We start from the raw sequence: 115,343 nt of genomic DNA on the forward strand, positions 1-115,343 counted from the left end.
ATACGGCATGCGGACTGCAGGCAGAGAAAACTGGCCGATTTTCTCTGCACAGGAGGGATAATACAAGGCCTGATAAGACGCGTAAGCGTCGCATCAGGCAATCACGTAGATTACTTTCAGCAAAGATGAATCATCTGTATAAGTAAGATACTTCAGCGAGGGTGTTGGTCCGGCTGTAAATCGCCGAATCGTTTCCTGTAGGCCGGGGCAGCCCACATGGATGTGGGCTGAGGGCGCGTTTTACAGGGATGTTACCTCGCGCCCGTACCCGATAGCCGAAAGGAATAAGATGAGGGGACCGCGCTAGCGGCGATTTACCGCCGGGAGCCCGGGTTGCCAGGGTGGTGGCGATTGAGCCACCCTGGCACGTTCACCGGCTTGAGCGTTCCAAAGTAGCGAGGAACATAAAGTGAACGGAACAGCCTCTAATGTCACATACTCTCCCGGTTGAATGAAACGCCTGATGCGACGCTTACGCGTCTTATCAGGCCTACATGCCATCACACCTCGTACTCCATCTCGCCATCCTTATGCAGCGGAATAATCTGCACCTTCTGCACGCGATGGCTTTCCACCTGCAACGTTTTAAGCAAATAATCCCCCACCTGAACTTCTTCGCCAGGTTTTGGAATACGCTGTAAATATTCCATCAACAGCCCGGCAATGGTGTGATATTCACGTTTTTCATCCAGCGGCAGCGGCACATATTGCACCAGATCTTCCAGCGGCATATGACCATTCGCCGTCCAGGAACCGTCGGCATTCTTCTGAATATCATGGCGGGCGTCGATCTCTTCCACTTCGTTCGGTAAGTTACCGGCAATGGTTTCAGTGACGTCACTTAATGTCACAATCCCTTCCACCGAGCCAAACTCATCCACCACAAAAGCAAAGTGTGTGCGGGCATTACGGAACTGCTCCAGGGCAGGTAACAACGGTAAAGTTTCCGGGAACACCAGCGGCTGGCGGATCAACACCCGCAGGTTGAGCGGTTCGCCGCGCAGTGACTGTTGTAACAGGTCGATAACGTGAACAACACCGAGCAAATCTTCTGCATCATCGCCGTCGGTAACGACCAGACGCGTGTGCTGATTTCGCTCCAGCAGCTGGCGGATCTCCTCTTCCGGCGCGTTGAGATCGATATGCTCAATATCGTGGCGCGACGTCATAATGCTGCTGACAGTACGCTGGTTAAGATTAAGTACCCGCTCAATCATCCGCCGTTCCTGCGGATTAAAGATCTGCTGGTTACCATGATCCACCAGCATGGACGCGGTTTCGGCATCCAGTTCCGCATCTTCTTTTTGCCCGCTTAACAAGCGCATTACCGCTTCGGTAGTCCGCTGGCGCAGCGTCTGGTTAGCGGAAAGAAAACGTCGCCGGTTAAAGATAGCCAGCTGATTGAGCGCCTCGATCATCACCGAGAAACCAATGGCAGCGTACAGGTAGCCTTTCGGAATGACGAAGCCGAAACCTTCCGCCACCAGGCTAAAGCCAATCATCAACAGGAAACTTAAGCAGAGTATGACGATGGTCGGGTGGCTATTAACGAACTGGGTTAACGGCTTGCTTGCCATCAGCATCAGGCTGATCGCGATAACCACGGCGGCCATCATGACCAGTAAATGGTCGACCATCCCGACGGCGGTAATCACCGAGTCAAGTGAGAAGATGGCGTCCAGCACCACAATTTGCGTCACCACGCCCCAGAACTTCGCACCTTTGCGTTGTGTGGGGTTATTGCTGTCTTTCCCCTCCAGCCGTTCGTTCAACTCCATCGTGGCTTTGAACAGCAGGAAGAAACCACCAAACAGCATGATTAAGTCGCGGGCACTAAAGGTAAACGAGCGGAAGCTGAACAGCGGTTGAGTCAGGGTGACCAGCCAGGAGATTGACGCCAGCAGTAACAGGCGCATTAACATCGCCAGCAGCAGCCCGGTAACCCGTGCGCGGTCGCGCTGCTTCGGCGGTAGTTTTTCGGCGAGGATGGCAATAAAGACCAGGTTATCAATGCCGAGGACCAGTTCGATCACAATCAGCGTGATTAACCCGGCCCAGATAGACGGATCGGCAATCCATTCCATAGTAAGTACAAAACCTATTCGTTGTATGACAAATGTCACAATTCGATCATGGATAAATCGGGGCAAAAATGCAATGTTGCAGCACTATTTATCTCATATAATTTGAGGGTTATAACCTCACATTATCCCTGAATTAAAAGTGGCAATAATAAAACATTATTTAAGAAATATCGCATATGGAGACACTATATTAATTATTGTCAACCTAAAGAAAGTCCTAAAAAACATATTGATTGACACTTAATATAATTCTTAAAAATAGCCAATTGCCGAATTGTTACCTTGCCTGCTATTCCGTTAGCTGTAACACTTCCTCCTGCATTATTGGAAGCCAATATTCAATTACCATAATGCCACCTTATATCTGGAAAATTAATTCACGGAATAACGCTTTTTCATAATCGACTGCATGATGAAAGAGTTGGAAAATCTAAACTAAATCAGTGTATTGGTAGCTAAAAAGCCAGGGGCGGTAGCGTGTCTGGACGCCTGAAAGACCAGTCTGAATTATTCTGTCAATAGCCTGCGGATGAAATCAATTTTTTTAGGACTGATGCCAGTTAAATTTTTATTCAATTAACTGCAAGGTAAATGTGCATGGCGACATTGCTATTAATAGTGCACAGGATAATTACTCTGCCAAAGTGATAAATAAACAATGATGAAATCCAAAATGAAATTGATGCCATTATTGGTGTCAGTAACCTTGATAAGCGGTTGCACAGTACTTCCGGGCAGCAATATGTCGACGATGGGTAAAGACGTCATCAAACAGCAGGATGCTGATTTCGATCTCGACAAAATGGTGAATGTTTATCCGCTGACCCCGCGCCTGATTGATCAATTACGCCCACGCCCGAACGTCGCGCGCCCCAATATGACGCTGGAAAGCGAGATTGCCAATTATCAATATCGTGTCGGGCCGGGCGACGTTCTTAATGTCACCGTCTGGGATCACCCGGAACTCACCACGCCAGCTGGTCAGTACCGCAGCTCCAGCGACACCGGCAACTGGGTACAGCCTGACGGCACCATGTTCTACCCGTATATCGGCAAGGTTCACGTAGTGGGGAAAACGCTCGCTGAAATCCGCAGTGATATTACCGGGCGCTTAGCGACGTACATCGCTGACCCGCAGGTGGACGTTAATATCGCCGCCTTCCGCTCGCAAAAAGCGTATATCTCAGGTCAGGTGAATAAATCCGGTCAACAGGCGATCACCAACGTACCATTGACCATTCTCGACGCCATTAACGCCGCAGGTGGCCTGACCGACACCGCTGACTGGCGCAACGTGGTGCTAACACACAATGGTCGTGAAGAACGCATTTCTTTGCAGGCGCTGATGCAAAACGGTGACCTCAATCAGAATCGACTGCTTTACCCCGGCGATATCCTCTACGTGCCGCGTAATGATGATCTGAAAGTATTTGTGATGGGTGAAGTGAAGAAACAGAGCACCCTGAAAATGGACTTTAGCGGCATGACCTTGACTGAAGCCCTGGGCAATGCCGAAGGTATCGACATGACCACCTCCAACGCCAGCGGCATCTTTGTCATTCGTCCGCTGAAAGGCGAGGGCGGGCGTAACGGCAAGATCGCCAATATCTACCAACTGGATATGTCCGATGCCACGTCGCTGGTGATGGCGACAGAATTCCGCCTGCAGCCTTATGACGTGGTGTATGTCACCACCGCCCCGGTTTCCCGCTGGAACCGTCTGATCAATCAGTTGCTGCCAACTATTAGCGGTGTCCGTTACATGACGGATACAGCCAGCGACATTCATAACTGGTAATCGTCATGTTTAACAACATCTTAGTTGTCTGTGTCGGCAATATTTGCCGTTCCCCGACGGCGGAACGCTTACTGCAACGTTATCACCCTGAGCTGAAAGTAGAATCCGCTGGTCTCGGCGCACTGGTCGGTAAAGGGGCTGATCCTACTGCCATCAGTGTTGCTGCAGAACATCAACTGTCTCTGGAAGGTCACTGTGCCCGTCAAATCAGCCGCAGCCTGTGTCGCAACTACGACCTGATTTTGACCATGGAAAAGCGCCATATCGAACGCTTATGCGAGATGGCACCTGAGATGCGCGGCAAAGTGATGCTGTTTGGTCACTGGGATAACGAATGTGAAATCCCCGATCCGTATCGCAAAAGCCGGGAAACGTTTGCAGCGGTGTACACATTACTTGAACGGTCTGCCCGCCAGTGGGCGCAGGCATTGAACGCAGAGCAGGTATAACAATGACAGAAAAAGTAAAACAACATGCCGCTCCGGTAACGGGCAGTGATGAAATCGATATTGGTCGCCTGGTCGGCACCGTCATTGAAGCGCGCTGGTGGGTAATTGGCATCACCGCCGTATTCGCCCTCTGTGCCGTGATTTACACCTTCTTCGCTACGCCGATATACAGCGCCGACGCACTGGTACAAATCGAGCAAAGCAGCGGCAATTCGTTAGTGCAGGATATCGGCTCTGCGTTAGCCAACAAGCCGCCAGCATCGGACGCTGAGATCCAGTTGATTCGCTCGCGTCTGGTGCTCGGTAAAACGGTGGACGATCTCGACCTCGATATTGCGGTGAGCAAAAACACGTTCCCGATTTTCGGTGCGGGCTGGGATCGCCTGATGGGACGTCAGAACGAGACCGTAAAAGTGACCACCTTTAACCGACCAAAAGAGATGGTGGATCAGGTGTTTACGCTTAATGTGCTGGACGATAAAAACTACACTTTGAGCAGCGACGGCGGCTTTAGCGCTCGTGGGCAAGCGGGTCAGATGCTGAAAAAAGAAGGCGTCACGCTGATGGTTGAAGCCATTCACGCCAGCCCGGGCAGTGAGTTTACCGTCACTAAATACTCAACGCTGGGGATGATCAATCAACTGCAAAACAGCCTGACGGTAACAGAGAATGGCAAAGACGCTGGCGTACTAAGCCTGACTTATACCGGTGAAGATCGCGAACAGATCCGCGACATTCTTAACAGTATCGCCCGTAACTATCAGGAACAAAATATTGAGCGCAAATCGGCGGAAGCGTCGAAAAGCCTCGCTTTCCTCGCGCAACAGTTACCGGAAGTACGTAGCCGCCTTGATGTTGCCGAAAACAAACTGAATGCCTTCCGTCAGGATAAAGATTCTGTTGATCTGCCGCTGGAAGCGAAAGCGGTGCTTGATTCAATGGTGAACATCGACGCGCAGCTGAACGAACTGACCTTTAAAGAGGCGGAAATCTCCAAGCTGTACACCAAAGTTCACCCGGCGTACCGCACGCTGCTGGAGAAACGTCAGGCGCTGGAAGAAGAGAAGGCCAAACTTAACGGTCGCGTAACGGCGATGCCGAAAACCCAGCAGGAGATTGTGCGTCTGACGCGCGATGTCGAGTCTGGGCAGCAGGTCTATATGCAACTGTTGAATAAAGAGCAGGAGCTGAAAATTACCGAGGCCAGCACCGTCGGCGATGTGCGTATTGTTGACCCGGCAATCACCCAGCCTGGCGTGCTGAAACCGAAGAAAGGGCTGATTATTCTCGGCGCAATCATCCTCGGCCTGATGCTTTCTATCGTGGGTGTGCTGCTGCGCTCGTTGTTCAATCGCGGCATTGAAAGCCCGCAGGTGCTGGAAGAACACGGCATCAGCGTCTATGCCAGCATCCCGCTGTCGGAATGGCAAAAAGCGCGCGATAGCGTCAAAACCATCAAAGGGGTTAAACGCTATAAACAGAGCCAGCTACTGGCGGTGGGGAATCCAACCGATCTGGCGATTGAAGCCATCCGTAGTCTGCGTACCAGTTTGCACTTCGCGATGATGCAGGCGCAGAACAATGTGTTGATGATGACCGGGGTTAGCCCGTCAATCGGTAAAACCTTTGTCTGCGCTAACCTGGCGGCGGTCATTAGCCAGACCAATAAACGGGTGTTGTTGATCGACTGTGATATGCGCAAAGGCTACACCCACGAGCTGTTGGGCACCAATAATGTCAATGGCCTGTCGGAAATTCTGATTGGTCAGGGCGACATTACTACCGCTGCTAAACCCACTTCGATTGCCAAATTTGACCTGATCCCGCGCGGCCAGGTGCCGCCAAATCCTTCTGAACTGTTGATGAGCGAACGCTTTGCGGAACTGGTGAACTGGGCGAGTAAAAACTACGACCTGGTGTTAATTGATACGCCGCCGATTCTGGCAGTGACCGATGCGGCAATTGTTGGTCGTCATGTCGGAACCACATTAATGGTGGCGCGTTATGCGGTCAACACCTTGAAAGAAGTGGAAACCAGTCTGAGCCGCTTTGAGCAAAACGGAATTCCGGTGAAAGGGGTGATTCTGAACTCCATCTTCCGCCGCGCCAGCGCGTATCAGGATTATGGCTATTACGAATACGAATATAAGTCGGACGCGAAATAACGAGATCCGCTGTCGGATGCGATGCTGACGCATCTTATCCGACCTACGTTCACGCCGCATCAGGCAAGCAAACCCGCTCCGTAGGCCGGATAAGGCATTCACGCCGCATCCGGCAACAGAACCTGTAAACCAGCTTATAAACCGGCAGAACATCTCGATACTCCGGGAGAACAACCTATGAAAGACAATCCGCTGATCTCAATCTATATGCCGACCTGGAACCGCCAACAACTGGCGATTCGGGCGATAAAATCGGTCCTGCGCCAGGACTACAGCAACTGGGAGATGATTATCGTGGATGATTGCTCCACCTCCTGGGAACAGTTGCAACAGTACGTCACCGCCCTCAACGATTCGCGCATTACGTACATTCACAACGACATTAACAGCGGGGCGTGCGCGGTACGTAACCAGGCGATTATGCTGGCACAAGGGGAATACATCACCGGGATCGATGACGACGATGAATGGACACCCAACCGCCTGAGCGTCTTCCTCGCCCATAAACAGCAACTGGTCACACACGCCTTTTTGTACGCTAACGACTACGTTTGCCAGGGCGAAGTCTATTCCCAACCGGCAAGCTTGCCGCTGTATCCCAAATCGCCGTATTCACGCCGCCTGTTCTACAAACGCAATATCATTGGTAATCAGGTGTTTAGCTGGGCGTGGCGTTTCAAAGAGTGCTTGTTCGATACCGAACTGAAAGCGGCACAGGATTACGACATCTTCCTGCGAATGGTGGTGGAGTACGGCGAACCGTGGAAAGTGGAAGAGGCGACGCAGATCCTGCATATCAATCACGGCGAAATGCAGATCACCTCGTCACCGAAAAAATTCTCCGGGTACTTCCACTTTTATCGTAAGCACAAAGACAAATTCGACCGCGCCAGCAAAAAATATCAGTTGTTTACCCTCTACCAGATCCGCAATAAACGCATGACCTGGCGCACCTTGTTGACGCTGCTGTCGGTGCGTAACGGCAAACGTCTGGCTGATGGAATTCGGGGGCGCTAAAGATGCTGGAAGATCTGCGCGCCAACAGCTGGAGTTTACGCCCGTGCTGCATGGTTCTTGCCTATCGCGTTGCTCATTTTTGTTCAGTGTGGCGCAAAAAGAACCTCCTCAACAATCTGTGGGCGGCCCCGCTGCTGGTGTTGTATCGCATTATCACCGAATGCTTTTTCGGTTATGAAATCCAGGCCGCCGCGACCATTGGCCGACGCTTTACTATCCATCACGGCTATGCCGTAGTGATCAATAAAAACGTGGTCGCGGGGGATGATTTCACCATTCGCCACGGCGTCACTATCGGCAATCGTGGTGCCGATAACATGGCATGTCCACACATTGGCAACGGCGTCGAGCTTGGTGCCAACGTCATTATTCTCGGCGATATCACGATTGGTAACAACGTTACCGTGGGGGCGGGCAGCGTGGTGCTCGACGCAATCCCGGACAACGCGCTGGTGGTGGGAGAAAAAGCGCGAGTGAAGGTAATTAAATGAATATTCTGCAATTTAATGTGCGACTGGCGGAAGGCGGGGCGGCAGGTGTGGCGTTAGATCTCCACCAGCGCGCGCTGCAACAGGGGCTGGCGTCACATTTTGTCTACGGCTACGGCAAAGGCGGCAAAGAGAGCGTCAGCCATCAGAACTATCCGCAGGTCATCAAACATACGCCGCGGATGACCGCGATGGCGAACATTGCCCTGTTTCGTCTGTTTAATCGCGATCTGTTCGGCAATTTCAATGAGTTATATCGCACCATTACTCGCACACCGGGACCGGTAGTCCTGCATTTTCATGTGCTGCACAGCTACTGGTTGAATCTTAAGAGCGTGGTGCGCTTTTGCGAAAAGGTGAAAAACCACAAACCGGATGTCACTTTGGTCTGGACACTGCACGATCACTGGAGCGTTACCGGACGCTGTGCTTTTACCGACGGTTGCGAAGGCTGGAAAACGGGCTGCCAGAAATGCCCGACCTTAAATAACTATCCGCCGGTGAAGATTGATCGCGCACACCAGCTGGTGGCGGGCAAACGCCAGTTATTCCGCGAGATGCTGGCGCTGGGCTGTCAGTTTATTTCCCCCAGCCAGCATGTGGCTGATGCTTTCAATAGCCTGTACGGTCCAGGGCGTTGCCGGATTATCAATAATGGCATTGATATGGCAACCGAAGCGATTCTGGCGGACCTGCCTCCGGTGCGCGAAACCCAGGGTAAGCCGAAAATCGCGGTGGTGGCGCATGACCTGCGTTACGACGGCAAAACTAACCAGCAACTGGTGCGCGAGATGATGGCGCTGGGTGACAAAATAGAACTGCATACCTTTGGTAAGTTTTCGCCGTTCACCGCTGGTAACGTGGTTAATCACGGCTTTGAAACTGACAAGCGCAAGTTGATGAGCGCGCTCAATCAGATGGATGCGCTGGTATTCAGTTCTCGCGTCGATAACTACCCGCTGATTTTGTGTGAGGCGCTATCGATTGGTGTGCCGGTGATCGCCACCCATAGCGATGCGGCGCGGGAAGTGTTGCAAAAATCCGGCGGTAAAACCGTCAGCGAAGAAGAGGTGCTGCAACTGGTGCAGTTAAGCAAACCGGAAATCGCGCAGGCGATATTTGGTACCACGTTGGCCGGGTTCAGCCAGCGCAGCCGCGCCGCCTACAGTGGACAACAGATGCTGGAGGAGTATGTCAACTTCTATCAGAATCTGTAGCTACCTGCTGCTGCCGCTGATCTACCTGCTGGTTAACGTCAAAATCGCCCAGCTTGGCGAAAGTTTCCCCATCACCATCGTCACTTTTTTACCTGTCTTGTTACTGCTGTTTTTAGAGCGCATCAGCGTTAAAAAATTGATGATTGCCTTAGGGATTGGTGCGGGACTCACGGCGTTTAACTACCTGTTTGGTCAGTCGCTGGATGCCAGTAAATACGTCACTTCAACTATGCTGTTTGTCTATATTGTGATCATTATTGGCATGGTGTGGAGTATTCGTTTTAAAACAATTTCGCCACACAACTATCGCAAGATATTACGTTTCTTTTATCTGGTGGTGGGGCTGGTGGTGGCGCTGGCGGCGGTGGAGATGGCGCAAATTATCCTCACTGGCGGCAGCAGTATTATGGAGTCGATTTCGAAATATCTGATTTACAGCAACAGTTATGTGCTGAATTTCATTAAATTCGGCGGCAAGCGCACGACAGCACTTTATTTCGAACCGGCATTTTTCGCTCTGGCATTAATCTCAATTTGGCTCAGCATCAAACAGTTTGGTATCAAAACGCCTAAAACCGATGCTATGATTCTCGCAGGGATAATATTATCCGGATCGTTTTCAGGGGTTATGACCTTTATCCTGTTTTATTTGTTGGAGTGGGCGTTTCAATATCTGAACAAAGAGGCGATTAAGAAAAAGTTACCGTTAGCATTGATTTCTCTGGCTGTATTCCTGGTTGGTGTGGTAATCGCGTTTCCTTATATTTCCACCCGCTTGGGCGATTTAGGTACGGAAGGATCGTCATCGTATTATCGTATTGTCGGTCCACTGGTGATGGTCGGTTATTCTTTGAGCCATATTGACGGTGTAGTCAGATTTGGCTCACTTTATGAATATGTCGCATCATTCGGAATATTTAACGGTGCGGATGTCGGAAAAACCATAGACAATGGTTTGTATCTGCTGATTATTTATTTTTCCTGGTTCGCAGTGCTTTTATCACTGTGGTACATGGGGAAAGTGATAAAAATGATGATCAACGCTTTTGGTGATAATCGCAATTTTCGTGTGCAGCTCTATCTTTTTACTCCGGTGTCGCTGTTTTTTACCGGTTCGATATTTAGCCCGGAATATGCATTTTTAATCGTCTGTCCATTTATTTTGCGAAAAGCGTTAAATATACACCCTAAATAATTCGAGTTGCAGGAAGTGGGTGACGCAGCGAATCCCCAGGAGCGTACACGAGTACGTGACTGGGGTGAGCGAGGAAAACCAACGCACATGCAGCTTGAAGTATGACGGGTATTACGAGGTAAGAACATGTTGCTTAGCATAATCACCGTTGCGTTTCGTAACCTCGAAGGGATAGTCAAAACACACGCCTCGCTGGCGCATCTGGCGCAGGCTGACGATATCAGCTTCGAATGGATTGTTGTCGATGGCGGTTCCAATGACGGCACCCGTGAGTATCTGGAAAATCTCAATGGTATCTATAACCTACGCTTTGTCAGTGAACCAGATAAGGGCATCTACGACGCCATGAACAAAGGCATTGCGATGGCACAAGGCAAGTTTGCGCTGTTTCTCAACTCGGGCGATATTTTTCATCAGGATGCCGCAAATTTTGTCCGTAGATTAAAAATGCAAAAAGATAACGTGATGATCACCGGCGATGCACTGCTGGATTTTGGCGACGGGCATAAAATTAAACGTCGCGCTAAACCGGGTTGGTATATTTATCACAGCCTGCCCGCCAGCCATCAGGCGATATTTTTTCCGGTATCCGGTTTGAAAAAATGGCGTTATGACCTGGAATATAAAGTTTCTTCCGATTATGCGCTGGCGGCCAAAATGTATAAAGCCGGTTATGCATTTAAAAATCTCAATGGCCTGGTGTCTGAATTTTCTATGGGTGGGGTATCTACCACCAATAATATGGAATTGTGCGCGGACGCCAAAAAAGTCCAACGGCAAATATTACATGTGCCTGGCTTCTGGGCTGAATTATCCTGGCATTTACGCCAGCGCACGACGGGTAAGACTAAAGCCTTATATAACAAAGTCTGAATATAAGGAATACCAATGCAAGATTTAAGCGGTTTCTCGGTGCCGAAAGGGTTCCGGGGCGGCAACGCTATTAAAGTGCAATTGTGGTGGGTAGTACAGGCAACATTATTTGCCTGGTCGCCACAAATATTATATCGCTGGCGGGCATTTTTATTACGTTTATTCGGCGCAAAAATAGGAAAAAACGTAGTTATTCGTCCGTCAGTAAAAATTACCTATCCGTGGAAATTAACCTTAGGTGATTACGCGTGGGTCGGCGATGACGTCAATTTATATACCCTCGGTGAAATAACCATTGGCGCACATTCGGTGATATCGCAAAAAAGTTATTTATGCACCGGGAGTCACGACCATGCAAGTCGACATTTCACCATAAACGCCACGCCTATTGTGATTGGCGAGAAATGCTGGCTGGCAACCGATGTTTTTGTTGCTCCTGGCGTCACGATCGGCGACGGCACCGTCGTGGGTGCGCGAAGCAGTGTTTTTAAATCGCTTCCGGCAAATAGAGTTTGCCGGGGGAATCCCGCAGTGGTGATACGCGAACGCGTTGAAACTGAATAAATTCAAAAAATACAGAGGAATAAGACATGTCAAAAGTCGCTCTCATCACCGGTGTAACCGGACAAGACGGTTCTTACCTGGCAGAGTTTCTGCTGGAAAAAGGTTACGAGGTACATGGTATTAAGCGTCGTGCATCGTCATTCAACACCGAGCGCGTGGATCATATTTATCAGGATCCGCACACCTGCAACCCGAAATTCCATCTGCATTATGGCGACCTGAGTGATACCTCCAACCTGACGCGTATTTTGCGTGAAGTGCAGCCGGATGAAGTGTACAACCTGGGCGCAATGAGCCACGTTGCGGTTTCTTTTGAGTCACCGGAATATACCGCAGACGTTGATGCGATGGGCACACTGCGTCTGCTGGAGGCGATCCGCTTCCTTGGTCTGGAAAAGAAAACCCGTTTCTATCAGGCTTCCACTTCTGAACTGTACGGTCTGGTGCAGGAAATTCCGCAGAAAGAAACCACGCCGTTCTATCCGCGATCTCCATATGCGGTCGCCAAACTTTATGCCTACTGGATCACCGTTAACTACCGCGAATCCTACGGCATGTACGCCTGTAACGGCATTCTCTTCAACCATGAATCCCCGCGCCGTGGCGAAACCTTCGTTACCCGCAAAATCACCCGCGCTATCGCCAATATCGCTCAAGGGCTGGAGTCGTGCCTGTACCTCGGCAATATGGATTCCCTGCGTGACTGGGGCCACGCCAAAGACTACGTAAAAATGCAGTGGATGATGCTGCAACAGGAACAGCCAGAAGATTTCGTTATTGCCACCGGCGTTCAGTACTCCGTGCGTCAGTTCGTGGAAATGGCGGCAGCACAGCTGGGCATCAAACTGCGCTTTGAAGGCACGGGCGTTGAAGAGAAGGGCATTGTGGTTTCCGTCACCGGGCATGACGCGCCGGGCGTTAAACCGGGCGATGTGATTATCGCCGTTGACCCGCGTTACTTCCGTCCTGCTGAAGTAGAAACGCTGCTCGGCGACCCAACCAAAGCGCACGAAAAACTGGGCTGGAAACCGGAAATCACCCTCAGAGAGATGGTATCTGAAATGGTGGCTAATGACCTCGAAGCGGCGAAAAAACACTCTCTGCTGAAATCTCACGGCTACGACGTGGCGATCGCGCTGGAGTCATAAGCATGAGTAAACAACGTATTTTTATCGCTGGCCATCGCGGGATGGTCGGTTCTGCCATCAAGCGACAGCTCGAACAGCGCGGTGATGTGGAACTGGTATTACGCACCCGCGACGAACTGAACCTGCTGGACAGCCGCGCGGTGCATGATTTCTTTGCCAGCGAGCGCATTGACCAGGTCTATCTGGCGGCGGCGAAAGTGGGCGGGATTGTCGCCAACAACACGTATCCGGCGGATTTCATCTACCAGAATATGATGATTGAGAGCAACATCATTCACGCTGCGCATCAGAACGACGTGAACAAACTGCTGTTTCTCGGATCGTCCTGCATCTACCCAAAACTGGCAAAACAGCCGATGGCAGAAGGCGAGCTGTTACAGGGCACGCTGGAGTCGACCAACGAGCCATACGCCATTGCCAAAATCGCCGGGATCAAACTGTGCGAATCTTACAACCGCCAGTATGGACGCGATTACCGCTCTGTCATGCCGACCAACCTGTACGGGCCGCACGACAACTTCCATCCGAATAATTCGCATGTGATCCCCGCATTGCTGCGCCGCTTCCACGAGGCGACGGCACAGAATGCGCCGGACGTGGTGGTGTGGGGCAGCGGTACACCGATGCGCGAATTTCTGCACGTCGATGATATGGCGGCGGCAAGCATTCATGTCATGGAGCTGGCGCACGAAGTCTGGCTGGAAAACACCCAGCCGATGCTGTCGCACATTAACGTCGGCACGGGTGTTGACTGCACTATCCGCGAGCTGGCGCAAACCATCGCTAAAGTGGTGGGTTACAAAGGTCGGGTGGTTTTCGATGCCAGCAAACCGGATGGCACGCCGCGCAAACTGCTGGATGTGACGCGCCTGCATCAGCTTGGCTGGTATCACGAAATTTCACTGGAAGCGGGGCTTGCCAGCACTTACCAGTGGTTCCTTGAGAATCAAGACCGCTTTCGGGGGTAATGATGTTTTTACGTCAGGAAGACTTTGCCACGGTAGTGCGCTCCACACCGCTTGTCTCTCTCGACTTTATTGTCGAGAACAGTCGCGGCGAGTTTCTCCTTGGCAAAAGAACCAACCGCCCGGCGCAGGGTTACTGGTTTGTGCCGGGAGGGCGCGTGCAGAAAGACGAAACGCTGGAAGCCGCATTTGAGCGGCTGACGATGGCGGAACTGGGGCTGCGTCTGCCGATAACAGCAGGCCAGTTTTACGGTGTCTGGCAGCACTTTTATGACGATAACTTCTCCGGCACGGATTTCACCACTCACTATGTGGTGCTCGGTTTTCGCTTCAGAGTCGCGGACGAAGAACTGTTACTGCCGGATGAGCAGCATGACGATTACCGCTGGCTGACGCCGGACGCACTGCTCGCCAGTGACAATGTTCACGCTAACAGCCGCGCCTATTTTCTCGCTGAGAAGCGTGCCGGAGTACCCGGATTATGAAAATACTGGTCTACGGCATTAACTACTCGCCGGAGTTAACCGGCATCGGCAAATACACCGGCGAGATGGTGGAATGGTTGGCAGCACAAGGTCATGAGGTGCGGGTCATTACCGCACCGCCGTACTACCCGCAGTGGCAGGTGGGCGAGAACTATTCCGCATGGTGGTACAAACGAGAAGAGGGGGCCGCCACGGTGTGGCGCTGCCCGCTGTATGTGCCAAAACAGCCGAGCACCCTGAAACGCCTGTTACATCTCGGCAGCTTTGCCGCCAGCAGTTTTTTTCCCCTGATGGCGCAACGTCGCTGGAAGCCGGATCGCATTATCGGCGTAGTGCCAACGCTGTTTTGCACGCCGGGAATGCGCCTGCTGGCGAAACTCTCTGGTGCGCGTACTGTGTTGCATATTCAGGATTACGAAGTAGATGCGATGCTGGGGCTGGGCCTTGCCGGAAAAGGCAAAGGCGGCAAAGTGGCACAGCTGGCGACAGCCTTCGAACGTAGCGGACTGCATAACGTCGATAACGTTTCCACGATTTCGCGCTCGATGATGAATAAAGCCATCGAAAAAGGCGTGGCGGCGGAAAACGTCATCTTCTTCCCCAACTGGTCGGAAATTGCTCGTTTTCAGCATGTCGCAGACGCCGATGTTGCTGCCCTTCGTAACCAACTTGGCCTGCCGGATAACAAAAAAATCATTCTTTACTCCGGCAATATTGGTGAAAAGCAGGGGCTGGAAAACGTTATTGAAGCTGCCGATCGCCTGCGCGATGAACCGCTGATTTTTGCCATTGTCGGGCAGGGCGGCGGCAAAGCGCGGCTGGAAAAAATGGCGCAGCAGCGCGGACTGCGCAATATGCAATTTTTCCCGCTGCAATCTTATGACGCCTTGCCTGCACTGCTGAAGATGGGCGACTGCCATCTGGTGGTGCAAAAACGCGGCGCGGCAGATGCCGTATTGCCGTCGAAACTGACCAATATTCTGGCGGTAGGCGGTAACGCGGTAATTACCGCAGAAGCTCACACAGAACTGGGGCAGCTTTGCGAAACCTTCCCAGGAATTGCGGTTTGCGTAGAACCGGAATCGGTCGAGGCGCTGGTGGCGGGGATTCGTCAGGCGCTCCTGCTGCCCAAACACAACACGGTGGCACGTGAATATGCCGAACGCACGCTCGATAAAGAGAACGTGTTACGTCAATTTATACATGATATTCGGGGATAATTATGTCGCAGTCGAAACTCTATCCAGTTGTGATGGCAGGTGGCTCCGGTAGCCGCTTATGGCCGCTTTCCCGCGTACTTTATCCCAAGCAGTTTTTATGCCTGAAAGGCGATCTTACCATGCTGCAAACCACCATCTGCCGCCTGAACGGCGTGGAGTGCGAAAGCCCGGTGGTGATTTGCAATGAGCAGCACCGCTTTATTGTCGCGGAACAGCTGCGTCAACTGAACAAACTCACCGAGAACATTATTCTCGAACCGGCAGGGCGTAACACTGCACCTGCCATTGCGTTGGCGGCGCTGGCGGCAAAACGTCATAGTCCGGACAGCGATCCGTTAATGTTGGTCCTGGCGGCAGATCATGTGATTGCCGACGAAGACGCGTTCCGCGCCGCCGTGCGTAATGCCATGCCGTATGCCGAAGCGGGCAAGCTGGTGACCTTCGGCATTGTGCCGGATCTACCTGAAACCGGATATGGCTATATTCGTCGCGGTGAAGTGTCTGCGGGCGAGCAGGATACGGTGGCCTTTGAAGTGGCACAGTTTGTCGAAAAACCGAATCTGGAAACCGCCCAGGCCTATGTGGCAAGCGGCGAATATTACTGGAACAGTGGTATGTTCCTGTTCCGCGCCGGACGTTATCTCGAAGAACTGAAAAAATATCGCCCGGATATTCTCGACGCCTGCGAAAAAGCGATGAGTGCCGTCGATCCGGATCTCGATTTTATTCGTGTGGATGAAGAGGCGTTTCTTGCCTGCCCGGAAGAGTCGGTGGATTACGCGGTTATGGAACGTACGGCAGATGCCGTTGTGGTGCCGATGGATGCGGGCTGGAGCGATGTCGGTTCCTGGTCCTCTTTATGGGAGATCAGCGCCCACACCGCGGAAGGCAATGTTTGCCACGGCGATGTGATTAATCACAAAACCGAAAACAGCTACGTGTATGCCGAATCTGGCCTGGTCACCACCGTCGGGGTGAAAGATCTGGTAGTGGTGCAGACCAAAGACGCGGTGCTGATTGCCGACCGTAACGCGGTGCAGGATGTGAAAAAAGTGGTCGAGCAGATCAAAGCCGATGGTCGCCATGAGCATCGGGTGCATCGCGAAGTGTATCGCCCGTGGGGCAAATATGACTCTATCGACGCGGGCGACCGCTACCAGGTGAAACGCATCACCGTGAAACCGGGCGAGGGCTTGTCGGTACAGATGCACCATCACCGCGCGGAACACTGGGTAGTGGTCGCGGGAACGGCAAAAGTCACCATTGACGGTGATATCAAACTGCTTGGTGAAAACGAGTCCATTTATATTCCGCTGGGGGCGAAGCACTGCCTGGAAAACCCGGGGAAAATTCCCCTCGATTTAATTGAAGTGCGCTCCGGCTCTTATCTCGAAGAGGATGATGTGGTGCGCTTCGCGGATCGCTACGGACGGGTGTAAATGTCGCATCAGGCGCTGTTTGTCGGATGCGGCGTGAACGCCTTATCCGACCTACGGTACGGATTTGTAGGCCTGATAAGACGCGACAGCGTCGCATCAGGCGATGGCTGTCGGATGCGGCGTGAACGCCTTATCCGACCTACGGTTCGGGTTTGTAGGCCTGATAAGACGCGACAGCGTCGCATCAGGCAATGAATGCAAAACAGCGATGTAAATAACGACAAAAACAAAATTGGCCGCTTCGGTCAGGGCTAACTATTGCCTGAAAAAGGGTAACGATATGAAAAAATTAACCTGCTTTAAAGCCTACGATATTCGCGGGAAATTAGGCGAAGAACTGAATGAAGATATTGCCTGGCGCATTGGTCGCGCTTATGGCGAATTTCTCAAACCGAAAACCATTGTTTTAGGCGGTGATGTCCGTCTCACCAGCGAAACCTTAAAACTGGCGCTGGCAAAAGGGTTACAGGATGCGGGCGTTGACGTGCTGGATATCGGCATGTCCGGCACCGAAGAGATCTATTTCGCCACGTTCCATCTCGGCGTGGATGGCGGCATCGAAGTTACCGCCAGCCATAACCCGATGGATTACAACGGCATGAAACTGGTGCGCGAAGGGGCTCGCCCGATCAGCGGTGATACTGGACTGCGCGACGTCCAGCGTCTGGCAGAAGCCAACGATTTTCCTCCCGTCGATGAAACCAAACGCGGTCGCTATCAGCAAATCAATCTGCGTGACGCTTACGTTGATCATCTGTTCGGTTATATCAACGTCAAAAACCTTACGCCGCTCAAGCTGGTGATCAACTCCGGGAACGGCGCGGCGGGTCCGGTGGTGGACGCCATCGAAGCCCGCTTTAAAGCCCTCGGCGCACCCGTGGAATTGATCAAAGTGCACAACACGCCGGACGGCAATTTCCCCAACGGTATTCCTAACCCGCTGCTACCGGAATGTCGCGATGACACCCGTAATGCGGTCATCAAACACGGCGCGGATATGGGCATTGCCTTTGATGGCGATTTTGACCGCTGTTTCCTGTTTGACGAAAAAGGGCAGTTTATCGAGGGCTACTACATTGTCGGTTTACTGGCAGAAGCGTTCCTCGAAAAAAATCCCGGCGCGAAGATCATCCACGATCCGCGTCTTTCCTGGAACACCGTTGATGTAGTGACTGCCGCAGGCGGCACCCCGGTGATGTCGAAAACCGGACACGCCTTTATTAAAGAACGTATGCGCAAGGAAGACGCCATCTACGGTGGCGAAATGAGCGCCCACCATTACTTCCGTGATTTCGCTTACTGCGACAGCGGCATGATCCCGTGGCTGCTGGTCGCCGAACTGGTGTGCCTGAAAGAGAAAACGCTGGGCGAACTGGTGCGCGACCGCATGGCGGCGTTCCCGGCAAGCGGTGAGATCAACAGCAAACTGGCGCAACCCGTTGAGGCGATTAACCGCGTCGAACAGCATTTTAGCCGCGAGGCGCTGGCGGTGGATCGCACCGATGGCATCAGCATGACCTTTGCCGACTGGCGCTTTAACCTGCGCTCCTCCAACACCGAACCGGTGGTGCGCCTGAATGTGGAATCGCGCGGTGATGTGCCGCTGATGGAAGCGCGAACGCGAACTCTGCTGACGTTGCTGAACGAGTAATGTCGGATCTTCCCTTACCCCATTGCGGGTAAGGGGCTAATAACAGGAACAACGATGACAAATCTAAAAAAGCGCGAGCGAGCGAAAACCAATGCATCGTTAATCTCTATGGTGCAACGCTTTTCAGATATCACCATCATGTTTGCCGGGCTATGGCTGGTTTGCGAAGTCAGCGGACTGTCATTCCTCTACATGCACCTGTTGGTGGCGCTGATTACGCTGGTGGTGTTCCAGATGTTGGGCGGCATCACCGATTTTTATCGCTCATGGCGAGGTGTTCGGGCAACGACAGAATTTGCCCTGCTGCTGCAAAACTGGACCTTAAGCGTGATTTTTAGCGCCGGACTGGTGGCGTTCAACAATGATTTCGACACGCAACTGAAAATCTGGCTGGCGTGGTATGGGCTGACCAGCATCGGGTTAGTGGCGTGTCGTTCGTGTATTCGCATTGGTGCGGGCTGGTTGCGTAATCATGGCTATAACAAGCGTATGGTTGCCGTGGCGGGGGATTTAGCTGCCGGGCAAATGCTGATGGAGAGCTTCCGTAATCAGCCGTGGTTAGGGTTTGAAGTGGTGGGCGTTTACCACGACCCAAAACCGGGCGGCGTTTCTAACGACTGGGCGGGCAATCTGCAACAGCTGGTCGAGGATGCAAAAGCGGGCAAAATTCACAACGTCTATATCGCGATGCAAATGTGCGACGGCGCACGAGTGAAAAAACTGGTCCATCAACTGGCGGACACCACCTGTTCGGTGCTGCTGATCCCCGACGTCTTTACCTTCAACATTCTCCATTCACGCCTCGAAGAGATGAACGGCGTTCCGGTGGTGCCGCTGTACGACACGCCGCTTTCCGGGGTTAACCGCCTGATAAAACGTGCGGAAGACATTGTGCTGGCAACGCTGATCTTGCTGCTGATCTCCCCGGTGCTGTGCTGTATTGCGCTGGCAGTGAAACTCAGTTCACCAGGGCCGGTTATTTTCCGCCAGACTCGCTACGGCATGGATGGCAAGCCGATCAAAGTGTGGAAGTTCCGTTCCATGAAAGTGATGGAGAACGACAAAGTGGTGACCCAGGCGACGCAGAACGATCCGCGCGTCACCAAAGTGGGGAACTTTCTGCGCCGCACCTCGCTGGATGAATTGCCGCAGTTTATCAATGTGCTGACCGGGGGGATGTCGATTGTGGGGCCACGTCCGCACGCGGTGGCGCATAACGAACAATATCGCCAGCTCATTGAAGGCTACATGCTGCGCCACAAAGTGAAACCGGGCATTACCGGTTGGGCGCAGATTAACGGCTGGCGCGGCGAAACCGACACGCTGGAGAAAATGGAAAAACGCGTCGAGTTCGACCTTGAGTACATCCGCGAATGGAGCGTTTGGTTCGATATCAAAATCGTTTTCCTGACGGTATTCAAAGGCTTCGTTAACAAAGCGGCATATTGATATGAGCTTACGTGAAAAAACCATCAGCGGCGCGAAGTGGTCGGCGATTGCCACAGTAATCATCATCGGCCTCGGGCTGGTGCAGATGACCGTGCTGGCGCGGATTATCGACAACCACCAGTTCGGTTTGCTTACCGTGTCGCTGGTGATTATCGCGCTGGCAGATACACTCTCTGACTTCGGCATCGCTAACTCGATTATTCAGCGAAAAGAAATCAGCCATCTTGAACTCACCACGCTGTACTGGTTGAACGTCGGGCTGGGGATCGTGGTGTGCGTGGCGGTGTTTTTGTTGAGTGATGCCATTGGTGACGTGCTGAATAACCCGGATCTGGCGCCGTTGATTAAAACATTGTCGCTGGCGTTTGTGGTGATCCCCCACGGGCAACAGTTCCGCGCGTTGATGCAAAAGGAGCTGGAGTTCAACAAAATCGGCATGATCGAAACCAGCGCGGTGCTGGCGGGCTTTACTTTTACAGTGGTTAGCGCCCATTTCTGGCCGTTGGCGATGACCACGATCCTCGGTTATCTGGTCAATAGTGCGGTGAGAACGCTGCTGTTTGGCTACTTTGGCCGCAAAATTTATCGCCCCGGTCTGCATTTCTCGCTGGCGTCGGTGGCACCGAACTTACGCTTTGGTGCCTGGCTGACGGCGGACAGCATCATCAACTATCTCAACACCAACCTTTCAACGCTGGTGCTGGCGCGTATTCTCGGCGCGGGCGTGGCAGGGGGCTACAACCTGGCTTACAACGTGGCCGTTGTGCCGCCGATGAAGCTGAACCCCATCATCACCCGCGTGTTATTTCCGGCATTCGCCAAAATTCAGGACGACACCGAAAAGCTACGCGTTAACTTCTACAAGCTGCTGTCGGTGGTGGGGATTATCAATTTTCCGGCGCTGCTGGGGCTGATGGTGGTGTCGAATAACTTTGTACCGCTGGTCTTTGGTGAGAAGTGGAACAGCATTATTCCGGTGCTGCAATTGTTGTGTATTGTGGGGCTACTGCGCTCAGTGGGTAACCCGATTGGCTCGCTGCTGATGGCGAAAGCACGGGTGGATATCAGCTTTAAATTCAATGTATTCAAAACCTTTCTGTTTATTCCGGCGATTGTTATTGGCGGGCAGATGGCGGGCGCAATCGGCGTCACGCTTGGTTTCCTGCTGGTGCAGATTATCAACACCATTCTGAGTTATTTCGTGATGATTAAACCGGTGCTCGGTTCCAGTTATCGCCAGTACATCCTGAGTTTATGGCTGCCGTTTTATCTCTCGCTGCCGACGCTGGTTGTTAGTTATGCGCTGGGCATTGTGCTGAAAGGGCAACTGGTGCTGGGGATGCTGCTGGCGGTGCAAATAGCCGCGGGCGTGCTGGCGTTTGTGGTGATGATTGTGCTGTCGCGCCATCCGCTGGTGGTGGAAGTGAAGCGTCAGTTTTGTCGCAGCAAAAAAATGAAAATGCTTTTACGGGCGGGGTGAACGGTTGTTTTCGGCTCCGGCAACGAACACAACAAACACAGCCTCACCTGGCATCAAATTTATGAGGAAAAAATGAAATTACTGATTCTGGGCAACCACACTTGCGGCAATCGCGGCGACAGCGCCATCTTGCGCGGCTTACTTGATGCCATCAACATCCTCAATCCACACGCCGAAGTGGACGTAATGAGCCGCTATCCGGTCAGTTCTTCCTGGCTGCTCAACCGCCCGGTAATGGGCGATCCGCTGTTCCTGCAAATGAAACAACACAACAGCGCTGCGGGCGTTGTCGGGCGCGTAAAAAAAGTCCTCCGTCGCCGCTACCAGCACCAGGTATTGCTCTCACGCGTCACCGACACCGGCAAGCTGCGTAATATCGCCATTGCCCAGGGATTCACTGACTTTGTGCGCCTGCTGTCAGGTTACGATGCCATTATCCAGGTCGGCGGATCGTTTTTTGTCGATCTCTACGGCGTGCCGCAGTTTGAACATGCGCTTTGCACGTTTATGGCGAAAAAGCCGCTGTTTATGATTGGTCACAGCGTCGGCCCGTTCCAGGATGAGCAATTTAACCAACTGGCAAACTACGTATTCGGGCACTGCGACGCGCTGATCCTGCGCGAATCGGTCAGCCTGGATCTAATGAAACGCAGCAATATCACTACCGCAAAAGTTGAACATGGCGTCGATACCGCGTGGCTGGTCGATCACCACACCGAAGACTTCACCGCCAGCTATGCTGTTCAACACTGGCTGGACGTAGCCGCACAGCAGAAAACGGTGGCAATTACCCTGCGCGAACTGGCACCGTTCGACAAACGTCTCGGCACCACTCAACAAGCGTATGAAAAAGCCTTTGCCGGGGTGGTCAATCGCATTCTCGATGAAGGGTATCAGGTGATTGCGCTCTCCACCTGTACGGGCATCGACAGCTATAACAAAGACGACCGCATGGTGGCGCTCAATCTGCGTCAGCACATCAGCGATCCTGCCCGTTATCACGTGGTGATGGATGAGCTCAACGATCTGGAAATGGGCAAAATCCTCGGTGCCTGTGAACTCACCGTCGGTACGCGCCTGCACTCTGCCATTATCTCGATGAATTTTGCTACTCCGGCAATTGCCATCAACTACGAACACAAATCCGCCGGGATTATGCAGCAGCTTGGGCTACCTGAGATGGCGATTGATATCCGTCATTTATTAGACGGCAGCCTGCAAGCGATGGTTGCGGATACCTTAGGCCAGCTTCCGGAGCTGAATACACGACTTAACGAAGCCGTCAGTCGCGAACGCCAGGCAGGAATGCAGATGGTGCAATCTGTGCTCGAGCGCATCGGGGAGGCGAAATGAAGGTCGGCTTCTTCTTATTGAAATTTCCGCTGTCGTCGGAAACCTTCGTTCTCAACCAAATCACTGCGTTTATTGATATGGGCTTTGAGGTGGAGATTGTCGCGCTGCAAAAAGGCGATACGCAAAACACCCACGCGGCATGGACGAAATACAACCTTGCCGCCAGAACCCGCTGGTTACAGGACGAACCTACGGGCAAAGTGGCGAAACTGCGCCACCGAGCCAGTCAGACCTTACGCGGCATTCATCGTAAAAATACCTGGCAGGCGCTCAACCTCAAACGCTATGGTGCCGAGTCGCGGAACCTGATTTTGTCTGCCATTTGTGGTCAGGTCGCAACCCCGTTTCATGCCGATGTTTTTATCGCTCATTTTGGCCCTGCGGGGGTAACCGCAGCAAAACTACGCGAACTGGGTGTCATTCGCGGCAAAATTGCCACTATCTTCCACGGTATTGATATCTCCAGTCGGGAAGTTCTCAACCACTACACTCCCGAATATCAGCAACTGTTCCGCCGTGGCGACCTGATGCTACCGATCAGCGATCTCTGGGCCGGAAGGCTGCAAAAAATGGGCTGCCCGAGGGAAAAAATCGCCGTATCGCGCATGGGCGTGGACATGACGCGCTTTAGCCCGCGTCCGGTAAAAGCGCCTGCAACGCCGCTGGAAATCATTTCCGTCGCACGCTTAACCGAGAAAAAAGGCTTGCACGTGGCGATCGAAGCCTGCCGTCAGTTGAAAGAGCAGGGCGTGGCATTTCGCTATCGCATCCTCGGCATTGGCCCGTGGGAACGACGCCTGCGCACCCTCATCGAACAATATCAACTGGAAGATGTTGTAGAGATGCCGGGCTTTAAACCAAGCCACGAAGTGAAGGCGATGCTCGACGACGCGGATGTCTTCCTGTTGCCTTCGGTAACGGGTGCTGACGGTGATATGGAAGGTATTCCGGTGGCACTAATGGAAGCGATGGCGGTCGGTATTCCAGTAGTTTCCACTCTGCATAGCGGAATACCGGAACTGGTGGAGGCCGATAAATCCGGCTGGCTGGTGCCTGAGAACGATGCTCGCGCACTGGCACAACGTCTGGCGGCATTTAGCCAACTGGACACTGACGAACTGGCTCCGGTTGTCAAACGTGCGCGCGAAAAAGTCGAACACGATTTTAACCAGCAGGTGATTAACCGAGAACTCGCCAGCTTGTTGCAGGCTTTATAGAGGAGAACGTATGCCATTTAAAAAACTCTCCCGACGCACCTTCCTGACGGCAAGCTCCGCGCTTGCCTTCCTCCATACCCCTTTCGCTCGCGCACTTCCCGCCCGACAAAGCGTTAACATTAACGACTACAACCCACACGACTGGATCGCCTCATTTAAACAAGCCTTCGGCGAAGGGCAAACGGTCGTCGTGCCTGCTGGATTCGTTTGTGACAATATCAACACCGGCATCTTCATTCCTCCTGGCAAAACGTTACACATTCTTGGAAGCCTGCGCGGCAGCGGCAGAGGGCGGTTTGTCTTACAGGACGGCAGCCAGGTGACAGGGGAGGAGGGCGGCAGTATGCATAACATCACCCTGGATGTGCGTGGTTCTGACTGCACCATCAAAGGGCTGGCGATGAGCGGCTTTGGTCCGGTAACGCAGATTTATATCGGCGGCAAAAACAAACGGGTCATGCGCAACCTGACCATCGATAACCTCACTGTCAGCCACGCTAATTACGCCATCTTACGCCAGGGATTTCATAACCAGATAATCGGTGCCAACATCACCAACTGTAAATTTAGTGATTTACAGGGCGACGCCATTGAATGGAACGTGGCGATTAACGACCGTGATATTTTGATCTCCGACCATGTCATCGAGCGCATCAACTGTACTAATGGCAAAATCAACTGGGGCATTGGCATAGGCCTTGCGGGGAGTACTTACGATAACAACTACCCGGAAGACCAGGCAGTGAAAAACTTTGTCGTGGCAAATATCACGGGATCGGATTGTCGGCAGTTGATCCATGTTGAAAATGGTAAGCATTTTGTTATTCGTAATATCAAAGCCCGCAATATCACGCCGGATTTCAGTAAGAAAGCGGGTATTGATAACGCCACAGTCGCTATTTACGGTTGTGACAATTTCGTGATTGATAATATTGAAATGATTAATAGCGCCGGGATGTTAATCGGCTATGGGGTAATTAAAGGCAAATATCTCTCGATACCGCAAAATTTCCGAGTGAATAATATTCAACTGGATAATACCCATCTTGCTTACAAATTGCGCGGTATCCAAATCTCCGCCGGGAATGCTGTCTCCTTTGTGGCACTGACTAACATTGAGATGAAGCGTGCGTCGCTGGAGTTACACAACAAACCGCAACATCTTTTTATGCGCAATATCAATGTGATGCAGGAATCCTCAGTTGGACCCGCATTGAGCATGAACTTCGACATGCGCAAAGACGTTCGCGGCATGTTTATGGCGAAAAAAGAAACACTGCTGTCTCTTGCAAATGTTCATGCGGTGAATGAAAAAGGACAAAGCTCCGTCGATATCGACAGGGTTAATCACCATATTGTTAATGTGGAAAAGATTAACTTTAGATTGCCGGAATGGAGGGAGTAGATTTGCGACCATTCATAAACTTACTGGATATAATGTTCTAAAAGATTATAATCCTCACACTAACTGTTAAAGCTGGGGCTGGGCAGTATTGACTACTCAGGGAAGGTACTCATCTTTATCTTGTGTTTCTTACGTAACAACCAGACTAAGTGATTTATGAACGATAATGTTTTGCTCATAGGAGCTTCCGGATTCGTAGGAACCCGACTACTTGAAACGGCAATTGCTGACTTTAATATCAAGAACCTGGACAAACAGCAGAGCCACTTTTACCCAGAAATCACACAGATTGGCGATGTTCGCGATCAACAGGCACTCGACCAGGCGTTAGCTGGTTTTGACACTGTTGTACTGCTGGCAGCAGAACACCGTGATGATGTTAGCCCTACCTCTCTCTATTATGACGTTAACGTTCAGGGTACCCGCAATGTGCTGGCGGCCATGGAAAAAAATGGCGTTAAAAATATCATCTTTACCAGTTCCGTTGCTGTTTATGGTTTGAACAAACACAACCCTGACGAAAACCATCCACACGATCCTTTCAACCACTACGGCAAAAGTAAGTGGCAGGCAGAGGAAGTACTGCGTGAATGGTATAACAAAGCGCCAACAGAACGTTCTTTAACCATCATCCGTCCAACCGTTATCTTCGGTGAACGCAACCGTGGTAACGTCTACAACTTGCTGAAACAGATCGCTGGCGGCAAGTTTATGATGGTGGGCGCAGGAACTAACTATAAATCCATGGCTTATATTGGAAACATTGTTGAGTTTATCAAGTACAAACTGAAGAATGTTGCCGCAGGTTATGAGGTTTATAACTACGTTGATAAACCAGACCTGAACATGAACCAGTTGGTTGCTGAAGTTGAACAAAGTCTGAACAAAAAGATCCCTTCTATGCACTTGCCTTACCCACTAGGAATGCTGGGTGGTTATTGCTTTGATATTTTGAGCAAAATTACGGGCAAAAAATACGCTGTCAGTTCTGTGCGCGTGAAAAAATTCTGCGCAACAACACAGTTTGACGCAACGAAAGTGCATTCTTCAGGTTTTGTGGCACCGTATACGCTGTCGCAAGGTCTGGATCGAACTCTGCAGTATGAATTCGTCCATGCCAAAAAAGACGACATAACGTTTGTTTCTGAGTAATGCAGACGAGTCAGAGAAAAAAGGACCAGGTTGGACTACGATTATTCGGAAAGAGGTACTGATTAAATTATCAGTATGTGGATTTCCGAGTAATCCGAGTAACCCAGATGCTGATGGTGTGTAGTGTTATCGTAAGGTTTAATCAAAGTTATGCGGAACTAAGCTTTGGTATATAGCCATAACGTTTGGCTAACCTATGGCAATAATTTACGCACTATCAGCCACTTAGAGGTAGGAAAATAATGACGAATTTAAAAGCAGTTATACCGGTAGCGGGTCTTGGGATGCATATGTTGCCTGCCACTAAGGCGATACCCAAAGAGATGCTACCGATCGTCGACAAGCCAATGATTCAGTACATTGTTGACGAGATTGTGGCTGCAGGGATCAAAGAAATCCTCCTGGTAACTCATGCGTCCAAGAACGCAGTCGAAAATCACTTCGACACCTCTTATGAATTAGAATCTCTCCTTGAACAGCGCGTGAAGCGTCAGCTGCTGGCGGAAGTACAATCTATCTGTCCGCCGGGCGTGACCATTATGAACGTGCGTCAGGGTGAACCTTTAGGTTTAGGCCACTCCATTTTGTGTGCACGCCCCGCCATTGGTGACAACCCATTTGTCGTGGTGCTACCAGACGTTGTGATTGACGACGCCAGCGCTGACCCGCTGCGCTATAACCTTGCTGCCATGATTGCGCGCTTCAACGAAACGGGACGCAGCCAGGTGTTGGCAAAACGTATGCCGGGTGACCTCTCTGAATACTCCGTCATCCAAACCAAAGAACCACTGGACCGTGAAGGTAAAGTCAGCCGCATTGTTGAATTTATCGAAAAACCGGATCAGCCGCAGACGCTGGACTCAGATATCATGGCTGTTGGTCGCTATGTGCTTTCTGCCGATATTTGGCCGGAACTGGAACGCACGCAGCCAGGTGCATGGGGACGTATCCAACTTACTGATGCTATTGCTGAACTGGCGAAAAAACAATCTGTTGATGCCATGTTGATGACCGGCGACAGCTACGACTGCGGTAAAAAAATGGGCTATATGCAGGCGTTTGTGAAGTATGGACTACGCAACCTGAAAGAAGGGGCGAAGTTCCGCAAAGAGATTGAGAAGCTGTTAAGCGAATAATGAAAATCTGACCGAATGTAACGGTTGATAGGAAAATTATAACGGCGGTGAAGATTCGTGGCAAAAGTAATTTGTTGCGAATATTCCTGCCGTTATTTTATATAAACAATCAGAATAACAACGAGTTAGCAATAGGATTTTAGTCAAAGTTTTCCAGGATTTTCCTTGTTTCCAGAGCGGATTGGTAAGACAATTAGCGTTTGAATTTTTCGGGTTTAGCGCGAGTGGGTAACGCTCGTCACATCGTAGGCATGCATGCAGTGCTCTGGTAGCTGTAAAGCCAGGGGCGGTAGCGTGCATTAATACCTCTATTAATCAAACTAAGAGCCGCTAATTTCACAGCATGCTCTGAAGTAATATGGAATAAAAAAGTGAAGATACTTGTTACTGGTGGCGCAGGATTTATTGGTTCTGCTGTAGTTCGTCACATTATAAATAATACGCAGGATAGTGTTGTTAATGTCGATAAATTAACGTACGCCGGAAACCTGGAATCACTTGCTGATGTTTCTGATTCTGAACGCTATGTTTTTGAACATGCGGATATTTGCGATGCTGCTGCAATGGCATGGATTTTTGCTCAGCATCAGCCGGATGCAGTGATGCACCTGGCAGCTGAAAGCCATGTGGATCGTTCCATTACAGGCCCTGCGGCATTTATTGAAACCAATATTGTTGGTACATATGTCCTTTTAGAAGCCGCTCGGAATTACTGGTCTGCTCTTGATAGCGACAGAAAAAATAGCTTCCGTTTTCATCATATTTCTACTGACGAAGTCTATGGTGATTTGCCTCATCCAGATGAAGTAAATAATACAGAAGAATTACCCTTATTTACTGAGACGACAGCTTACGCGCCAAGCAGCCCTTATTCCGCATCCAAAGCATCCAGCGATCATTTAGTCCGCGCGTGGAAACGTACCTATGGTTTACCGACCATTGTGACTAATTGCTCTAACAATTATGGTCCTTATCATTTCCCGGAAAAATTGATTCCATTGGTTATTCTGAATGCTCTGGAAGGTAAAACATTACCTATTTATGGTAAAGGGGATCAAATTCGCGACTGGCTGTATGTTGAAGATCATGCGCGTGCGTTATATACCGTCGTAACCGAAGGTAAAGCGGGTGAAACTTATAACATTGGTGGACACAACGAAAAGAAAAATATAGATGTAGTGCTCACTATTTGTGATTTGCTGGATGAGATTGTCCCGAAAGAGAAATCTTATCGTGAGCAAATCACTTATGTTGCCGATCGCCCGGGACACGATCGCCGTTATGCCATTGATGCTGATAGGATTGGTCGTGAATTGGGATGGAAACCACAGGAAACGTTTGAGAGCGGGATTCGTAAAACGGTGGAATGGTATTTGGCTAATGCAAAATGGGTCGAAAATGTGAAAAGTGGTGCCTATCAATCGTGGATTGAACAGAACTATGAGGGCCGCAAGTAATGAATATCCTCCTTTTCGGCAAAACAGGGCAGGTAGGTTGGGAACTACAGCGTGCTCTGGCACCGCTGGGTAATTTGATTGCTCTTGATGTTCACTCCACTGATTATTGTGGTGATTTCAGTAACCCTGAAGGTGTGGCTGAAACCGTCAAAAAAATTCGTCCTGACGTTATCGTTAATGCTGCTGCTCATACCGCGGTAGATAAGGCTGAGTCAGAACCCGAATTTGCACAATTACTCAATGCGACCAGCGTTGAAGCGATTGCAAAAGCGGCTAATGAAGTTGGGGCCTGGGTAATTCATTACTCAACTGACTACGTCTTTCCTGGAATTGGCGACATGTCATGGCTGGAGACTGATGCAACCGCTCCGCTCAATGTTTATGGCAAAACCAAATTGGCTGGAGAAAGAGCATTACAAGAACATTGTGCGAAGCACCTCATTTTCCGGACTAGCTGGGTCTATGCAGGTAAAGGAAATAACTTCGCCAAAACGATGTTACGTCTGGCAAAAGAGCGTGAAGAATTAGCGGTTATTAACGATCAGTTTGGTGCGCCAACAGGTGCTGAACTGCTGGCTGATTGTACAGCACATGCCATTCGTGTCGCACTGAATAAACCGGATGTCGCAGGCTTGTACCATTTGGTAGCCAGTGGTACCACAACCTGGTACGATTATGCTGCGCTGGTTTTTGAAGAGGCGCGCAAAGCAGGCATTCCCCTTGCACTCAACAAGCTCAACGCAGTACCAACAACAGCCTATCCTACACCAGCTAGTCGTCCCCATAACTCTCGTCTTAATACAGAAAAATTTCAGCAGAATTTTGCGCTTGTATTGCCTGACTGGCAGGTTGGCGTGAAACGCATGCTCAACGAATTGTTTACGACTACAGCAATTTAATATTTTTTGCATCTTGTTCGTGATGGTGGAGCGAGATGAATTAAAAGGAATGATGAAATGAAAACGCGTAAAGGTATTATTTTAGCGGGTGGTTCTGGTACTCGTCTTTATCCTGTAACTATGGCTGTCAGTAAACAGCTGTTACCGATTTATGATAAACCGATGATCTATTACCCGCTGTCTACACTGATGTTGGCGGGTATTCGCGATATTTTGATTATCAGTACGCCACAGGATACTCCTCGTTTTCAACAACTGCTGGGTGACGGGAGCCAGTGGGGCCTGAATCTTCAGTACAAAGTGCAACCGACTCCAGATGGACTTGCTCAGGCGTTTATTATCGGTGAAGAGTTTATTGATGGTGATGATTGTGCTTTGGTTCTTGGTGACAATATCTTCTACGGTCACGATCTACCAAAGTTAATGGACGTAGCTGTTAACAAAGAAATTGGCGCAACGGTATTTGCTTATCACGTAAATGATCCAGAACGCTATGGTGTTGTTGAGTTTGATAAAAACGGTACGGCAATTAGCCTGGAAGAAAAACCTCTACAGCCAAAAAGTAATTATGCGGTAACCGGGCTTTATTTCTACGACAACGAAGTTGTCGAAATGGCGAAAAACCTTAAGCCTTCTCCTCGTGGTGAACTGGAAATTACCGATATTAACCGTATCTATATGGAGCAGGGGCGTTTATCCGTTGCCATGATGGGACGTGGTTATGCATGGCTGGACACGGGGACACATCAAAGTCTTATTGAAGCAAGCAACTTCATTGCAACAATTGAAGAGCGTCAGGGGTTGAAAGTTTCCTGCCCGGAAGAAATTGCTTACCGTAAAGGGTTTATTGATGCAGAGCAGGTGAAGATATTGGCCGAGCCGCTAAAGAAAAATGCTTATGGTCAGTATCTGCTAACAATGATTAAGGGTTATTAATAAAATGAACGTAATTGAAACTGAAATTCCTGATGTATTAATTTTTGAACCGAAAGTTTTTGGTGATGAGCGTGGTTTCTTTATGGAAAGCTTTAATCAGAAAGTTTTCGAAGAGGCTGTAGGGCGTAAGGTTGAATTTGTTCAGGATAACCATTCTAAGTCTAATAAAGGCGTTTTACGCGGGCTCCATTACCAGTTAGAACCTTATGCGCAAGGCAAACTTGTGCGCTGTGTTGTTGGTGAGGTCTTTGATGTTGCGGTTGACATTCGAAAATCGTCACCTACGTTTGGCAAGTGGGTTGGTGTGAATTTGTCGGCGGCGAACAAGCGCCAATTATGGATACCGGAAGGATTTGCTCATGGCTTTTTAAGCCTAACAGATAACACTGAATTTTTGTATAAAACTAATAACTTCTATAATAGAAATTATGAAAGATGTTTAAAATTTGATGATATAGAATTAAGCATCAAATGGCCAATTGGCGACGAAACTGAGTTGATCGTTTCAGAAAAAGATATGTTAGGCAATATTTTTAGTAAATTATAGTTTTTATCATAGCGGTATTTAAGTTTAATACTTACCGCTATGATTTTTACATCTTTTTTGTAAAGGTGCTTAAATGCGCGCTAGTCCATTTTTTCGGTCAGTTAAATATGGTATTGTATTTTCTATAGTAATAATGGTACTTACATTTATTGTAAGGCAGTGTATTATTAATTCGTTTGGTGAAAATTTAACAGGTTATTATTTGTTAATAAACCAATTAGTCGGTTATCTAAATTTAGCTGAATTGGGTTTAACTACGGCATCAGTATATTTATTGTTCAAGCCGTTGAATTCTGAAAATAAATATGACATTGTTGGTTATTTTTATATTATTCACAGAATATTTAAATTTATTGCATCAGCAATATTATTTATTGGGCTAACACTCTCTTTTATTATGCCCTATTTAGTCAAAGATAATATAAATTGGCATGATATTTACATACCATGGGCTTTTTATGTAATTGCAACAGCATTGTCGTATTTTTATAGTGCAGAAACTGTTTTGTTAACAGCAAGTGAAAAACTATATATTGTTCGGATTGTGAATGGTTTGGCTCGGGTTATTACTTTTTTAATACAGATAGTTGTGCTTAAAAATGGTGGTGGTTTTATTATTTTTAGTGCGTTAGAGATTGTATATGTGCTAATTCAATATATACTATTTAGATATTATGTTCTAAAACTGTACGGGGCATATTTATATAGTAAGACAACACTATCAAAAGAACTTCCGCTAATAAAGCAAACAATAATAAAAGAGATAAAAAAGACATTTATCCACAAGTTATCAGGTGTTATGATCTTTAATACAGACTATATAATTATTAGCATTTTTATAGGATTATCTACAATAACAATATATTCATCCTATTTAATGTTCATACAAGCTTCAGCTATAATAATTGGAACAATTGTAAGTCCATTGGGGGCATACATTGGAAATTTTTTACATAGAACCGACAGTAATCTAACGTATTTAAAATTCAATTCAATAAATACGATTTTTTTCTTATTGGCATCGATTGGTTGTATTATATACAACAATATCTCAACTCCTTTTGTACAACTGTGGATGGGCAAAGATATCATTTTTTCTCAAGATATTGTGGCGTTGCTAGCGGTTAACTTTTTTTGTTTAGTCGCGAGGAGCGCTGTAGATATTTTTAAGGTCGCATATGGATATATGTCTGATATTCATTTACCAATAATTGAAGGTACTTTAAATTTAATTATATCTTTATCTTTGGTTAATTTCTATGGTGTCAAAGGTGTCATTTATGGAACTATATGTTCAAATGTTATCATTATCATGCTGGCGAGGCCCTGGTATTTATATAAAGAGGCCTTCAATTTATGCACTATAGATTTCATAAAAGATCATATTCAATTATGGGTAATATCATTAATGATTCTCATCACTTTGTTAAGTGGTCGAGTTAATGATATGTATACACTTTTCGAGAAATACTTAATGAATAATTGGGATGTTAGCAATAAGCTAATTGAACAACTTCTCACACATAGTCTCTTTTTGATTTTATCAACAATATTTGTAGTAATTATCTATATTATAGTCACCCCTAAAAATTGCCTTGCTTCAGTAAAAATATTAACCAATAAAGGGTTATAATGAATCCAATACCTATTTTCATAATGACTAGAAATGATGGTGTTTATCTGCAGGACTGTTTGAACTCAATCCTTAAAAATACCGTATACCCATTTAATCTGTATGTTATTGATAATAACTCTTCAGATAAATTACATTTAAAAATTCTTGAGGAATATAAAACTCGGCAGAATGTGAATGTAATAAGAAATAAGAGTAATTTATGGGTTTTAGGTCTAAATAAGCATCTTGAGAAAGTTAAAAAGGAAAGTGATTCTTCTTATTTTGTACTTACTGACGGTGATATTATTTTTCCTGAGCCTGGAATAAATGGATGTTGGTTGACTCAATTAGTAATATATATGGACACGTATAAATGCATTGGTAAAATAGGTATGTCACTGAATTGGGATTCGATAAGGGATGACCCATTCTATGAAGAAATTTATGAGCAAGAAAAAAAATTATATAATAACAATAAAAAAATAGAAAATCTTTATATATCACCAGTAGATACAACTGCAGCTATATATCGTTGGGATTGGTCTATCGAAGGGTATAAGTTTTATCCTGATCATATACGCTATCTTAGACCGGAGCTATACTCATGTAGGACTCCAAAAGAATTTAATGCAAAACATTTAGGTTGGTTAGTTTATAAAAATAATAATGGCCAAGCAATTAAAAAACTAGATGAGAAAATTAAATGTTTCACCTTAGTTGGAGCTGATATAAAAAAAACACAACTAAAAAAGGCTAGCCTGAAGGTGAGAATGTTTAATTCTTTATGTGGAAAACCCATAAAATATTTTTGGAGTATGCGACGTATTTTATATACTATATTCTATACCCTTAAAAAAGGAATTTGGCTTTATGATAATCATTGAGAAAACAAGATGATACCATATTTTTTAATGTTTGCATGCCTTGTGATCTTTTCTTTATTTAAAGGTAATGACAGAAGAGTATTAAATGCTTCTATGATCATCCTTGGCATTTTTTGCGCCATGAGGGGAAACAATGTTGATAGAGACTATGAGACGTATATAAGTATTTATACATATATTATAGAAGGTTATAGCTATGCTGTTGAGCCAACCTTTCATCTATTATCAATAATTTCAAATACCCTTACGGGTACACCATTTCTTATATTTTGCGTTTATGCAGGACTTGCTATTTATTTTAAAATAAAATTTATTGAATATTGGTCGCCTTATTTATTGCTTTCTGTATTGCTCTATTTTTCCAATGTGTATTTATTACATGAGATGACTCAAATTAGGATCGGATTAGCAAGTGCCATTGGTTTTTTTAGTTTGAAATATTTAATAACCGCAGAAAAGAAAAAGTATTTTATTTGGGTGTTCATCGCTATGACTTTCCATTTTTCAATGGCTGTGTTTTTTTTGTTGCCATTGTTAAATTCAAAGCGATTGTCTGGCAGGTATGTCATCATATATTGGATAAGTATTATTTTACTTTACTTTTTATCTTATTATAAAATTGATTTAAGTGTCTTTTTAAAATATTTTGATATAGGCATAATAAATTCAAAATATGATTTGTATCGAGAGCAAGGGGAAAATAATGATACCAGTGTGAATATTTATTCTGCACTGCAATATTTTCATTTGTTTGTGATTTTTCTAAGTATGGTCTATCGCGACTCGTTCAGATATGATGAAAAGTATATAATTATGTTAAAAATTTATTCATTAGGACCTTTATCATTATTAGTGTTTTCAAATGTTCCTGGTTTTTCATTACGTTTATCTGAATTGTTTAATGTAGGGGAAATAGTTTTATTACCAATGCTCGTTAGTCACATTAAACAAATTAAGCTAGCCTACCTGTCAGTAATATTGATTTCTCTTTGTTTGTTGCTTATTAATTTGTATTATTTGTCCTTGTTGAAGGAATATTCAATCTGATGCTTATTTTACCTATAGTTGTTATCTATAAATGCAAACTCGAAAATTCTGCAAGTTTAAACACATTATTAAAATGTGATTCAAATGAATTTATAAAGGAAATTTTTGTATATAATAATTCTCCTGATGAAATATTTATACCGGATTATTATATGGGTGTCAAAGTTTATAAGATTGATGATTATAATAACTCTGGTGTTAGTAGAGCTTATAATAAAGGTTTAAAACTTGCTTTAAATCTAAATTATAAGTATGTTCTTCTTTTAGACCAAGATACATATATTCCTAAGGACTTTTTGAAAATATGTAATGAAACTATCTCACAGCATTTAAATATAAAACTTTTCTGTCCTATATTAAAAACAAAACGTGGTGTCATTTGTTCTCCATTGTCATATAAGTATCATAGAGGATTTCATGTTAAGAATATTGTCGCTGGGGAAAAGGGATTAAGCAAATTATCTCCTATAAATAGCGGAATGATATTAGATGTTGAGGCCGCTCTTAAGTGTGGTGGATATAATGAAAATGTTTTTCTAGATTTTAGTGATTTTCAATTTATTGAGAGATTTAAGAAAAAAAATCATTCATTCTATGTTTTACCAATAGTATTAACGCAAGATTTTTCAGGAGAAGAAACTGATAAAGAAAAAATACTAAGGCGTTTTCATATTTATTGTATATGTGCTAAAAACTGTACTAAAAAAAATTTTACAGATCAATTTATCTATTTTTTTATGGTTTTACTCAGAGCAATGAAGTTGACTTTTAAAATCAAAACTATAAACCCATTAATCACTTTTTATACAAGATATCTCCGGGGGTAAGATGATTTCTGTATGCATTCCGACTTATAATGGTGAGAATTATATAAAACAACAAATTCTCAGCATACTTAATGAGTTGGGTGAAGATGATGAGATTGTTATTTCTGATGACGGTTCAACAGATATGACATTAGCAATAATAGAAGAAATAAATGATAAACGAATTGTTGTAATTAAAAATGAGGAAAACATTCAATGCGAATCCTACAATAACCGAACTGAAAAATTGCTAAAAAAAGTATCATTGAATCTGCAAAATGCCTTATTACATTGTAAAGGAGATTATATATATTTAGCTGACCAAGATGATATATGGAAGAAAGGGCGGATTACTAATACATTACCTTTATTAGCAGAGAATAAGCCTATTTTGGTTGTGTGTGATTGTTGTGTTGTTGATGAAAATAATACTATAACGCAGAGGTCATATTTTGATTACGTTACCCCTTCGCAAAATTTGTGGAGAACAGTAATTAAGAGTTCCTTTCATGGATGCTGTATGTGTTTTAATAGAATTTTATTAGCAAAAGCATTTCCGTTTCCTCACTATAGTTTGGGGCATGATTTATGGATTGGTTTAATTGCAATAAAATTTGGTCTCGTATATTTTTGTCCAGAAGTTTTAGTGGAGTATAGGCGACATTCGACAACTGTTACGTCTACAGGTAGCAAAAGTAAGAATAGTTTTGGATTTAAAATACGTTACAGAATTATGTTATTAATTGAATATTTGAAACTATATAAAAGAAAATGAAAAAAATTGCACATGTTTTAGTTCTTCCCAAAATGGCAGGTTCTCAAAAATTTTGCCATATGCTTCTCTCAAAAATAGAGGGGTATGAAAAATTTGTTCTTGTCTCTGAATGTGAGGATGTCGATTTAGAACAACGAGCTGAGTTTATAAAAAATTTTGAATCAATTAATGTCAATATTATTTGGTGTAAGAATCTTAAGAGAAATATTGGTAAATCTGATGTAAAAGCTTTTGTTGAGTTATATAATATTTTTAAACAATATGATTTCGATATAGTTCATACTAATTCGACTAAGCCTGGCATTCTGGCTAGGATTGCCGCTAAAATGGCGGGTGTAAAAAAAATAATACACACAGTACACGGCATTTCTTTTTATAGAGGACAACCTTATATCAAAAGGTTAATATACTGGATAATAGAAGTTTTTGCACTTCAGTTTGGTGATCTTAACATATGTGTCAATAAATTCTATCAGAAATATTATAAAATTTTTTTTTGGAAGAAAAGTATTACCATTTATAATGGCTATGATTTTTCCGAAATTAAAAAAATAAACAAAATGGCAAAAGACAGTAATGAAAAAAGATTTTTGTTTGTAGGACGGCTAGATGAGCAAAAAGATCCACTCACACTTATCAAAGCTTTTGAACTTATTGAAAAAAAATATCCTAGTGTATATTTAGATATTGTTGGCGATGGTGAATTAAAAGGGCATTGCGAAGAATTGGTGGAAAAATTAAAAATTCAAGATAAGGTGATATTTCATGGTTGGGTAGAAAAACCATACTCTTTTTACTTAAATTGCAATGTATTTATTTGCCCGTCAAAATATGAGGCATTTGGTTTTATTTTCGTTGAAGCTGCTTATTTTAAAAAACCAATAATAACTACTAATGTAGAAGGTATTCCGGAGGTCGTGGTAGATTCGAAAATGGGCTATTTGATTAAGCCGGGAAATTTCTTAGATTTATCAAAGAGAATGACAAATTTACTAGAGTCTAATTCTTTATGTGTAGCTATGGGTGAATATGGTCATAAATATGTTACAAGTAATTTCGATATTGAGAAATGTATCGAAAAATATCAGGCTGTATATGATGACCTTTGAAGGCTGTTGGTATGATGAAAGTAGTGTTTAAAATTTATATTCCTTATTTGATTGTAATGATTGCTGTGTTTGTCATGCTAACGTATACAGACATGGTAAGTAAATTTTCTAGTATTGCTTTAGAGTACTTCTGTATATTTACATCCCTTTTTGTTTTTAAAAAAATTTATAGAGGAATAATTTGGACTTTAGTCGTAGGGATACTTGGAGCCCAGATATCATCTTTATATACAAGTGGAAATTATGTCATACCTCTTACTCTCTCAAACGTTGGTGAGTATAATGCGTTAGGTTTTGAGCTTTTATTTAAGTTGTTATGTATATCACTCTTATTTTTATGTGTGGCACAAATTATCTTTAGTCCTGTTTTTACTTATGATATTCCACGGCGGAAAACATTTTTATTAGCTCTTCTTTTCTTGCCTCTAATAAATGGTCCTTTAGTTAAGTTCACAGAGACTCTTTATTTTTACTATAAGCAAGTGACTTTTTCCCCTGCGTATAATTATCCAGCAATTGCAAAAAAATTTTTAAAAACAGATATTTGGTATGATGAGTCACTTCTTTTGAAAAATAAAAAACCTAATGTGATAGTAATTTTTACTGAAGGAATGTCTTTTAATGTAATTGATAGCGTTAATAATTTAGGCCTCGGAGTAACTCCAAAGCTCGATGAAATCATGAAGAAATCATTTTTCTTTATAAATTATTATAATCATACAGCAGCTACTTTTCGAGGGTTAAGAGGGCAATTAACTTCTGCTTATCAATTTAAAGATGGTGTAGGTGCAAATGGTGATGGTTTTTTTGAAATAACAAATCAAAAAGTTAAGTCAATATATAATAAAAGATTAATCTCTTTACCGGAGATATTGAATTCAAATGGTTATAAGACGATATTTCTTTCTTCAACAGAAAAAACTAGCACTTTGAATGCGATGCTGAAAACCTTATCATTCAATGAAGTTTTGGGAATGGGAGATTTTGATTTTTATCAGAATGACCGTATGTCAGATAAGCAAACTTTCATAGCGCTTAAGGAAGTTGTTGAAAGAAACAAGAATAATAAATTTTTCATTGGAGTTTACCCATCTGGAACTCATCATGGTTTAGATAGCCCTGATTTGCGTTTTAGAGATGGTTCAAATTCTTATTATAACAAATTTTATAATTTTGATCATCAAGTTGGCAAGTTCATAGATTATCTTACGTCCACAGGTCTTATAAATAATACCTTGGTGGTTATTACGGCTGATCATTCAACTTTCCCTACACCACAATTTAATAAATCTTTTAGTTCAAATTCTGATTATTTTGTTGATGCAATACCTTTAATAATTTTGGGGGCAGGAATAGAGTCTAAAAAAAATAATGCGCATGGGAAGAATAGTTTAGCATTGGCACCAACGATACTAAATTTATTAAATATTAACCATTATCCTAATTTCTTTTTAGGCTGCTCGCTCTTGGATGTAAAATGCCAAAGTACTTTTAGTCATATATCGGCAATCGGAAATTCTTTTTTTAAAACCGGCGATAAAAAGTGTTCTTCAGATGATTATAACGTTAAAAAATTAGATAATTCTAGCGATATAATTAATTTCTATAATGTTAGTGGTTAAAGTATAAATACAGCTTATAGTTGACTGATATATATGGTTAATGTTTTTATAGTGAATATTTTTTCAAGCCGCACACCCTCGCGGTGACCACCCCCTGACAGGAGTAAACAATGTCAAAGCAACAGATCGGCGTCGTCGGTATGGCAGTGATGGGACGCAACCTCGCGCTCAACATCGAAAGCCGTGGTTATACCGTCTCTATTTTCAACCGTTCCCGTGAAAAGACGGAAGAAGTGATTGCCGAAAATCCAGGCAAGAAACTGGTTCCTTACTATACGGTAAAAGAGTTTGTTGAATCTCTGGAAACGCCTCGTCGCATCCTGTTAATGGTGAAAGCAGGTGCTGGCACGGATGCTGCTATTGATTCTCTCAAGCCATACCTCGATAAAGGTGACATCATCATTGATGGTGGTAATACCTTCTTCCAGGACACCATTCGTCGTAACCGCGAGCTTTCTGCCGAAGGCTTTAACTTCATTGGTACCGGTGTTTCCGGTGGTGAAGAAGGTGCGCTGAAAGGCCCTTCCATTATGCCTGGTGGGCAGAAAGAAGCCTATGAACTGGTTGCGCCGATCCTGACCAAAATCGCCGCAGTGGCTGAAGACGGTGAGCCTTGCGTTACCTATATCGGTGCCGATGGCGCAGGCCATTATGTGAAGATGGTTCACAATGGTATTGAATACGGAGATATGCAACTGATTGCTGAAGCCTATTCTCTGCTTAAAGGTGGCCTGAACCTCACCAACGAAGAACTGGCGCAGACTTTTACCGAGTGGAATAACGGTGAACTGAGCAGTTACCTGATCGACATCACCAAAGATATCTTCACCAAAAAAGATGAAGACGGTAACTGCCTGGTTGATGTGATCCTGGATGAAGCGGCTAACAAAGGTACCGGTAAATGGACCAGCCAGAGTGCGCTGGATCTCGGCGAACCGCTGTCGCTGATTACTGAGTCTGTGTTTGCACGTTATATCTCGTCTCTGAAAGATCAGCGTGTTGCCGCGTCTAAAGTTCTCTCTGGTCCGCAAGCGCAGCCAGCAGGCGATAAAGCTGAGTTTATCGAGAAAGTTCGTCGTGCGCTGTATCTGGGCAAAATCGTTTCTTATGCTCAGGGCTTCTCTCAGCTGCGTGCTGCGTCTGAAGAGTACAACTGGGATCTGAACTACGGCGAAATCGCGAAGATTTTCCGTGCTGGTTGCATCATCCGTGCGCAGTTCCTGCAGAAAATCACCGATGCTTATGCCGAAAATCCGCAGATCGCTAACCTGCTGCTGGCTCCGTACTTCAAGCAAATTGCCGATGACTATCAGCAGGCGCTGCGCGATGTCGTCTCTTATGCAGTACAGAACGGTATCCCGGTTCCTACCTTCGCTGCTGCGGTTGCCTATTATGACAGCTACCGTGCCGCTGTTCTGCCTGCGAACCTGATCCAGGCACAGCGTGACTATTTTGGTGCGCATACTTATAAGCGTATTGATAAAGAAGGTGTGTTCCATACCGAATGGCTGGATTAATCTGATTTAACCAACAATAAAATTGAGGCCCGGCGTATATTGCACCGGGCTTTTTTTTGCCAAATATCTTATAGACTAAATTTCACTGCTTAATATTAACTTAATAAATATCAGCTATTCTTATAAAGAAAATCTGAATTGTTTTTCGTTGCGTTGACCAGCTATCGACGTAGCGTTAAAACTTTTAGCTCTTATCAGGATGCTAAAAACATCATGATTCACAGTTAAGTTAATTCTGAGAGCATGAAATGAAAATCACCATTTCCGGTACTGGCTATGTAGGCTTATCAAACGGGCTTCTAATCGCACAAAATCATGAGGTTGTGGCATTAGATATTTTACCATCACGCGTTGCTATGCTGAATGATCGGATATCTCCTATTGTCGATAAGGAAATTCATCAGTTTTTGCAATCAGATAAAATACACTTTAATGCCACATTAGATAAAAATGAAGCCTACCGGGATGCTGATTATGTCATCATCGCCACTCCAACCGACTATGATCCTAAAACTAATTATTTCAATACATCCAGTGTAGAATCAGTAATTAAAGACGTAGTTGAGATAAATCCTTATGCGGTTATGGTCATCAAATCCACGGTTCCCGTTGGTTTTACCGCAGCGATGCATAAGAAATATTGTACTGAAAATATTATTTTCTCCCCCGAATTTCTCCGTGAAGGTAAAGCCCTTTACGATAATCTCCATCCTTCACGTATTGTCATTGGTGAGCGTTCAGAACGCGCAGAACGTTTTGCTGCGTTGTTACAGGAAGGCGCGATTAAGCAAAATATCCCAACCCTGTTTACCGACTCCACTGAAGCAGAAGCGATTAAACTTTTCGCTAATACCTATCTGGCGATGCGCGTAGCATACTTTAATGAACTGGATAGCTATGCAGAAAGTTTAGGTCTGAATACTCGCCAGATTATCGAAGGCGTTTGTCTCGATCCGCGTATTGGCAACCATTACAACAACCCGTCGTTTGGCTATGGTGGTTATTGTCTGCCGAAAGATACCAAGCAGTTACTGGCGAACTACCAGTCTGTGCCGAATAACCTGATTTCGGCAATTGTCGATGCAAACCGCACGCGTAAAGATTTTATTGCCGATGCCATTTTGTCACGCAAGCCGCAAGTGGTGGGTATTTATCGTCTGATTATGAAGAGCGGATCAGATAACTTCCGTGCGTCTTCCATTCAGGGGATTATGAAACGTATCAAGGCGAAAGGCGTTGAAGTGATCATCTACGAACCGGTGATGAAAGAAGATTCATTCTTCAACTCTCGGCTGGAACGTGATCTCGCCACTTTCAAACAACAAGCCGATGTCATTATTTCCAACCGTATGGCAGAAGAGCTTAAGGATGTGGCAGACAAAGTCTACACCCGCGATCTCTTTGGCAGTGACTAACATCCTGTTATCAGGGCGATTTTCGCCCTGATTCTCTTATGTTCCCTTTGTAATAATTCATTATTTTTATCATTTATCCTATAGCATTCATGGCGATTATCGCTAAACTATGGCGACTTAAAATTATTTCGTCCGTTAGGGTAATGATGAGAGTAGAAAATAATAATGTTTCTGGGCAAAACCATGACCCGGAACAGATTGATTTGATTGATTTACTAGTGCAGTTGTGGCGTGGCAAGATGACAATCATCATTTCCGTCATTGTGGCTATTGCCCTGGCTATTGGATATTTGGCAGTAGCGAAGGAGAAATGGACGTCAACAGCAATTATCACTCAGCCCGATGTGGGGCAAATTGCTGGCTATAACAATGCCATGAATGTTATCTATGGTCAGGCTGCACCGAAAGTATCGGATTTGCAGGAGACGTTAATTGGTCGCTTCAGTTCTGCCTTCTCTGCATTAGCAGAAACGCTGGATAATCAGGAAGAACCAGAAAAACTTACCATCGAACCTTCTGTTAAGAACCAGCAATTACCATTGACTGTTTCTTATGTTGGGCAAACTGCAGAGGGCGCACAAATGAAGTTGGCCCAATACATTCAGCAAGTTGACGATAAAGTGAATCAAGAGCTAGAAAAGGATCTCAAGGACAACATTGCTCTGGGACGGAAAAACTTGCAGGACTCTTTAAGAACACAGGAAGTGGTTGCGCAGGAACAGAAAGATCTGCGTATCCGTCAGATTCAGGAAGCGTTGCAGTATGCGAATCAGGCGCAGGTGACAAAGCCACAAGTTCAGCAGACTGAAGATGTGACACAAGATACGTTGTTCCTTTTGGGGAGCGAAGCGCTGGAGTCGATGATTAAGCACGAGGCGACCCGTCCGTTGGTGTTCTCGCCAAACTACTATCAGACTCGTCAAAACCTGCTGGATATCGAAAACTTAAAGGTTGATGATCTTGATATTCATGCTTACCGTTATGTGATGAAACCGACGTTACCTATTCGTCGCGATAGCCCGAAAAAGGCAATTACCTTGATTCTGGCGGTGCTGCTGGGCGGCATGGTTGGCGCGGGGATTGTGCTGGGGCGTAACGCTTTACGTAATTACAACGCGAAGTAATCTTTTCGGTTTTAAAGAAAATGGGCAGGGTGGTGACACCTTGCCCGTTTTTTTTTGCTGGATGCGATGTATCCAGCTTACGTGTGCAGAGAGAATAGTAGGCCCGATAAGCTTGCGCATCGGGCTATGGCTCCGGATGCGACAACAACATCGCATCCACTTACCCCGCAACTCACTGATGACGTTTACGTAGGTTCTCAATTACCGTCGTTAAATCCAGATCCTGATCCTGTAACAGCACCAGCAGGTGATACATCAAATCCGATGCCTCGTTGGTCAGCTCAAAGCGGTCATGTACCGTTGCGGCAAGTGCGGTTTCTACGCCTTCTTCGCCCACTTTTTGCGCAATGCGCTTGGTGCCGCTGGCATACAGTTTGGCTGTGTAAGAGGTTTTCGGGTCGGCAGATTTACGTTCGGCGAGCAGTTGTTCCAGTTGATACAGAAACAGCCACTGGTGAGTGGTGTCGCCGAAGCAGCTGCTGGTGCCTTTGTGGCAGGTTGGTCCGATAGGATTCGCCAGCACCAGTAACGTGTCGTTGTCGCAGTCCGGGGCAATACTCACTACGTTGAGGAAATTGCCGGACGTTTCACCTTTGGTCCACAGTCGCTGTTTAGTGCGCGAGAAGAAGGTGACTTTGCCACTTTCGATGGTTTTGTCTAAGGCTTCCGGGTTCATATAGCCCAGCATTAGCACTTCGCCGGATACCGCATGTTGCACAATCACCGGCAGCAGTCCGTCGGTTTTTTCCCAGTCCAGTTCGCGACGTTGTTGTTCTGTTAACATATCCTGATCTCCACGCCCTGTGTTGCCAGGTACGCTTTTAATTCACCAATATTGATTATTTGTTTGTGGAATACAGAAGCTGCCAGCGCGCCGTCAACGTCGGCATCGCGGAAGGCTTCGAGGAAGTGTTCCATGGTGCCTGCGCCACCGGAGGCAATCAGCGGGACGTGGCAAACTTCACGCACTTTTTTCAGTTGTTCGAGATCGTAACCGTTACGCACGCCGTCCTGATTCATCATGTTGAGGACGATTTCTCCGGCACCGCGTTTTTGCACTTCCTGTACCCAGTCGAGCGTTTCCCACTGAGTGACGCGGGTGCGGCTTTCATCTCCGGTATATTGATTCACATGATATTTACCGGTTTCGGCGTCGTACCAGGTATCAATACCGACCACAATACACTGCACGCCAAAGCGATCCGCCAGGCGAGTAATTAACGTCGGATCCGCCAGCGCAGGGGAGTTGATGGAAATTTTATCCGCGCCAAAGGAAAGAATTTTGGCGGCGTCATCCAGCGATTTAATCCCACCCGCCACGCAGAACGGAATGTCGATGACTTCTGCCACGCGAGATACCCAGCTTTTATCTACCACACGGCCATCACTGGAAGCGGTGATATCGTAGAACACCAGTTCGTCAGCGCCTTCTTCGGCGTAGCGTTTTGCCAGCGGTACAATATCGCCAATGATTTCATGGTTGCGAAACTGTACGCCTTTCACCACCTGACCATCACGAACGTCGAGACACGGAATTATGCGTTTTGCCAGCATGTGATGGCCTCCTTCACGGTGAATTTACCCTCCAGTAATGCACGACCAACTATTACGCCGCGCACGCCAGTGCCACGCAGGGCAGCAACATCGTTAATGTCGCCAATGCCGCCGGATGACTGAAATGCCACCTGCGGATATCTGGCGCACACTTCTTCATATAAAGAGACGTTAGAACCTGCCAGCGTGCCGTCGCGCGAGATATCTGTACACAGCACATGTTTCAGGCCGACGGGCAGATAGGTTTCCACCAGTTGTTCCAGTGAAACGCCCGAGTTCTCTTGCCAGCCGCTGACTGCCACCTGCTTGTTGCCTTGCTCGTCAATACGGACATCCAGCGCCAGCACTAAGGCATCGGCACCAAAACGTTCAAACCAGCCTTTCACCATTTCTGGTGATTTCACCGCGGTGGAGCCAACCACCACACGCGCAACGCCTGCTTCCAGTAACGCCGCCACGTCTTCTTCGCTACGCACGCCACCGCCAACCTGCACTGGAACGTTAACACCCGCGACCAGGGTTTTAATCAGCGGGATTTGACGTTTAGCCGGATCTTTTGCCCCGGTCAGATCCACCAGGTGCAGTACTTCGGCACCTTGTGCGGCGTAATCCTGTAAGCGCGGCAGCGGGTCGTTACCGTAATCGCGCTGTTTGCCGTAATCGCCCTGATGGAGACGCACCACGGTGCCGTCGATTAAATCTAATGCCGGAATAATCATCACATCTCCAGGAAATTTTTCAGCAACTTAGCGCCAGCGGCACCAGAACGCTCCGGGTGGAACTGCACGCCGTAGAAGTTATCTTTTTGTACCGCCGCGGTGAACGGTTCGCCGTAGTTACACTGGGCGATGGTCCACGGATTGACCGGCATTGCGTAGCTGTGAACAAAGTAAAAGTACGCACCGTCTTCAATCCCCTGAAACAGGCGGTTGCCTGCCTGCGGGTAAACGCGGTTCCAGCCCATATGTGGCAGCGGCAGACCAAAGTCGGTCATTTTCGGCACGTCTTCGTCGATGATGCCCAGCAAATCGACACCGTTGCTCTCTTCGCTGCGCCGCCCCAGCAGTTGCATCCCTAAGCAGATGCCCAGCACCGGTTGGGTACAGGCTTTGATGAGATCAAACAACTCGCGCTCACGCACCTGGTCCATCGCCGCTTGCGCGGTGCCAACGCCGGGTAAAAACAGTTTATCGGCCAGCAACACGACGTCCGGGTCACGGCTAACTTTGGGTTCATAACCGTGACGCGCAATGGCAGATTTCACCGAGTTCAAATTGGCGCAGCCGGTATCAAGGATCACCACGTTCATTACAGCACTCCTTTCGACGAGGGTAGGGTGTCGCCTTCCACGCGGATGGCCTGGCGCAGGGTGCGACCAAAAGCTTTGAACAGGCTCTCTACTCGGTGGTGATCGTTTTTACCTTTGGTTTTCAGGTGCAGGGTCACGCCCATAGTGTATGAGAGCGAACGGAAGAAGTGCTCGATCATTTCGGTGCTGAGATCGCCCACACGCTGGTAGGTAAACTCGGCTTTATATTCCAGGTGCGGGCGACCAGAGATATCCAGCGCGCAGCGGGCAAGACATTCGTCCATCGGCAGCACAAAACCGAAGCGGCAAATACCGCGTTTGTCGCCAAGAGCTATTTTTAACGCTTCGCCCAGCGCCAGACCGGTATCTTCGACGGTGTGGTGATCGTCGATATAGAGGTCGCCTTTAACGTTGATTTCCATCCGGAAGCCGCCGTGAGTAGCAATCTGATCCAGCATGTGATCAAAAAAGCCAACGCCGGTGTTAATCTTGCTGCCACCTTCGCGATCCAGCCACACCTGGACGTCAATTTGTGTCTCTTTGGTGTTGCGCACTACATGGGCGTAACGGTCTCGTTTAGTGAGCTGCTCGACAATCATTGGCCAGTTCAGGGTTTCGCGGTCATAGCGTAAACCATTAATGCCCATGTTTTCCGCTAGTTGAATGTCGGTCGCGCGATCGCCAATCACATAACTGTTGGCACGATCCATCGCTTGCTCAGCCAGGTAACGCTCCACCAGTTTTACTTTCGGCTTACGGCAGTCGCACTCATCGGCGGGCAGGTGCGGACAAATCAGCACTTCATCAAACTGTACACCTTGCGAAGTGAAGATCTGCATCATCAGATTGTGCGGGCCATCAAAATCCGCCTGCGGGAAACTTTGTGTTCCCAGACCATCCTGATTCGTGATCATCACCAGTTTGTAGCCCGCTTTTTGCAGCTTCAGCAGTTCCGGGATCACGCCCGGTTCAAAGGCGAGTTTGTCAAAACGGTCCACCTGAAAATCACTCGGCGGTTCGCTAATCAGGGTTCCATCGCGATCGATAAAAAGATACTTCTGACTCATCAAACTTGCTCCGCACGTAAGGCGTCAATGACGCGCTGGCTTTCTTCACGGGTTCCGACGGTAATTCGCAGGCAGCCGCTTAAAGAGGGTTGTTTATTCTGATCACGTAAGATAATGCCCTGATCCCACAAAGATTTAAACACTGCGCTGGAGGCTTTAAAGCGCGCCAGAATGTAGTTGGTTTCAGAGTCAAAAACCTGCTCCACGCAGGGGATCTCTTTCAGTGCGGTAATCAGGTATTCGCGTTCTGCAATAATTTGCGCCACTCGTTCGCGCATGGCGACGATTCCCTGCGGGCTTAACGCCTGGGCCGCAATGTCGGCAACCGGCGTCGAGAGCGGGTAGGGGGCGATCACTTTCATTAGCAGGTTGATGACTTCTTCGTTTGCCAGCGTAAACCCGCAACGAAGCCCTGCCAGAGCAAAAGCTTTCGACAGTGTGCGCAAAATAGCCAGGTGCGGATATTCCGCCAGCCAGCCAGCCAGAGATGCCTGCGGGCAAAACTCAATATAGGCTTCATCGGCAACCACAATCGCTTTACCGCGGGTTAACTCCAGCAGGGTGCGAAAATCCTGCGGGTTGATCAGTTGCCCGGTTGGGTTGTTGGGGCTGCAAACGTAGACCACTTTCACACCGTCCAGCTTGTCGGAAATTCCCTGTAAGTCCAGTTGCCAATTGTCCAGGGTCGGCACTGTGCGGCATTCGACACCAATGGTTTCAGCGCTGACGCTGTACATGCCGTACGTTGGCGGGCAGTAGAGAATGGCGTCTTTACCTGGTTCGCAAAAAGCGCGAATCAGCAGTTCAATACCTTCGTCCGCGCCACGGCTGACCAGTACCTGTTCCGGTTTTACGCCTGCATATTGCGCGTAATTTTCAATCACCGCTTTTGGCTGGCATTCCGGGTAGCGGTTGAGCGTTTGCTGAGTAAGCTGAAACTCCACGGCTGTGGGATATTCGTTGGCGTTCAGCCAGACGTCGCCGTTACCGCCCAGACGACGCGCCGACTGATACGGCGTCAGATTGCGGACGTTTTCACGCGCTAAATCGGTAATAGTCACGGTGCTCATGCTTGCTCCTTAAGGGCGTTAACACGCAAAGTAACGGCATTTTTGTGGGCAGTCAGGCGCTCGGCGGCGGCCAGTGTTTCAATGGTCGAAGCCAGCGCGGAAAAGCCTTCTTTCGACAGTTCCTGTACGGTCATGCGTTTCTGGAAATCTGCCAGCCCGAGGCTGGAACAGGTGGCGGTATAACCGTAAGTCGGCAGCACGTGGTTGGTGCCGGAGGCGTAATCACCTGCCGATTCCGGTGACCAGTCACCGAGAAATACCGAACCGGCGCTGGTGATGCCATCGACCAGATCGCGGGCGTTGCGGGTCTGAATGATCAGATGCTCCGGGCCGTACTGGTTGGAGATCTCCACGCACTGCGCTAAATCGTTGGTTACGATCAGGCGGCTGGCGCTCAGTGCCTGACGGGCGGTTTCGGCTCGCGGCAGTTCTGCCAGCTGGCGTTCGACGGCTTCGGCAACGCGACGCGCCATATCAGCATCAGGAGTCAGTAAAATCACCTGTGAATCCGGGCCGTGTTCAGCCTGAGAAAGCAAATCAGAAGCCACGAAATCCGGCGTAGCGCCGCTGTCAGCAATCACCAGCACTTCCGATGGGCCTGCGGGCATATCGATCGCCGCACCGTCCAGACGCTGGCTCACCTGACGTTTTGCCTCGGTGACAAAGGCGTTGCCTGGCCCGAAGATTTTGTCCACTTTCGGCACGGATTCTGTACCAAACGCCAGTGCGGCAATGGCCTGTGCGCCGCCGACGTTAAACACGTCCTGCACGCCGCACAGCTGCGCCGCGTAAAGAATTTCATCGGCAATCGGCGGCGGTGAGCACAGCACCACTTTTTTACAGCCCGCAATACGCGCCGGAGTTGCCAGCATTAATACTGTTGAGAAGAGCGGTGCGGAGCCGCCAGGAATATACAAACCCACTGAAGCCACCGGGCGCGTGACTTGCTGGCAACGAACGCCAGGCTGAGTTTCAACATCTACCGGCGGCAGTTTTTGCGCAGTGTGGAAGGTTTCAATATTCTTTACTGCCACCGCCATCGCCTGTTTTAGCTCGTCGCTCAGGCGTTCGCTGGCAGCGGCGATCTCATCCGCAGATACCTTCAGCGCGGTAACCGTGGTTTTATCAAACTTCGCGCTGTATTCCCGCAAGGCCTCATCGCCACGCGTTTTCACGTTATCGAGAATATCGTTAACAGTGCGGGTAATACTTTCAGAGGCGGAGATCGCCGGGCGCATTAACAGCTGGCGTTGTTGCTCCGCAGTACAGCTATTCCAGTCAATGATTGTGCTAAAGCTCATGGCGATCACTCCATCATCTTCTCAATCGGCAGGACCAGGATTGAACTGGCACCCAGCGCTTTCAGTTTTTCCATCGTTTCCCAGAACAGGGTTTCGCTGCTGACCATGTGCATCGCTACGCGTTGTTGATCACCCGCCAGCGGTAGAATGGTTGGGCGTTCGGCACCTGGCAGCAGGGCGATGACTTCATCCAGTCGGTCGGTCGGTGCGTGCATCATGATGTATTTTGATTCGCGCGCCTGGATCACGCCCTGAATACGCGTCAGCAGTTTGTCGATCAGTTGCTGTTTGGATTCTTCCATTTCGCCATCGCGTTGGATCAGGCAGGCTTTCGAGCGGTAGATAACTTCGACTTCGCGCAGGCCGTTAGCTTCCAGCGTGGCACCGGTGGAAACCAGATCGCAAATCGCATCCGCCAGGCCGGCGCGCGGCGCAACTTCGACAGAACCGTTCAGTAAGCAGGATTTAAAAGAGATGCCTTTCTGATCGAGATAACGCTTGAGCAGGTGAGGATAAGAGGTGGCGATACGTTTACCGTTTAAGGAGAGCGGGCCGTCCCAGGCTTCATCAACCGGCGTTGCCAGCGAAAGGCGACAGCCGCCGAAATCCAGACGACGCAGGGTAAAGTAGCGAGGATCTTCACCCTGGGCGCGGCGGTTAAGCAGCTCTTCTTCCAGCACGTTTTCGCCGATAATCCCAAGGTCAACCACGCCGTCCATTACCAGACCGGGAATGTCGTCGTCACGCACGCGCAGAATATCAATCGGCATGTTTTCTGCCATCGCGATCAGGCGCTGGGTGTGAAGATTAATTTTAATGCCACAGCGCGCCAGCAATTCGCGTGAGTCATCACTTAAACGGCCGGATTTCTGCATAGCTATGCGTAAACGAGTGTTATCTGTCATTTTCTTATTCCTCTTTAAACCTGTCTGAACCGTTATCAACCGCGCAATAAAAAAGCCCCCGGAAGGTGATCTTCCGGGGGCTTTCTCATGCGTTCATGCACCACTGGAAGATCTGAATGTCTTCCAGCACACATCGCCTGAAAGACTAGTCAGGATGATGGTGATGATGGTGGTGTTTAAATTGAACGCGTGTCATAAAAGTCTCTGTGAATGTTTATTCAACTGATGTCTTTTAACCTAAACCACTTTCACGTTAGAAAGCAAGGGCTTTTTTATATATTTTATGGCGATGGATTTGTTTAATGAATGAGCGGGGAAAGGAGAGGGCCAGGAGTGGCTACGTTAAAAAAGTAATCGTGAAAATATGTCTTTAAAACCCTCAAGAACATTGTGTTCTGTAACTAAAGTGGGCTTTGTTCCTGCCGGATGCGGCGTGAATACCTTATCTGGTCTACAAATGTTGCCTAAATTCAATATATTGATGTTTTTGTAGGACTGATAAGCGGAGCGCATCAGGCAATTGTATATTTGCTAACAGTTTCGATTTCATTCATAGAATGAATTGTCAGTTTTGATACGCTAGCGTAGCCTTATAGATCTAAGGTGTATCAGGAGATAACGGATGAAAAAGGTCGCAATTGTCGGGTTAGGGTGGTTAGGCATGCCGCTGGCGATGTCACTTTCAGCGCGAGGCTGGCAAGTCACCGGGAGTAAAACCACACAAGATGGCGTCGAAGCGGCCCGAATGAGTGGCATTGATAGTTATCTGCTTCGCATGGAACCTGAGTTAGTTTGCGATTCTGACGATCTGGATGCCCTGATGGATGCTGATGCGCTGGTCATCACGCTTCCGGCACGTCGTAGCGGCCCCGGTGATGAGTTCTATTTACAAGCGGTACAAGAGTTAGTGGATAGTGCGCTGGCTCATCATATTCCCCGCATTATTTTTACCAGCTCAACGTCTGTCTATGGCGACGCACAAGGCACCGTTAAAGAAACGACCCCGCGTAATCCGGTGACCAACAGTGGACGAGTATTAAAAGAACTTGAAGACTGGCTGCACAATTTACCCGGTACTTCAGTCGATATTCTGCGTCTTGCGGGCCTGGTCGGGCCGGAACGTCATCCTGGTCGCTTTTTTGCCGGAAAAACCGCGCCTGATGGTGAACATGGTGTTAATTTAGTCCATTTAGAAGATGTTATTGGCGCTATCACCCTGTTGTTACAGGCACCTAAAGGCGGACACATCTATAATATATGTGCGCCAGCTCACCCTGCGCGTAATGTTTTTTATCCGCAAATGGCCCGTTTACTGGGGCTTGAACCTCCGCAGTTCAGAAATAGTCTGGATAGCGGCAAAGGTAAGATTATTGATGGCAGCCGGATTTGTAATGAACTGGGATTTGAATACCAGTATCCCGATCCGCTGGTAATGCCGCTGGAGTAAACGATCACGCCAGCAGGACGCCGCATGCACTGCAAGGGGGCGTGTATGAAACCACTGCTGGATGTGTTGATGATCCTCGATGCCTTAGAAAAAGAAGGCAGTTTTGCGGCGGCGTCGGCCAAACTCTATAAGACGCCGTCCGCTCTGAGTTACACCGTTCACAAGCTGGAAAGCGACCTTAACATTCAATTGCTTGATCGTAGCGGTCACCGCGCTAAATTTACCCGCACCGGAAAAATGTTATTAGAGAAGGGGCGGGAAGTTCTGCATACCGTGCGAGAACTGGAAAAGCAGGCGATAAAACTGCATGAAGGCTGGGAAAACGAGCTGGTGATTGGCGTGGACGACACCTTCCCTTTTTCTCTTCTCGCGCCACTTATTGAAGCTTTTTATCAACATCATAGCGTGACGCGCCTGAAGTTTATCAATGGCGTGCTCGGTGGTTCCTGGGATGCCCTGACTCAGGGACGAGCGGATATTATTGTTGGTGCGATGCATGAGCCACCATCTTCCAGTGAGTTTGGTTTTTCACGGTTGGGTGATCTCGAACAAGTCTTTGCGGTCGCGCCTCATCATCCGTTAGCCCAGGAAGAAGAACCGTTAAACCGTCGTATCATTAAGCGATATCGGGCGATTGTGGTGGGGGATACTGCGCAGGCAGGCGCTTCTACGGCCTCACAACTTCTCGACGAACAAGAAGCCATTACCGTTTTCGATTTTAAAACCAAGCTGGAGCTGCAAATTAGCGGCCTCGGCTGCGGCTATTTACCTCGTTATCTGGCGCAACGTTTTCTCGATAGTGGCGCGTTAATCGAGAAGAAAGTGGTCGCCCAAACTCTCTTTGAACCTGTCTGGATTGGCTGGAATGAACAGACCGCAGGGCTTGCCAGCGGCTGGTGGCGAGATGAAATTTTAGCAAATAGTGCGATCGCCGGTGTTTATGCAAAATCTGATGACGGAAAATCAGCCATTTAAAGAAAAATTATTATGACAAGCCTCTCATTCTCTTGTCATTTCCCCCCCATTTAGGCACAATGCGCCGCTGTCAAAAAATGACTAAAAACCGACGTTTAATTAGCGTCGGTTATTTTTTGCTTCAAACCAATCATTCATACCAAGAGGCCGGGCTTCGTACCGGATAGATATTTACTAAAAATCGACAGTTGTTGTCGCTGAGGAATCCAAAAAAATGGGGCAATTTTTTGCTTACGCGACGGTTATTACCGTAAAGGAGAATGACCATGTCGCATAACGTTACTCCAAACACCTCTCGCGTGGAATTGCGTAAAACGCTTACGTTAGTTCCGGTTGTAATGATGGGTCTTGCCTATATGCAGCCGATGACGCTGTTTGATACATTTGGTATCGTTTCAGGCCTCACGGATGGTCATGTGCCGACAGCCTATGCGTTCGCATTGATTGCGATCCTGTTTACGGCTCTGAGCTACGGGAAGCTGGTTCGCCGCTATCCTTCTGCTGGCTCTGCATACACTTACGCCCAGAAATCCATTAGCCCGACTGTCGGCTTTATGGTGGGTTGGTCTTCTCTGCTCGACTATCTGTTCGCGCCGATGATCAACATTCTGCTGGCGAAAATCTATTTTGAAGCTCTGGTGCCTTCCATTCCATCGTGGATGTTTGTGGTGGCGCTGGTGGCCTTTATGACCGCCTTTAACCTGCGTAGTCTGAAATCCGTAGCGAACTTCAACACTGTAATTGTAGTGTTGCAGGTAGTGCTGATCGCGGTAATTCTGGGCATGGTAGTTTACGGCGTATTTGAAGGTGAAGGCGCTGGTACGCTGGCGAGCACTCGTCCGTTCTGGTCTGGTGATGCACATGTTATCCCGATGATTACCGGGGCGACAATCCTGTGCTTCTCCTTTACCGGCTTTGACGGCATCAGCAACTTGTCGGAAGAAACCAAAGATGCAGAGCGCGTGATCCCGCGTGCAATTTTCCTGACCGCGCTTATCGGTGGCATGATCTTCATCTTTGCAACTTACTTCCTGCAACTGTACTTCCCGGATATCTCTCGCTTTAAAGATCCGGATGCGTCACAGCCAGAAATCATGCTGTATGTTGCGGGTAAAGCGTTCCAGGTCGGCGCGCTGATCTTCTCCACCATTACCGTACTGGCGTCCGGTATGGCGGCGCACGCAGGCGTGGCGCGTCTGATGTACGTAATGGGTCGTGACGGCGTGTTCCCGAAAAGCTTCTTCGGTTATGTACACCCGAAATGGCGTACTCCGGCGATGAATATCATCCTGGTTGGCGCGATTGCCCTGCTGGCAATCAACTTTGACCTGGTAATGGCAACGGCGCTGATTAACTTTGGTGCGCTGGTGGCGTTCACCTTCGTTAACCTGTCGGTTATCTCGCAGTTCTGGATCCGTGAGAAGCGTAACAAGACGCTGAAAGATCACTTCCAGTATCTGTTCCTGCCGATGTGTGGTGCGCTGACTGTAGGTGCGCTGTGGGTTAACCTGGAAGAAAGCTCAATGGTTCTGGGTCTGATCTGGGCGGCAATCGGCCTGATTTACCTGGCTTGTGTCACCAAGAGCTTCCGTAATCCGGTTCCGCAGTACGAAGACGTTGCATAATCTTACAAGCCGGATGACATAATCATCCGGTAAATCTCAAAAAGCCGGAGTTTGTCGCTCCGGCTTTTTTGTTTCAGACGATCTCTTCCGCGTACTGCCAAAGCGCTTTTAACAGCGCCACTTTCTCTTTGTCATCGGCATATTGTTGTGCCAGCATCTGCAATTCATCAGCATAGCCCTGCAAAAACTCTGGCGTGAAAACCTGGCGGCGGTGCTCCAGCCAGCGTTGCTGCTCGGCATAATCCAGCGTCCCCGGGAAGTTGCGCGCCCGATAATTGAACAACAGCTTTTCAATCCGTTTATCAACAAAAGTGATATCCAGTGCCGGTAAGTTACGCGGCTCGGTTTCCAGCACAATTTTCATTGCTGCACGATCGGCGTCACTGAAAAAGCCATTATAAAGCTGTGCATCCACGTTATCTGAAGGCGTAAACGGTTCGGCTTCGGCGAATATCGCCACCACTTTTTCACGCACTTGCGGATTTTCACGCAGAATTTTCAGGTTATCGAGGCAATGCTGACGATTAATTCCCAGTCGGTCGGCATCTTCCGGGCGTAGCGTATTCGCCTGGGCCAGCACCGGACATTTATTGATATGCACCAGTTTAACCGGAACGGCGGCGTTATCGCCAAGATCGGCTTTTGCGGTATATAGACGCTCGCGCAATGTGTCGCTATCCAGTTCCAGTAATGGCGAAATGTCTCCTGCCAAATCCACCATAATTACGGCATTGCGATTTTCAGGATGCCACGCCAGCGGTGCCACCCAGCTGGTATTGCCACGCCATGCCCCAAACATTCCGGAAACGTGAACCAGGGGTTTCATCTGCGGAACATCAATCAACGCCGTCAGTTTGTGTTTATTACGATGGGTAAAGAGATAATCAAACAGGCGTGGCTGACGCGTTTTTACCAGTTTCGCCATCGCAATAGTGGCGTACACATCAGCCATCGCATCGTGGGCGTTGCTATGTTCAATACCATTCGCTTTGGTTAAATGCTCAAGGCGAAAGCTCGGTAGACCGTCATCATTTTCAGGCCAGTTTATTCCTTCCGGGCGCAGGGCATAACAGGCACGCATAACATCCAGTAAATCCCAGCGCGAGTTATCATGCTGCCAGCTCCAGGCGTAAGGATCGTAAAAATTACGATAAAAAACGTTGCGTGTGACTTCGTCGTCGAAACGCACATTGTTGTAGCCCAGAATACAGGTCTTCGGTACGGTAAAAAGCGAGTGAATACGGGCGGCAAACGTGGCTTCGTTTTCTCCTTTCGCCCGTGCTTCCTGCGGGGTAATACCGGTAATTAATACTGCTCCAGGCTGGGGTAAATAGTCATCCGCGGGCTTGCAGTAAAAAACTTCGGGTTCGCCGATGACGTTGAATTCGTTATCAGTGCGAATGGCTGCGAACTGTGCAGGGCGATCTAACGCGGGGTGCGTTCCAAAGGTTTCGTAATCGTGAAACAAAAAGGTAGATTGTTGCTTACCGTCATTCATCATTAGGTTAAATCCGTTATTTCTGCTGTCTGCCAGAGTATCAAATATCACCGTGCTAATCAGCTTTAGCGCGACAATTTGGCAGCGAGTGGCAACAGATCATGTCAGATAAAAATGAGATAGTAGTCACATTTTCTTGCACTTTATTCCAGCCAGTTCATAAGTATTTCCGTAAAAAGAACAGCTATTTGAAACACCTGAGGGTTTGCTGTTGAAACGCCGTCTTATTATTGCTGCTTCTTTGTTCGTTTTTAATTTATCGTCTGGTTTTGCGGCGGAAAACATTCCTTTTTCACCTCAGCCTCCAGAGATTCATGCCGGGTCCTGGGTACTGATGGATTACACCACCGGTCAGATTCTCACCGCGGGTAATGAGCATCAACAGCGCAATCCCGCCAGCCTGACAAAGCTGATGACGGGCTATGTTGTGGATCGCGCTATCGATAGTCATCGCATTACGCCAGACGATATTGTCACCGTGGGGCGTGATGCGTGGGCGAAAGATAATCCGGTGTTTGTCGGTTCTTCACTGATGTTTTTGAAAGAGGGCGATCGCGTATCGGTACGTGATTTAAGCCGTGGTTTAATTGTGGATTCCGGAAATGACGCTTGTGTTGCACTGGCTGACTATATTGCCGGTGGGCAACGGCAGTTTGTTGAAATGATGAACAACTATGCCGAGAAGCTGCATCTCAAGGATACGCATTTTGAAACAGTGCATGGTCTGGATGCACCTGGCCAGCATAGCTCGGCTTATGATTTAGCTGTGCTTTCTCGCGCTATCATCCACGGCGAGCCCGAGTTTTATCATATGTACAGTGAGAAAAGCCTCACCTGGAACGGTATCACCCAGCAAAACCGTAACGGGTTATTGTGGGATAAAACCATGAATGTTGACGGCCTGAAAACGGGTCATACTTCTGGTGCCGGGTTTAATCTCATTGCTTCGGCTGTAGACGGGCAGCGTCGCCTCATTGCAGTGGTAATGGGTGCTGACAGCGCAAAAGGTCGTGAGGACGAGGCAAGAAAATTACTGCGTTGGGGGCAACAAAACTTTACTACAGTGCAAATTTTGCATCGTGGGAAAAAGGTCGGGACGGAACGCATCTGGTATGGCGATAAAGAAACTATCGCCCTGGGAACGGAACAAGAGTTCTGGATGGTGCTACCGAAAGCCGAAATTCCACATATCAAAGCCAAATATACCCTTGATGGTAAAGAACTCACCGCGCCAATTAGCGCCCATCAGCGGGTAGGGGAAATTGAACTTTACGACCGTGATAAACAGGTGGCGCACTGGCCGCTGGTTACCCTGGAATCTGTCGGGGAAGGCGGCATGTTTTCCCGCCTGAGTGATTATTTCCACCATAAGGCCTGACCTTTCTTTTGCAGCAGACTGGCAGGAGTGCGAGTCTGCTCGCATAATAAACACTCATTCCTTGTGGTTTTAATATTGCAACTATACTGTATATAAAAACAGTATTAATGGAGGCGTCATGAACTACGAGATTAAGCAGGAAGATAAACGTACCGTTGCAGGTTTCCATCTCGTTGGCCCGTGGGAACAGACGGTAAAGAAAGGCTTTGAGCAGTTGATGATGTGGGTAGATAGCAAAAATATTGTGCCGAAGGAGTGGGTTGCTGTCTATTACGACAATCCAGATGAAACACCCGCCGAAAAATTACGCTGCGACACCGTCGTGACGGTGCCGAATAACTTTACGCTCCCTGAAAACAGTGAGGGCGTCATTCTGACAGAAATTTCAGGTGGTCAGTATGCGGTGGCGGTGGCTCGTGTAGTCGGTGATGATTTTGCTAAACCCTGGTATCAGTTCTTTAATAGCCTCTTGCAGGACAGTGCTTATGAAATGTTACCAAAGCCCTGCTTTGAGGTTTATTTGAACAATGGCGCGGAAGAGGGGTACTGGGATATCGAAATGTATGTTGCGGTGCAGCCAAAACATCACTAATTCATCTCAGGGCGGTGTGTTAACGCGATGACCACTCTTTTTTTGAAAGCGAAAAGAGTAAGATGCGCCTTTCAAATTTTTCGCTCCTGCCGGGAAATTACACTGTTCCCGGTATGTCCGTCGGATAATTCAGAGGCGCGCCTTCTGGCCGACAGATGTGTTATGAGCGCTTTTAATCTTCATTAACGGAGTTTCTGCGTGCGTGCCGATAAGTCATTAAGCCCGTTTGAAATCCGGGTATACCGCCATTACCGCATTGTGCATGGTACTCGGGTCGCGCTGGCATTCCTGCTCACTTTTCTCATTATCCGCCTGTTTACTATCCCGGAAAGCACCTGGCCGCTGGTCACCATGGTGGTGATTATGGGGCCAATCTCGTTCTGGGGTAACGTTGTCCCTCGCGCATTCGAACGTATTGGCGGTACGGTGTTGGGGTCGATTTTAGGTCTTATCGCTCTGCAACTGGAGTTAATCTCGTTACCGCTGATGTTAGTCTGGTGCGCGGCGGCTATGTTTCTTTGCGGTTGGCTGGCGCTGGGCAAGAAACCGTATCAAGGTTTATTGATTGGGGTGACGCTGGCAATTGTTGTTGGTTCCCCGACAGGTGAAATTGCTACGGCGTTATGGCGAAGCGGCGATGTGATCCTCGGCTCTTTACTGGCAATGTTGTTTACCGGTATCTGGCCACAACGGGCGTTCATCCACTGGCGCATTCAACTGGCGAAAAGTCTGACCGAGTATAATCGGGTCTATCAATCTGCATTCTCACCGAACTTACTCGAACGCCCACGTCTGGAAAGCCATCTACAAAAACTCCTGACCGATGCCGTGAAAATGCGTGGGCTGATTGCGCCCGCCAGCAAAGAAACCCGTATTCCCAAATCGATATATGAAGGTATCCAGACCATTAATCGCAATCTGGTTTGTATGCTGGAGTTGCAAATCAATGCATACTGGGCCACGCGCCCCAGCCATTTCGTGTTATTGAACGCGCAAAAACTTCGTGATACCCAGCACATGATGCAGCAAATACTGCTGAGCCTTGTTCATGCGCTGTACGAAGGTAATCCGCAGCCGGTTTTTGCCAATACGGAAAAATTGAACGATGCTGTGGAAGAGCTGCGTCAGTTGCTCGATAACCACCATGACCTGAAGGTCGTGGAAACACCAATCTATGGCTATGTGTGGCTGAACATGGAAACAGCGCATCAGCTTGAATTGCTATCGAATCTGATTTGCCGGGCCTTGCGCAAATAATTCCTGAACTTCAGAATCATCTTGCTGCTGCTTCGATTCAGCAAGGATAAAGGGTATGATAGTGAAAAGGGATAAAAGCATTGTCATCTGCGGCAGCTATGAGTAATGTTGGCCCTAACGAATAGCGGTTGCTTAAACGAATCCGACTCTCACATTATCAGGGGTATAAAAATGGAAACTACCAAGCCTTCATTCCAGGATGTACTGGAATTTGTTCGTCTGTTCCGTCGTAAGAACAAACTGCAACGTGAAATTCAGGACGTTGAGAAAAAGATCCGTGACAACCAGAAGCGCGTCCTGCTGCTGGACAACCTGAGTGATTACATCAAGCCGGGGATGAGCGTTGAAGCAATCCAGGGCATCATCGCCAGCATGAAAGGTGACTATGAAGATCGCGTTGACGATTACATCATCAAAAATGCCGAGCTCTCCAAAGAACGCCGCGATATCTCCAAAAAGCTGAAAGCTATGGGCGAAATGAAAAACGGCGAAGCGAAGTAATTCCTGTTTTATTCAATGAGGGTTGCCCGGTAACCCTCATTGCTCATTGCTCATTGCTCATTGCTCATTGCTCATTGCTCATTGTTTCTTTTCTGTGTATCACCGTCATCATTCCCATCTGATAACCTATTGAAATTAGCGACAGCCTTCTTCTGTATGCAGCAAGACAAAAAGTTCTGCAACTCCATTGTTATTAACCGCACTGGTTACTAACACATTGTGCGCTCCAGCTTCCCGTAACCAACTTTTCACCAAAGATATTTGTTCCATACTGGCTAAATCTGCTTTGGTTACTACTCCAATGACCGGGCGATTCATTGACGAGGTAAAGCCTGGCGAAAAAGGTGACCACGGTGCGTCCGCATTAAGCACCAGGGCGATAATGTCCGCTTCGCAGGCGCTGACTAACAGAGCACTGTAGAGGCTGCGGTTTTATCGGTGAGGACTGGCAGCAAGATTTCCAGCCTTTTGACGGTGGGCCTGTGCAATCGTTATCAGATTCGTATAGCGATTATTCAGTGCTGCTATTGATAGCAGCTGAAAGCGAGATATCCGTACCAGAATGGCTCCCTCATTCTGAGGGAACGACGGTAATTTTGATTGCAGAACACAATGCCCGTTTGCTGACTGGTCCGGTTGGTGGGGCTGTAGCATTGATCCATTATCTGAATGAAATCTGTCATTCCAGAGAAACCGCTGTCAATGACGCATTTTGTCGGACGTTAACACGAGGAAGTCTGGCTATTCCGCAATGCCATCTTCTTTCGTAATGGATTGAGAATGCTGGATTTTTAATTATATTACGCGCAGTATTAATCGCGTAAATGTTTTGCGGTCAGCAACAGTGGGGGAACCATTGTTCTGTTCAATGAATACCATCATACAATTGAATCAGGAGTCGGTATGATGATTTTGGTGACAGGTGGAGCACGGAGCGGGAAGAGTCGCCACGCAGAGGCGCTTATTGGGGACTCTTCACAGGTTCTGTATATCGCCACCTCGCAAATCCTTGATGATGAGATGGCGGCACGGATAGAACATCATCGGCAAGGCCGCCCGGCTCACTGGCGCACAGTGGAGCGCTGGCAACATCTTGATGAATTAATTCATGCAGACATTAACCCGAATGAGGCTGTGTTGCTGGAATGCGTTACCACAATGGTGACTAATCTGTTGTTTGATTATGGCGGCGATAAAGACCCTGATGAATGGGATTATCAGGCGATGGAACAGGCGATTAATGTTGAGATTCAGTCGTTGATTGCTGCCTGCCAACGTTGCCCCGCAAAGGTTGTATTAGTGACTAACGAAGTGGGAATGGGGATTGTGCCGGAGAGTCGTCTGGCACGACATTTTCGTGATATTGCCGGGCGGGTAAATCAGCAGCTGGCCGCTGCGGCAAATGAAGTATGGCTGGTGGTTTCGGGTATTGGAGTAAAAATCAAATGAGTAAATTATTTTGGGCGATGCTCTCATTTATTACGCGTCTGCCTGTACCGCGTCGCTGGTCCCAGGGACTGGATTTCGAGCATTATTCTCGCGGTATTATTACTTTTCCTTTAATTGGATTATTGCTTGGCGCGATTAGCGGGCTGGTCTTCATGGTGCTGCAGGCATGGTGTGGCGTACCACTGGCGGCATTGTTTAGCGTACTTGTGCTGGCGCTGATGACCGGGGGATTCCACCTGGACGGCCTCGCTGATACCTGTGATGGCGTATTTTCTGCACGTAGCCGCGATCGCATGTTGGAAATCATGCGTGATAGCCGTTTAGGCACCCACGGCGGTCTGGCATTGATTTTTGTTGTACTGGCAAAGATTCTGGTGTTAAGCGAGCTGGCTTTGCGTGGCGAACCGATCCTTGCATCGCTGGCGGCAGCATGCGCGGTCAGCCGCGGGACTGCCGCATTATTGATGTATCGTCATCGTTATGCCCGGGAAGAAGGGCTTGGCAATGTGTTCATTGGCAAAATTGATGGGCGACAAACCTGCGTCACACTCGGTTTAGCCGCTATTTTTGCTGCCGTATTATTGCCAGGTATGCATGGTGTGGCTGCTATGGTGGTGACGATGGTGGCGATTTTCATCCTCGGTCAGCTTCTCAAACGTACGCTGGGCGGGCAAACCGGCGATACGCTGGGAGCAGCCATAGAGCTTGGTGAACTGGTCTTCCTGCTGGCACTGCTATAAAGAGACGTGACATGCAAACACTTGCCAATTTACTGAATACGATCCCTGCCATCGATCCTGCCGCTATGTCGCGTGCACAACGGCATATTGACGGGTTACTCAAACCTGTTGGTAGCCTGGGAAGGCTGGAGGCGCTTGGCGTACAACTGGCGGGAATGCCGGGGTTGAATGGCATACCGCATGTGGGCAAAAAAGCGGTACTGGTTATGTGTGCCGATCACGGCGTCTGGGAGGAAGGGGTCGCTATTTCCCCAAAAGAAGTGACAGCCATTCAGGCTGAAAATATGACCCGCGGAACAACCGGCGTGTGTGTGCTGGCAGCACAAGCGGGCGCTAACGTCCACGTAATTGATGTTGGTATTGATACTGCTGAGCCTATCCCCGGGCTTATCAACATGCGTGTCGCACGAGGTAGCGGCAATATTGCTTCAGCTCCGGCAATGAGTCGCCGTCAGGCTGAAACGTTGCTTTTGGACGTCATATGCTATACGCGGGAGCTGGCAAAAAACGGTGTCACGCTGTTTGGTGTAGGTGAACTGGGGATGGCAAACACGACACCGGCAGCGGCGATAGTGAGCGCAATCACTGGCCGGGATCCTGAAGAAGTGGTTGGGATTGGCGCAAACCTGCCGACAGATAAACTGGCTAATAAAATTGATGTTGTGCGACGGGCGATTACGTTGAATCAACCAAATCCGCAGGATGGCGTTGATGTCCTGGCAAAAGTGGGTGGATTTGATTTGGTCGGAATGGCTGCCGTGATGTTAGGCGCTGCGTCCTGCGGTTTACCGGTGTTGCTGGATGGATTTCTTTCTTATGCTGCCGCGCTCGCAGCCTGCCAGATGTCTCCTGCAATCAAACCGTATCTCATTCCTTCTCACCTGTCGGCAGAAAAAGGGGCGCGTATAGCGTTGTCGCATTTGGGGCTGGAGCCTTATCTCAATATGGATATGCGTTTAGGTGAGGGAAGTGGCGCAGCTCTGGCGATGCCCATCATCGAAGCTGCCTGTGCGATATACAACAGCATGGGCGAACTTGCTGCCAGTAATATTGTTCTACCGGGGAATACGACTTCTGATTTGAACAGTTAAAAACGAAAAGTCTGATAAAAGCTATACTTATCGGATAGTATTCGCGACTTAGGAAAGGGACATGATGCGTCGTGTAAATATTTTTTGCTCATTTGCTCTACTTTTTGCCAGCCATAATAGCCTGGCGGTAACTTATCCATTACCTCCAGAGGGTAGCCGTTTAGTGGGACAGTCGCTTACTGTAACTGTTCCTGATCACAATACCCACCCGCTGGAGACTTTTGCCGCACAATACGGGCAAGGGTTAAGTAACATGCTGGAAGCGAATCCGGGCGCTGATGTTTTCTTGCCCAAGTCAGGCTCGCAACTCACCATTCCGCAGCAACTAATTTTGCCCGCCACTGTTCGTAAAGGGATTGTGATTAACGTCGCTGAGATGCGTCTTTATTACTACCCTCCAGACAGTAATACTGTGGAAGTCTTTCCTATTGGTATCGGCCAGGCTGGGCGAGAAACCCCGCGTAACTGGGTGACTACCGTTGAACGTAAACAAGAAGCACCAACCTGGACGCCAACGCCGAACACCCGGCGCGAATATGCGAAACGAGGGGAGAGTTTGCCCGCATTTGTTCCTGCGGGGCCTGATAATCCCATGGGGCTGTACGCGATTTATATTGGCAGGCTATATGCCATCCACGGTACCAATGCCAATTTTGGTATTGGGCTCCGGGTAAGTCAGGGCTGTATTCGTCTGCGCAATGACGATATCAAATATCTGTTTGATAATGTTCCTGTAGGTACTCGTGTACAAATTATTGATCAGCCAGTGAAATACACAACGGAACCGGATGGATCAAAGTGGCTGGAAGTTCATGAGCCGCTGTCGCGCAACCGTGCGGAATATGAGTCAGACCGAAAAGTGCCTTTGCCAGTAACGCCATCTTTGCGGGCGTTTATCAACGGGCAAGAAGTTGATGTGAATCGCGCAAATGCTGCATTGCAGCGCCGATCAGGAATGCCTGTGCAAATTAGTTCTGGTTCAAGACAGATGTTTTAAGAGCGTTGTTAATTAGAAAGCAAAAAGCCTGCTCGAAAGCAGGCTTTTTTGAATTTGGCTCCTCTGACTGGACTCGAACCAGTGACATACGGATTAACAGTCCGCCGTTCTACCGACTGAACTACAGAGGAATCGTGTGAACGGGGCGCATATTAATGGCAGTGCATGGTGATGTCAAAGGGTGAAATGCATTTTTTTGTTTGTTTGCTGCCAATTTCGACAAAATGGTGAGCTTTCAATCTTTTTGGTAATGAACCATCGTGGTGCATACCTTTCTGTATTGGGGCAGAGAACGCGAGTTCTAATAAAAAGATCGAGTGACAAAACTATCATAATCTCTTATTTGACCGTTGGTTAGCTTGCATATCAACACAAAATTAAAACTGGCAAGTATCTTGCAATCTGGATGTAAGTAATGGCGGCACTTGGGCCGATTCTTATAAACCGGAGGCAACATGAACTTCAGACGCCTGAAATACTTCGTAAAAATTGTAGATATTGGTAGCCTGACCCAGGCTGCTGAAGTGTTGCATATCGCGCAACCCGCGCTCAGCCAGCAGGTTGCCACGCTGGAAGGTGAGTTGAATCAACAACTTTTGATTCGCACAAAACGGGGCGTTACGCCAACAGACGCCGGAAAAATTCTCTATACCCATGCGCGGGCCATTTTACGCCAGTGTGAACAGGCCCAACTGGCGGTGCATAATGTTGGTCAGGCATTATCTGGGCAAGTCTCGATTGGCTTTGCACCAGGAACGGCGGCCTCATCTATCACCATGCCTTTATTGCAGGCGGTTCGCGCTGAATTCCCGGAAATTGTTATTTATCTCCATGAAAATAGCGGTGCTGTGCTCAACGAAAAACTGATAAGCCACCAACTCGATATGGCAGTGATTTATGAGCATTCTCCTGTGGCTGGTGTTTCCAGTCAGGCTTTGCTGAAAGAAGATCTTTTCCTGGTAGGAACGCAAGATTGCCCGGGGCAAAGCGTTGATGTTAATGCTATTGCGCAAATGAACCTCTTTCTCCCCAGTGATTACAGTGCTATTAGACTTCGTGTTGATGAGGCTTTTTCCCTACGGCGACTCACGGCAAAAGTCATTGGTGAAATTGAGTCTATTGCCACGCTTACCGCAGCAATTGCCAGCGGCATGGGCGTTGCAGTATTACCCGAATCGGCCGCGCGTTCGTTATGTGGCGCAGTAAACGGATGGATGTCACGCATTACCACACCTTCAATGAGTCTCTCTTTGTCATTAAATTTACCCGCCAGAGCGAACTTATCACCACAGGCGCAAGCAGTGAAAGAGTTGTTAATGTCAGTGATGAGTTCTCCAGTGATGGAAAAAAGGCAGTGGCAATTGGTGAGCTAAGCGTTATATCGGGATGGAATAAGATGCGGGTTTTTATTATTTGTTATGCCGGGCATTAAACTTTAACAATAACGTGATATCTGAACTGCCCGGAGTTTACCGTGAATTTCCAACAACTAAAGATAATCCGCGAGGCTGCACGTCAGGATTACAACCTGACAGAGGTTGCGAATATGCTTTTTACCTCACAGTCAGGCGTCAGCCGTCACATTCGGGAACTGGAGGATGAACTTGGCATCGAAATATTTGTTCGACGAGGTAAGCGACTGCTGGGCATGACTGAACCGGGCAAAGCATTACTGGTCATTGCAGAACGTATTCTTAATGAAGCCAGTAATGTTCGTCGGCTTGCAGACCTGTTTACCAACGATACGTCTGGCGTTCTCACTATTGCAACGACGCATACTCAGGCACGTTATAGCTTGCCTGAGGTCATTAAAGCTTTTCGCGAACTTTTCCCGGAGGTTCGGCTGGAGCTAATCCAGGGTACACCACAGGAAATTGCAACTTTGTTGCAAAATGGCGAAGCTGATGTTGGTATCGCCAGCGAGCGTTTAAGTAATGACCCGCAGCTCGTCGCCTTCCCGTGGTTTCGTTGGCACCATAGTTTGCTTGTTCCACTCGATCATCCCTTGACGCAAATTATACCGTTGACGCTGGAATCAATAGCGAAGTGGCCGTTAATCACTTACCGACAGGGGATTACGGGGCGCTCACGTATTGATGACGCATTTGTCCGCAAAGGTTTGCTGGCAGATATTGTATTAAGTGCGCAGGATTCTGATGTCATTAAAACCTATGTTGCACTCGGGCTGGGGATTGGATTAGTTGCCGAACAATCCAGCGGTGAACAAGAGGAAAAGAATTTAATCCGTCTGGATACGCGGCATCTTTTCGATGCTAATACTGTCTGGTTGGGACTCAAGCGAGGACAACTTCAGCGTAACTATGTCTGGCGCTTTCTGGAACTTTGTAATGCAGGACTGTCAGTTGAGGATATCAAGCGCCAGGTGATGGAGAACAGTGAAGAGGAAATTGATTATCAGATATAGCAAAAAGCCCGCTATAAAAGCGGGCTTTTCAGAAATTTGGCTCCTCTGACTGGACTCGAACCAGTGACATACGGATTAACAGTCCGCCGTTCTACCGACTGAACTACAGAGGAATCGCTGTTGAGGCACATCTTAACGGCGAAAAATCTTTTGTCAAACCCGATTTTTAAATTTCCCAACTGTTTGCCGTTTCTATCAACAGTTTGTTGCATTTGCAGACAATTTGTCGGCGAAAATCTTTGCAGCTTTGCTGATTCTCCCTCATTATTTGAAATGTGGTTTCACTTTCTGCAATTAAGGTCGGCTTTGAATATCTCCTCTGCTTTACGCCAGGTTGTTCACAGCACTCGCTGGCACGCCAAACGCAAGAGTTACAAAGTGTTGTTCTGGCGCGAGATAACCCCGCTTGCTGTTCCTATCTTCATGGAGAACGCCTGTGTCCTGTTGATGGGTGTCCTGAGCACTTTTCTGGTCAGCTGGCTGGGAAAAGATGCGATGGCCGGCGTGGGATTGGCGGACAGCTTCAATATGGTCATTATGGCTTTTTTTGCAGCTATCGATCTTGGTACTACTGTCGTTGTGGCATTTAGTCTCGGTAAGCGGGATCGACGACGAGCGAGGGTGGCGACGCGGCAGTCATTGGTGATCATGACGTTGTTTGCCGTACTGTTGGCAACGCTTATTCATCATTTTGGCGAACAAATTATTGATTTCGTCGCGGGTGATGCCACGACAGAAGTTAAAGCACTGGCGTTGACTTATCTGGAGCTGACGGTACTCAGTTATCCAGCTGCTGCCATCACTTTGATTGGTAGCGGGGCACTTCGTGGTGCAGGGAATACGAAAATACCGCTACTGATTAACGGTAGCCTGAATATTCTTAATATTATTATTAGCGGCATATTGATTTACGGCCTTTTCTCCTGGCCGGGACTGGGATTTGTCGGGGTTGGGTTGGGGTTAACCATTTCTCGTTATATTGGCGCAGTGGCAATTTTGTGGGTGCTGGCGATTGGTTTTAATCCTGCACTCAGGATTTCGTTAAAGAGTTATTTTAAACCGCTGAATTTTAGCATTATCTGGGAAGTCATGGGGATTGGTATTCCAGCGAGTGTCGAATCAGTGTTATTTACCAGTGGTCGGTTATTAACCCAAATGTTCGTTGCCGGGATGGGGACCAGTGTTATTGCCGGGAATTTTATCGCGTTTTCAATTGCGGCTCTTATCAACTTACCCGGAAGTGCGCTCGGCTCTGCTTCTACGATCATTACAGGCCGAAGGTTGGGGGTAGGGCAGATAGCGCAAGCAGAGATTCAGTTGCGGCATGTGTTCTGGCTGTCCACTCTTGGATTAACGGCCATCGCCTGGCTAACGGCTCCCTTTGCTGGGGTTATGGCATCGTTTTACACCCAGGATCCACAGGTTAAACATGTCGTTGTGATTCTGATTTGGCTAAATGCTTTATTTATGCCTATTTGGTCTGCCTCATGGGTGCTACCCGCTGGATTTAAGGGTGCTCGCGATGCCCGTTACGCCATGTGGGTTTCTATGTTGAGCATGTGGGGTTGCCGGGTTGTAGTCGGTTATGTGCTGGGAATCATGCTTGGCTGGGGTGTGGTTGGTGTCTGGATGGGAATGTTTGCCGACTGGGCTGTGCGGGCCGTGCTGTTTTACTGGCGCATGGTTACTGGACGTTGGCTGTGGAAATACCCTAGACCTGAGCCGCAAAAGTGTGAAAAAAAGCCAGTTGTGTCGGAATAAACGACAAAGTGCAGATTATTTCAGCAAACGATTTCAAATTTAAAAAACAGGCTTTGACATTGTGGATGGGCGTCGCTAATATTCGCCTCGTTCTCACGATTCCTCTGTAGTTCAGTCGGTAGAACGGCGGACTGTTAATCCGTATGTCACTGGTTCGAGTCCAGTCAGAGGAGCCAAATTTTAGTTTTGAGACATCTCTATGAGTCTCAAGACAGTTAAAAAATAAAAATTATTTTTACCCGGTTACCTTGTAAAAAAGTGACTGGGCTTTTTGATTTCTGTGTTTTGTGCGCTTAATCGAGTCTCACGCTTCAGTGAGCAAATTGCCCCCCCAACAGACATCACGATTCGCAAGGTCAAAAAATTCGTTCCGTGAAGTACCGTACAAAGGTATAGAGAAAAATGCCTTATGCGGGATGTTGCTGTCGCGTTTTTATCGGGAAACTAAACGTAATTGCCACTTTGTCTTCTGTAATCAGAAAAAGAAAACCTGGAATTTTAATAAATATTATTTCTCTGGGACCGGTATTTTTATAATCAATATGACGAGTTGAATATTATATTTATTATAAGAATTATATGAGATTAAAGAAATCTGCCATAAAGACAGATTTCTTTAAAATATAATTAGAGATTTGCGACGTTATGATAAACTTTTTGAACATCGTCATCATCTTCAAGGGCATCAACAAGCCCTTCAAAGATTTCTAAATCTTCTGGGGAAAGCTCAACTTCAGATTGAGCAATCATTTCTAATTCTGTTGTTGAGAACTCAGTGATTCCAGCTGCTTTTAGAGCCGCGATTCCTTTATGAAGGTCAGTAGGTTCAGTATAAATAACAATATTACCTTCTTCTTCAGTTACATCACGAACATCAACTTCAGCTTCAAGTAAAATTTCAAAAATATGGTCAGGGTCTGTACCTTTAAATACAATCACACCCGTATTGTCAAACATATAGCTGACAGAACCTGCCGCTCCGATATTGCCGCCTTTTTTATTGAAAATTGTGCGAACGTTAGCAATCGTACGGTTAACATTTGAAGTCAAGGTTTCAGCGATAATCATTGAGCCATTAGGACCAAAGCCTTCATAACGGCCCTGCACGAACGTTTCATCTCCGCCGCCTTTGGCTTTATCAATTGCTTTATCAATAACATGCTTTGGAACTTGTGCCTGCTTTGCTCGTTCAATAACGAATTTTAAAGATGTGTTTAATTCTGGATCGGGTTCACCTTGTTTGGCAGCAGCATAGATTTCTACACCGAATTTTGCATAAATTTTAGACGTTGCACCGTCTTTAGCCGTTTTTTTAGCAACAATATTGGCCCATTTACGTCCCACTGGAATGATCTCCTCGAAAATTTATTTACATTACTGGTAAATCGTTAACATGCGTTAATTCGGCATATTATATCATAACAGGAAAAATCTCGTCTATTAGAAATAAAAATATTCTAAATCCATAATCTTATATTTAATCTCATAAAAACTAATGTTGTTGGCGGATTTTTTTATAATTGTGTTTTGAAAGCATACTTGCTTTTAATATATGGAAATCATTAAGGCTATAATAAAACTCGTATCCGCCCCAGGAAGCAAACAGCCTGCTTTATTGCAGGCTATTTGCTGGATGACTTACTAAATCCTTCACATCTATTCCTGATAAAAAGGAACAGAACTTATTACCGGAACGGCGGTTCATTAAAGGTTCGTAATTTACGTGAATGCAGTCGGTCGCCTTCTGCGCGCAGCAAATCGATCGCACGAATGCCAATTTGCAGGTGTTCGGAAATAGCGCCTTCATAAAAACGGTTAGCCTGACCGGGAAGTTTAATCTCACCATGCAACGGTTTATCTGAAACACACAGTAGTGTCCCGTATGGCACGCGGAAACGATATCCTTGCGCGGCAATGGTTGCACTTTCCATATCAATTGCCACGGCACGGCTTAAGTTAAAACGAAGTGCAGAAGCTGAGTAACGTAATTCCCAGTTCCTGTCATCTGTGGTTACCACAGTGCCAGTACGTAGCCGCTGTTTAACTTCCTCTCCGGGCCTGCCGCTGACTAACTTGGTAGCGTCATAAAGCGCACGTTGCACTTCAGCAATGCTCGGAATAGGAATATCGGGCGGCAGTACCGCATCAAGAACGTGGTCATCGCGTAAATAAGCGTGTGCAAGTACATAATCTCCAATGGCCTGGCTTTCACGTAAGCCACCACAGTGACCAATCATCAACCAGACATCCGGGCGCAGCACCGCCAGATGATCGCAGATGGTTTTAGCATTTGACGGTCCCACGCCAATATTCACCAGAGTAATACCCTGACCATCGGCGGTAATTAAATGCCATGCAGGCATCTGATGTTTTTTCCATGCAAGGTCGGAAATGGCTTCTTCTGGCGCTTCGGTTTCGGCGGTGATCCAGTTCCCGCCAGCACAAGAAAGGGCAATGTAGGGACTATCAGGGTCGAGGATCTGGCTGCATCCCCAACGAACGAATTCATCCACATAACGTGTGTAGTTGGTAAACAAGACGAACGGCTGAAAATGTTCAACTGGCGTACCGGTATAATGGCGCAACCGCGCGAGGGAGAAATCGACGCGGCGCGCATCAAAATGCGATAGCGGGGAGAATTCCGTTGGATGATAAATGCCGTCTGCAGTTTCATCGCCAATTTGCGCCAGTTCTGTTGTCGGGAAGTAGCGAGTTAACCCAGCGCTCATTGAGCGATCAAGTGTCAATTCAGAGCCATCGATGACATAAGGATAAGGGATTTCATGCTGCGAGGGTTGCACCGAGATATGCGCACCATAATCCTGATACAGCAACGTAAGTTGTTCATTCAGATACGAACGAAAGAGAGTAGGGCGAGTAATCGTGGTGGTGTAGCTGCCTGCGTGGGTAAAACGACCAAATGCGCGCGTTTTGGGGGGATTGGTTGTGCTACCGTCCCAGGTTACGGTCAGTGATGGATAGACAAAAAGACCTTGTTTGCGGGCGTTTTCATCAGGTAATTCGCCACTTTTAATATAGTTGCCAATGGCGTTGCGTAAAGCGACTACAGATTGCTCATACAGCGTGTCGAGTTTATCCAGTGCCTGAGCTGGGGTCAGACCGGAGCCCTTATTATTCATGTGTGTCTCCTGTTCCATACAATTACCGCACTTCCGATAGTATGTCACAGGAATGTGAAACAAAAGTGTAAGGCGAAGATCGGATGATCTTCGCCAGGCTATTAAGCGCGTTGATTGTCTTTCATCAACAAAGCGGTTATTGCAGAAATGAGGCATCCAGCCAGCAAATAAATGGCGACGCTATGCCAGTTTCCAGCAAAATAAGTGATGAGTGCAGCAGCAATAAAAGGTGTAAATCCACCGCCGACCACACTGGCAACCTGATATCCGACTCCAGCGCCACTATAGCGATAACTGGCACCAAACATTTCGGTAAACATCGGTTGTTGCACGCACACCACCATGTCATGCGCAATGTTTGCCAGCATTATGGAGAAGAAAACTATCCAGAAAATAGATTGTGCTTCAAGCGCTATAAAGAAAGGAAATGCGCTCAACGTTCCGATTAACGCGCCTGTGATATACACTCTGCGGCGACCAAAACGATCGGCAAGCCAGGCAAAACAGGGAATTGTCAGGCAGCTTAGTCCACCTACCAACAAACCGATATTAAGGAAAAGTTCGCGCGGTAACCCCATATTCTGGGTTGAATAGTTAAGCGCAAAGGCGGTAACGATGTACATCGTCAGCAACTCGCACAGTCGTAGCGCAATAATCTTCAGGAAAGCACCGGGATGCCGTAATAGTGCTTCGATAACCGGGATGCGTTTTTGCGCTGCCGCTTGATTATGTTGCTGTTGTTCAAATTCCGCGGACTCCTCCATGCCATTACGCACCCACAATGCTCCCAGCACCAGTACGATGCTAAACAGGAAAGGAATACGCCAGCCCCAGCTTAGAAACTGTTCGTCAGTCGTCATCATACTGATCAGTGAAACCAGTCCGGTTGAAAGCAGTAAACCTACACCGTAACCAACTTGTACACCGCTACTGTAAAAGGCTTTTTTATTCTTAGGTGCGCTTTCAACGGAAAGCAACGCTGCGCCTCCCCATTCGCCGCCGACGGCAAATCCCTGAATGGCACGCAGTGTCACCAGTAAAATGGGGGCCCACCAACCTATGGTCGAGAAGGAAGGAAGAATGCCAATCAAGGCTGTCGCGATGCCCATCATCCAGACGGTCAGCATTAACATGCGCTTACGTCCCAGTCGGTCGCCAAAATGACCGAAAATGACACCGCCGAGCGGACGGAACAGGAATCCGACACCAAAGGTGGCAAATGCGGCGAGCGTTCCCATAGCCGGGCTGACTTGCGGGAAAAACTCGCGATTAAACACCAGTGCGGCGGTAATGCCATAGAGTAAAAAATCATACCAGTCGACGACGGCACCAGCGAAACTGCCTAACGCAGCTCGTCGGGCGCGACTTAACGAAAGCGTCCCTTCATCGGGACGAGTGGAGATGAGCGTGGAGTCCATAATGATCCTGTTTGTACTGTCTTTTTATAATTAGTATGGAAAAGGTAACTCACATTGCCGTCGATCTATAAACGAACCTTATGAGACTACCTCGACAGAGCGCATCTGCAAATGATTTTATGGCTGATTAACGGCAACATGAAAAATTCGATGGAAGATGAAATCGCAGGAGTTGCATAAGGATTGAGCAGAGCACCTACAGTTTTGAGATATGAAACATAAAAGTCCGCATATGCACAAAATTGCACCCTGATGATTCTGATAGACTGCATTGCATTATAACCAGTAGGGAGGCGAGGTTAGGTATGTTTTTAGCATCATTGTTGAGACGTATTGCATTTAGTTACTACGATTATAAAGCTAATAATTTCAATATTGGAAAAACAGACTTTGTTGTTATCCACATTCCCGATCAAATTGGCGATGCTATGGCCATCTTTCCAGTTATTCGGGCGCTTGAATTGCATAAAATTAAGCATCTTTTAATTGTTACTTCGACTATTAATTTAGAAGTCTTTAATGCGCTCAAACTTGAACAGACTAAATTAACATTAGTAACAATGACTATGCAGGATCACGCAACATTAAAAGAAATAAAAGATTTAGCGAAGAACATAACACAGCGATACGGTACGCCGGATCTTTGTATAGAGGCGATGCGTAAAAAGAACCTGAAAACGATGTTATTTATCAGTCAGTTGAAAGCAAAAACGAATTTTCAGGTTGTCGGTTTAACCATGAAGTGCTATTCCCCTTTGTGTAAGAACGCCTCCCGGATGGATCAGAATCTCAGGGCTCCCGTACCCATGACATGGGCGTTTATGATGCGTGAAGCGGGTTTTCCTGCAGTCAGGCCAATATATGAATTGCCATTAAGCGAGCAGGTAATAAATGAAGTACGTGAGGAATTGTGCACTTTAGGATCTTACATTGCGCTTAATTTAGATGGCAGCGTGCAGGAACGCACATTTTCGTTATCAGTAGCTGAGAAACTCATCGCCAAAATTCAAAGTGATAATGATATGCCAATAGTCATTGTTCATGGACCAAAAGGGGAAGATAAAGCCCGGAAATTAGCGGGTTGTTATAATAATGTCTACCGGCTATCCTTATCACCCTCGATTAAACGTTCAGCAGCAATCATAAAAGATGCTTATATCGCAATAACCCCTGATACCTCAATATTACATATGGCAAGTGCCTATAATACCCCCGTCGTTGCAATTTATGCTGATTACAAAACGCGGTGGCCTGCGATGGCAGATATCTCGGAGTCAGTGGTCGTTGGGCAAAAAATTGATCATATAAGTTTGGATGAATTCGGAAAGGCGCTAAAAAGTGCTTTGGAGAGAGTATGTGTCAGTACTTACGTATAGAGGGTAATGCCGATCTATGCTGAATAGGGGACATTAATACCCTGAGGTTGGTCAATCACCACAAAAAAAGCCTTTGAACCAAAGCAATACTCACCGAATAATAAGGCAACCTGAACTTAAATCCCCGTTAACTGCCATACATTATTATGACTTGCACTGATGTAATTAGCTAAATATTATCGTGATTTGACTAAATAGCAAAAATGATAGCTATCAAAAATAGCTCATATACTTTGTTTCCCGCTGCCGTAGAATAGATGGTCCTTCCATGTTCAAGCATTTATTCAAAAAAAAGGGGGCTCGACTGTCTTCAGATAAACAGAGAGGGATTGTAAAGTCGAGTGCCCCTAATGGAGCACTCTATAAAAAATTCAATAATCAAATGTTTTTATAACATGTAACATGAGCAAATCCAAGTTTTGCCATTACGCTTTGCTCACCTGTTGCCAGGGAAATTTCGTATTGTTCACTGGAGTTTGCGGGACTAGATGACCAATACATATTTGAATAAAAATCGGCTTCATTCATATAATGCCCCATATCTCCCCATTCACTGTACAATGTCCCTATACCTCGGGAACGCCCCTGGCTTAAAAGGCTTGCACGGGGAAGCATGTAGCCATTGCTACTGCAAAAATTTTCAGCAAGGCTGTATATCATGACAGAATCGCCGGAGTTTACCCACCAACTCTTCACCCGGATTTCGTATATATAGCCAGGGCCTCCTGATTTTGGCGTCGCTGTAATCGTTACCCAACTGCTTCCGACATTTTTAAATGTCACTTTACCGGTAGCGTCAACATCGACCCAGGAGGCAGAGCTTGAAAACTCATAATCAGCCGCCGTTTTGCCCGGGGAAAAGTTGTCATTATTCAACTGATAATACGCCCCGGTGAATCCCTGAGAAGGGAATGAGTCTGTCGGTAGGTCAACACCATTGACTGACACTGTACCGCTCATTTTTTTACTTTGTGCGCGAGTGAATTGTATTGTGGTACTCAGATCAGCTTGATGAACACCATTCAACACGGGGATCAGCTTTGCAATACCCTCTCCACCGCCTGTAACGGTGGCTTTGTACTCGCCGGAGAAATTATTACTGTAGTCAATTGCGCTAACTTGCACATAGGGCACGTTGGTATCTGACTGCACAAATTCCATCCCTTCAGAAACATTGATCGGATTGCCTGATATATCGTGCAGAACAAGTTGCAGTTCAGCACTATCGATAAAGTCACCTTTCAGTGATGGCCGGTTGTTCATAAGGACGGACTGCGAGGTGTCTGCTGGGCCAGCCACCAACGTTATATTAGCTGTTTGCGTTGCACCTGTGCTCGTTCCTGCACTAACAGTTACGCTCCCAGTTCGCGCACTTTTCACGGTGGTTGTCGCAAATCCGTGTTGATCGGTCACCGCTGTTAATGACCCTAATGTGGCAGAGCCACCTTTTAATGCGAAGTTCACATTGACGCCTTCGACTTGGTTACCACTGCCGTCCTCAACAGTAGCCTTCAGCGTGCTGATATCGCTGTCGTTGGCAGTGATAGTTGACGGATCAGCGCTCAGGCTGACCACATGGGCTGTGCTTTGGTTGCCAGTAACTTTCACGATTGTCTGCGCCTGAATAATTACGCCACTAGTGATAGATGCTGTAACCGTATACGTACCGACTTTATTGCTGGTCAGAACGACTTGTGCCTCCCCGGAAGGATTGGTTTTCATTGTTCCGCTACTTAACGTTGCATCTTCTGGCGTTACGCTAAAGGTAACGAGTTCATTGTTCACTGGGGTCCCATTTGGATTGGTTAGCCTTACTGTCAGAGTTGAACCTAATGGGTCATTGATGCCGATAAGTGGACTTGATGCTGTGAGTGTCAGTTTTAGATCGATTACCACCAAGTCCTTCTCATAAGAGGAGCCATTCGCCAGGGATGCTTGCACAGTATACGAACCGTATCTTTTGGGCGTCATGGTGACTTCGGCTATACCCAGTGTATTCGTAGAGACCGTATCCTGACTAATGACCATGTTAAAAATTGACGGCTCTGCACTGAATGTCACAAGCTGTTCAGAAACTGGATTGCCAAACTGGTCGTCGACGTGCGCTTTAACCGCCATGGGGGTTGCGACCATAACCTGACCTTCAGGCATTTCCAGACTGGTGATCGTCGCAGAATCAGCATCTGCTTTGACAGTCAACGTTTGCATGATGGTGTCTGTAGGTGCATTTGCCAGATTAGCCACAACAATTTTCGTCCCTGCAATGGTGCTTGTTACAAGAATTTCTGCCTTACCCTGAGCATCTGTTTCAGCGGTGGTGTTACTCAGCGTGGCGGATAAGCCGCGGAAATTGACCTTGATGCCTTCTAATGGATTGTCATAAGCGTCAGTGACACTTGCCGTCAGGGTCGCACCCTCGGTTGTGCTGGCGATTAGTGAGCTTGATGATGCGGTAAAATCAGCCAGTTTAGCGGTACTCGCATCGGCAAGCAAAGTCACCGGCCTCGTATCACTGACACCATAACTGTCCACGCTGACCGTCACGGGATAGGTGCCGGACTTCGTACCGCTTAGTGTAACTTCCGCCTTGCCGTTGATGTCAGTAATGGCGGAACCGCCTTCTCCAAGAGTGAAGCTTGCACTCACATCTGCCGGTAGTGTGAATGTCACCGGCTCATTGGCTAACGGGTTGCCGTGTCCATCAGTCACCGTTGCCTGAAGTTGGGTCATCCCAACGTTATTGGCGATAAAGTTGTTCTCGGTAACGTTCAGATTAACCTGCGCTGTGAGCGTATCCGCAATAAAATTCACCACCAATTGCTCACTCTTACCGCCAGCCATCGCTGCTGTCACGGTATGTGCTCCTGCTTTTGTACCTTTCAGTGTGACTTTCGCTTTGCCTTCAGCATCAGTAACCGCTTTACCGCCATCGCTCAGCGTGAAGTTTGCCCTCACATCTTCCGGGAGAGTAAATGTTACTTCAGTGTTGGCTATCGCATTGCCCTCTGTATCAGCGACTGTTGCTGTTAGTGTCGTGAGATCGTTATTGTCGGCAATCACCGGATCCTTCGAGGCTCCCAGCGTGATTTCAGCATTCGCCACGTTCGGCACATAGGTCACTGTTTGTTGTATCGAATCGCCATTGTCGAGCGTTGCCGTCACTTGATAAACCCCGGCTTTTGTAGCGGTAAAGCTTGCGTAAAAATGGCCGTAGGAGTTGGTAGTATATATAGCGTTATTACTGGGGGTCACACCTTCACTTGGCGAAACGCTGATGGTCACCTTATGTTGGGGTACACCGTTTCCGTAATTATCGTTTACCACAACATACAGATCGGTCGTGTTGCCTGCGGAGACTGTATCAGTAAGTGCTTGTAACAAGGTGATATGTGCCGTAGACGCATCAGCGTTGACATTAATTGATGTGCTAAGCGTGGAGCTACCATTTTCCAGACTGGCCTCAACGGTATCCGGCCTCCCTCCTGATTCTGTCGAGGAACGGGTATTGGTATAAGTGACGGTTGCCTTACCCTGTTCGTTCGTTACGGCTTGGCCGCCATTCGTCATTTCAGCAGAGTTTGTACTGCTGGTGAAACTCACAGTTACACCTTTCACCGGAAAGCTATTATTATCAACGACTGTCGCGGTGATGACGCTGCCGGTGCTATTCTGCGGGGTACCAGCGATTATGCTGTTTGGGACAGACGTCAACCCAATAATTTTTGCCGCAGCTGTGTCGCCAATAAAGTGCACAGTTTTGTGGTCGCTGGCACCATTATTAGCAAGTGATACAGTGACCGTCTGCTCACCAAAGGCAACGCCTACGAGAGTGGCCTGCGCGATGCCAGACTCATTGGTATTACTCTCCCCTGGGGTGAGGGTGAGGCCTGAAGAGGCTGAGCTGAATGTTACCGGAAGATTGTTCACCTCATTGTCGAACTGGTCTTTAACCGTTGCAGTTAACGTTGCACTATCGACGCCATTACCCGTGATCTCATCTTTTGACATCTGCAGGGCAACCTGAGCCGAGGTTTTGTCTGCCACAAATGTTACCGGCTGCGAATCACTGGCATTGTTATTAATCAGCGTCGCGGTAACTGTATGCGTGCCCGCTTTTTTACCTTTGAGGGTGACATGCGCTTCCCCATTGGCTTGGGTGACGGTAATACCGTTATTTTCAAGGGTAAAGTTTGCCGCGACGTCTTGTGGCATGGTGAAATTCACCGCTATCCCCGCCACCGGATGATTCGACGGATCTTTCACTGTAGCTGTCAGCTGCACACTGTCGCTGTTATTCGTCACCACCTGGTGAGCAGGGATGTTCAGCGTGAGCCGTGCGTTGCTGGCATCGGGAGCAATATTGACTGTCTTCGTATCGTTGTTGCCGTTAGGCAGTGTGGCTTCGGCTGTATGAACACCCAAAACCGTGCCCTTAAGGGTAACTTCAGCAACACCACTGTCGTTAGTGTTGCTCGTGCTCTGACTAAGTTGAGTATCAGCCGGATCGGTACTGAAGGTGACCGGTAGATCTTTTACTACGTTATCAAAAGGATCTTTCACTGTTGCTGTCAGTGTCGTCTCATCCACGCCATTCCCAATGATTTCCACTTTCGATGTTTGCAGAACGACAACTGCGCTGTCCTTATCCGCCACGAATGTGACTGGCTGCGCATCGCTGGCATTATTGTTACCCAGCGTTGCAGTAACCGTATGCGTGCCCGCTTTTTTGCCTTTGAGCGTGACATGCGCTTCGCCATTGGCCTGAGTGATGGCAATACCGTTATTTTCGAGGGTAAAGTTTGCCGCTACGTCCTGTGGCATGGTGAAGTTCACCGTTATTCCCGCCACCGGATGATTCGACGGATCTTTCACCGTCGCCGTCAGCTGCACGCTGTCACTGTTATTCGTCACCACCTGTTGAGCAGGGATATTCAGCGTGACTAGCGCGTTGCTGGCATCGGGCGCAATATTGACTGTCTTCGTATCTCTGTTGCCGTTAAGCAGTATGGCTTCGGCTGTATGAATACCCAAAACCGTGCCCTTAAGGGTAACTTCAGCAATACCGTTCTCATTAGTATTACGCGCGTTCAGACTCAGTTGCGTGTCTGCGGGAGAGGTGCGGAAGACTACTGACAGATTTTTAACCACGTTATCAAAAGGATCTTTCACTGTTGCTGTCAGCGTCGTCTCATCCACGCCATTCCCAATGATTTCCGCTTTCGATGTTTGTAGAACGACAACCGCTCTGTCTTTATCCGCCACAAACGTCATTGGCTGAGCATCGCTGACATTGCTGTTAGCCAGACGAGCCGTGATCATATGCGTGCCCGCTAACGTGCCGGTCAGGGAGGCGATTGCAACCCCGTTACTATCCGTCATGCCTTTTCCGCCGTTGCTAATCGAGAACCGACTTGCGACGTCGTTTGGCACAGTGAAGGTGATTTCTTTATCTTTTAGTGGGTTGCCATTTTTATCTTGCAAGGTTGCAGTCATATGTTGCGGAGCTGTGGTGGTGACGGTGATATCACCTGAAGGCACACTGAGGGTCAGGGCAGCAGTACTTTGATCACCGATAAAATTCACCTGTTGACTAGCCTGGGAACCAGAGCTGACAGAGGCCGTAACCGTGTAATCACCATTTTTCAAACTGGTCAGCGTGGCTGTGGCGATCCCGTCGTGGCTATTCACTTCGGTTTGGCTCAGTTTCGCCTCTGCTGAATTAACATTGAAGGTGACCTTGACGTCATTGAGCAGGTTGCCTTTTGCATCCCGGACTGTCGCGGTCATGGTGGCGCTGTCATTGCCGTCAGCGACCACTTCATTTTTCGACTTCTGTAGATCAACCTGCGCGGTACTCGAGTCACCGACAAAACTGACGATTAACGTTTGTTTCACGCCATTTTCAAGGGTGACTTCAACCGTGTTGTCTTCCTGCTTACTACTTTTCAGATCAAAAGTCGCCAGACCATTAACATCCGTTTTTGCGGTGTTTTGATTGTTGAAGGAAGTTGCCGATCCGTTTAATACCGCAAACGTGACGGTATGATCATTGATTGGGTTGCTTCCTTCATCAGCGACATTGACCGAGACGGTATTTGCTGCATTCTCATTGGCGAGCACACCATTATTGCTGGCAGATAATGTCGCAATTTTCGCTGACTGCGGGTTGGCGTCGATGATAAATCCAGCGGTATGCAAATCTTCATTCCAGTTTTGCATTAACAGCTTCGCAGTAAGTCCACTGCCTTTGGTATAGGCGGTATAGGTTGCCTTATAGACGCCATCTGCGGTTTCTTTCCAGTCTGTAGTGACTCCTGGTTTCACGTTGTCGATGCTGACTGCAGTATTCAGTTGCTGTTTTTGCTCCTTAACAGGTTTGTCATTTTCATCTCTCAGTTCTACCGTCACCTCGATAGGATTGCCGGAGAGATAACGGTCCTTATCAATCTTAATTGACGAGTGAGTTCGGGATGACGAAACAGAAATGATATTCACCACGGCGGGGGCTTTAGCCGCATCCACACCGTTCAGCTGTGGCATCAGCGTTAGCGTGCCAGACATCGCTCCTGTGGTCAGGACTTGGGTATAGCTTCCGTCACCATTATCTTTCCAGTCAGAAAGGGTGATGTCCTGAACACCTTCGTGACGCGTCGAGAGCACCAGCCCGATAACAGGATTACCTGCTGCATCATGAGCAATAAAAGTCAGTGTGGCGGTTGAATGGGAATCCGCACTCAATGTCTGGGTACTTAACGATACCGAGGAATCTTTCTGGCTTAGCGTAGGTGCCTGAACGACTACCATGCTCTGTTCACGATTCGAAAAATTGCCTTTGACATCTTCAGCGGTGACTTCAATCGGCCAGGTGTTATCGGTTTCTGGCGTACTGGTGAACCGGTAAGCCGGCAGGGTAACCAGAATATCTTTACCCGTTGTGACCACTTTACCACCGGCAGCTTCCAGAGCGGTGGCTTCGACGTTATAGCCTTTCAGGGCATATTTGGTTTGTAGCGACGAAACCAGTGATTTCACTTCTCCTGACTTCCCTATCACGGGGTCTGTCAGGGTCAGGCGAACCAGCTCTTTTTTGCGATATTCCAGAACGATGTTGTTGTTGCGATCCACCAGATCATAACGGCTGCCTGCAAGGCTACGCCGTGCAGCGACTTCGTTCGGGTCAAGCTGTTTCTGCATTGCGCTGCCAGGTTGCCAGGTAAAATCGACGGCAAAACGGGTGTCATTTTCGCCCTGTTTACCCTGGCGTTGCTCCGCGCTGAAGGTCATCAGCGGGAAGGGGGTATAGTTAAGTCCAGCGGTTATGGCATGAGGATTACTTTGCCGATCGTCTTTATCGAACAGGGCCACTTCATCGCCATAATACTGTTCATAGACCAGTTTACCGCCAAGGTGCGGCCAGGCGGGTAACCAGCCTTCTGCGCGTACATCCCAGCCATTGGCCGGGCGTGCTTCATAATCGTTGTCCAGTTCAGGTGCGCTGCGCCAGTTGGTCAGTCGCAAATAGCCGTTACTGCTTAATTTAAGATAGTCGCGCCAGTACTCCGCGCCAATGCCGGCGCGGGAGTGGTAACGGCTAAGATCGTGGTCGAAAAAGAAGTTGATGCCCGACATCCATGTGGGAGTGAAATGACGCCAACCCAAGCCGTTGTTAATCTGCGTACGCTCGTCAGTACGGTGGAGAGTATGCTGGCTGAAAAAGAGATTATCAGGCGTTTCATACCATGGATGGAGAAAATCGAACTGGGAATTCTTCAGGCTAAAATCTTCATCCACGCCCAGCGTGATTCTTGCGGTGCCGAAGCGGCTTAACCAGTCTGTCATTGCGCCAGATGCCTGAGAAGAGGCCCATCCACGCGCCATATTGGCCGCTTGCTCGCTGTTCATATCTTCGGCGAGCAGAGACCCGATTTGCTGTGAAGTACTGGCTATCTGTTGCTCAAGGTTGTCACTGCTATTACGCGGCGACGGGGTTAAATTTTTTTCACTAACTTGTACCGGGACATCCAGTTCATCACCCTGGCGGACATTATCAAAACCTCGAGCAAACGTACGAAACTGGTTGAGTTTGCGTAACTCAGCCAACGAAATACCGAAACGTTCGGCAACGCTTTGGGCCGATTCGAGCGCTCCAAGGGTGTAGGGCACCGTATTGGTATTTGCAATGGCGATTTGTGCAGGAACTGGTTGTTGGGTTGCGGCGTTTACCACACCTTGTGCTGCCGCAGTCATAGGGAACACAAGTTGAGTTACCAGGCAGATACCCGCAGTTAAGCGGCGTAGTTTAATACCCATCCCGCATAAGATTTGCCGATCATTTATTTCTTCTCCACTTCTCTTTTTCGTAGCCATGCTTACCTTCCCTGAACGAGCTAACATAAATGCGCCCTTTCTAGCACAGCGAAAAAATATAAATCCTGATAGCAATATGATTGAAAATTAATAACTTTTCGTTAAGCAGTTTTGGGTGTGAGTTGCAAGAGGGGAGACTACTGAATTACTCAAGTTTTATAATCGAGGGGAAAATGGTGATGGTGTCCATAGCAAAACGCCCTCAACCATAAAGATCGAGGGCGCTTAAGATGTCAAAAACCCGCTATCCGTTAAAAAGCAATGCTCAACTAAGGTCAGTGACATTGCGCTAAAAAGCGAATTTTTAGAATTTGGCTCCTCTGACTGGACTCGAACCAGTGACATACGGATTAACAGTCCGCCGTTCTACCGACTGAACTACAGAGGAATCGTGAGAACGAGGCGCATATTACTTAGCGGTACCTTGTCTGTCAACACTAAATTTCATAAGTCATTTCAATTGGTTAATTAATCTGCAAAGTTGTTAATTAATGAACATTCGTCGCCGAAAACGAGTCTGTATCATTAGCGTGATGCAGTCTCTGCAAAGGATCTTGTTGATAAAATTGGCAGAAACGTTGCCACAATGAAGGGAAACGAGGAGCAAAAAGTTCTGGGGCGCTAAAGAAATATTCAGAAAGTACAGCAAAACACTCAGCAGGATCACTGGCAGCATAAGCATCGATGCTCGCCGCATTTTCACCGACTAATTCGATCTCTTCCTGAATGTTGTTCATTGCGGCATGAAGATCGTGTTCCCAGCCAGCAACCTCACGCAACGGAATAAAGGGAACTCCGCTGGCGCGATCGCCGTTACGGGTGTCCAGCTTATGAGCGACTTCATGAATAATCAGGTTAAAACCAGAAGCATCAAACGAATCTTGTATATCCAACCAGTTCAAAACGATTGGCCCTTGCTGCCAGCTCTGACCTGACTGAACAATACGTTGGTTATGCACTAAACCGATATCGTCTTCCCACTCATCATCGACCACAAATGGCGCAGGATAAATTAAGACTTCATGAAAACCATCCAGCCATTCCAGTCCTAACTCCAGAACGGGCAGGCAAAATAGAAGTGCTATCCGGCAGCTTCTTAATGAATCCAGTTCAAAGCCCTGTAAAGGAACAAGCCGTTTTTGCTGTAAAAAACGTTCAGCAAGAGTGACTAGTTTGCTTTGTTCCTGTTCTGTCAGGCACGTTAAAAGGGGAATCGATAGTGCTTCCTGCCAGGGAAGGGCAGTTTGATGTGCTGATTCTTGTACTTTCCAGGGCCACTTAATCATCGTTTTGCTCGCAAACTCGTCACTTGAACAAAATTGCACGGACAGGGACTGTTAAAATGCCAAATTTCCTGGCATCATGGCAACCATCTGAACGGAGAGATGCCGGAGCGGCTGAACGGACCGGTCTCGAAAACCGGAGTAGGGGCAACTCTACCGGGGGTTCAAATCCCCCTCTCTCCGCCACTTTATCAATGACTTATCTCCTAACTTCCCACCTTGCTTTTTCTTAACAGAACAATCGTAGAATATTCTTGAAGGTTTAGATCGTCACTGTTTTCTGTTCGATACTGTGACATTCAGCACTTGATTCGCTATGGATCAGACAGGAAGGTTTCGAGCGTAAATCTGCAGTTATTCAGTCGTTTTCTTGTCGGTCACCATTATTCTTTTAGACATTGATCCTACGAAGCTGCCGCAAAGTTGGTGGTGGGAACTGAAGTTGCGTAGAGAAGGGGGCAATAATTGAGCCAAAAAAGGAACGCGGCCGTCAGATTAAAGCCGCGGGACAAAGTCCATAATTTCCAAGAGTTGTTGAATTTCCCAGCTTTTTTGAAAGCCTTTGTATCATACTAACAAGTAAAAAAGGTTTAAATACCAAAATTAACCTATATTTCTGGTTAGCTTTACCATGACAGATGACTTGCTCCTGAAGACATTGGCGCTGCCAGTTTGTATTGGTGAGTTGTGTATTTATTGTTCGCCGTTTTCTCAGTTTTTTTCTACAGACATAATAAAAAAGACACGTCTCAAGCATGAGCGTGTCTGAGTTTGTCTTATTTATTTGTCTTGGTAAATTATTGTCGTTACTACTAGGCACTGTTCTGTTAAATAACTGAAGTCAGCGCAAAAAATCAATGAGACATCATCTCCTCGACCACTTCTTCGCTACTCAACTGATATGGATAATATGTTGGCCAGTTTTCCATTTCATTCAATAAAGATTGCTGCGAATCATTGCCCATAAAAATGTGAAAATGAGATGATTTTCGTGGTGCAATTATATGATCGCTAAATTGTATATATTTAGGGGCTTTGCTTTCAGGATCTTTACATTCGAATAAGTAACGAACGCCTTTCTTGCCTGATTTATAGGTGAGTATTTTGTAGCCATCGTAATCATATTTACAGGATGTAGTTTCGTTATTTCTATGGAATTCAATAATGCCGTCCTCAATACCAATCATTTCGATATCTGTCGCGTAGCCTTTCTGATAATAATCTTTAACTTCTGCGAATGTTTTGGTTTTATCTGCATTCGCTTTCTTTCGAAAGACGGGGTCAAGCTTGCCATTTTGCAGTAAGGGATAAACGGATTGCCAGACTCCATCCCAGTCACTGAGCGTTCGGTTTTGTACATTGGCATCATCAAAAACACCGTTAGCCGCTTTTTGTTCGACCTCTGTTAGGGGGTTACCGTGTGAGTGATGACCATGCGAAAAGGCAGGACCGCTAACAATAAATACACCTAAAGCAATAGCCATTTTATGAAGACGAATCGCCAAAACAGTTTCCTCCAGAGTTATTTTATATGACATGTAATGTTATATTGTAACACATAACAAAATGCAACAACTCTTGGGAGACGAGTGCATAGTGTACCCAGGTGTACTCTCTATCTTATTGAAATAAAATAAATTACTTCGATGATTTGAGGTTGATGACAAACGAAACATAACTTGATGCGATCTGTGTGGGCCGGATAAGGCGCTCACGCCGCATCCGGCAGGGATAACGCGTACTTTGTCGGCAATATGAAGTTATAGAGATAATTTGTTGTGAACCTGCTTGCGTAGCCGTTTGAAAAGGGAAAGCAACTTCTTATACCGTAAGGCTAAAAGCAGTACAGCCAGCCCTGCGTAGATGAGTGGCTGCGGTGAAATAATCTTCACTGACCACAGATAATGTATTGGGGCCAGGATCGCGACAAGATAGACGAAGTTATGCAACTGTTGCCAGTGTTTACCGAGTTTTCGCTGCATCGCCTGGGTTGAAGTGAACGCTAAAGCAAGCAAAATTACCCAGCTAATAATACCTAACGTTAAATAAGGCCGGGTAATTAACTCCTTACCTAATAACGCCAGATTATTCACGCCCAGCTCCAGCAATGCGTAACTGGTTAAATGCAGTGTCGCCCAGGCAAAGCACCATAAGCCTAACAGGCGGCGAGTGCGTATCAATAACGGCTGTTTTGCGTAACGTGCCAGAGGTGTGATTAACAAGGTCGCCAGCAAAAATTTCAGTGCAGTGCGACCAGTAAAATGCTGAATATCTTTCACCGGATCGGCACCCAATCCACCGTGATTAATCGCCCAGACCAGCCAGAGAAACGGCAACAATCCAGCAAGATGCAGGCAAACTTTCAGCCATGTCACCTGTTTTGCTGTCAGACGCATTTAGAAATTCTCCCGCAAATCCAGGCCACGATACAGCGATGCCACCTGCTCGGCGTAACCATTAAACAGTAGCGTTGGCTGGCGCTGTACATCGAGGATGCCGCCTGAACCAATAAATCGCTCAGTAGCCTGTGACCAGCGGGGGTGATCAACATGCGGATTAACGTTGGCGTAAAAACCGTATTCGTCAGGCGCTGCCAGATTCCAGGTGGTTGGCGGACGCTCGCGGGTCAGCTTAATACTGACGATCGATTTAATCCCTTTAAAGCCATATTTCCACGGCACAATCAGTCGCACCGGCGCGCCATTTTGTGGCGGTAACGCCTTGCCATAAACACCTACGGTAATCAGTGTGAGCGGATGCATTGCTTCGTCGAGACGTAATCCCTCGACATAAGGATATTTAAGCCCGCCGCCAATAAAGCGATCCTGCTGGCCTGGCATCTGTTCCGGCGCATAAATCGTTTCGAAAGCAACATACTTTGCATTGCTGGTGGGTTCTGCAAGCGCCAGCAATTTATGCAACGGAAAACCAATCCACGGCACCACCATCGACCACGCTTCCACGCAGCGCATACGATATATACGCTCTTCCAGCGGGAAGCGACGAGTTAAATCATCGTGATCGAGTGTTAATGGTTTTGCCACTTCGCCACTGATTTTCAGTGTCCATGGATCGGTTTTCAGGCTACCAGCATTAGCGGCTGGATCGGCTTTATCTAGCCCGAATTCATAGAAGTTGTTATAGCCGGAAACTTTATCTTCTGGCGTCAGCGGTAGGTTATTTTGCCAGGCGGCAGTCTTGCTGAACTCCAGCGGTTTCCCTGCGGGGGCGGGCGGACGATCGTTCCCTTTAAACCAGCTAAGCAGATCAGCATGTGCGGCGTGAGGCAAAGAAAGTGCAGCTGCGCTGATGCCCAGTGCTTTTAACACCTGCCGACGCTGCATAAAGAATACCGACTCGGCAGTAATATCAGATTCTTTTAAAAATTGATTCTTTTTCATAAGCCATCACACTGTTTTGTCGTTAACCAGTAAGAGATTGTTAATCTGTCAGGGAGTCACCTCCCTAACAGTAGCAGAGATCTGCTTTTATATATTTATGCATTAACTGCCACGATAGGTTGAATACCCATATTGGCTAAGTAACAAAGGTACATGATAATGCTCGTTCACTTTATTAATTTGAAACTCAACAGGGATCTCAGGGAAGAAACTTTCAAGATTTTGTTTCTTAAAATATTCTCCAGTTTTAAATACAACACGGTAATCGCCCGTGGTTGCAGTTTGCTCGGGCCACAGTGCCTTGATTCGTCCATCCTTATCTGTTTTGGCGGTATTAAGTTGTAACCAGCCGTTATCCGCTTTCTTTTCCAGAGTGACTGTCACGTCGGCAGCGGGTTTTCCTGTTTGCTGGTTCAAAATGTGCACGCTAAGAATGTTCTGTTGTGCGGCATAAACCAAAGAAGGTAATGAAAATGCAGCCGTTGCAACCGAGAGTAGTAAATAACGCTTTAACATGTTTATATCCTTGTCATGTGAATGAGTTTTGAGGATAGCGAAAAAACGTCTGTGATAACCTTACAGAAGCATTACAATTTTGTAATGAACCAAGCTGTTTCTATAACATATGATTTATGGCATATTATTTTCATGAAGATTCTACTTATTGAAGATAATCAAAGGACCCAGGAATGGGTAACGCAGGGGCTTTCAGAAGCAGGTTATGTCATTGATGCGGTTTCTGATGGCAGAGATGGGCTTTATCTTGCGCTGAAGGATGATTATGCATTGATCATTCTGGATATTATGCTTCCGGGTATGGATGGCTGGCAGATCTTACAAACGTTACGAACGGCAAAGCAAACCCCCGTTATTTGCCTTACAGCAAGGGATTCTGTCGATGACAGAGTTAGAGGGCTGGACAGTGGGGCAAATGATTATCTGGTAAAACCTTTTTCATTTTCTGAGTTGCTGGCGAGGGTTCGGGCACAATTAAGACAACATCACGCTTTGAATTCAACATTAGAAATCAGCGGCTTAAGAATGGACTCTGTTAGTCAAAGTGTGAGCAGGGACAATATCAGTATTACACTGACGCGCAAGGAGTTTCAGTTACTTTGGCTACTGGTCTCCAGAGCTGGCGAAATTATACCCAGAACGGTTATTGCGAGTGAAATTTGGGGAATCAATTTCGATAGTGATACTAATACGGTGGATGTCGCCATTCGCAGGCTCCGCGCAAAAGTTGATGATCCTTTTCCTGAAAAGCTAATCGCTACAATCCGGGGAATGGGGTATTCATTTGTAGCGGTAAAAAAATAATGAAAAGATTATCTATAACCGTCCGTTTAACCTTGCTTTTTATATTGCTACTGTCTGTCGCTGGCGCTGGAATTGTCTGGACTCTCTATAATGGCCTGGCAAGTGAGTTGAAATGGCGCGATGATACAACACTCATTAACCGGACTGCACAGATCAAGCAGTTACTAATTGATGGGGTAAATCCAGATACTTTACCTGTCTATTTTAACCGGATGATGGATGTTAGTCAGGATATTTTGATCATTCATGGTCATGGCATCAATAAAATTGTTAACCGAACCAATGTCAGTGATGATATGTTAAATAACATACCTACGACTGAGGCAATCAGTGCAGCTGGCATTTACAGAAGCATTATTAATGACACAGAGATAGATGCTTTACGAATTAACATTGATGAAATTTCGCCATCATTAACGGTTACTGTGGCTAAATTGGCTTCAGCCAGACATAACATGCTTGAACAGTATAAAATTAATAGCATTATAATTTGCATCGTCGCCATTATACTGTGCTCAGTATTAAGTCCGCTGTTAATCAGAACGGGATTACGAGAGATCAAAAAGTTGAGTGGGGTAACGGAAGCATTAAATTATAACGACACCCGAGAGCCTGTTGAGGTTATCGCACTACCGAGTGAATTAAAACCTCTTGGTCAGGCGTTGAATAAAATGCACCATGCTTTAGTAAAAGATTTTGAGCGCCTTAGCCAATTTGCTGACGATCTCGCTCATGAACTTAGAACGCCAATTAATGCATTACTGGGTCAGAATCAGGTGACGCTCAGTCAAACCCGAAGTATCAGTGAATATCAAAAAACAATTGCCGGAAATATTGAAGAGCTGGAAAATATTTCGCGGTTAACAGAGAATATACTGTTTCTTGCCAGAGCAGATAAAAGCAATGTTTTGGTGAAACTGGATTCGCTCTCTCTTAACAAGGAAATTGGGAATTTGTTAGACTATCTGGAATACCTTTCAGAAGAGAAAGAGATTCGTTTTCAGGTTGAGTGCAATCAGCAAATCTTTGCGGATGAAATTTTACTTCAACGAATGTTATCGAATCTTATTGTTAACGCCATTCGATATTCACCAGAAAAATCGTGCATTCATATAACCAGTTTTCTTGATGCCAACGGCTCTCTTAATATTGATATCGCCAGCCCTGGATCGAAAATTAATGAGCCGGGAAAACTCTTCCGTAGATTTTGGCGGGGAGATAATTCGCGTCATTCTGCAGGTCAGGGGCTTGGCCTTTCTTTAGTCAAAGCAATTGCCGAATTGCATGGGGGAAGTGCTACGTATCACTATTTAAATCAACATAATGTGTTCCGTATTACGTTACCGCAAAGAAATTAACCTAGGGCTTCAGTACGCCACAGGTTAACCGTGAAAAAACGCAGCCACGTCGTGAGTACTCACGTGGCTGCGATTGATTATGCGCTTATATTACAATGTAACAGGGATTAACCCACGTAAGCTGCCAGCATTTCCTGTGCTGCCAGTTTACCCAACGCATTCGCTGCGAAAGGACTGTCGCCGGTGAGCAGTTTACGGTCTTTATGAACTCGCCCGGTGATGTCGTCATTAATAATGTTCATGCCCATTTTCTTCAGCTCTTCGCCGAAGTACCAGGTGAGATGACCCGGCATATAGCCAATATCTGGCGTTTGTTTGTCTGCGGCGTCTGGGAATGCGCAAATGGAATAACCGTTCAGTGGGTTATCGCTGTGGCGAAGCGCCAGAAATGCCGCTGGGCCGTGGCAAAGGGAGATAACAAAACGGTCATTTTTGATTGCCCACTGTAAAGCGTTAGCCACGTCCTGGCTTTCAGGTAAACCAATAAGTGCGCCATGACCACCAGGAACAAAGATTGCTGCATATTCGCTGTCAGCATTGAGGCTGGCGACAACATCCGCGAGTTTCTTTGGATTGCGGAACAACGATTTATGCTGCTCAAAGAACGGCATTACCTTTTCATCTTTGTGTGGCATAGCCCAGTATTCAAACTTGGTCATCAGGCCGGAAATGGTCGCCACTTCGAATTCGAAACCTGCAGCATGGAGATGATACAACGGCAGCAACGTTTCAATCGGATGGTTACCGGTTGAGAACAATTTGCCGTTGTCGGTCGGCAAATAACGTTCGTCCGCGGCGATCACCAGAATTTTGTGTTTACCGCGATACGGTTTTGGATAGTCCACGCCATCAAGATCAGAGACAGGACTGGTATATTGGCTAAGCGAATATTCTGAAGGGAAGAATGCATTATCTTCAGCAGTATCGACCTGCGGATCTTTACTTTTTTGAACAGTCATAGTGTATTCCTTGTTGTTGCTTAGTTAGGTTAGTCACTATATTTGCGACTGAGCTGGTCGCTATTTTTAACCAGGCTGGAAAATTGAGTCAATATATCGAAAGCGGTAGGCGACGAGGGAAAATATGTAATGATGATGCTGCACTGATGTTGAATGTTTCTCACGCCAAATTTTCCTTTTTGAGTCATGTGGTCACAAGTGACTTCAATGATTTTAGACCATTATCAGAGGTCTGGGACGACGATGAGAGATTTAGTGCTATGGAATATTGTTATTCTGTTGAATATTTATATCCCGGACTGCTATAGAAAAGGCTTTTTTCATGCACTATTTTTGCAAATATTTTTATATGGGAGGCGGTTTTGTTGCGGATTAATTCATAAAGAAATGCATTTGGGGTGGCTGGAAGAGTCGCTGGTAGATGTTATTGTGCCAGGAGGGGCAGGGTAAGGTGCTGTATCGATATGTTTGGCAATTGCATGTGCCGTAGATGGAGATGAAATGATCTTACCCAGTAATAGTGGACACTCGGCTAAGTGAGTAAACTCTCAGTCAGAGGTGACTCACATGACAAAATCTGTATCAACCAGCAAAAAAGCACGTAAACAACATTCGCCTGAATTTCGCAGTGAAGCCCTGAAACTTGCTGAACGCATCGGTGTGCTGCCGCAGCCCGTGAACTCAGCCTGTATGAATCACAGCTCAACAACTGGTGCAGTAAACAGCAACATCAGCAGACTTCTTCTGAACGTGAGCTGGAGATGCCCACCGGGGTTGCACGTCTCAAACGCCAGCTGGCAGAGCGGGATGAAGAGCTGGCCATCCTCCAAAAGGCCGCGACATACTTCGCGAAGCACCTGAAATGAAGTATGTCTTTATTGAAAAACATCAGGCGGAGTTCAGCATCAAAGCAATGTGCCGTGTGCTCCGGGTGGCCCGCAGCGGCTGGTATACATGGTGTCAGCGGCGTACAAGGATAAGCAAGCGTCAGCAGTTCCGCCATCAGGTGTGTGCGCTGCTAATGTCATACTCACAGACCAGCCTTGAACGATGACCATGACGTTACAGGACTGAGAATTGGGTAACGTTGAGCAGCCAGAAGAAGTCTGTCAGTCCTATCAGGTAAATATTTCAGCAGATCAAAACCTTCAGTGTGAAGTTGTGGATGTATCCGGCACGGCGTGTTTCGGCCTCATTCTTGAGATCGACCGGGGTGTACCGACGCTGCATATCGACACAGGGAGTGATTCACTGCTGCATATTCACGCAGCTCACAACGGACTGGTACTAATACCGGATTCACCAAGCCATGGATATGAAAATGCCCCAGTAGATCGTTTTTCGTATAACAGCCCGTCCCTGTGGGTGCCAGGGGTGTAACAAGGTATTAAACCCAGCGGCATAGAAGCCAAGGGTAATTAAACAAACAACTAAATAGCTCAGGGGATTACTGATGAGCGATTTTTGATAGTTCCGTTCAGATATATAAGGTGTAATTGTGCCAGAGATCATCTCAGGCACAATTTATTAGCCCAGGACGTTAATTTAAGTCGCTGCACTGGTAACTTGGGTGTTGACAGTTAGGGCTAAGATATTCAGCGATGGTGTTAAATTCGGATTGTTGTGTATAAATTAATAGTTCATCGTGAGGAATAGCGAGGTTACTATGGTTAGTGTGACGAGTAATATATATCCAAATAAAACAGAGAATGATAATAGCCAGTTACAAAATCAGAATCTAAGGGAGAGTATCGAAAAAAGACTTGAGAGTAATATTTCTAAGTTAAATGCGATGGAACAAAGTGGCCTGCTCGATAATTATAGGGCAAGGTCTCACGATGACAGTTTTCGTGAAGTTTTTCGCAGTTTATTATTATACATTTTAGATTCGTTTCATATCTATCGACATGATATTAGTGATAAATTGGTTCCTTATTTTCATGTTACGCCTGAATCGGAGAATGCGAATTATAAGACATGGATTGCCGTTACAGGCATGGATAGTTATACAAAAATTGAGCAGACCGGAAGTAATAAATTTAAAGTCACTGATATGTATCGTGAGCTCAATAACAAAAAAAAATGTTTTGATCGAAAGAGTAGGGAACAGGATTTTAGTGGTCGAAATGTAAAAGAGTTTATAAGGTTATTATCAGATCACGATCAATTTGAAAAACATCAACTCTCAGAATTAACAGTTGCTGCAAATGCTCTTAAGCTGGAAGTTGCTAAAAATAACTATAACATGTCCTCCTGTACTGATAAGCAAACCGAATGCCGAATGATCGAGCTTCTAAAGGAACAAAAAGATTTAATTCCAGAACAGTATTTACATCAATCAGGTATGGAAAACCTTACGCTTGGAGAGGCGGAATTTAGCTCACTCTTTGCAGATGCAGAAAGACAAGTTCTGGAGGGAAGTTCATTTGTTTTATGTTGTGGTGAAAAAATAAACAGCACTATAAGAGACTTACTTAGCGAAAAATTTCATGCCAACGAATCTTTCACTCGCTCTGGATCTCTTTCTCATGATGTTTATGAGGAAATATTCAAGAAATTTATTTTCAAATCTGATGAATGTCATCTGGTGAGAGAGTCTTTAGAGCAGGATCGTATAACGCCAGAAAAAAGAGAAGAAATTATTTCTTGTTTATCCAGTCCTACCGGGATTGGAAATTTGTTTTATGCTTGTTCACAAGCATTTCATGTTGCTAATGATAACGCTGCACATGATGTGCGTAGCGCCGCTCTAGCTGTTAGCGATAAATTAATTGATTGTCCGAGTTTTGTTGCTTTGAATGGTAGACATAACCATCTTCATGCCGATTTCTCAGCAAACGGATTCACACAAACTCTTTACGTTTTAAGAGCAGTCGTAAATAGCGAGAATAACAACTTTGATATTGCTAATTATATCTATACCACTAAAGGCGAAAGTATCATCCATAACAACGCTGAAGATGATAATCGGTCAAGGGATAATGATATCTGCAATATAAAGAGAAATTTCTCTGGCAATATTACGATTGCAACTTACAAATAATTCGCTTTTTTCAGTAATACGCGCAAAACGCTTACCTCTCAGGTAAGCGTTTTGACGATAAACCCAACATCATTAGGCCAATACATACCCCATATCTACTTGAACAACATCGCGCTTATCGTTAAGGTATGCGCGTTTTTATCCGCCAGGATCCAATCATGATCACCGTTGCCCTTACATACCCTTACCCACAAGTTTTCTGGGATATTTCTATGTCATTAATTGACAACATTAATCGTGTTAATCCTGACCATATTGCTTTTGGGCCTGGTGGCGAATCATTTTTTCTTGCCAGATATCCTCCAGGTCTCGCCAACATTACTGTTGCTGTTTTTATATCAAGAGGATTTTTCGGAGGTGCTGTATTTTCAACAAGAAGCCAGAGGTATTTCCACTCATCTCCGGGGGAAATAAATTTGCTAGATATTTCTGGCATAGTTTTATACAATGAGGTTATATACATGATTCGCCAGGCTATTATTAAATATAGCGCGAGACTGTTCCGGGTTCTTTCAAACGTTTCAAGCTATAATGTCTCAACCTGACATCCACTTTTTAATACTTAAAAAAAACTTCAATTTGCCAGCGTTGTAAATACCACTGAATAAGTTGTGCTGGTTCCGTTAAATCTTCAACAGGAATATTACTCATTAACTACCAGATAAGAGGTTGGGTCCCTTTCGGTGGGTTTCTTTCTTTTGCAAGCAAAACTGTTACGGTTACCGGAACACAACGAAGCTTTCCTCTACGTCCGGTGGGGGGATGCAGTGTCAGTCTGGCCAAGCGCAATTCCTGTGTCACTGTTCTGGCTGGCTGCCCCCGCCCATCTGGTATAGCGAATTGAACCAGTTGCTGCGGTGTAATCTCCATGATTCTTTCGTGCAACAACCTATGATCCCGTTTTCCATTGATATTCAGCGTGGCTCTGTTATTAAATTTCATTCTGACAAGCCAGTCAGCTTTTATTCCGGGAGTCTGTTCTGCGTGTTCAAACAGATCATAAAAATCGCCTTCGCGCTCAGAAATTGACAATACATGGGTAGCAGGGCATTGGCGGGCCAGTTCTGTTGCTTTATTATATCCTTCAACCCAACGCCAGGTTTCTTTTTCACTGACATGTTTTTATGAAGTAAATCATTGCAGATTTCTTATCGGGTATTTTTACTGGTCTTTAATTCATCCCTGAACCACTGATAGTCATCATAAACCCCAAGGCAAACACCTGACTCACTGATGACGAGTTGAGGATGAAGAAATAAGTTTCTTTCATCTTTATATTTTTTAGGACCAACTCCCTGTTTTTCATTCAGACCAGAATAATTAAGTTCAATTGTATCCTGTAAAACTAAAACTCTTTTAAACTGCTGAGCTCTTTCAATGATGTTTTCTTTGTGAGGAGCCATGATTTTATTAGGCTGTGTCCCGTAATAGTTTGAGCTATAGTAACGGTCTGTTTCCACAACATATTGATCCATGGCTCGCTACGACCTCCCCGATGAAGCATGGACCATCATCAAGCCCTTGTTGCCCCCTGAACCTGCCACACGACGGGCCGGGCGCCCATGGGCAAAGAATCGTAAAATCATCAACGGCATGTTCTGGGTGTTGTGTTCCGGCGCACCATGGCGCGATTTACCCGAACGATATGGGCCATGGAAAACCGTTTATAACCGCTTTAACAGGTGGTCAAAGTCAGGCGTGATTAACATCATTTTCAACAGATTGCTTTCACTACCTGATGCGAACGGCTTTGTTGACTGGTCTGCCACAGCGCTGGATGGCAGTAATATCCGGGCACTAAAATGCGCCGCCGGAGCTCAAAAAAATTCCGATATCGACGGAGATAATGGGCTGGGTCGCTCTCGAGGCGGTTTGGGCACCAAAATCCATCTGGCAACAGACGGAAGCGGCCTCCCGTTAAATATCGTGCTAAGCCCCGGGCAGTCTCATGAAAGCCAGTTCGCGCAACGACTTCTGGACGGCATTGGCGTTCATCGTCAGAACGGTTGCATGAAACGCCGTGGTCATGTTGTGCTGGCCGCCAAAGCGTACTCCGGACTCACATTGCGCAACGAGCTGAAAAATAAAGGCATAAAGGCAGTCATCCCCCGAAAATCAAATGAAAAAATGGCATCGGATGGACGAGCACGGCTTGATCGCGATGCATATCGCAATCGCAACGTCGTTGAACGGTGCTTTGGTCGCCTGAAAGAATACCGCCGCATCGCTACGCGTTACGACAAAACGGCGAGAAATTATCTGGTGATGGTGAAACTGGGCTGCATCCGACTCTTTTATCAACGGTTGCGTAATTAAGGGACACAGCCTAGTGTTATGTTTTACAGTAACACGCCGAGGCGTGTTGGCTGATTAGAACTGGTAGACTAAGCCCACAGCAACGATATCATCGGTAGCGATGCCGTTTGCTTCGTAGAAGTCATCATCGTTGTCCAGCAGGTTAATTTTGTAATCAACATAGGTGGACATATTTTTGTTGAAGTAGTAGGTCGCACCGACTTCAACGTATTTAACCAGATCTTTGTTAGTGTAACGCGGGTCGCCGTTGCCGTCATGAGCCCAGCCGCCTAAATCCTTACCTTTAGATTGCAAGTAAGCGATGGACGGGCGCAGGCCGAAGTCGAACTGATACTGAGCAACAACTTCAAAGTTTTGGGTTTTGTTAGCGATGGCTGATCTTGATTCACCATTATCAAACTCGCCACCACCATATGGGGTCATATTGCGAGTTTCAGCGTACATAGCTGCTAAATACACATTATTAGCATCATATTTTGCACCAACAGTCCATGCTTCAGCGGTTTCACCACCAGCATTTCTGTTGCTATGGTTACGATCATTTAAACCAACTCCAACCTGGCGATCTGAGCGATCAGAGTTTGAATATGCAGCACCCAGACTTAAACCGAAGTCGAAGTCGTAGGATGTAGACATACCGAAACCATCACCATTTTCTTTGGAAAGGCTACGGCCATCACCACTACCGGAACCTTCCTGCCCGAAGGGGCCACCACTTTCATTATTACCCTGATATTGCAGAGCAAAGTTCAGACCATCAACCTGACCAAAGAAGCCATTGTTACGGTAGGTTGCAACGCCGTTGGTACGACCGTTCATGAAATTGTCGGCACCAGCATAGGTATCACCACCAAATTCTGGCAGCATATCGGTCCATGCTTCGATATCATATACGACACCGTAGTTACGACCATAGTCGAAAGTACCATTCTGACCAAAACCTAAACCTGCGAATGCCAGACGGGTAGCAGAGTTATCGCCATCGCCTTCTGTGCCATTTGCCTGCAGGTTGTATTCCCACTGACCGTAACCAGTGAATTGATCAGCGATCTGAGTTTCACCTTTGAAACCGATACGAGCATATGACATATCGCCATCAGCGCCCGAGTTGTCAGAGAAGTAGTGCAGACCTGCTACTTTTCCGTAGAAATCCAGTTTATTACCATCTTTATTATAGACTTCAGCCGCATTTGCTGCGCCAGCAACTAATAACGCCGGGACCAGCATTGCCAGAACTTTTCTTTTCATTATGTATTCCCTTGTGATTATAATCTTCATGAATATAACAATAAGTGCCGTTATCCAAAAAAAAGCACATTTGGATACTATTCTATGAAGTTCATTTTATTTTAAGGATTACATGTAACAAATGTATTTAAAAGATTTCAAAATGTTTCCAATCTATTTAATATAATTCAGAATTATGAATTCTAGATATATACATTCATGAAAATTATGAATATATATCAATATGTTATGAGTTGATTGGAAAGATAGGAAGTGTCAATGATTTTTGCGCCAGACGGCCTATGTGATCGCGCGCACATTAATGAAGGCATAAAAAAAGCCGGCTTCATGCCGGCCCAAAAAATATAAACAAGACGATAAAAGGCTAATAACGGGGTTATCATGACACAGAAATCTAAAAAGGTATAATTGTATTCAGTACTAATGTATTGTTTGGGTGAATTAATAAAACCATTATCCAAGATAAAAATAAATCTTTATTGCTGTTTTTCCGGTAATTATTGCCGTTGCGCAAAAACTATCTATTTGTTCAAAAAATGATTGAGTCTTGACTGACTCATCCAATGTGGAAAAATGTGACTTTTATCACATAATAGTACTAAGTTTGAATTTTCCGGGTTATCTCAAAATGGAATACGGTTCGACAAAGATGGAAGAGAGACTCTCTCGCAGCCCTGGCGGCAAATTGGCTTTGTGGGCTTTCTATACATGGTGTGGCTATTTCGTCTGGGCAATGGCGCGATACATCTGGGTGATGAGCCGGATCCCCGATGCCCCCGTGTCGGGATTTGAAAGTGATTTAGGATCTACTGCGGGGAAGTGGTTAGGAGCATTGGTCGGATTTCTGTTTATGGCCCTGGTTGGTGCCTTGCTAGGCGGCATTGCCTGGTACACCCGACCTCGTCCCGCACGTAGCAGACGCTATGAATAAAAACTGCTAAGGTTGCGACTCTTTGGCAACGGAGCGCGTATGGATTTACAACACTGGCAGGCACAGTTCGAAAACTGGTTGAAAAACCATCATCAACATCAGGACGCGGCACATGACCTGTGTCATTTTCGCCGCGTCTGGGCTACGGCACAGAAACTGGCGGCAGATGACGACGTTGATATGCTGGTGATTTTAACCGCATGTTATTTTCACGATATCGTGAGCCTGGCGAAAAATCATCCGCAACGGCAGCGTTCTTCAATACTGGCAGCAGAAGAGACGCGTCGCCTGCTGCGTGAAGAGTTCGCGCAATTTCCAGCGGAAAAAATCGAGGCTGTTTGCCATGCCATTGCCGCACACAGTTTTAGCGCGCAAATTGCCCCTTTAACGGCGGAAGCTAAAATCGTTCAGGATGCGGATCGGCTGGAAGCTCTGGGGGCGATTGGCCTGGCGCGTGTGTTTGCCGTTTCGGGGGCGTTGGGCGTGGCATTGTTTGATGGCGAAGATCCGTTCGCGCAGCATCGCCCACTTGATGATAAACGTTACGCACTGGATCATTTTCAGACTAAGTTGCTGAAGCTACCGCACACCATGCAAACCACAAAAGGCAAACAACTGGCGCAGTACAACGCGCAATTTTTAGTCGAGTTTATGGCGAAGCTCAGTGCTGAGCTGGCGGGGGAGAATGAAGGTATCGATCACAAGGTGATTGATACGTTTTCACCGGTTGGCTGAGCACGTGGCCCTAAATGATGGTAATTATGTTAACCTGTCGGCCATCTCAGATGGCCGGTTAAATCTATGCAGGAAAATATATCAGTAACCGATTCATACAGCACCGGGAATGCCGCACAGGCAATGCTGGAGCAACTGCTGCAAATTTATGATGTCAAAACGCTGGTGGCGCATCTTAATGGTGTGGGTGAGAATCACTGGAGCGCGGCAATTTTAAAACGTGCGCTGGCGAATGACTCAGCATGGCACCGTTTAAGTGAGAAAGAGTTCGCCCATCTGCAAACGTTGTTACCCATTCCACCGGCACATCATCCGCATTATGCGTTTCGCTTTATCGATCTATTTGCCGGGATTGGTGGTATTCGTCGCGGTTTTGAATCGATTGGTGGGCAGTGCGTGTTTACCAGCGAATGGAACAAACATGCTGTACGCACTTATAAAGCCAACTATTATTGCGACCCGGCGGTGCATCACTTTAATGAAGATATTCGCGACATCACTCTCAGCCACAAAGAGGGTATAGGTGATGACGCGGCGGCGGAACATATCCGTCAACATATTCCTGAGCACGATGTTTTACTGGCCGGTTTTCCTTGTCAGCCGTTTTCTCTGGCTGGCGTATCGAAAAAGAACTCACTCGGACGAGCGCACGGTTTTGCCTGTGATACCCAGGGCACGCTGTTCTTCGATGTGGTGCGTATTATCGACGCGCGTCGCCCGGCGATTTTTGTGCTCGAAAACGTCAAAAACCTGAAAAGCCACGACCAGGGGAAAACGTTCCGTATCATCATGCAGACGTTGGATGAACTGGGCTATGACGTGGCAGATGCAGAAGATAATGGCCCGGACGATCCGAAAATCATTGACGGTAAACATTTCCTTCCGCAGCACCGTGAACGCATCGTGCTGGTGGGTTTTCGTCGCGACCTGAATCTGAAAGCCGATTTTACCCTGCGTGAGATCAGCGAATGTTTCCCTTCACAGCGAGTGACACTGGCGCAGTTACTGGACCCGATGGTTGAGGCGAAATATATCCTGACGCCGGTGCTGTGGAAGTACCTCTATCGTTATGCGAAAAAACATCAGGCGCGCGGTAACGGCTTCGGTTATGGAATGGTTTATCCGAACAATCCGCAAAGCGTCACGCGTACGCTTTCTGCTCGTTATTACAAAGATGGCGCGGAAATTTTAATTGATCGCGGCTGGGATATAGCCACGGGTGAGAAAGACTTTGACGATCCGCAGAACCAGCAACACCGCCCACGTCGGTTAACGCCTCGTGAATGTGCGCGCTTAATGGGCTTTGAAGCACCAGGAGAAGCGAAATTTCGCATTCCGGTTTCGGACACTCAGGCCTATCGCCAGTTCGGTAACTCGGTGGTCGTGCCGGTCTTTGCCGCGGTGGCAAAACTGCTTGAACCAAAAATCAAACAGGCAGTGGCGTTGCGTCAGCAAGAAGCAAAACATGGCCGACGTTCACGATAAGGCTACACGCAGCAAAAATATGCGCGCAATTGCCACGCGCGATACGGCGATTGAGAAGCGCCTCGCCAGTTTGTTAACCGGGCAGGGACTGGCGTTTCGCGTTCAGGACGCCTGTTTGCCCGGACGCCCGGATTTTGTTCTTGATGAATATCGCTGCGTGATATTTACCCACGGTTGCTTCTGGCACCATCATCACTGCTATCTGTTTAAAGTGCCCGCGACTCGAACCGAGTTCTGGCTGGAGAAGATAGGTAAAAATGTTGAGCGCGATCGCCGCGATATCAGTCGCTTGCAGGAGCTTGGCTGGCGCGTACTGATTGTCTGGGAGTGTGCGTTACGTGGGCGCGAGAAGCTGACGGATGAAGCGCTTAGCGAGCGTCTGGAAGAGTGGATCTGCGGCGAAGGTGCCAGCGCGCAGATCGACACGCAGGGGATTCATTTACTCGCTTGATGCGTCCTGAATAACTGGCGCAACTACGGGTTTTGCTGGGAAGAGATATTTTCCCAACGTGACCAGTACCACCGCGAAGACAATCACGCCGAGCGCCAGCCATTCAATCTTCGACAGCGTTTCGCCGCCCAGTCCAGTACCCAGCAAGACCGCGACCACCGGGTTAACGTAGGCGTAGCTGGTGGCGAGAGCTGGACTGACATTACGGATTAAATACATATAAGCGTTGATGGCGATAATCGAACCAAACAGCGCCAGATAACCGACTGCAAGGAAGCCTGAAAGGGAAGGGATCGTCGTGAGTTTTTCACCCGCAATCATCGACGCGATCATTAACACCACGCCTGCCGCCAGCATCTCAATCGCACCCGCCATCATTCCTACTGGCAAGGTAATGCGCGAACCGTAAACCGAGCCAAACGCCCAGCTAATCGAGCCGATTAAAATCAGAATCGCGCCCCACGGATTGCCGCTTAAATTACCCCCGCTATTGAGCATGATGATTCCGGCAAGCCCAATGGCGATACCCATCCATTCCAGTTTGCGCGTTTTAATGCCAAACAGGCGGCTGAAGCACAGGGTAAAGAGGGGCACGGTTGCAACCACTACGGCGGCGATGCCGGATGGAACATTTTGATGTTCGGCAACTGTCACCATGCCATTACCGACAGCCAGCAATAACAGGCCAATCAGCGCGGCATTGATCAGCGGACGTAGCGGGGGGAGTTTGTGTCCGCGCAGTAGCAAAAATGCCAGCAATAAAATACCGGCTGCCAGGAATCGAACGCCCGCCATCATTAACGGAGGCCAGCTTTCCACGCCAATCCGAATGACAAAATAGGTTGAACCCCAAATGATATACAACGCAAACAGCGCGCCAAAAAGCGGTAACAACTGGCGGAAACGCATAATCCCTCACGGTGAAAATAAAAAGGTGGTTCATAGTAAACGTGAAAATCATTCTGCTGGCGAGAGATATAATTGCACTTGATTGTTAAAAAAATGTTGACCTATGAAGCAAGTATCAGAGCTGCCGTTTTTGCTTCATACTTACTCCCTTCAACAATAAAAATGAGAGGGAATGCTTTTGGCCGGGAGTAGTTTACTGACGTTGCTCGATGATATCGCCACACTGCTGGACGATATCTCCGTGATGGGCAAACTGGCGGCGAAGAAAACCGCCGGTGTACTAGGGGATGATTTATCGCTCAATGCACAACAAGTTTCAGGTGTGCGTGCCAACCGGGAACTTCCCGTGGTCTGGGGAGTGGCGAAAGGATCGCTGATCAATAAAGTGATTCTGGTGCCGCTGGCGCTGATCATCAGTGCATTTATCCCGTGGGCGATTACGCCTTTATTGATGATTGGCGGCGCGTTTCTCTGCTTTGAAGGGGTAGAGAAAGTGCTGCATATGCTGGAGGCGCGTAAACACAGAGAAGATCCGGCGCAGAGTCAGCAGCGTCTGGAGAAGCTGGCGGCGCAGGATCCGCTGAAGTTTGAAAAGGACAAAATAAAAGGGGCGATTCGTACTGATTTTATTTTGTCTGCGGAAATCGTCGCCATCACGCTGGGGATTGTGGCAGAAGCGCCGTTGCTTAATCAGGTGCTGGTGCTTTCAGGCATCGCACTGGTAGTGACCGTGGGCGTCTACGGGCTGGTAGGGGTTATTGTTAAGATTGATGACCTGGGGTATTGGCTGGCGGAAAAATCCAGCGCGCTGATGCAGGCATTGGGTAAAGGGTTATTGATTATCGCGCCCTGGCTGATGAAAGCGTTATCGATTGTCGGCACGTTGGCGATGTTCCTCGTCGGTGGCGGGATTGTGGTTCATGGTATTGCGCCGCTGCATCACGCCATTGAACATTTCGCCGGGCAGCAAAGTGCAGTGGTGGCGATGATATTACCGACTGTTTTAAATCTGATACTTGGTTTTATCATCGGCGGCATTGTGGTACTTGGAGTGAAAGCGGTAGCGAAAATGCGCGGTCAGGCACATTAATACTCGCACTGGCTATTATGCAAAATTCGCCATCTTCAACTAAGGTGAACAAGTTTCACTCGAAAAAAGGAGGCGAGTATGAGCTTTATGATTAGTGAGGAAGTAACGGTTAAAGAGGGCGGCCCGCGGATGATTGTCACCGGCTATTCCAGCGGTATGGTTGAGTGTCGTTGGTATGACGGTTATGGGGTCAAGCGGGAAGCTTTTCATGAAACCGAGCTTGTTCCGGGGGAGGGGAGTCGTCCTGCGGAAGAAGTTTGAAAGAGTATCATTAACATCAGGCCGGATCACATCCGGCCTGATGTGCCAATGCCTGCAATGAATGATAGTCGCGTCTTATCATGCCACCATTATAAAATTATCGCTGTTTTGCGGTACGCTATCGCCAGGTTATGCCAGAATCATAAAAAAGCAGGTTGGGAGTCGTCAGGGTGCAGCACGAGACAAAAATGGAAAACCAGAGCTGGTTGAAAAAACTTGCGCGCCGCCTGGGGCCTGGTCATGTCGTTAATCTCTGCTTTATCGTAGTGCTGCTTTTTTCTACTTTGCTCACCTGGCGTGAAGTGGTGGTTCTGGAAGATGCCTATATCTCCAGCCAGCGTAATCATCTGGAAAACGTAGCTAACGCGCTCGATAAGCATCTGCAGTATAACGTCGACAAACTGATCTTTTTGCGTAATGGCATGCGCGAAGCTCTCGTAGCGCCACTGGATTTTACCTCTTTGCGTAATGCCGTAACGGAGTTCGAACAGCATCGCGACGATCACGCCTGGCAAATCGAACTCAACCGACGACGCACCCTGCCAGTCAATGGCGTTTCGGATGCATTAGTCAGCGAGGGAAATCTCCTGTCTCGCGAAAATGAAAGCCTCGACAATGAAGTTACTGCTGCGTTGGAGGTTGGTTACTTGCTACGACTGGCGCACAATTCCTCGTCGATGGTCGAACAAGCTATGTATGTCTCGCGTGCCGGATTTTACGTTTCGACGCAGCCGACCTTGTTTACGCGCAATGTACCAACGCGTTATTACGGCTATGTCACCCAACCCTGGTTTATCGGTCATTCTCAACGAGAAAATCGTCAACGCGCGGTACGTTGGTTCACCTCGCAGTCAGAACACGCCAGCAATACTGAACCTCAGGTTACCGTCAGTGTTCCGGTAGACAGTAATAACTACTGGTATGGCGTGCTGGGGATGAATATTCCTGTACGTACCATGCAACAATTTCTACAAAACGCCATCGATAAAAACCTCGACGGTGAGTATCAACTCTATGACAGTAAGCTGAGATTATTGACCTCTTCCAATCCTGACCATTCAACAGGGAATATTTTTGATCCTCGTGAACTGGCCTTGCTGGCGCAGGCAATGGAACATGACACGCGGGGCGGCATTCGTATGAACAGTCGCTATGTTAGCTGGGAACGGCTGGATCACTTTGACGGTGTGCTGGTGCGCGTCCATACGCTAAGCGAAGGAGTGCGCGGCGATTTCGGCAGCATCAGCATTGCATTAACCCTGCTGTGGGCGCTCTTTACCTCCATGTTACTCATCTCCTGGTATGTGATTCGCCGGATGGTCAGCAACATGTATGTTCTGCAAAGCTCGTTGCAGTGGCAGGCGTGGCACGACACCTTAACCCATTTATATAACCGTGGCGCCCTGTTCGAAAAAGCCCGTCAGCTCGCTAAATTGTGTCAGACACACCAACATCCTTTTTCTGTCATTCAGGTCGACCTTGACCATTTTAAAGCGATTAATGACCGCTTTGGTCATCAGGCGGGCGACCGTGTGCTTTCTCATGCTGCCGGGTTAATTAGCAGTTCCTTGCGTGCTCTGGATGTTGCCGGGCGGGTCGGTGGCGAGGAATTTTGTGTGATTCTGCCAGGGGCGAATCTGGCGCAGGCCGCGGAAGTTGCAGAACATATTCGCCTGAAGTTAAATGAAAAAGAGATGTTGATCGCCAAGAGTACGACGATACGCATTAGTGCCTCGCTGGGGGTAAGCAGCAGTGAGGAAACAGGTGATTATGATTTTGAACAACTCCAGTCACTGGCTGACCGTCGGCTTTATCTCGCTAAACAGGCAGGGCGCAATCGGGTGTTCGCGAGCGACAACGCTTAACGGGCAGAGAGAAAATGGTCCAGGCCTTCACGCCAGCCTTCCGGTCCTTCTCGCTGCGTTCGCCAGACGCGGGCCGGATCCTCATGATGCAGATGCACCCCTTGACGATTTAGCCCTTTCACAATCACCGCGTAATCCATTACCTCCAGTAAGGGCGCATCGTTTGGCCCATCGCCCAGACCAAGCGTGGTTGGTCGTTTGCCTAACGATTGTTGATAGGTCGCGATGATCCAGTTTGCGGCCTGATCTTTTCCGGCAGAGGCATCCAGTACGTGCCAGAAGCGCGCCCCCTGCATAAACTGCAAGCCCAGTTCATTCAGACGAGCGGTAAATTGTGCCATCCGCTCGTCACTGTCGCGCCAGATAAGCGTTACAGATGCCTCATGTAACTGCGTCAGTGCCGCCTGGCTACGGCTTAATCCCGTCCATTCGGCGATGGTTTCATCGTCGACGTCATCAAAAGTTGTGAATTTAAAATGCTCTTTCTCACGCAGCGTATTTAATACCTGGCTGATTTCGCCATGGGTAATACCTGAGATGATGCGTGGAAAACCGTCTATATCCTGCCATTGCTCAGCTAGCTGGATCACTGCGCCATTTTCGGCAATCAGCGGTAAACCTTGTAGCCCCAACGTTTTTTGCAAGTACAGCATTTCCGCTGATGTCTTACTGCTACAGAGAATGACGGGAACATTCGCTTCGCGTAAACGGCTGAGCCAGGGGGCAGCTGGTTGCCAGTCATAACTATGACTGTCCAGCAGGGTGCCATCAAGATCGCTAAAAACCAGTAGTGGTTGTTGAATTGAAAGCATGGTTGCGCAGTACTCCCCTTACCAGGATGATTCTCAAAACAGCACAAATTATCAAAGATGATTTTTTCGGGAGCGATCCCGTTGACGCCAGAGCCACCAAGGGGTGACGCGCGTCACATTTCTATTCATAAGTAGCGTTAATCATTCATATCACGAATATTTTCTTGTCAGCGAAAAAAATTGCGGATAAGGTGATGAACACATCAGATTTCCTGGTGTAACGAATTTTTTAAGTGCTTCTTGCTTAAGCAAGTTTAATCCCGACCCCCTCAGGGTCGGGATTTTTTTATTGTGCATTCAACGATTCACTTCAGAGACGCTGAAGTCATGAATATCCAGTTCGAAGGCATCCGCCAATTCACGCCATGTATGATATTCACGTCCATCGACACTAACGTGTTCAGGATCGTGCTGGCTGCGATGAACTTCGCTTTCGCTAATTTCATTGATCGCCGCCAGCAGGGCATCGACATCGACACTGACCTCACGTTTTGCGGTATCGCTGTACTCTTTTGCGGTTTTCATCATCTTTCCTCGCAACCGTTACTCTGTTGTTGCCGCCAGTCGTTAAGTCCGCTGGCATCTCTTAAGTATAGACCGTCGAGAAAATCAGCACTCGCGCGCGCCTGGCGCTGCCAGAAAAACGAAATTGTTCTACACTGGCACAAAGCCACAGGAGGAAAACGATGAAGGTGAATGATCGGGTAACAGTCAAAACGGATGGCGGTCCGCGTCGTCCTGGCGTGGTACTGGCAGTTGAGGAGTTTAGTGAAGGCACAATGTACCTGGTTTCGCTGGAAGACTACCCGCTCGGCATCTGGTTCTTTAATGAAGCAGGGCATCAGGACGGTATCTTTGTGGAGAAAGCAGAGTAATCTAATTCAGCCTGACTGGTGGGAAACCACCAGTCAGAATGTGTTAGCGCATGTTGACAAAAATACCATTAGTCACATTATCCGTCAGTCGGACGACATGGTAGATAACCTGTTTATTATGCGTTTTGATCTTACGTTTAATATTACCTTTATGCGATGACACGGTCTTGGCTTTGATATTCATTTGGTCGGAGATTTGAATGGTTCCCTGACCTGCCATCCACATTCGCAACATACTCGATTCGGTTCGGCTCAATGATAACGTCGGCATATTTAAAAACGAGGTTATCGTTGTCTCTTTTTTCAGAATATCGCCAAGGATATCGTCGAGAGATTCCGGTTTAATCGATTTAGAACTGATCAATAAATTTTTTCTGACCAACAGATATTCATCAAAATGAACATTGGCAATTGCCATAAAAACGATAAATAACGTATTGGGATGTTGATTAATGATGAGCTTGATACGCTGACTGTTAGAAGCATCGTGGATGAAACAGTCCTCATTAATAAACACCACTGAAGGGCGCTGTGAATCACAAGCTATGGCAAGGTCATCAACGGTTTCAATGTCGTTGATTTCTCTTTTTTTAACCCCTCTGCTCAACAGATACCCGGTTAAACCTAGTCGGGTGTAACTACATAAATCCATAATAATCGTTGACATGGCATACCCTCACTCAATGCGTAACGATAATTCCCCTTACCTGAATATTTCATCATGACTAAACGGAACAACATGGGTCACCTAATGCGCCACTCTCGCGATTTTTCAGGCGGACTTACTATCCCGTAAAGTGTTGTATAATTTGCCTGGAATTGTCTTAAAGTAAAGTAAATGTTGCGATATGTGAGTGAGGTTAAAACAAATATTTCGCCACAGGAGTATCCTGGAAGATGTTCGTGGGTATTATTTTTCAGATAATCCTTAGGATAACAAGATAAACATTAGGGAATCATATTACAGGTAATTCGCTGATAATATCTGCCAGCAAATTAAAAATTTCACTGAATAAATGCTCGCAAAAAGGAGCAATTAACGGCATTAATGCCGCCATTAATGAGATACCGACAGTCAGAGTTAATGGAAATCCAATAACAAAAATGGATAATTGCGGGGCCATACGATTCAGTAAACCTAATGCCAGATTCAGTGTCAGCAGCAGAGTAATGAGCGGTAACGCCAGCATCAGTCCATTGAGGAAAATCAAACTCCCTGCTTTGGTGAGTGCCAGAAACGCATTGCTATTCAGCGGCTCGCCACCAATAGGCAGGGTGTGAAAGGTATCCACCAGCAGTGAAATCAGCCATAAATGACCGTTAAATGTCAGGAACAGCAGTAACGCCAGCATATCCATGATGCGCGCTAAAACGGGCATATTGAGATGGCTGCCCGGATCGACAAACGTCGCAAATGACAGTCCCATTTGCAGACCGATAATTTCGCCAGCGGTTCGCACAGCGGCAAAAGCAAACTGCATGGTAAAACCAAGCGCAATGCCGATCAGGATCTGCTGCACGGCCAGCCACAGAGCAAAGAACGAAAAAACAGGAACATCGTTGGCAGGTAATGATGGGGCAATGGCGAACGTGATCATCATTGCCAGACCCAGTTTTACCCGTTTCGGCACGCTGCGTTCGCTCAGAATTGGCGCGGTAGAAATGAGCGCCAGCACGCGCAGTAACGGCCAGAAGTACAGACTTAGCCAGGAAAGCCATTGATCGCTTGTCACCTGCAACATTGTACGGGCTACCCGATGATATACGGCAGGTTAGTGAACAAGGTACGGACGTAATCCAGCAACAGATTGAGCATCCACGGTCCGGCAATAATAATGGCTATAAATACGGCGATGATTTTCGGAATAAACGACAGCGTCATTTCATTAATCTGCGTGGCGGCCTGCAAAATACTGATGATCAGGCCCGTGACCAACGCCACCAGCAACAGCGGGGCAGCCAACGCCAGCGCGACTTTCATCGCTTCAGTCCCCATCATCATGACCGATTCAGGTGTCATTTTGCCTCTCTAGCTGTAAAAGCTCTGCGCCAGCGAACCGACCAGCAATTGCCAGCCATCCACCAGTACAAACAGCATCAGTTTAAAGGGCAGAGCAATGGTGGCAGGGGGGACCATCATCATCCCCAATGCCATCAGCACGCTGGCAATCACCAGGTCGATAATCAAAAAAGGAATGAAAATCGTGAAGCCTATCTGAAATGCGGTTTTCAGCTCGCTGGTCACGTAGGCCGGGAGCAAAATGCGCATTGGCACGGCTTCAGGTCCCTGCAACGGGCCGGTATTCGCCAGTCTGGCAAACAACCCTAAATCTGCCTCGCGGGTCTGACGCAGCATAAACTCACGCAGCGGCTGCGCCCCTTTTTCCAGCGCCTCCTGCATTGAGATTTTCTCTTCGCTGAACGGCTGGTACGCATCGACATAAATTTTGTCGATCACCGGCGACATTATAAAAAAGGTCAAAAACAGTGCCAGCCCCAGCAATACCTGGTTGGGTGGTGCGGAGGGCGTGCCCAGCGCGTTTCGCAATAATCCAAAAACAATGATGATACGGGTGAAACTGGTCATCATCAGTAAAATCGCTGGAATAAACGTCAACGAGGTAATGAACACCAGCGTCTGCACCGGGAGGGACCAACTTTGTCCACCGCCAGGCAGCGGCTGACTGGTGATACCCGGCAGTTGTGCGAAGGCGAGGGGGGTAACCAGCCAGAGAAGAACAGGTGCGACAGACAACAAACGACGCATCAGGATCTCCCGCTACGCTTAAGCAAGTTTTTCATGACCGACTGAAAATCGGTCTGCGGTATCTCTTCCGTTGGCGCAGAAGGGGGAAGTTTATGCAGCAGATTGATTTGCCCTGCGGTAACGCCGAGCACCAGGCGTGCATCTTCCACATCGACCACCACGACCCTTTCACGGGCGCCCAGCGAAGCACTGGCGCTAATTTTCAGACCGTTAACGCCAGTTCGTTTGGGGGCAAATCCCAGCCGTTTTACCAGCCAGGCAGCAGCGAGGATCAGGGCAATAATGGCGATCAGTGCGCCGCTCACCTGCAGCAGCGGTGCAGCAGAAACCGGCGCGGACGGTTGCACAGTAGCGTGGTTATTCATCGCTAACGGCTCAGGCGGCGCATTCGCTCAGACGGAGTAATGATATCGGTGATACGCACGCCATATTTATCGGCAACGACCACCACTTCGCCCTGGGCGATTAAATAACCGTTGATCAGAATATCCAGCGGTTCGCCTGCCAGGCCGTCCAGCGCTACGACTGACCCTTGTGTCAGGCGCAACAGCTCTTTGATGGTCATCCGCGTGCGGCCCAGTTCGACGGTCAGCTTAACCGGAATATCCATAATCAGGTCGATATCCTGCAACGTTCCGCTGACATCACCGCCGCCAAATTGCTGGAATACCGCGTCTGCAGCGCTTTTACTGCTGGTTGATTTTTGTTCGCTCAACGCTTCAGCCCACAGATCGTCCATTGCGCCGTTGTTATCATCGGCCGGATTATTCAAGTCACTCATTTGGGCTGTTCCTCGTTCAGAGAATTCAAAATCGGGTTAATCAAATGTTCAATCCGTAACGCATACTGGCCGTTGAGGGTGCCGTACTGGCTGGTCAGCACCGGAACGCCGTCAACATGGGCGATGATGCGATCGGGTTTTTCTATCGGCAGGACGTCGCCGGGTTTCAGTTTTAAAATCTGCGACAGACGCAGCGATATATCGGCAAAGTTAGCGACCAGCTCCAGCTGTGAGTGCTGCACCTGACGCACCAGGTTATCGCGCCAGTTCTGATCTTCATTTCGTGAGTTTTCCAGCGGCGGGTTAACCAACAATTCCCGTAGCGGCTCGATCATGCTGAATGGCAGGCAGATATTAAATTCGCCGGTCAGGTTGCCAATCTCCACATGGAACGGGGTGTTAACCACGATGTCGTTCGGCGAGGTGGTGATATTGGTAAATTTCACCTGCATTTCCGAACGCACGTACTCGACATCCAGCGGATTAATTGCCTTCCAGGCGTCGCTATAGCCTTCCAGCGCCAGCTTCAACATACGGTTGATGACGCGCTGTTCAGTATGGGTAAACTCGCGACCTTCCACTTTGGTTGGGAAGCGTCCATCGCCGCCAAACAGGTTATCCACGGCGATAAACACCAGACTCGGCGAGAACACCACCAGCCCTGTGCCGCGTAGCGGTTTCAGGTGGATTAGGTTCAGGTTGGTCGGCACCGGCAGGTTGCGGGCAAATTCATGGTACGGCTGAATGCGGATGGCCCCGACGGTAATGTCCGGACTACGGCGCAATAGGTTGAACAGCCCCATACGGAAATGGCGGGCAAAACGCTCATTAATGATTTCCAGCGCCTGCAAACGTTCGCGTACAACCCGTCGTTGGGTATTCGGATCGTACGGACGAATGTCACTATCGCCGCTAACACTGGCCGTCGGTTCGTCTTTGACTTCGCTGTCACCATTCAACAGCGCATCAATTTCAGCTTGAGAAAGAATACTATCGCCCATGTCGTTATCGCAGAATGAAAGCGGTATACAGCACGTCGGTGACATCCTGTTTCGGTTGCCCGGCAACAAGCGGGGTGGAAAGTGTGGCTTTAATCTCAGCAATCAGGCTTTTCTTGCCTTCTTCTGTCGCCAGTACGGCAGCATCCTGACGCGAAAACAGTAACAGCAAGCGGCTACGGACTTCCGGCAAATACTCACTTAGCCGCGAGCGGGTAGCTTCATCTTTTAGCCGCAGAGTTATGCCGATATAAAGTACGCGATCCGCATCACCCAAATTGACCGTAAAGGTATCCAGCGCATAGAAGACCGGGGAGGGCACGACGCGCTGCTGCGCTTTGTCGTCAGCGGCAACCTGATGCGAATGCCAGTAGCTGTAACCTGCGCTGGCACAGGCCGCGAGGGTAATGAATACCAGAATCGGGATCCAAAGCGATCGCTTGCTTTTCTTGCTTATCGCGTAATCAGTCATGTGTTGCGGTCTTCCTGTGTCGCTACTGCTTATCGGCTAATTATCCTGCGTCTTGAACGCAACAAAGCGGGGAAAAGACGCGGATTACGGTGCTACCTCTGACGTTAGGCGAAAATATCAACGCCACTGTTGCCTGTTACGCGCCCTTGTAAAGAGACGGGAACGGGTAGCGCATCGTCGTCTTCACCCGCCAGAGGTTCATGATTTGCTGTGCGCTGGCTTTGCTGTTGCTGTGAAGCGGCCTGTTGCTGACCACTAAAGCTTTCGCCACTGATGTTGCTTTGCCCTAACTGAATGCCACTTTCTGCCAGCTGCGTACGCAGTACCGGTAGCGCAGCTTCCAGCGCGGCGCGTACGTGCTGATGCGGTGACACCATCTGGATTTGCGCCTGGCTATCATCCACTTTGAGGGAGATTTGTACTTCACCTAAATCCTGCGGGTGCAGACGTAACTCTGCGCTTTGTTGCCCCTGGCGGGTAAACAGCGAAATATGCTGGCTTAATGATTGTTGCCATTCGTGAGAACCCAGCGGCGCACTCAAAACAGGTGCTGCGACGGTGGGCAGCGGCTGTGTCTGGTGCGGAGTGATGAGCGGGCTGACGGCAGCGGTCACCGGCGAAGGTGTGCTGATGACTTCCGCTTTACTCTGGGCTTCTGCTACCAGCGGTGTTACTGGCTGAGCTTGCGCGTCGGGGGCGTCATCGGGCTGTGCGGTTGTGAATTGCGCCGTAGTCAGTTTTGTGTAGAGAGTTGGTTTCTCTGTCGGTAACACGGTTGACGGCGCATCAGCCACTTTGGGCGTATTCTCAAAACCCGGCAACATCGCAAAAAGGGCGCTCAGGCTTGCGGTGACGTCTTCATTAAGCTCATCCGCTTTTTCATCTTTTGTCGTATTTTTGTCAACCACCGCAGCCAACGTCATCGTCTGAGCGGTGGTTAACGGTGTTGATGTGGATTGTTCGTCGTTGATGACAGGCGGTATTTCATCCTCAGGGATCAGTAAATCCGCTTGTTGCACATCTGAAAGAATATCGCTAACCAGCGGCTCGCCTTTTGTTGTGGGCTTCTCTGTTGCCACCAGCAACTGGGGGGCCGCTTTGTCGGTTGTTGTTTCACCTGCTAATGCTCCGCTCAACAATGCGAGAAAATCTTGTGTAACATCGCTGGCTTTACTGCCGGGCAATATGGCGGTGTCAACGTCAGCGGTAATCAAGGGCGCTAAGCGAATCATTCGGGTTTCCTCATGGTGGCGCGTTGGGCGAACTCATCCATCTTTTTCTGATCGAGACGGTTTTCTGCAAGCAGTGCCGCCGTGGATTGCCGTTCCTGCAGTGTCTGCCAGGCCTGCAAACGTTGTTTCTTTTCTCGCCAGCTGTTCAGGGCAATGTCAACTTTCTGCGTCCACTGATTAAGTTGCTGGCGATGCTGAGTAATGGCTTTTTCCAGCGTCTGGATAAACTGCTGATAGTTGATCCAGCGGTTACTGGTCATCCCGGCACTCATATCGCTGTTGAGGTTATTGCGATATTCATTCTGATAATCGATCAGCATTTTGAGTTGTTCCTCTGCCTGCTGGCATCCGCGACGCATTTCACCCAGCAGGCGCGCGGCATCTTCTACCTCTTTTTCTGCCAGATCTTTCAGGGTCGCCAGCGCGCCATGTTCTGCCATCTGCCGTTATCTCCTGCGTTTTCACACTGTCGGGAATATGCGCTCCAGCCCCTGGAGAGACTCTTCCCAGTCCGCGCGTTCAAAAATGCCTTGTTGCAAATAGCCCTCCAGCTGCGGCCACAGAGCGATGGCTTTATCGAGCATTGGATCGCTGCCTTTGGCATACGCGCCGACGCTAACCAGATCGCGGTTACGCTGAAAACTCGACAACAGCTGTTTGAAGGTGCGCACTCGCGCGTAATGTTGCTCGCTGATCAACGCCGTCATTGCACGGCTGATCGACGCTTCAATATCAATCGCCGGATAGTGTCCGGCTTCCGCCAGACGACGAGAAAGTACAATGTGACCGTCGAGGATCGCCCGTGCGGAGTCGGCAATCGGGTCCTGCTGGTCATCGCCTTCGGTGAGCACGGTATAAAACGCCGTAATTGAGCCGCCGCCGCTGATACCGTTACCGGCACGCTCGACCAGCGCCGGTAATTTGGCGAATACCGACGGTGGATAACCTTTGGTGGCAGGCGGTTCGCCAATTGCCAGCGCAATCTCACGTTGGGCCATCGCGTAGCGGGTGAGGGAGTCCATAATCAGCAACACATGCTGACCACGATCGCGAAAATCTTCGGCAATGCGCGTGGCATAGGCGGCACCTTGCATTCGCAGGAGCGGAGAAACATCCGCTGGAGCGGCAATCACCACGGAGCGTGCACGCCCTTCGGCACCGAGGATATTCTCAATAAAATCTTTTACTTCGCGCCCACGTTCACCAATCAAACCCACGACAATGACATCGGCGCGGGTGTAACGTGCCATCATCCCCAGCAGCACACTTTTACCGACACCAGAACCAGCAAATAGCCCCATACGCTGCCCGCGCCCAACGGTAAGCAGGGCATTGATTGGGCGCACGCCCGTGTCCAGCACATGTTCAATCGGTGTACGTTGCAAAGGGTTAAAAGGCGGGGTGATCAGCGCACCTGTTTCGGTCGTATCGGGGGAGGGAAGGCCATCAAGCGGTTTACCGCTGCCATCCAGAACGCGACCTAATAACGCCGGACCGAGTGGCAACTGCTTGCCGCTTTGCAGCCCTTCAGCCGAAATGTGTTTGGCATAAACGCGCGCGCCGGGCAGGACACCTTCCACTTCTTCCAGCGGCATTAAAAACAGCCGTTGACCGTTAAAGCCAACCACTTCGCTTTCTACTTCATGCGTTTCCGACCCGTTCTGGCGCTCAATCACACAGGTTGCGCCGAGCGGCAATTGTAATCCGGTAGCCTCCAGCACCAGCCCGGTGGCGCGGGTTAATCGCCCGTAGCGACGTACCGCAGGCAACTGCGCCATTTTGGCTTCGAAGTTATCCAGCGTGGT

Annotated in this window: 104 protein-coding genes, 5 tRNA genes, 2 pseudogenes and 1 other annotated feature (1 of these 112 running past the window's edge); of the genes and pseudogenes, 70 read left to right on the forward strand and 41 right to left on the reverse strand. The window is 47.6% G+C overall.

What is annotated here, in order from left to right; all coding sequences use genetic code 11:
* Positions 1-500: 500 nt before the first annotated feature.
* Positions 501-2,084 carry a TerC family protein gene (locus FQ015_RS01960; protein WP_001366304.1) on the reverse strand — a complete coding sequence of 528 codons (1,584 nt, stop codon included), beginning with the start codon at positions 2,082-2,084 and terminating at the stop codon, positions 501-503.
* Positions 2,085-2,742: 658 nt separating this feature from the next.
* On the opposite strand from FQ015_RS01960, the gene wza reads away from it, so the two are divergent.
* From wza to wzzB, 36 genes are all read left to right on the forward strand, one after another.
* Positions 2,743-3,882: a polysaccharide export protein Wza gene (gene wza / locus FQ015_RS01965; protein ID WP_000978094.1), complete on the forward strand. Its 1,140-nt coding sequence runs from the start codon at positions 2,743-2,745 to the stop codon at positions 3,880-3,882.
* A 5-nt stretch (positions 3,883-3,887) separates the two neighbouring features.
* Positions 3,888-4,331: a low molecular weight protein-tyrosine-phosphatase Wzb gene (gene wzb / locus FQ015_RS01970; RefSeq protein ID WP_000482918.1), complete on the forward strand. Its 444-nt coding sequence runs from the start codon at positions 3,888-3,890 to the stop codon at positions 4,329-4,331.
* A 2-nt stretch (positions 4,332-4,333) separates the two neighbouring features.
* Positions 4,334-6,496, forward strand: coding sequence for a tyrosine-protein kinase Wzc (gene wzc / locus FQ015_RS01975; protein WP_039020586.1), 2,163 nt, complete (start codon positions 4,334-4,336; stop codon positions 6,494-6,496).
* Between the two features lie 177 nt (positions 6,497-6,673).
* Positions 6,674-7,513, forward strand: a complete 840-nt coding sequence (wcaA, locus tag FQ015_RS01980) for a colanic acid biosynthesis glycosyltransferase WcaA (RefSeq protein ID WP_000654512.1) — start codon at positions 6,674-6,676, stop codon at positions 7,511-7,513.
* 2 nt (positions 7,514-7,515) lie between these two features.
* Positions 7,516-8,004: a colanic acid biosynthesis acetyltransferase WcaB gene (gene wcaB / locus FQ015_RS01985; protein WP_039020587.1), complete on the forward strand. Its 489-nt coding sequence runs from the start codon at positions 7,516-7,518 to the stop codon at positions 8,002-8,004.
* The gene (gene wcaC, locus FQ015_RS01990; protein WP_001023914.1) at positions 8,001-9,218 is read left to right on the forward strand and encodes a colanic acid biosynthesis glycosyltransferase WcaC; all 1,218 of its coding nucleotides are present in this window, start codon (positions 8,001-8,003) and stop codon (positions 9,216-9,218) included. Before wcaB ends, wcaC begins: the two co-directional genes overlap by 4 nt.
* Positions 9,193-10,413, forward strand: a complete 1,221-nt coding sequence (gene wcaD, locus FQ015_RS01995; protein WP_032303322.1) for a colanic acid polymerase WcaD — start codon at positions 9,193-9,195, stop codon at positions 10,411-10,413. Before wcaC ends, wcaD begins: the two co-directional genes overlap by 26 nt.
* A 126-nt stretch (positions 10,414-10,539) precedes the next feature.
* A complete protein-coding gene (wcaE, locus tag FQ015_RS02000) occupies positions 10,540-11,286 on the forward strand; it encodes a colanic acid biosynthesis glycosyltransferase WcaE (RefSeq protein ID WP_039020588.1) in 747 nt (248 codons plus the stop codon).
* 15 nt (positions 11,287-11,301) lie between these two features.
* Complete coding sequence (gene wcaF / locus FQ015_RS02005; protein ID WP_160523637.1) at positions 11,302-11,850, forward strand: colanic acid biosynthesis acetyltransferase WcaF; 549 nt, start codon at positions 11,302-11,304, stop codon at positions 11,848-11,850.
* Between the two features lie 26 nt (positions 11,851-11,876).
* Positions 11,877-12,998 (forward strand): GDP-mannose 4,6-dehydratase, encoded by a 1,122-nt coding sequence (gene gmd, locus FQ015_RS02010; RefSeq protein ID WP_000048190.1) that lies wholly within the window; start codon positions 11,877-11,879, stop codon positions 12,996-12,998.
* Between the two features lie 2 nt (positions 12,999-13,000).
* Complete coding sequence (gene fcl / locus FQ015_RS02015; protein WP_160523638.1) at positions 13,001-13,966, forward strand: GDP-L-fucose synthase; 966 nt, start codon at positions 13,001-13,003, stop codon at positions 13,964-13,966.
* 2 nt (positions 13,967-13,968) lie between these two features.
* A complete protein-coding gene (gene gmm, locus FQ015_RS02020) occupies positions 13,969-14,448 on the forward strand; it encodes a GDP-mannose mannosyl hydrolase (RefSeq protein ID WP_160523776.1) in 480 nt (159 codons plus the stop codon).
* Positions 14,445-15,668 carry a colanic acid biosynthesis fucosyltransferase WcaI gene (gene wcaI / locus FQ015_RS02025; RefSeq protein ID WP_160523639.1) on the forward strand — a complete coding sequence of 408 codons (1,224 nt, stop codon included), beginning with the start codon at positions 14,445-14,447 and terminating at the stop codon, positions 15,666-15,668. Before gmm ends, wcaI begins: the two co-directional genes overlap by 4 nt.
* A 2-nt stretch (positions 15,669-15,670) precedes the next feature.
* Entirely contained in the window at positions 15,671-17,107 is a 1,437-nt protein-coding gene (gene cpsB / locus FQ015_RS02030) for a mannose-1-phosphate guanyltransferase (protein ID WP_000083413.1), read from the forward strand.
* A 280-nt stretch (positions 17,108-17,387) separates the two neighbouring features.
* Positions 17,388-18,758: a colanic acid biosynthesis phosphomannomutase CpsG gene (gene cpsG, locus FQ015_RS02035; protein WP_001355594.1), complete on the forward strand. Its 1,371-nt coding sequence runs from the start codon at positions 17,388-17,390 to the stop codon at positions 18,756-18,758.
* A gap of 54 nt (positions 18,759-18,812) precedes the next feature.
* Positions 18,813-20,207 carry an undecaprenyl-phosphate glucose phosphotransferase gene (gene wcaJ / locus FQ015_RS02040; RefSeq protein WP_000183149.1) on the forward strand — a complete coding sequence of 465 codons (1,395 nt, stop codon included), beginning with the start codon at positions 18,813-18,815 and terminating at the stop codon, positions 20,205-20,207.
* Position 20,208: 1 nt separating this feature from the next.
* Positions 20,209-21,687, forward strand: coding sequence for a colanic acid undecaprenyl disphosphate flippase WzxC (wzxC, locus tag FQ015_RS02045; RefSeq protein WP_160523640.1), 1,479 nt, complete (start codon positions 20,209-20,211; stop codon positions 21,685-21,687).
* A gap of 72 nt (positions 21,688-21,759) precedes the next feature.
* Entirely contained in the window at positions 21,760-23,040 is a 1,281-nt protein-coding gene (wcaK, locus tag FQ015_RS02050) for a colanic acid biosynthesis pyruvyl transferase WcaK (RefSeq protein ID WP_160523641.1), read from the forward strand.
* A complete protein-coding gene (wcaL, locus tag FQ015_RS02055) occupies positions 23,037-24,257 on the forward strand; it encodes a colanic acid biosynthesis glycosyltransferase WcaL (protein WP_000862656.1) in 1,221 nt (406 codons plus the stop codon). The genes wcaK and wcaL overlap by 4 nt, the downstream gene beginning before the upstream one ends.
* A gap of 10 nt (positions 24,258-24,267) precedes the next feature.
* The gene (gene wcaM / locus FQ015_RS02060; RefSeq protein WP_160523642.1) at positions 24,268-25,662 is read left to right on the forward strand and encodes a colanic acid biosynthesis protein WcaM; all 1,395 of its coding nucleotides are present in this window, start codon (positions 24,268-24,270) and stop codon (positions 25,660-25,662) included.
* A 156-nt stretch (positions 25,663-25,818) separates the two neighbouring features.
* Positions 25,819-26,814: an N-acetyl-alpha-D-glucosaminyl-diphospho-ditrans,octacis-undecaprenol 4-epimerase gene (locus FQ015_RS02065; protein WP_096218793.1), complete on the forward strand. Its 996-nt coding sequence runs from the start codon at positions 25,819-25,821 to the stop codon at positions 26,812-26,814.
* A 242-nt stretch (positions 26,815-27,056) separates the two neighbouring features.
* Positions 27,057-27,950, forward strand: coding sequence for a UTP--glucose-1-phosphate uridylyltransferase GalF (gene galF, locus FQ015_RS02070; RefSeq protein WP_140973684.1), 894 nt, complete (start codon positions 27,057-27,059; stop codon positions 27,948-27,950).
* A gap of 371 nt (positions 27,951-28,321) precedes the next feature.
* Positions 28,322-29,407, forward strand: coding sequence for a dTDP-glucose 4,6-dehydratase (gene rfbB, locus FQ015_RS02075; protein ID WP_160523643.1), 1,086 nt, complete (start codon positions 28,322-28,324; stop codon positions 29,405-29,407).
* Positions 29,407-30,306 carry a dTDP-4-dehydrorhamnose reductase gene (rfbD, locus tag FQ015_RS02080; RefSeq protein WP_160523644.1) on the forward strand — a complete coding sequence of 300 codons (900 nt, stop codon included), beginning with the start codon at positions 29,407-29,409 and terminating at the stop codon, positions 30,304-30,306. Before rfbB ends, rfbD begins: the two co-directional genes overlap by 1 nt.
* A 57-nt stretch (positions 30,307-30,363) precedes the next feature.
* Positions 30,364-31,242, forward strand: coding sequence for a glucose-1-phosphate thymidylyltransferase RfbA (gene rfbA, locus FQ015_RS02085; protein WP_160523645.1), 879 nt, complete (start codon positions 30,364-30,366; stop codon positions 31,240-31,242).
* A 4-nt stretch (positions 31,243-31,246) separates the two neighbouring features.
* Positions 31,247-31,789 carry a dTDP-4-dehydrorhamnose 3,5-epimerase gene (rfbC, locus tag FQ015_RS02090; RefSeq protein WP_160523646.1) on the forward strand — a complete coding sequence of 181 codons (543 nt, stop codon included), beginning with the start codon at positions 31,247-31,249 and terminating at the stop codon, positions 31,787-31,789.
* Positions 31,790-31,862: 73 nt separating this feature from the next.
* The gene (gene wzx / locus FQ015_RS02095) at positions 31,863-33,422 is read left to right on the forward strand and encodes an O51 family O-antigen flippase (protein ID WP_160523647.1); all 1,560 of its coding nucleotides are present in this window, start codon (positions 31,863-31,865) and stop codon (positions 33,420-33,422) included.
* On the forward strand, positions 33,422-34,288 hold the full coding sequence (locus FQ015_RS02100; protein ID WP_052897171.1) for a glycosyltransferase family A protein: 867 nt from the start codon (positions 33,422-33,424) through the stop codon (positions 34,286-34,288). The genes wzx and FQ015_RS02100 overlap by 1 nt, the downstream gene beginning before the upstream one ends.
* Before the next feature lie 9 nt (positions 34,289-34,297).
* Positions 34,298-35,335: an O51 family O-antigen polymerase gene (gene wzy / locus FQ015_RS02105; protein ID WP_160523648.1), complete on the forward strand. Its 1,038-nt coding sequence runs from the start codon at positions 34,298-34,300 to the stop codon at positions 35,333-35,335.
* On the forward strand, positions 35,335-36,162 hold the full coding sequence (locus FQ015_RS02110) for a glycosyltransferase (RefSeq protein WP_160523649.1): 828 nt from the start codon (positions 35,335-35,337) through the stop codon (positions 36,160-36,162). Before wzy ends, FQ015_RS02110 begins: the two co-directional genes overlap by 1 nt.
* A 1-nt stretch (position 36,163) precedes the next feature.
* The gene (locus FQ015_RS02115) at positions 36,164-36,916 is read left to right on the forward strand and encodes a glycosyltransferase (protein ID WP_160523650.1); all 753 of its coding nucleotides are present in this window, start codon (positions 36,164-36,166) and stop codon (positions 36,914-36,916) included.
* Positions 36,913-38,025: a glycosyltransferase family 4 protein gene (locus FQ015_RS02120; RefSeq protein WP_160523651.1), complete on the forward strand. Its 1,113-nt coding sequence runs from the start codon at positions 36,913-36,915 to the stop codon at positions 38,023-38,025. Before FQ015_RS02115 ends, FQ015_RS02120 begins: the two co-directional genes overlap by 4 nt.
* Before the next feature lie 11 nt (positions 38,026-38,036).
* On the forward strand, positions 38,037-39,647 hold the full coding sequence (locus FQ015_RS02125; RefSeq protein WP_237426998.1) for an LTA synthase family protein: 1,611 nt from the start codon (positions 38,037-38,039) through the stop codon (positions 39,645-39,647).
* Between the two features lie 110 nt (positions 39,648-39,757).
* Positions 39,758-41,164, forward strand: a complete 1,407-nt coding sequence (gene gndA / locus FQ015_RS02130) for an NADP-dependent phosphogluconate dehydrogenase (protein WP_160523652.1) — start codon at positions 39,758-39,760, stop codon at positions 41,162-41,164.
* Between the two features lie 248 nt (positions 41,165-41,412).
* Entirely contained in the window at positions 41,413-42,579 is a 1,167-nt protein-coding gene (gene ugd / locus FQ015_RS02135; protein WP_160523653.1) for a UDP-glucose 6-dehydrogenase, read from the forward strand.
* Positions 42,580-42,725: 146 nt separating this feature from the next.
* On the forward strand, positions 42,726-43,703 hold the full coding sequence (gene wzzB, locus FQ015_RS02140; protein ID WP_001300963.1) for an LPS O-antigen chain length determinant protein WzzB: 978 nt from the start codon (positions 42,726-42,728) through the stop codon (positions 43,701-43,703).
* 172 nt (positions 43,704-43,875) lie between these two features.
* Here the strand turns inward: wzzB and hisIE are convergent, their stop codons facing one another.
* The 9 genes from hisIE to hisL form a co-directional block, all read right to left on the reverse strand.
* Positions 43,876-44,487, reverse strand: coding sequence for a bifunctional phosphoribosyl-AMP cyclohydrolase/phosphoribosyl-ATP diphosphatase HisIE (gene hisIE / locus FQ015_RS02145; RefSeq protein WP_160523654.1), 612 nt, complete (start codon positions 44,485-44,487; stop codon positions 43,876-43,878).
* Positions 44,481-45,257 (reverse strand): imidazole glycerol phosphate synthase subunit HisF, encoded by a 777-nt coding sequence (gene hisF / locus FQ015_RS02150; RefSeq protein WP_000880156.1) that lies wholly within the window; start codon positions 45,255-45,257, stop codon positions 44,481-44,483. The genes hisIE and hisF overlap by 7 nt, the downstream gene beginning before the upstream one ends.
* Complete coding sequence (gene hisA / locus FQ015_RS02155) at positions 45,239-45,976, reverse strand: 1-(5-phosphoribosyl)-5-[(5-phosphoribosylamino)methylideneamino]imidazole-4-carboxamide isomerase (protein ID WP_063105061.1); 738 nt, start codon at positions 45,974-45,976, stop codon at positions 45,239-45,241. Before hisA ends, hisF begins: the two co-directional genes overlap by 19 nt.
* A complete protein-coding gene (gene hisH, locus FQ015_RS02160; RefSeq protein ID WP_001103560.1) occupies positions 45,976-46,566 on the reverse strand; it encodes an imidazole glycerol phosphate synthase subunit HisH in 591 nt (196 codons plus the stop codon). Before hisH ends, hisA begins: the two co-directional genes overlap by 1 nt.
* Complete coding sequence (gene hisB, locus FQ015_RS02165; protein ID WP_039020671.1) at positions 46,566-47,633, reverse strand: bifunctional histidinol-phosphatase/imidazoleglycerol-phosphate dehydratase HisB; 1,068 nt, start codon at positions 47,631-47,633, stop codon at positions 46,566-46,568. The genes hisH and hisB overlap by 1 nt, the downstream gene beginning before the upstream one ends.
* The gene (gene hisC / locus FQ015_RS02170; RefSeq protein ID WP_160523655.1) at positions 47,633-48,703 is read right to left on the reverse strand and encodes a histidinol-phosphate transaminase; all 1,071 of its coding nucleotides are present in this window, start codon (positions 48,701-48,703) and stop codon (positions 47,633-47,635) included. The genes hisB and hisC overlap by 1 nt, the downstream gene beginning before the upstream one ends.
* The gene (gene hisD / locus FQ015_RS02175) at positions 48,700-50,004 is read right to left on the reverse strand and encodes a histidinol dehydrogenase (RefSeq protein WP_160523656.1); all 1,305 of its coding nucleotides are present in this window, start codon (positions 50,002-50,004) and stop codon (positions 48,700-48,702) included. The genes hisC and hisD overlap by 4 nt, the downstream gene beginning before the upstream one ends.
* 5 nt (positions 50,005-50,009) lie before the next feature.
* Positions 50,010-50,909: an ATP phosphoribosyltransferase gene (hisG, locus tag FQ015_RS02180; RefSeq protein ID WP_000131779.1), complete on the reverse strand. Its 900-nt coding sequence runs from the start codon at positions 50,907-50,909 to the stop codon at positions 50,010-50,012.
* A 46-nt stretch (positions 50,910-50,955) separates the two neighbouring features.
* Positions 50,956-51,079: a sequence feature (His leader region), on the reverse strand.
* The gene (gene hisL, locus FQ015_RS02185) at positions 51,055-51,105 is read right to left on the reverse strand and encodes a his operon leader peptide (protein ID WP_001364200.1); all 51 of its coding nucleotides are present in this window, start codon (positions 51,103-51,105) and stop codon (positions 51,055-51,057) included. Its footprint overlaps the feature before it by 25 nt.
* A gap of 426 nt (positions 51,106-51,531) precedes the next feature.
* On the opposite strand from hisL, the gene FQ015_RS02190 reads away from it, so the two are divergent.
* From FQ015_RS02190 to plaP, 4 genes are all read left to right on the forward strand, one after another.
* Entirely contained in the window at positions 51,532-52,356 is an 825-nt protein-coding gene (locus tag FQ015_RS02190; RefSeq protein ID WP_000754726.1) for an SDR family oxidoreductase, read from the forward strand.
* 45 nt (positions 52,357-52,401) lie between these two features.
* Positions 52,402-53,331 carry a LysR substrate-binding domain-containing protein gene (locus FQ015_RS02195; RefSeq protein WP_000803366.1) on the forward strand — a complete coding sequence of 310 codons (930 nt, stop codon included), beginning with the start codon at positions 52,402-52,404 and terminating at the stop codon, positions 53,329-53,331.
* A 214-nt stretch (positions 53,332-53,545) separates the two neighbouring features.
* Complete coding sequence (yoeI, locus tag FQ015_RS02200; RefSeq protein ID WP_010723108.1) at positions 53,546-53,608, forward strand: membrane protein YoeI; 63 nt, start codon at positions 53,546-53,548, stop codon at positions 53,606-53,608.
* Positions 53,598-54,956 (forward strand): putrescine/proton symporter PlaP, encoded by a 1,359-nt coding sequence (gene plaP, locus FQ015_RS02205; RefSeq protein WP_000019197.1) that lies wholly within the window; start codon positions 53,598-53,600, stop codon positions 54,954-54,956. Before yoeI ends, plaP begins: the two co-directional genes overlap by 11 nt.
* A 73-nt stretch (positions 54,957-55,029) precedes the next feature.
* On the opposite strand, the gene sbcB is transcribed toward plaP, so the two are convergent.
* The gene (gene sbcB / locus FQ015_RS02210; RefSeq protein ID WP_160523657.1) at positions 55,030-56,457 is read right to left on the reverse strand and encodes an exodeoxyribonuclease I; all 1,428 of its coding nucleotides are present in this window, start codon (positions 56,455-56,457) and stop codon (positions 55,030-55,032) included.
* Positions 56,458-56,665: 208 nt separating this feature from the next.
* Here sbcB and dacD point away from each other — a divergent pair, with 208 nt between their 5' ends.
* The 4 genes from dacD to FQ015_RS02230 all read left to right on the forward strand — a co-directional run bounded on the left by dacD (position 56,666) and on the right by FQ015_RS02230 (position 60,182).
* Positions 56,666-57,832 (forward strand): serine-type D-Ala-D-Ala carboxypeptidase DacD, encoded by a 1,167-nt coding sequence (dacD, locus tag FQ015_RS02215; RefSeq protein WP_136655405.1) that lies wholly within the window; start codon positions 56,666-56,668, stop codon positions 57,830-57,832.
* Positions 57,833-57,950: 118 nt separating this feature from the next.
* A complete protein-coding gene (sbmC, locus tag FQ015_RS02220; protein WP_001602831.1) occupies positions 57,951-58,424 on the forward strand; it encodes a DNA gyrase inhibitor SbmC in 474 nt (157 codons plus the stop codon).
* 198 nt (positions 58,425-58,622) lie between these two features.
* Complete coding sequence (locus FQ015_RS02225) at positions 58,623-59,681, forward strand: FUSC family protein (RefSeq protein WP_160523658.1); 1,059 nt, start codon at positions 58,623-58,625, stop codon at positions 59,679-59,681.
* A gap of 171 nt (positions 59,682-59,852) precedes the next feature.
* The gene (locus FQ015_RS02230) at positions 59,853-60,182 is read left to right on the forward strand and encodes a DUF496 family protein (RefSeq protein WP_000450409.1); all 330 of its coding nucleotides are present in this window, start codon (positions 59,853-59,855) and stop codon (positions 60,180-60,182) included.
* Positions 60,183-60,317: 135 nt separating this feature from the next.
* Here FQ015_RS02230 and FQ015_RS02235 read toward each other — a convergent pair.
* Positions 60,318-60,614, reverse strand: a pseudogene (locus FQ015_RS02235) (EutP/PduV family microcompartment system protein); the annotation flags it as partial.
* A gap of 2 nt (positions 60,615-60,616) precedes the next feature.
* Between FQ015_RS02235 and FQ015_RS23920 the strand changes: the two are divergent.
* From FQ015_RS23920 to ldtA, 5 genes are all read left to right on the forward strand, one after another.
* The gene (locus tag FQ015_RS23920; RefSeq protein ID WP_039020674.1) at positions 60,617-60,952 is read left to right on the forward strand and encodes a hypothetical protein; all 336 of its coding nucleotides are present in this window, start codon (positions 60,617-60,619) and stop codon (positions 60,950-60,952) included.
* Between the two features lie 133 nt (positions 60,953-61,085).
* A complete protein-coding gene (gene cobU, locus FQ015_RS02240; RefSeq protein ID WP_039020675.1) occupies positions 61,086-61,631 on the forward strand; it encodes a bifunctional adenosylcobinamide kinase/adenosylcobinamide-phosphate guanylyltransferase in 546 nt (181 codons plus the stop codon).
* Positions 61,628-62,371, forward strand: coding sequence for an adenosylcobinamide-GDP ribazoletransferase (cobS, locus tag FQ015_RS02245; RefSeq protein ID WP_001297350.1), 744 nt, complete (start codon positions 61,628-61,630; stop codon positions 62,369-62,371). The genes cobU and cobS overlap by 4 nt, the downstream gene beginning before the upstream one ends.
* 11 nt (positions 62,372-62,382) lie before the next feature.
* Entirely contained in the window at positions 62,383-63,462 is a 1,080-nt protein-coding gene (gene cobT, locus FQ015_RS02250) for a nicotinate-nucleotide--dimethylbenzimidazole phosphoribosyltransferase (protein WP_160523659.1), read from the forward strand.
* 61 nt (positions 63,463-63,523) lie between these two features.
* Entirely contained in the window at positions 63,524-64,459 is a 936-nt protein-coding gene (gene ldtA / locus FQ015_RS02255) for a L,D-transpeptidase (protein WP_160523660.1), read from the forward strand.
* Between the two features lie 55 nt (positions 64,460-64,514).
* Here the strand turns inward: ldtA and FQ015_RS02260 are convergent.
* Positions 64,515-64,590, reverse strand: a tRNA-Asn gene (locus FQ015_RS02260).
* 324 nt (positions 64,591-64,914) lie between these two features.
* Here FQ015_RS02260 and nac point away from each other — a divergent pair.
* Entirely contained in the window at positions 64,915-65,832 is a 918-nt protein-coding gene (nac, locus tag FQ015_RS02265; RefSeq protein WP_039020678.1) for a nitrogen assimilation transcriptional regulator NAC, read from the forward strand.
* Positions 65,833-65,933: 101 nt separating this feature from the next.
* A complete protein-coding gene (cbl, locus tag FQ015_RS02270; RefSeq protein ID WP_032303291.1) occupies positions 65,934-66,884 on the forward strand; it encodes an HTH-type transcriptional regulator Cbl in 951 nt (316 codons plus the stop codon).
* A gap of 37 nt (positions 66,885-66,921) precedes the next feature.
* Here cbl and FQ015_RS02275 read toward each other — a convergent pair.
* Positions 66,922-66,997, reverse strand: a tRNA-Asn gene (locus FQ015_RS02275).
* Between the two features lie 160 nt (positions 66,998-67,157).
* Between FQ015_RS02275 and yeeO the strand changes: the two genes are divergently transcribed.
* Together yeeO and FQ015_RS02285 are read left to right on the forward strand one after the other, a co-directional pair.
* Positions 67,158-68,645, forward strand: a complete 1,488-nt coding sequence (yeeO, locus tag FQ015_RS02280) for a toxic metabolite efflux MATE transporter YeeO (protein WP_337191367.1) — start codon at positions 67,158-67,160, stop codon at positions 68,643-68,645.
* A gap of 100 nt (positions 68,646-68,745) precedes the next feature.
* Positions 68,746-68,821, forward strand: a tRNA-Asn gene (locus FQ015_RS02285).
* A 451-nt stretch (positions 68,822-69,272) separates the two neighbouring features.
* Here FQ015_RS02285 and FQ015_RS02290 read toward each other — a convergent pair.
* The 3 genes from FQ015_RS02290 to shiA all read right to left on the reverse strand — a co-directional run bounded on the left by FQ015_RS02290 (position 69,273) and on the right by shiA (position 73,203).
* Positions 69,273-69,989 carry a YebC/PmpR family DNA-binding transcriptional regulator gene (locus tag FQ015_RS02290; protein WP_000532923.1) on the reverse strand — a complete coding sequence of 239 codons (717 nt, stop codon included), beginning with the start codon at positions 69,987-69,989 and terminating at the stop codon, positions 69,273-69,275.
* Positions 69,990-70,330: 341 nt separating this feature from the next.
* Complete coding sequence (gene amn, locus FQ015_RS02295; RefSeq protein WP_160523661.1) at positions 70,331-71,785, reverse strand: AMP nucleosidase; 1,455 nt, start codon at positions 71,783-71,785, stop codon at positions 70,331-70,333.
* Positions 71,786-71,886: 101 nt separating this feature from the next.
* Positions 71,887-73,203 (reverse strand): shikimate transporter, encoded by a 1,317-nt coding sequence (gene shiA, locus FQ015_RS02300; RefSeq protein WP_160523662.1) that lies wholly within the window; start codon positions 73,201-73,203, stop codon positions 71,887-71,889.
* Positions 73,204-73,508: 305 nt separating this feature from the next.
* Here shiA and FQ015_RS02305 point away from each other — a divergent pair, with 305 nt between their 5' ends.
* Complete coding sequence (locus tag FQ015_RS02305; RefSeq protein ID WP_039020681.1) at positions 73,509-74,579, forward strand: glycosyltransferase family 9 protein; 1,071 nt, start codon at positions 73,509-73,511, stop codon at positions 74,577-74,579.
* Positions 74,580-74,957: 378 nt separating this feature from the next.
* Here the strand turns inward: FQ015_RS02305 and FQ015_RS02310 are convergent, their stop codons facing one another.
* From FQ015_RS02310 to mtfA, 3 genes are all read right to left on the reverse strand, one after another.
* The gene (locus FQ015_RS02310) at positions 74,958-82,946 is read right to left on the reverse strand and encodes an Ig-like domain-containing protein (RefSeq protein ID WP_160523663.1); all 7,989 of its coding nucleotides are present in this window, start codon (positions 82,944-82,946) and stop codon (positions 74,958-74,960) included.
* Between the two features lie 312 nt (positions 82,947-83,258).
* Positions 83,259-83,334, reverse strand: a tRNA-Asn gene (locus tag FQ015_RS02315).
* A gap of 100 nt (positions 83,335-83,434) precedes the next feature.
* Positions 83,435-84,232, reverse strand: a complete 798-nt coding sequence (mtfA, locus tag FQ015_RS02320; RefSeq protein ID WP_001302302.1) for a DgsA anti-repressor MtfA — start codon at positions 84,230-84,232, stop codon at positions 83,435-83,437.
* 93 nt (positions 84,233-84,325) lie between these two features.
* Between mtfA and FQ015_RS02325 the strand changes: the two genes are divergently transcribed.
* Positions 84,326-84,415: transfer RNA gene (locus tag FQ015_RS02325), tRNA-Ser, on the forward strand.
* A gap of 668 nt (positions 84,416-85,083) precedes the next feature.
* Here the strand turns inward: FQ015_RS02325 and zinT are convergent.
* From zinT to hiuH, 4 genes are all read right to left on the reverse strand, one after another.
* Entirely contained in the window at positions 85,084-85,734 is a 651-nt protein-coding gene (zinT, locus tag FQ015_RS02330) for a metal-binding protein ZinT (protein WP_032303281.1), read from the reverse strand.
* Positions 85,735-85,989: 255 nt separating this feature from the next.
* The gene (msrQ, locus tag FQ015_RS02335) at positions 85,990-86,625 is read right to left on the reverse strand and encodes a protein-methionine-sulfoxide reductase heme-binding subunit MsrQ (protein WP_160523664.1); all 636 of its coding nucleotides are present in this window, start codon (positions 86,623-86,625) and stop codon (positions 85,990-85,992) included.
* A complete protein-coding gene (gene msrP, locus FQ015_RS02340; RefSeq protein ID WP_160523665.1) occupies positions 86,626-87,630 on the reverse strand; it encodes a protein-methionine-sulfoxide reductase catalytic subunit MsrP in 1,005 nt (334 codons plus the stop codon).
* 102 nt (positions 87,631-87,732) lie between these two features.
* Positions 87,733-88,146 (reverse strand): hydroxyisourate hydrolase, encoded by a 414-nt coding sequence (gene hiuH / locus FQ015_RS02345; protein ID WP_000920116.1) that lies wholly within the window; start codon positions 88,144-88,146, stop codon positions 87,733-87,735.
* Positions 88,147-88,278: 132 nt separating this feature from the next.
* Here hiuH and hprR point away from each other — a divergent pair, with 132 nt between their 5' ends.
* The gene (gene hprR / locus FQ015_RS02350) at positions 88,279-88,950 is read left to right on the forward strand and encodes a response regulator transcription factor HprR (RefSeq protein WP_024201522.1); all 672 of its coding nucleotides are present in this window, start codon (positions 88,279-88,281) and stop codon (positions 88,948-88,950) included.
* The gene (gene hprS, locus FQ015_RS02355; protein ID WP_160523666.1) at positions 88,950-90,308 is read left to right on the forward strand and encodes a two-component system sensor histidine kinase HprS; all 1,359 of its coding nucleotides are present in this window, start codon (positions 88,950-88,952) and stop codon (positions 90,306-90,308) included. Before hprR ends, hprS begins: the two co-directional genes overlap by 1 nt.
* A gap of 107 nt (positions 90,309-90,415) precedes the next feature.
* On the opposite strand, the gene hchA is transcribed toward hprS, so the two are convergent.
* Positions 90,416-91,267, reverse strand: a complete 852-nt coding sequence (gene hchA, locus FQ015_RS02360) for a glyoxalase III HchA (protein WP_160523667.1) — start codon at positions 91,265-91,267, stop codon at positions 90,416-90,418.
* Between the two features lie 567 nt (positions 91,268-91,834).
* Here hchA and FQ015_RS02365 point away from each other — a divergent pair.
* From FQ015_RS02365 to FQ015_RS24080, 4 genes and pseudogenes are all read left to right on the forward strand, one after another.
* Positions 91,835-92,267, forward strand: a pseudogene (locus tag FQ015_RS02365) (IS3 family transposase); the annotation flags it as partial.
* A 77-nt stretch (positions 92,268-92,344) separates the two neighbouring features.
* Positions 92,345-92,647, forward strand: coding sequence for a hypothetical protein (locus FQ015_RS02370; RefSeq protein ID WP_000528690.1), 303 nt, complete (start codon positions 92,345-92,347; stop codon positions 92,645-92,647).
* A 286-nt stretch (positions 92,648-92,933) separates the two neighbouring features.
* On the forward strand, positions 92,934-94,310 hold the full coding sequence (locus FQ015_RS02375) for a hypothetical protein (protein ID WP_160523669.1): 1,377 nt from the start codon (positions 92,934-92,936) through the stop codon (positions 94,308-94,310).
* 158 nt (positions 94,311-94,468) lie between these two features.
* Complete coding sequence (locus tag FQ015_RS24080; protein ID WP_237427001.1) at positions 94,469-94,855, forward strand: hypothetical protein; 387 nt, start codon at positions 94,469-94,471, stop codon at positions 94,853-94,855.
* A 603-nt stretch (positions 94,856-95,458) separates the two neighbouring features.
* Here the strand turns inward: FQ015_RS24080 and FQ015_RS02385 are convergent.
* Entirely contained in the window at positions 95,459-95,770 is a 312-nt protein-coding gene (locus FQ015_RS02385) for a hypothetical protein (protein WP_157945120.1), read from the reverse strand.
* 13 nt (positions 95,771-95,783) lie between these two features.
* Here FQ015_RS02385 and FQ015_RS02390 point away from each other — a divergent pair, with 13 nt between their 5' ends.
* Positions 95,784-96,626, forward strand: coding sequence for an IS5 family transposase (locus FQ015_RS02390; protein ID WP_160523671.1), 843 nt, complete (start codon positions 95,784-95,786; stop codon positions 96,624-96,626).
* Positions 96,627-96,680: 54 nt separating this feature from the next.
* Here FQ015_RS02390 and ompC read toward each other — a convergent pair whose 3' ends face one another.
* Positions 96,681-97,874 (reverse strand): porin OmpC, encoded by a 1,194-nt coding sequence (ompC, locus tag FQ015_RS02395; protein WP_000824399.1) that lies wholly within the window; start codon positions 97,872-97,874, stop codon positions 96,681-96,683.
* A gap of 649 nt (positions 97,875-98,523) precedes the next feature.
* Here ompC and drpB point away from each other — a divergent pair.
* The 4 genes from drpB to vsr all read left to right on the forward strand — a co-directional run bounded on the left by drpB (position 98,524) and on the right by vsr (position 101,476).
* A complete protein-coding gene (drpB, locus tag FQ015_RS02400; RefSeq protein WP_243040254.1) occupies positions 98,524-98,805 on the forward strand; it encodes a cell division protein DrpB in 282 nt (93 codons plus the stop codon).
* A 39-nt stretch (positions 98,806-98,844) separates the two neighbouring features.
* Positions 98,845-99,540, forward strand: a complete 696-nt coding sequence (locus FQ015_RS02405; protein ID WP_039020693.1) for a phosphohydrolase — start codon at positions 98,845-98,847, stop codon at positions 99,538-99,540.
* A 66-nt stretch (positions 99,541-99,606) separates the two neighbouring features.
* Positions 99,607-101,025 (forward strand): DNA-cytosine methyltransferase, encoded by a 1,419-nt coding sequence (gene dcm, locus FQ015_RS02410; RefSeq protein WP_160523672.1) that lies wholly within the window; start codon positions 99,607-99,609, stop codon positions 101,023-101,025.
* On the forward strand, positions 101,006-101,476 hold the full coding sequence (gene vsr, locus FQ015_RS02415) for a VSPR family DNA mismatch endonuclease (protein WP_160523673.1): 471 nt from the start codon (positions 101,006-101,008) through the stop codon (positions 101,474-101,476). Before dcm ends, vsr begins: the two co-directional genes overlap by 20 nt.
* On the opposite strand, the gene yedA is transcribed toward vsr, so the two are convergent.
* On the reverse strand, positions 101,465-102,385 hold the full coding sequence (yedA, locus tag FQ015_RS02420; protein ID WP_160523674.1) for a drug/metabolite exporter YedA: 921 nt from the start codon (positions 102,383-102,385) through the stop codon (positions 101,465-101,467). The genes vsr and yedA overlap by 12 nt on opposite strands.
* Before the next feature lie 172 nt (positions 102,386-102,557).
* On the opposite strand from yedA, the gene FQ015_RS02425 reads away from it, so the two are divergent.
* The 3 genes from FQ015_RS02425 to dgcQ all read left to right on the forward strand — a co-directional run bounded on the left by FQ015_RS02425 (position 102,558) and on the right by dgcQ (position 105,601).
* Positions 102,558-103,475, forward strand: coding sequence for a DUF808 domain-containing protein (locus FQ015_RS02425; RefSeq protein WP_029392990.1), 918 nt, complete (start codon positions 102,558-102,560; stop codon positions 103,473-103,475).
* 78 nt (positions 103,476-103,553) lie between these two features.
* A complete protein-coding gene (locus FQ015_RS02430) occupies positions 103,554-103,736 on the forward strand; it encodes a YodC family protein (protein WP_000009244.1) in 183 nt (60 codons plus the stop codon).
* A 170-nt stretch (positions 103,737-103,906) separates the two neighbouring features.
* Positions 103,907-105,601 carry a cellulose biosynthesis regulator diguanylate cyclase DgcQ gene (gene dgcQ, locus FQ015_RS02435; protein ID WP_160523675.1) on the forward strand — a complete coding sequence of 565 codons (1,695 nt, stop codon included), beginning with the start codon at positions 103,907-103,909 and terminating at the stop codon, positions 105,599-105,601.
* Here the strand turns inward: dgcQ and FQ015_RS02440 are convergent.
* Entirely contained in the window at positions 105,598-106,413 is an 816-nt protein-coding gene (locus tag FQ015_RS02440; RefSeq protein WP_160523676.1) for a mannosyl-3-phosphoglycerate phosphatase-related protein, read from the reverse strand. The genes dgcQ and FQ015_RS02440 overlap by 4 nt on opposite strands.
* A gap of 297 nt (positions 106,414-106,710) precedes the next feature.
* Positions 106,711-106,938, reverse strand: a complete 228-nt coding sequence (gene yodD / locus FQ015_RS02445) for a peroxide/acid resistance protein YodD (protein WP_001353131.1) — start codon at positions 106,936-106,938, stop codon at positions 106,711-106,713.
* Between the two features lie 161 nt (positions 106,939-107,099).
* Here yodD and dsrB point away from each other — a divergent pair, with 161 nt between their 5' ends.
* Complete coding sequence (gene dsrB / locus FQ015_RS02450; protein WP_000867217.1) at positions 107,100-107,288, forward strand: protein DsrB; 189 nt, start codon at positions 107,100-107,102, stop codon at positions 107,286-107,288.
* A gap of 43 nt (positions 107,289-107,331) precedes the next feature.
* Here the strand turns inward: dsrB and rcsA are convergent, their stop codons facing one another.
* The 11 genes from rcsA to fliI all read right to left on the reverse strand — a co-directional run.
* Positions 107,332-107,955 carry a transcriptional regulator RcsA gene (gene rcsA, locus FQ015_RS02455; RefSeq protein WP_000104001.1) on the reverse strand — a complete coding sequence of 208 codons (624 nt, stop codon included), beginning with the start codon at positions 107,953-107,955 and terminating at the stop codon, positions 107,332-107,334.
* A 289-nt stretch (positions 107,956-108,244) separates the two neighbouring features.
* Positions 108,245-109,030: a flagellar biosynthetic protein FliR gene (fliR, locus tag FQ015_RS02460; protein ID WP_000942317.1), complete on the reverse strand. Its 786-nt coding sequence runs from the start codon at positions 109,028-109,030 to the stop codon at positions 108,245-108,247.
* Between the two features lie 8 nt (positions 109,031-109,038).
* Positions 109,039-109,308, reverse strand: coding sequence for a flagellar biosynthesis protein FliQ (fliQ, locus tag FQ015_RS02465; RefSeq protein WP_000187358.1), 270 nt, complete (start codon positions 109,306-109,308; stop codon positions 109,039-109,041).
* Between the two features lie 9 nt (positions 109,309-109,317).
* A complete protein-coding gene (gene fliP, locus FQ015_RS02470) occupies positions 109,318-110,055 on the reverse strand; it encodes a flagellar type III secretion system pore protein FliP (RefSeq protein WP_001253450.1) in 738 nt (245 codons plus the stop codon).
* Positions 110,055-110,420 (reverse strand): flagellar biosynthetic protein FliO, encoded by a 366-nt coding sequence (gene fliO / locus FQ015_RS02475; RefSeq protein WP_001059107.1) that lies wholly within the window; start codon positions 110,418-110,420, stop codon positions 110,055-110,057. Before fliO ends, fliP begins: the two co-directional genes overlap by 1 nt.
* Before the next feature lie 2 nt (positions 110,421-110,422).
* Positions 110,423-110,836: a flagellar motor switch protein FliN gene (gene fliN / locus FQ015_RS02480; RefSeq protein ID WP_001281692.1), complete on the reverse strand. Its 414-nt coding sequence runs from the start codon at positions 110,834-110,836 to the stop codon at positions 110,423-110,425.
* Complete coding sequence (gene fliM / locus FQ015_RS02485) at positions 110,833-111,837, reverse strand: flagellar motor switch protein FliM (RefSeq protein ID WP_001353133.1); 1,005 nt, start codon at positions 111,835-111,837, stop codon at positions 110,833-110,835. The genes fliN and fliM overlap by 4 nt, the downstream gene beginning before the upstream one ends.
* A 4-nt stretch (positions 111,838-111,841) precedes the next feature.
* Positions 111,842-112,306 carry a flagellar basal body-associated protein FliL gene (fliL, locus tag FQ015_RS02490; protein ID WP_000133109.1) on the reverse strand — a complete coding sequence of 155 codons (465 nt, stop codon included), beginning with the start codon at positions 112,304-112,306 and terminating at the stop codon, positions 111,842-111,844.
* A 104-nt stretch (positions 112,307-112,410) separates the two neighbouring features.
* On the reverse strand, positions 112,411-113,538 hold the full coding sequence (locus FQ015_RS02495; RefSeq protein WP_160523677.1) for a flagellar hook-length control protein FliK: 1,128 nt from the start codon (positions 113,536-113,538) through the stop codon (positions 112,411-112,413).
* The gene (gene fliJ, locus FQ015_RS02500) at positions 113,535-113,978 is read right to left on the reverse strand and encodes a flagellar export protein FliJ (protein ID WP_000807585.1); all 444 of its coding nucleotides are present in this window, start codon (positions 113,976-113,978) and stop codon (positions 113,535-113,537) included. The genes FQ015_RS02495 and fliJ overlap by 4 nt, the downstream gene beginning before the upstream one ends.
* A gap of 21 nt (positions 113,979-113,999) precedes the next feature.
* Positions 114,000-115,343, reverse strand: partial view of a flagellar protein export ATPase FliI gene (fliI, locus tag FQ015_RS02505; RefSeq protein ID WP_000213273.1) — the 3' portion only. 27 nt of this gene lie beyond the right edge of the window; the window shows 1,344 of its 1,371 coding nt (coding positions 28-1,371); the start codon falls outside the window, past its right edge; it ends in the stop codon at positions 114,000-114,002.

Source organism: Escherichia sp. HH26CH (assembly GCF_009820205.1).
GTDB classification, from domain to species: domain Bacteria; phylum Pseudomonadota; class Gammaproteobacteria; order Enterobacterales; family Enterobacteriaceae; genus Escherichia; species Escherichia coli_F.

What these genes read in the sequence shown, in the direction of transcription:
- hprS (WP_160523666.1), top strand. Translation starts at nt 88,950, where the DNA reads ATGAAAAGATTATCTATAACCGTCCGTTTAACCTTGCTTTTTATATTG.
- hisIE (WP_160523654.1), bottom strand. Translation starts at nt 44,487, where the DNA reads ATGTTAACAGAACAACAACGTCGCGAACTGGACTGGGAAAAAACCGAC.
- FQ015_RS02495 (WP_160523677.1), bottom strand. Translation starts at nt 113,538, where the DNA reads ATGATTCGCTTAGCGCCCTTGATTACCGCTGACGTTGACACCGCCATA.
- FQ015_RS02195 (WP_000803366.1), top strand. Translation starts at nt 52,402, where the DNA reads ATGAAACCACTGCTGGATGTGTTGATGATCCTCGATGCCTTAGAAAAA.
- mtfA (WP_001302302.1), bottom strand. Translation starts at nt 84,232, where the DNA reads ATGATTAAGTGGCCCTGGAAAGTACAAGAATCAGCACATCAAACTGCC.
- wcaM (WP_160523642.1), top strand. Translation starts at nt 24,268, where the DNA reads ATGCCATTTAAAAAACTCTCCCGACGCACCTTCCTGACGGCAAGCTCC.
- cobT (WP_160523659.1), top strand. Translation starts at nt 62,383, where the DNA reads ATGCAAACACTTGCCAATTTACTGAATACGATCCCTGCCATCGATCCT.
- FQ015_RS02190 (WP_000754726.1), top strand. Translation starts at nt 51,532, where the DNA reads ATGAAAAAGGTCGCAATTGTCGGGTTAGGGTGGTTAGGCATGCCGCTG.
- hisG (WP_000131779.1), bottom strand. Translation starts at nt 50,909, where the DNA reads ATGACAGATAACACTCGTTTACGCATAGCTATGCAGAAATCCGGCCGT.
- wcaD (WP_032303322.1), top strand. Translation starts at nt 9,193, where the DNA reads ATGTCAACTTCTATCAGAATCTGTAGCTACCTGCTGCTGCCGCTGATC.
- fliN (WP_001281692.1), bottom strand. Translation starts at nt 110,836, where the DNA reads ATGAGTGACTTGAATAATCCGGCCGATGATAACAACGGCGCAATGGAC.
- fliQ (WP_000187358.1), bottom strand. Translation starts at nt 109,308, where the DNA reads ATGACACCTGAATCGGTCATGATGATGGGGACTGAAGCGATGAAAGTC.
- fliM (WP_001353133.1), bottom strand. Translation starts at nt 111,837, where the DNA reads ATGGGCGATAGTATTCTTTCTCAAGCTGAAATTGATGCGCTGTTGAAT.
- gmd (WP_000048190.1), top strand. Translation starts at nt 11,877, where the DNA reads ATGTCAAAAGTCGCTCTCATCACCGGTGTAACCGGACAAGACGGTTCT.
- rfbD (WP_160523644.1), top strand. Translation starts at nt 29,407, where the DNA reads ATGAATATCCTCCTTTTCGGCAAAACAGGGCAGGTAGGTTGGGAACTA.
- ldtA (WP_160523660.1), top strand. Translation starts at nt 63,524, where the DNA reads ATGATGCGTCGTGTAAATATTTTTTGCTCATTTGCTCTACTTTTTGCC.
- rfbC (WP_160523646.1), top strand. Translation starts at nt 31,247, where the DNA reads ATGAACGTAATTGAAACTGAAATTCCTGATGTATTAATTTTTGAACCG.
- drpB (WP_243040254.1), top strand. Translation starts at nt 98,524, where the DNA reads ATGGAAGAGAGACTCTCTCGCAGCCCTGGCGGCAAATTGGCTTTGTGG.
- hisB (WP_039020671.1), bottom strand. Translation starts at nt 47,633, where the DNA reads ATGAGTCAGAAGTATCTTTTTATCGATCGCGATGGAACCCTGATTAGC.
- cobS (WP_001297350.1), top strand. Translation starts at nt 61,628, where the DNA reads ATGAGTAAATTATTTTGGGCGATGCTCTCATTTATTACGCGTCTGCCT.
- FQ015_RS02430 (WP_000009244.1), top strand. Translation starts at nt 103,554, where the DNA reads ATGAGCTTTATGATTAGTGAGGAAGTAACGGTTAAAGAGGGCGGCCCG.
- ugd (WP_160523653.1), top strand. Translation starts at nt 41,413, where the DNA reads ATGAAAATCACCATTTCCGGTACTGGCTATGTAGGCTTATCAAACGGG.
- nac (WP_039020678.1), top strand. Translation starts at nt 64,915, where the DNA reads ATGAACTTCAGACGCCTGAAATACTTCGTAAAAATTGTAGATATTGGT.
- FQ015_RS02110 (WP_160523649.1), top strand. Translation starts at nt 35,335, where the DNA reads ATGCTTATTTTACCTATAGTTGTTATCTATAAATGCAAACTCGAAAAT.
- yedA (WP_160523674.1), bottom strand. Translation starts at nt 102,385, where the DNA reads ATGCGTTTCCGCCAGTTGTTACCGCTTTTTGGCGCGCTGTTTGCGTTG.
- hisH (WP_001103560.1), bottom strand. Translation starts at nt 46,566, where the DNA reads ATGAACGTGGTGATCCTTGATACCGGCTGCGCCAATTTGAACTCGGTG.
- wzxC (WP_160523640.1), top strand. Translation starts at nt 20,209, where the DNA reads ATGAGCTTACGTGAAAAAACCATCAGCGGCGCGAAGTGGTCGGCGATT.
- sbcB (WP_160523657.1), bottom strand. Translation starts at nt 56,457, where the DNA reads ATGATGAATGACGGTAAGCAACAATCTACCTTTTTGTTTCACGATTAC.
- yeeO (WP_337191367.1), top strand. Translation starts at nt 67,158, where the DNA reads ATGTGGTTTCACTTTCTGCAATTAAGGTCGGCTTTGAATATCTCCTCT.
- hprR (WP_024201522.1), top strand. Translation starts at nt 88,279, where the DNA reads ATGAAGATTCTACTTATTGAAGATAATCAAAGGACCCAGGAATGGGTA.
- hisA (WP_063105061.1), bottom strand. Translation starts at nt 45,976, where the DNA reads ATGATTATTCCGGCATTAGATTTAATCGACGGCACCGTGGTGCGTCTC.
- wza (WP_000978094.1), top strand. Translation starts at nt 2,743, where the DNA reads ATGATGAAATCCAAAATGAAATTGATGCCATTATTGGTGTCAGTAACC.
- hisC (WP_160523655.1), bottom strand. Translation starts at nt 48,703, where the DNA reads ATGAGCACCGTGACTATTACCGATTTAGCGCGTGAAAACGTCCGCAAT.
- dcm (WP_160523672.1), top strand. Translation starts at nt 99,607, where the DNA reads ATGCAGGAAAATATATCAGTAACCGATTCATACAGCACCGGGAATGCC.
- amn (WP_160523661.1), bottom strand. Translation starts at nt 71,785, where the DNA reads ATGAATAATAAGGGCTCCGGTCTGACCCCAGCTCAGGCACTGGATAAA.
- FQ015_RS02405 (WP_039020693.1), top strand. Translation starts at nt 98,845, where the DNA reads ATGGATTTACAACACTGGCAGGCACAGTTCGAAAACTGGTTGAAAAAC.
- FQ015_RS02230 (WP_000450409.1), top strand. Translation starts at nt 59,853, where the DNA reads ATGGAAACTACCAAGCCTTCATTCCAGGATGTACTGGAATTTGTTCGT.
- gndA (WP_160523652.1), top strand. Translation starts at nt 39,758, where the DNA reads ATGTCAAAGCAACAGATCGGCGTCGTCGGTATGGCAGTGATGGGACGC.
- wcaJ (WP_000183149.1), top strand. Translation starts at nt 18,813, where the DNA reads ATGACAAATCTAAAAAAGCGCGAGCGAGCGAAAACCAATGCATCGTTA.
- FQ015_RS02440 (WP_160523676.1), bottom strand. Translation starts at nt 106,413, where the DNA reads ATGCTTTCAATTCAACAACCACTACTGGTTTTTAGCGATCTTGATGGC.
- gmm (WP_160523776.1), top strand. Translation starts at nt 13,969, where the DNA reads ATGTTTTTACGTCAGGAAGACTTTGCCACGGTAGTGCGCTCCACACCG.
- galF (WP_140973684.1), top strand. Translation starts at nt 27,057, where the DNA reads ATGACGAATTTAAAAGCAGTTATACCGGTAGCGGGTCTTGGGATGCAT.
- fliL (WP_000133109.1), bottom strand. Translation starts at nt 112,306, where the DNA reads ATGACTGATTACGCGATAAGCAAGAAAAGCAAGCGATCGCTTTGGATC.
- fcl (WP_160523638.1), top strand. Translation starts at nt 13,001, where the DNA reads ATGAGTAAACAACGTATTTTTATCGCTGGCCATCGCGGGATGGTCGGT.
- ompC (WP_000824399.1), bottom strand. Translation starts at nt 97,874, where the DNA reads ATGAAAAGAAAAGTTCTGGCAATGCTGGTCCCGGCGTTATTAGTTGCT.
- FQ015_RS02305 (WP_039020681.1), top strand. Translation starts at nt 73,509, where the DNA reads ATGTTTTTAGCATCATTGTTGAGACGTATTGCATTTAGTTACTACGAT.
- FQ015_RS02390 (WP_160523671.1), top strand. Translation starts at nt 95,784, where the DNA reads ATGGCTCGCTACGACCTCCCCGATGAAGCATGGACCATCATCAAGCCC.
- fliO (WP_001059107.1), bottom strand. Translation starts at nt 110,420, where the DNA reads ATGAATAACCACGCTACTGTGCAACCGTCCGCGCCGGTTTCTGCTGCA.
- vsr (WP_160523673.1), top strand. Translation starts at nt 101,006, where the DNA reads ATGGCCGACGTTCACGATAAGGCTACACGCAGCAAAAATATGCGCGCA.
- wzy (WP_160523648.1), top strand. Translation starts at nt 34,298, where the DNA reads ATGATACCATATTTTTTAATGTTTGCATGCCTTGTGATCTTTTCTTTA.
- FQ015_RS02310 (WP_160523663.1), bottom strand. Translation starts at nt 82,946, where the DNA reads ATGGCTACGAAAAAGAGAAGTGGAGAAGAAATAAATGATCGGCAAATC.
- wcaA (WP_000654512.1), top strand. Translation starts at nt 6,674, where the DNA reads ATGAAAGACAATCCGCTGATCTCAATCTATATGCCGACCTGGAACCGC.
- wcaF (WP_160523637.1), top strand. Translation starts at nt 11,302, where the DNA reads ATGCAAGATTTAAGCGGTTTCTCGGTGCCGAAAGGGTTCCGGGGCGGC.
- FQ015_RS02425 (WP_029392990.1), top strand. Translation starts at nt 102,558, where the DNA reads ATGCTTTTGGCCGGGAGTAGTTTACTGACGTTGCTCGATGATATCGCC.
- wzzB (WP_001300963.1), top strand. Translation starts at nt 42,726, where the DNA reads ATGAGAGTAGAAAATAATAATGTTTCTGGGCAAAACCATGACCCGGAA.
- cobU (WP_039020675.1), top strand. Translation starts at nt 61,086, where the DNA reads ATGATGATTTTGGTGACAGGTGGAGCACGGAGCGGGAAGAGTCGCCAC.
- FQ015_RS02125 (WP_237426998.1), top strand. Translation starts at nt 38,037, where the DNA reads ATGATGAAAGTAGTGTTTAAAATTTATATTCCTTATTTGATTGTAATG.
- FQ015_RS02115 (WP_160523650.1), top strand. Translation starts at nt 36,164, where the DNA reads ATGATTTCTGTATGCATTCCGACTTATAATGGTGAGAATTATATAAAA.
- sbmC (WP_001602831.1), top strand. Translation starts at nt 57,951, where the DNA reads ATGAACTACGAGATTAAGCAGGAAGATAAACGTACCGTTGCAGGTTTC.
- wcaI (WP_160523639.1), top strand. Translation starts at nt 14,445, where the DNA reads ATGAAAATACTGGTCTACGGCATTAACTACTCGCCGGAGTTAACCGGC.
- wzc (WP_039020586.1), top strand. Translation starts at nt 4,334, where the DNA reads ATGACAGAAAAAGTAAAACAACATGCCGCTCCGGTAACGGGCAGTGAT.
- wcaL (WP_000862656.1), top strand. Translation starts at nt 23,037, where the DNA reads ATGAAGGTCGGCTTCTTCTTATTGAAATTTCCGCTGTCGTCGGAAACC.
- FQ015_RS24080 (WP_237427001.1), top strand. Translation starts at nt 94,469, where the DNA reads ATGATCACCGTTGCCCTTACATACCCTTACCCACAAGTTTTCTGGGAT.
- wzb (WP_000482918.1), top strand. Translation starts at nt 3,888, where the DNA reads ATGTTTAACAACATCTTAGTTGTCTGTGTCGGCAATATTTGCCGTTCC.
- yodD (WP_001353131.1), bottom strand. Translation starts at nt 106,938, where the DNA reads ATGAAAACCGCAAAAGAGTACAGCGATACCGCAAAACGTGAGGTCAGT.
- wcaC (WP_001023914.1), top strand. Translation starts at nt 8,001, where the DNA reads ATGAATATTCTGCAATTTAATGTGCGACTGGCGGAAGGCGGGGCGGCA.
- wcaB (WP_039020587.1), top strand. Translation starts at nt 7,516, where the DNA reads ATGCTGGAAGATCTGCGCGCCAACAGCTGGAGTTTACGCCCGTGCTGC.
- msrP (WP_160523665.1), bottom strand. Translation starts at nt 87,630, where the DNA reads ATGAAAAAGAATCAATTTTTAAAAGAATCTGATATTACTGCCGAGTCG.
- FQ015_RS02375 (WP_160523669.1), top strand. Translation starts at nt 92,934, where the DNA reads ATGGTTAGTGTGACGAGTAATATATATCCAAATAAAACAGAGAATGAT.
- wcaK (WP_160523641.1), top strand. Translation starts at nt 21,760, where the DNA reads ATGAAATTACTGATTCTGGGCAACCACACTTGCGGCAATCGCGGCGAC.
- rfbA (WP_160523645.1), top strand. Translation starts at nt 30,364, where the DNA reads ATGAAAACGCGTAAAGGTATTATTTTAGCGGGTGGTTCTGGTACTCGT.
- rcsA (WP_000104001.1), bottom strand. Translation starts at nt 107,955, where the DNA reads ATGTCAACGATTATTATGGATTTATGTAGTTACACCCGACTAGGTTTA.
- hisF (WP_000880156.1), bottom strand. Translation starts at nt 45,257, where the DNA reads ATGCTGGCAAAACGCATAATTCCGTGTCTCGACGTTCGTGATGGTCAG.
- msrQ (WP_160523664.1), bottom strand. Translation starts at nt 86,625, where the DNA reads ATGCGTCTGACAGCAAAACAGGTGACATGGCTGAAAGTTTGCCTGCAT.
- wzx (WP_160523647.1), top strand. Translation starts at nt 31,863, where the DNA reads ATGCGCGCTAGTCCATTTTTTCGGTCAGTTAAATATGGTATTGTATTT.
- cpsB (WP_000083413.1), top strand. Translation starts at nt 15,671, where the DNA reads ATGTCGCAGTCGAAACTCTATCCAGTTGTGATGGCAGGTGGCTCCGGT.
- hiuH (WP_000920116.1), bottom strand. Translation starts at nt 88,146, where the DNA reads ATGTTAAAGCGTTATTTACTACTCTCGGTTGCAACGGCTGCATTTTCA.
- FQ015_RS01960 (WP_001366304.1), bottom strand. Translation starts at nt 2,084, where the DNA reads ATGGAATGGATTGCCGATCCGTCTATCTGGGCCGGGTTAATCACGCTG.
- fliJ (WP_000807585.1), bottom strand. Translation starts at nt 113,978, where the DNA reads ATGGCAGAACATGGCGCGCTGGCGACCCTGAAAGATCTGGCAGAAAAA.
- fliP (WP_001253450.1), bottom strand. Translation starts at nt 110,055, where the DNA reads ATGCGTCGTTTGTTGTCTGTCGCACCTGTTCTTCTCTGGCTGGTTACC.
- FQ015_RS02065 (WP_096218793.1), top strand. Translation starts at nt 25,819, where the DNA reads ATGAACGATAATGTTTTGCTCATAGGAGCTTCCGGATTCGTAGGAACC.
- hchA (WP_160523667.1), bottom strand. Translation starts at nt 91,267, where the DNA reads ATGACTGTTCAAAAAAGTAAAGATCCGCAGGTCGATACTGCTGAAGAT.
- dsrB (WP_000867217.1), top strand. Translation starts at nt 107,100, where the DNA reads ATGAAGGTGAATGATCGGGTAACAGTCAAAACGGATGGCGGTCCGCGT.
- fliR (WP_000942317.1), bottom strand. Translation starts at nt 109,030, where the DNA reads ATGTTGCAGGTGACAAGCGATCAATGGCTTTCCTGGCTAAGTCTGTAC.
- shiA (WP_160523662.1), bottom strand. Translation starts at nt 73,203, where the DNA reads ATGGACTCCACGCTCATCTCCACTCGTCCCGATGAAGGGACGCTTTCG.
- cpsG (WP_001355594.1), top strand. Translation starts at nt 17,388, where the DNA reads ATGAAAAAATTAACCTGCTTTAAAGCCTACGATATTCGCGGGAAATTA.
- hisD (WP_160523656.1), bottom strand. Translation starts at nt 50,004, where the DNA reads ATGAGCTTTAGCACAATCATTGACTGGAATAGCTGTACTGCGGAGCAA.
- wcaE (WP_039020588.1), top strand. Translation starts at nt 10,540, where the DNA reads ATGTTGCTTAGCATAATCACCGTTGCGTTTCGTAACCTCGAAGGGATA.
- FQ015_RS02100 (WP_052897171.1), top strand. Translation starts at nt 33,422, where the DNA reads ATGAATCCAATACCTATTTTCATAATGACTAGAAATGATGGTGTTTAT.
- FQ015_RS02120 (WP_160523651.1), top strand. Translation starts at nt 36,913, where the DNA reads ATGAAAAAAATTGCACATGTTTTAGTTCTTCCCAAAATGGCAGGTTCT.
- plaP (WP_000019197.1), top strand. Translation starts at nt 53,598, where the DNA reads ATGTCGCATAACGTTACTCCAAACACCTCTCGCGTGGAATTGCGTAAA.